The 113,646-nt window shown below is 58.6% G+C and carries 110 protein-coding genes, 3 tRNA genes and 3 pseudogenes (1 of these 116 only partly in view); 56 read left to right on the forward strand and 60 right to left on the reverse strand.

The window, feature by feature from the left end:
• Positions 1–54: 54 nt before the first annotated feature.
• Positions 55–852: an acyltransferase family protein gene (locus P3T24_RS30625; RefSeq protein WP_429440414.1), complete on the reverse strand. Its 798-nt coding sequence runs from the start codon at positions 850–852 to the stop codon at positions 55–57.
• A 210-nt stretch (positions 853–1,062) separates the two neighbouring features.
• On the opposite strand from P3T24_RS30625, the gene P3T24_RS30630 reads away from it, so the two are divergent.
• Complete coding sequence (locus tag P3T24_RS30630) at positions 1,063–2,019, forward strand: hypothetical protein (protein WP_429440416.1); 957 nt, start codon at positions 1,063–1,065, stop codon at positions 2,017–2,019.
• Between the two features lie 264 nt (positions 2,020–2,283).
• On the opposite strand, the gene P3T24_RS30635 is transcribed toward P3T24_RS30630, so the two are convergent.
• Positions 2,284–2,598 carry a DUF4148 domain-containing protein gene (locus tag P3T24_RS30635; RefSeq protein ID WP_074263679.1) on the reverse strand — a complete coding sequence of 105 codons (315 nt, stop codon included), beginning with the start codon at positions 2,596–2,598 and terminating at the stop codon, positions 2,284–2,286.
• A gap of 1,138 nt (positions 2,599–3,736) precedes the next feature.
• Between P3T24_RS30635 and P3T24_RS30640 the strand changes: the two genes are divergently transcribed.
• Both P3T24_RS30640 and P3T24_RS30645 read left to right on the forward strand, forming a co-directional pair.
• Positions 3,737–3,886 (forward strand): hypothetical protein, encoded by a 150-nt coding sequence (locus P3T24_RS30640; protein ID WP_166660758.1) that lies wholly within the window; start codon positions 3,737–3,739, stop codon positions 3,884–3,886.
• A 231-nt stretch (positions 3,887–4,117) separates the two neighbouring features.
• Positions 4,118–4,714, forward strand: a complete 597-nt coding sequence (locus tag P3T24_RS30645) for a chorismate mutase (RefSeq protein WP_429440418.1) — start codon at positions 4,118–4,120, stop codon at positions 4,712–4,714.
• On the opposite strand, the gene P3T24_RS30650 is transcribed toward P3T24_RS30645, so the two are convergent.
• Positions 4,711–5,862 carry an exonuclease domain-containing protein gene (locus P3T24_RS30650; protein WP_429440420.1) on the reverse strand — a complete coding sequence of 384 codons (1,152 nt, stop codon included), beginning with the start codon at positions 5,860–5,862 and terminating at the stop codon, positions 4,711–4,713. The genes P3T24_RS30645 and P3T24_RS30650 overlap by 4 nt on opposite strands.
• A 433-nt stretch (positions 5,863–6,295) precedes the next feature.
• On the reverse strand, positions 6,296–6,499 hold the full coding sequence (locus P3T24_RS30655) for a cold-shock protein (RefSeq protein WP_074263676.1): 204 nt from the start codon (positions 6,497–6,499) through the stop codon (positions 6,296–6,298).
• Between the two features lie 410 nt (positions 6,500–6,909).
• On the opposite strand from P3T24_RS30655, the gene P3T24_RS30660 reads away from it, so the two are divergent.
• Positions 6,910–7,152 carry a hypothetical protein gene (locus P3T24_RS30660; RefSeq protein ID WP_074263675.1) on the forward strand — a complete coding sequence of 81 codons (243 nt, stop codon included), beginning with the start codon at positions 6,910–6,912 and terminating at the stop codon, positions 7,150–7,152.
• Between the two features lie 158 nt (positions 7,153–7,310).
• Here the strand turns inward: P3T24_RS30660 and P3T24_RS30665 are convergent, their stop codons facing one another.
• A complete protein-coding gene (locus P3T24_RS30665) occupies positions 7,311–7,511 on the reverse strand; it encodes a hypothetical protein (protein ID WP_429409189.1) in 201 nt (66 codons plus the stop codon).
• A 169-nt stretch (positions 7,512–7,680) separates the two neighbouring features.
• Here P3T24_RS30665 and P3T24_RS30670 point away from each other — a divergent pair, with 169 nt between their 5' ends.
• Positions 7,681–8,826: a porin gene (locus P3T24_RS30670; RefSeq protein WP_429440422.1), complete on the forward strand. Its 1,146-nt coding sequence runs from the start codon at positions 7,681–7,683 to the stop codon at positions 8,824–8,826.
• A 103-nt stretch (positions 8,827–8,929) separates the two neighbouring features.
• Here P3T24_RS30670 and greB read toward each other — a convergent pair whose 3' ends face one another.
• Positions 8,930–9,499, reverse strand: coding sequence for a transcription elongation factor GreB (gene greB / locus P3T24_RS30675; protein ID WP_429440424.1), 570 nt, complete (start codon positions 9,497–9,499; stop codon positions 8,930–8,932).
• Between the two features lie 119 nt (positions 9,500–9,618).
• On the opposite strand from greB, the gene P3T24_RS30680 reads away from it, so the two are divergent.
• Together P3T24_RS30680 and P3T24_RS30685 are read left to right on the forward strand one after the other, a co-directional pair.
• A tRNA-Arg gene (locus P3T24_RS30680) sits at positions 9,619–9,695 on the forward strand.
• A gap of 72 nt (positions 9,696–9,767) precedes the next feature.
• Positions 9,768–9,844 (forward strand) — tRNA-Arg (locus tag P3T24_RS30685).
• A 187-nt stretch (positions 9,845–10,031) separates the two neighbouring features.
• Here the strand turns inward: P3T24_RS30685 and P3T24_RS30690 are convergent.
• The 5 genes from P3T24_RS30690 to P3T24_RS30710 all read right to left on the reverse strand — a co-directional run bounded on the left by P3T24_RS30690 (position 10,032) and on the right by P3T24_RS30710 (position 14,963).
• Positions 10,032–10,520 carry a phage protein NinX family protein gene (locus tag P3T24_RS30690; RefSeq protein WP_429440426.1) on the reverse strand — a complete coding sequence of 163 codons (489 nt, stop codon included), beginning with the start codon at positions 10,518–10,520 and terminating at the stop codon, positions 10,032–10,034.
• An 85-nt stretch (positions 10,521–10,605) separates the two neighbouring features.
• Complete coding sequence (locus P3T24_RS30695) at positions 10,606–12,978, reverse strand: RelA/SpoT family protein (protein ID WP_429440428.1); 2,373 nt, start codon at positions 12,976–12,978, stop codon at positions 10,606–10,608.
• A gap of 86 nt (positions 12,979–13,064) precedes the next feature.
• Entirely contained in the window at positions 13,065–13,268 is a 204-nt protein-coding gene (gene rpoZ, locus P3T24_RS30700; RefSeq protein WP_031359151.1) for a DNA-directed RNA polymerase subunit omega, read from the reverse strand.
• 60 nt (positions 13,269–13,328) lie between these two features.
• On the reverse strand, positions 13,329–14,009 hold the full coding sequence (gene gmk, locus P3T24_RS30705) for a guanylate kinase (RefSeq protein ID WP_074263670.1): 681 nt from the start codon (positions 14,007–14,009) through the stop codon (positions 13,329–13,331).
• A gap of 30 nt (positions 14,010–14,039) precedes the next feature.
• Entirely contained in the window at positions 14,040–14,963 is a 924-nt protein-coding gene (locus P3T24_RS30710) for a YicC/YloC family endoribonuclease (protein WP_429440713.1), read from the reverse strand.
• A 235-nt stretch (positions 14,964–15,198) separates the two neighbouring features.
• Between P3T24_RS30710 and rph the strand changes: the two genes are divergently transcribed.
• The 4 genes from rph to P3T24_RS30730 all read left to right on the forward strand — a co-directional run bounded on the left by rph (position 15,199) and on the right by P3T24_RS30730 (position 17,994).
• Positions 15,199–15,951, forward strand: a complete 753-nt coding sequence (rph, locus tag P3T24_RS30715; protein WP_074263669.1) for a ribonuclease PH — start codon at positions 15,199–15,201, stop codon at positions 15,949–15,951.
• Positions 15,952–16,003: 52 nt separating this feature from the next.
• The gene (gene rdgB / locus P3T24_RS30720) at positions 16,004–16,615 is read left to right on the forward strand and encodes an RdgB/HAM1 family non-canonical purine NTP pyrophosphatase (RefSeq protein WP_429440430.1); all 612 of its coding nucleotides are present in this window, start codon (positions 16,004–16,006) and stop codon (positions 16,613–16,615) included.
• Between the two features lie 5 nt (positions 16,616–16,620).
• A complete protein-coding gene (gene hemW / locus P3T24_RS30725; RefSeq protein WP_429409368.1) occupies positions 16,621–17,838 on the forward strand; it encodes a radical SAM family heme chaperone HemW in 1,218 nt (405 codons plus the stop codon).
• 66 nt (positions 17,839–17,904) lie between these two features.
• A tRNA-Ser gene (locus P3T24_RS30730) sits at positions 17,905–17,994 on the forward strand.
• A 205-nt stretch (positions 17,995–18,199) separates the two neighbouring features.
• On the opposite strand, the gene P3T24_RS30735 is transcribed toward P3T24_RS30730, so the two are convergent.
• Entirely contained in the window at positions 18,200–18,520 is a 321-nt protein-coding gene (locus P3T24_RS30735; protein ID WP_074263666.1) for a DUF4148 domain-containing protein, read from the reverse strand.
• A 243-nt stretch (positions 18,521–18,763) separates the two neighbouring features.
• Between P3T24_RS30735 and P3T24_RS30740 the strand changes: the two genes are divergently transcribed.
• The gene (locus tag P3T24_RS30740) at positions 18,764–19,213 is read left to right on the forward strand and encodes a hypothetical protein (protein ID WP_429440432.1); all 450 of its coding nucleotides are present in this window, start codon (positions 18,764–18,766) and stop codon (positions 19,211–19,213) included.
• 181 nt (positions 19,214–19,394) lie between these two features.
• Positions 19,395–19,829, forward strand: a complete 435-nt coding sequence (locus P3T24_RS30745; RefSeq protein WP_429440434.1) for a nuclear transport factor 2 family protein — start codon at positions 19,395–19,397, stop codon at positions 19,827–19,829.
• Positions 19,830–19,877: 48 nt separating this feature from the next.
• Here P3T24_RS30745 and P3T24_RS30750 read toward each other — a convergent pair whose 3' ends face one another.
• A complete protein-coding gene (locus P3T24_RS30750) occupies positions 19,878–20,282 on the reverse strand; it encodes a RidA family protein (RefSeq protein ID WP_074263663.1) in 405 nt (134 codons plus the stop codon).
• Between the two features lie 308 nt (positions 20,283–20,590).
• Positions 20,591–20,821: a hypothetical protein gene (locus P3T24_RS30755; RefSeq protein ID WP_074265952.1), complete on the reverse strand. Its 231-nt coding sequence runs from the start codon at positions 20,819–20,821 to the stop codon at positions 20,591–20,593.
• 319 nt (positions 20,822–21,140) lie between these two features.
• Between P3T24_RS30755 and P3T24_RS30760 the strand changes: the two genes are divergently transcribed.
• The 3 genes and pseudogenes from P3T24_RS30760 to P3T24_RS30770 all read left to right on the forward strand — a co-directional run.
• Entirely contained in the window at positions 21,141–21,341 is a 201-nt protein-coding gene (locus P3T24_RS30760; protein WP_074263662.1) for a hypothetical protein, read from the forward strand.
• Between the two features lie 326 nt (positions 21,342–21,667).
• A pseudogene (locus P3T24_RS30765) lies at positions 21,668–24,109 on the forward strand (efflux RND transporter permease subunit); the annotation flags it as partial.
• A gap of 192 nt (positions 24,110–24,301) precedes the next feature.
• Positions 24,302–25,255, forward strand: a pseudogene (locus P3T24_RS30770) (efflux RND transporter permease subunit); the annotation flags it as partial.
• Between the two features lie 98 nt (positions 25,256–25,353).
• Here the strand turns inward: P3T24_RS30770 and P3T24_RS30775 are convergent.
• From P3T24_RS30775 to P3T24_RS30785, 3 genes are all read right to left on the reverse strand, one after another.
• On the reverse strand, positions 25,354–25,881 hold the full coding sequence (locus P3T24_RS30775; protein WP_074263660.1) for a YMGG-like glycine zipper-containing protein: 528 nt from the start codon (positions 25,879–25,881) through the stop codon (positions 25,354–25,356).
• 38 nt (positions 25,882–25,919) lie between these two features.
• Positions 25,920–26,264 (reverse strand): hypothetical protein, encoded by a 345-nt coding sequence (locus P3T24_RS30780; RefSeq protein ID WP_143787470.1) that lies wholly within the window; start codon positions 26,262–26,264, stop codon positions 25,920–25,922.
• Positions 26,265–26,454: 190 nt separating this feature from the next.
• On the reverse strand, positions 26,455–26,664 hold the full coding sequence (locus P3T24_RS30785) for a hypothetical protein (RefSeq protein WP_074263659.1): 210 nt from the start codon (positions 26,662–26,664) through the stop codon (positions 26,455–26,457).
• 227 nt (positions 26,665–26,891) lie between these two features.
• Here P3T24_RS30785 and P3T24_RS30790 point away from each other — a divergent pair, with 227 nt between their 5' ends.
• From P3T24_RS30790 to P3T24_RS30800, 3 genes are all read left to right on the forward strand, one after another.
• Positions 26,892–27,416, forward strand: coding sequence for an energy transducer TonB family protein (locus P3T24_RS30790; RefSeq protein ID WP_429440436.1), 525 nt, complete (start codon positions 26,892–26,894; stop codon positions 27,414–27,416).
• Positions 27,417–27,681: 265 nt separating this feature from the next.
• Positions 27,682–28,989, forward strand: coding sequence for an MFS transporter (locus P3T24_RS30795; protein ID WP_074263657.1), 1,308 nt, complete (start codon positions 27,682–27,684; stop codon positions 28,987–28,989).
• A gap of 118 nt (positions 28,990–29,107) precedes the next feature.
• Positions 29,108–29,287, forward strand: coding sequence for a hypothetical protein (locus P3T24_RS30800; RefSeq protein WP_074263656.1), 180 nt, complete (start codon positions 29,108–29,110; stop codon positions 29,285–29,287).
• Positions 29,288–29,443: 156 nt separating this feature from the next.
• Here P3T24_RS30800 and P3T24_RS30805 read toward each other — a convergent pair whose 3' ends face one another.
• Both P3T24_RS30805 and waaC read right to left on the reverse strand, forming a co-directional pair.
• Positions 29,444–29,575: a hypothetical protein gene (locus tag P3T24_RS30805; protein ID WP_302050849.1), complete on the reverse strand. Its 132-nt coding sequence runs from the start codon at positions 29,573–29,575 to the stop codon at positions 29,444–29,446.
• Positions 29,576–30,154: 579 nt separating this feature from the next.
• Positions 30,155–31,162, reverse strand: a complete 1,008-nt coding sequence (gene waaC / locus P3T24_RS30810; RefSeq protein ID WP_429440438.1) for a lipopolysaccharide heptosyltransferase I — start codon at positions 31,160–31,162, stop codon at positions 30,155–30,157.
• A gap of 227 nt (positions 31,163–31,389) precedes the next feature.
• On the opposite strand from waaC, the gene P3T24_RS30815 reads away from it, so the two are divergent.
• Positions 31,390–32,787 (forward strand): chloride channel protein, encoded by a 1,398-nt coding sequence (locus P3T24_RS30815; RefSeq protein WP_429440440.1) that lies wholly within the window; start codon positions 31,390–31,392, stop codon positions 32,785–32,787.
• Positions 32,788–32,868: 81 nt separating this feature from the next.
• On the opposite strand, the gene P3T24_RS30820 is transcribed toward P3T24_RS30815, so the two are convergent.
• From P3T24_RS30820 to map, 6 genes are all read right to left on the reverse strand, one after another.
• Entirely contained in the window at positions 32,869–33,177 is a 309-nt protein-coding gene (locus tag P3T24_RS30820; RefSeq protein WP_429440442.1) for a YXWGXW repeat-containing protein, read from the reverse strand.
• 397 nt (positions 33,178–33,574) lie between these two features.
• Complete coding sequence (gene minE / locus P3T24_RS30825) at positions 33,575–33,829, reverse strand: cell division topological specificity factor MinE (RefSeq protein WP_074263652.1); 255 nt, start codon at positions 33,827–33,829, stop codon at positions 33,575–33,577.
• Between the two features lie 14 nt (positions 33,830–33,843).
• A complete protein-coding gene (minD, locus tag P3T24_RS30830) occupies positions 33,844–34,659 on the reverse strand; it encodes a septum site-determining protein MinD (protein WP_074263651.1) in 816 nt (271 codons plus the stop codon).
• 93 nt (positions 34,660–34,752) lie between these two features.
• Positions 34,753–35,640 (reverse strand): septum site-determining protein MinC, encoded by an 888-nt coding sequence (minC, locus tag P3T24_RS30835; RefSeq protein ID WP_429440444.1) that lies wholly within the window; start codon positions 35,638–35,640, stop codon positions 34,753–34,755.
• Between the two features lie 157 nt (positions 35,641–35,797).
• Complete coding sequence (locus tag P3T24_RS30840; protein WP_074263649.1) at positions 35,798–36,331, reverse strand: GNAT family N-acetyltransferase; 534 nt, start codon at positions 36,329–36,331, stop codon at positions 35,798–35,800.
• Between the two features lie 133 nt (positions 36,332–36,464).
• Positions 36,465–37,250 carry a type I methionyl aminopeptidase gene (gene map, locus P3T24_RS30845; protein ID WP_074263648.1) on the reverse strand — a complete coding sequence of 262 codons (786 nt, stop codon included), beginning with the start codon at positions 37,248–37,250 and terminating at the stop codon, positions 36,465–36,467.
• Positions 37,251–37,678: 428 nt separating this feature from the next.
• Between map and P3T24_RS30850 the strand changes: the two genes are divergently transcribed.
• The 3 genes from P3T24_RS30850 to P3T24_RS30860 all read left to right on the forward strand — a co-directional run bounded on the left by P3T24_RS30850 (position 37,679) and on the right by P3T24_RS30860 (position 41,266).
• Complete coding sequence (locus P3T24_RS30850; RefSeq protein ID WP_074263647.1) at positions 37,679–38,671, forward strand: ferritin-like domain-containing protein; 993 nt, start codon at positions 37,679–37,681, stop codon at positions 38,669–38,671.
• 137 nt (positions 38,672–38,808) lie between these two features.
• The gene (locus P3T24_RS30855; protein WP_429440446.1) at positions 38,809–40,113 is read left to right on the forward strand and encodes an Nramp family divalent metal transporter; all 1,305 of its coding nucleotides are present in this window, start codon (positions 38,809–38,811) and stop codon (positions 40,111–40,113) included.
• Between the two features lie 190 nt (positions 40,114–40,303).
• Positions 40,304–41,266 carry an alpha/beta hydrolase gene (locus P3T24_RS30860; RefSeq protein ID WP_429440448.1) on the forward strand — a complete coding sequence of 321 codons (963 nt, stop codon included), beginning with the start codon at positions 40,304–40,306 and terminating at the stop codon, positions 41,264–41,266.
• A 33-nt stretch (positions 41,267–41,299) separates the two neighbouring features.
• Here the strand turns inward: P3T24_RS30860 and P3T24_RS30865 are convergent, their stop codons facing one another.
• The 4 genes from P3T24_RS30865 to P3T24_RS30880 are packed head-to-tail and all read right to left on the reverse strand — an operon-like array spanning position 41,300 to position 45,180.
• Positions 41,300–41,812: a chalcone isomerase family protein gene (locus tag P3T24_RS30865; RefSeq protein WP_429440450.1), complete on the reverse strand. Its 513-nt coding sequence runs from the start codon at positions 41,810–41,812 to the stop codon at positions 41,300–41,302.
• Position 41,813: 1 nt separating this feature from the next.
• On the reverse strand, positions 41,814–43,025 hold the full coding sequence (locus tag P3T24_RS30870; protein WP_429440452.1) for a class I SAM-dependent methyltransferase: 1,212 nt from the start codon (positions 43,023–43,025) through the stop codon (positions 41,814–41,816).
• Entirely contained in the window at positions 43,022–43,885 is an 864-nt protein-coding gene (locus tag P3T24_RS30875; protein ID WP_429440454.1) for a DUF1365 domain-containing protein, read from the reverse strand. Before P3T24_RS30875 ends, P3T24_RS30870 begins: the two co-directional genes overlap by 4 nt.
• Positions 43,882–45,180, reverse strand: a complete 1,299-nt coding sequence (locus P3T24_RS30880; RefSeq protein WP_429440456.1) for an NAD(P)/FAD-dependent oxidoreductase — start codon at positions 45,178–45,180, stop codon at positions 43,882–43,884. Before P3T24_RS30880 ends, P3T24_RS30875 begins: the two co-directional genes overlap by 4 nt.
• A gap of 293 nt (positions 45,181–45,473) precedes the next feature.
• Here P3T24_RS30880 and P3T24_RS30885 point away from each other — a divergent pair, with 293 nt between their 5' ends.
• A complete protein-coding gene (locus tag P3T24_RS30885) occupies positions 45,474–46,367 on the forward strand; it encodes an alpha/beta hydrolase (RefSeq protein WP_429440458.1) in 894 nt (297 codons plus the stop codon).
• Positions 46,368–46,376: 9 nt separating this feature from the next.
• Here the strand turns inward: P3T24_RS30885 and P3T24_RS30890 are convergent, their stop codons facing one another.
• Entirely contained in the window at positions 46,377–46,595 is a 219-nt protein-coding gene (locus tag P3T24_RS30890) for a hypothetical protein (RefSeq protein WP_074263641.1), read from the reverse strand.
• Positions 46,596–46,943: 348 nt separating this feature from the next.
• Between P3T24_RS30890 and P3T24_RS30895 the strand changes: the two genes are divergently transcribed.
• The 6 genes from P3T24_RS30895 to P3T24_RS30920 all read left to right on the forward strand — a co-directional run bounded on the left by P3T24_RS30895 (position 46,944) and on the right by P3T24_RS30920 (position 57,342).
• Positions 46,944–48,134 carry a tyrosine-type recombinase/integrase gene (locus P3T24_RS30895; protein WP_429440460.1) on the forward strand — a complete coding sequence of 397 codons (1,191 nt, stop codon included), beginning with the start codon at positions 46,944–46,946 and terminating at the stop codon, positions 48,132–48,134.
• A 1,350-nt stretch (positions 48,135–49,484) separates the two neighbouring features.
• Positions 49,485–51,302: a DUF3857 domain-containing transglutaminase family protein gene (locus tag P3T24_RS30900; RefSeq protein WP_429440462.1), complete on the forward strand. Its 1,818-nt coding sequence runs from the start codon at positions 49,485–49,487 to the stop codon at positions 51,300–51,302.
• Positions 51,303–51,758: 456 nt separating this feature from the next.
• Positions 51,759–52,019 (forward strand): hypothetical protein, encoded by a 261-nt coding sequence (locus P3T24_RS30905; protein WP_429440464.1) that lies wholly within the window; start codon positions 51,759–51,761, stop codon positions 52,017–52,019.
• Between the two features lie 437 nt (positions 52,020–52,456).
• Positions 52,457–53,719: an HlyD family secretion protein gene (locus tag P3T24_RS30910; protein ID WP_429440466.1), complete on the forward strand. Its 1,263-nt coding sequence runs from the start codon at positions 52,457–52,459 to the stop codon at positions 53,717–53,719.
• Positions 53,720–53,733: 14 nt separating this feature from the next.
• Complete coding sequence (locus tag P3T24_RS30915) at positions 53,734–55,902, forward strand: peptidase domain-containing ABC transporter (protein WP_429440468.1); 2,169 nt, start codon at positions 53,734–53,736, stop codon at positions 55,900–55,902.
• Positions 55,903–55,911: 9 nt separating this feature from the next.
• Complete coding sequence (locus tag P3T24_RS30920) at positions 55,912–57,342, forward strand: TolC family protein (RefSeq protein WP_429440470.1); 1,431 nt, start codon at positions 55,912–55,914, stop codon at positions 57,340–57,342.
• An 82-nt stretch (positions 57,343–57,424) separates the two neighbouring features.
• On the opposite strand, the pseudogene P3T24_RS30925 reads toward P3T24_RS30920, so the two are convergent.
• Both P3T24_RS30925 and P3T24_RS30930 read right to left on the reverse strand, forming a co-directional pair.
• Positions 57,425–57,637 (reverse strand): annotated as a pseudogene (locus tag P3T24_RS30925) (phage portal protein); the annotation flags it as partial.
• A 341-nt stretch (positions 57,638–57,978) separates the two neighbouring features.
• The gene (locus P3T24_RS30930; protein WP_429440472.1) at positions 57,979–58,734 is read right to left on the reverse strand and encodes an HNH endonuclease; all 756 of its coding nucleotides are present in this window, start codon (positions 58,732–58,734) and stop codon (positions 57,979–57,981) included.
• Positions 58,735–59,132: 398 nt separating this feature from the next.
• Between P3T24_RS30930 and P3T24_RS30935 the strand changes: the two genes are divergently transcribed.
• From P3T24_RS30935 to P3T24_RS31000, 14 genes are all read left to right on the forward strand, one after another.
• Positions 59,133–59,906 (forward strand): hypothetical protein, encoded by a 774-nt coding sequence (locus P3T24_RS30935; protein WP_429440473.1) that lies wholly within the window; start codon positions 59,133–59,135, stop codon positions 59,904–59,906.
• A 117-nt stretch (positions 59,907–60,023) separates the two neighbouring features.
• On the forward strand, positions 60,024–60,989 hold the full coding sequence (locus tag P3T24_RS30940) for a DUF932 domain-containing protein (RefSeq protein ID WP_429440475.1): 966 nt from the start codon (positions 60,024–60,026) through the stop codon (positions 60,987–60,989).
• 86 nt (positions 60,990–61,075) lie between these two features.
• Complete coding sequence (locus P3T24_RS30945; RefSeq protein WP_429440477.1) at positions 61,076–62,077, forward strand: YqaJ viral recombinase family protein; 1,002 nt, start codon at positions 61,076–61,078, stop codon at positions 62,075–62,077.
• Positions 62,078–62,106: 29 nt separating this feature from the next.
• Positions 62,107–63,027, forward strand: a complete 921-nt coding sequence (locus P3T24_RS30950) for a phage capsid protein (RefSeq protein ID WP_429440479.1) — start codon at positions 62,107–62,109, stop codon at positions 63,025–63,027.
• Positions 63,024–63,953, forward strand: a complete 930-nt coding sequence (locus P3T24_RS30955; RefSeq protein ID WP_429440481.1) for a hypothetical protein — start codon at positions 63,024–63,026, stop codon at positions 63,951–63,953. The genes P3T24_RS30950 and P3T24_RS30955 overlap by 4 nt, the downstream gene beginning before the upstream one ends.
• A 101-nt stretch (positions 63,954–64,054) precedes the next feature.
• Positions 64,055–64,354 carry a hypothetical protein gene (locus P3T24_RS30960; protein ID WP_429440483.1) on the forward strand — a complete coding sequence of 100 codons (300 nt, stop codon included), beginning with the start codon at positions 64,055–64,057 and terminating at the stop codon, positions 64,352–64,354.
• A gap of 101 nt (positions 64,355–64,455) precedes the next feature.
• Positions 64,456–64,752: a hypothetical protein gene (locus P3T24_RS30965; protein WP_429440485.1), complete on the forward strand. Its 297-nt coding sequence runs from the start codon at positions 64,456–64,458 to the stop codon at positions 64,750–64,752.
• A 210-nt stretch (positions 64,753–64,962) separates the two neighbouring features.
• Positions 64,963–65,586, forward strand: a complete 624-nt coding sequence (locus P3T24_RS30970) for a helix-turn-helix domain-containing protein (protein ID WP_429440487.1) — start codon at positions 64,963–64,965, stop codon at positions 65,584–65,586.
• Positions 65,587–65,612: 26 nt separating this feature from the next.
• Entirely contained in the window at positions 65,613–66,440 is an 828-nt protein-coding gene (locus P3T24_RS30975; RefSeq protein WP_429440489.1) for a zinc-ribbon domain-containing protein, read from the forward strand.
• 241 nt (positions 66,441–66,681) lie between these two features.
• Positions 66,682–67,932: a hypothetical protein gene (locus P3T24_RS30980; RefSeq protein ID WP_429440491.1), complete on the forward strand. Its 1,251-nt coding sequence runs from the start codon at positions 66,682–66,684 to the stop codon at positions 67,930–67,932.
• 559 nt (positions 67,933–68,491) lie between these two features.
• Positions 68,492–69,514 (forward strand): hypothetical protein, encoded by a 1,023-nt coding sequence (locus tag P3T24_RS30985; RefSeq protein WP_429440493.1) that lies wholly within the window; start codon positions 68,492–68,494, stop codon positions 69,512–69,514.
• Positions 69,511–70,347 carry a histidinol-phosphatase gene (locus P3T24_RS30990; RefSeq protein ID WP_429440495.1) on the forward strand — a complete coding sequence of 279 codons (837 nt, stop codon included), beginning with the start codon at positions 69,511–69,513 and terminating at the stop codon, positions 70,345–70,347. The genes P3T24_RS30985 and P3T24_RS30990 overlap by 4 nt, the downstream gene beginning before the upstream one ends.
• The gene (locus P3T24_RS30995) at positions 70,344–71,408 is read left to right on the forward strand and encodes a hypothetical protein (protein ID WP_429440497.1); all 1,065 of its coding nucleotides are present in this window, start codon (positions 70,344–70,346) and stop codon (positions 71,406–71,408) included. Before P3T24_RS30990 ends, P3T24_RS30995 begins: the two co-directional genes overlap by 4 nt.
• Complete coding sequence (locus tag P3T24_RS31000) at positions 71,405–72,220, forward strand: glycosyltransferase (RefSeq protein WP_429440499.1); 816 nt, start codon at positions 71,405–71,407, stop codon at positions 72,218–72,220. The genes P3T24_RS30995 and P3T24_RS31000 overlap by 4 nt, the downstream gene beginning before the upstream one ends.
• On the opposite strand, the gene P3T24_RS31005 is transcribed toward P3T24_RS31000, so the two are convergent.
• Positions 72,143–73,711, reverse strand: coding sequence for a glycosyltransferase family 9 protein (locus P3T24_RS31005; protein WP_429440500.1), 1,569 nt, complete (start codon positions 73,709–73,711; stop codon positions 72,143–72,145). The genes P3T24_RS31000 and P3T24_RS31005 overlap by 78 nt on opposite strands.
• A 536-nt stretch (positions 73,712–74,247) precedes the next feature.
• On the reverse strand, positions 74,248–75,666 hold the full coding sequence (locus P3T24_RS31010) for a serine hydrolase domain-containing protein (RefSeq protein WP_429440502.1): 1,419 nt from the start codon (positions 75,664–75,666) through the stop codon (positions 74,248–74,250).
• 412 nt (positions 75,667–76,078) lie between these two features.
• On the opposite strand from P3T24_RS31010, the gene P3T24_RS31015 reads away from it, so the two are divergent.
• Together P3T24_RS31015 and P3T24_RS31020 are read left to right on the forward strand one after the other, a co-directional pair.
• Positions 76,079–76,453 carry a BlaI/MecI/CopY family transcriptional regulator gene (locus P3T24_RS31015; RefSeq protein WP_123384672.1) on the forward strand — a complete coding sequence of 125 codons (375 nt, stop codon included), beginning with the start codon at positions 76,079–76,081 and terminating at the stop codon, positions 76,451–76,453.
• Positions 76,450–78,018 (forward strand): M56 family metallopeptidase, encoded by a 1,569-nt coding sequence (locus P3T24_RS31020; RefSeq protein ID WP_429440505.1) that lies wholly within the window; start codon positions 76,450–76,452, stop codon positions 78,016–78,018. Before P3T24_RS31015 ends, P3T24_RS31020 begins: the two co-directional genes overlap by 4 nt.
• 279 nt (positions 78,019–78,297) lie before the next feature.
• Here P3T24_RS31020 and P3T24_RS31025 read toward each other — a convergent pair whose 3' ends face one another.
• From P3T24_RS31025 to P3T24_RS31060, 8 genes are all read right to left on the reverse strand, one after another.
• A complete protein-coding gene (locus P3T24_RS31025; protein ID WP_074267283.1) occupies positions 78,298–78,591 on the reverse strand; it encodes a DUF1330 domain-containing protein in 294 nt (97 codons plus the stop codon).
• Between the two features lie 236 nt (positions 78,592–78,827).
• Positions 78,828–79,067: a GNAT family N-acetyltransferase gene (locus P3T24_RS31030; RefSeq protein ID WP_429440507.1), complete on the reverse strand. Its 240-nt coding sequence runs from the start codon at positions 79,065–79,067 to the stop codon at positions 78,828–78,830.
• 311 nt (positions 79,068–79,378) lie between these two features.
• Positions 79,379–79,840: an aminoglycoside 6'-N-acetyltransferase gene (gene aac(6'), locus P3T24_RS31035; RefSeq protein ID WP_429440509.1), complete on the reverse strand. Its 462-nt coding sequence runs from the start codon at positions 79,838–79,840 to the stop codon at positions 79,379–79,381.
• Positions 79,841–80,004: 164 nt separating this feature from the next.
• Positions 80,005–80,808, reverse strand: coding sequence for a lipid II flippase Amj family protein (locus tag P3T24_RS31040; RefSeq protein ID WP_429440511.1), 804 nt, complete (start codon positions 80,806–80,808; stop codon positions 80,005–80,007).
• Between the two features lie 134 nt (positions 80,809–80,942).
• Positions 80,943–81,368, reverse strand: coding sequence for a hypothetical protein (locus tag P3T24_RS31045; RefSeq protein WP_429440513.1), 426 nt, complete (start codon positions 81,366–81,368; stop codon positions 80,943–80,945).
• A 154-nt stretch (positions 81,369–81,522) separates the two neighbouring features.
• Entirely contained in the window at positions 81,523–82,350 is an 828-nt protein-coding gene (locus P3T24_RS31050) for an alpha/beta fold hydrolase (RefSeq protein ID WP_429440515.1), read from the reverse strand.
• A 91-nt stretch (positions 82,351–82,441) separates the two neighbouring features.
• A complete protein-coding gene (gene accD, locus P3T24_RS31055) occupies positions 82,442–83,314 on the reverse strand; it encodes an acetyl-CoA carboxylase, carboxyltransferase subunit beta (protein ID WP_429440517.1) in 873 nt (290 codons plus the stop codon).
• Positions 83,315–83,437: 123 nt separating this feature from the next.
• On the reverse strand, positions 83,438–83,563 hold the full coding sequence (locus P3T24_RS31060; RefSeq protein WP_429440519.1) for a hypothetical protein: 126 nt from the start codon (positions 83,561–83,563) through the stop codon (positions 83,438–83,440).
• A 144-nt stretch (positions 83,564–83,707) separates the two neighbouring features.
• Between P3T24_RS31060 and P3T24_RS31065 the strand changes: the two genes are divergently transcribed.
• The 3 genes from P3T24_RS31065 (at position 83,708) to P3T24_RS31075 (ending at position 87,181) form a co-directional block, all read left to right on the forward strand.
• Positions 83,708–84,730 carry an IS110 family transposase gene (locus P3T24_RS31065; protein ID WP_429440521.1) on the forward strand — a complete coding sequence of 341 codons (1,023 nt, stop codon included), beginning with the start codon at positions 83,708–83,710 and terminating at the stop codon, positions 84,728–84,730.
• Positions 84,731–85,053: 323 nt separating this feature from the next.
• Entirely contained in the window at positions 85,054–86,499 is a 1,446-nt protein-coding gene (locus P3T24_RS31070; RefSeq protein WP_429440522.1) for an IS1182 family transposase, read from the forward strand.
• 268 nt (positions 86,500–86,767) lie between these two features.
• The gene (locus P3T24_RS31075; RefSeq protein ID WP_429440524.1) at positions 86,768–87,181 is read left to right on the forward strand and encodes an N-acetyltransferase family protein; all 414 of its coding nucleotides are present in this window, start codon (positions 86,768–86,770) and stop codon (positions 87,179–87,181) included.
• Between the two features lie 99 nt (positions 87,182–87,280).
• On the opposite strand, the gene P3T24_RS31080 is transcribed toward P3T24_RS31075, so the two are convergent.
• Positions 87,281–88,066, reverse strand: a complete 786-nt coding sequence (locus P3T24_RS31080; RefSeq protein WP_429440526.1) for a hypothetical protein — start codon at positions 88,064–88,066, stop codon at positions 87,281–87,283.
• Between the two features lie 370 nt (positions 88,067–88,436).
• Between P3T24_RS31080 and P3T24_RS31085 the strand changes: the two genes are divergently transcribed.
• A complete protein-coding gene (locus P3T24_RS31085) occupies positions 88,437–88,637 on the forward strand; it encodes a hypothetical protein (RefSeq protein ID WP_429288511.1) in 201 nt (66 codons plus the stop codon).
• Between the two features lie 130 nt (positions 88,638–88,767).
• On the opposite strand, the gene P3T24_RS31090 is transcribed toward P3T24_RS31085, so the two are convergent.
• The 9 genes from P3T24_RS31090 to P3T24_RS31130 all read right to left on the reverse strand — a co-directional run bounded on the left by P3T24_RS31090 (position 88,768) and on the right by P3T24_RS31130 (position 96,290).
• Positions 88,768–89,190: a hypothetical protein gene (locus P3T24_RS31090; protein WP_429440528.1), complete on the reverse strand. Its 423-nt coding sequence runs from the start codon at positions 89,188–89,190 to the stop codon at positions 88,768–88,770.
• Between the two features lie 890 nt (positions 89,191–90,080).
• Entirely contained in the window at positions 90,081–90,545 is a 465-nt protein-coding gene (locus P3T24_RS31095; RefSeq protein WP_429440529.1) for a hypothetical protein, read from the reverse strand.
• 144 nt (positions 90,546–90,689) lie between these two features.
• On the reverse strand, positions 90,690–91,253 hold the full coding sequence (locus tag P3T24_RS31100) for a hypothetical protein (RefSeq protein WP_429440531.1): 564 nt from the start codon (positions 91,251–91,253) through the stop codon (positions 90,690–90,692).
• 541 nt (positions 91,254–91,794) lie between these two features.
• Positions 91,795–93,348: an IS66 family transposase gene (tnpC, locus tag P3T24_RS31105; RefSeq protein WP_429440533.1), complete on the reverse strand. Its 1,554-nt coding sequence runs from the start codon at positions 93,346–93,348 to the stop codon at positions 91,795–91,797.
• A gap of 32 nt (positions 93,349–93,380) precedes the next feature.
• Positions 93,381–93,731: an IS66 family insertion sequence element accessory protein TnpB gene (tnpB, locus tag P3T24_RS31110; RefSeq protein WP_429411333.1), complete on the reverse strand. Its 351-nt coding sequence runs from the start codon at positions 93,729–93,731 to the stop codon at positions 93,381–93,383.
• Complete coding sequence (tnpA, locus tag P3T24_RS31115) at positions 93,707–94,183, reverse strand: IS66-like element accessory protein TnpA (RefSeq protein WP_429411331.1); 477 nt, start codon at positions 94,181–94,183, stop codon at positions 93,707–93,709. Before tnpA ends, tnpB begins: the two co-directional genes overlap by 25 nt.
• Positions 94,184–94,599: 416 nt before the next feature.
• Complete coding sequence (locus tag P3T24_RS31120; protein WP_429440535.1) at positions 94,600–95,190, reverse strand: DUF6886 family protein; 591 nt, start codon at positions 95,188–95,190, stop codon at positions 94,600–94,602.
• Positions 95,187–95,654, reverse strand: a complete 468-nt coding sequence (gene aac(6') / locus P3T24_RS31125; protein ID WP_429440537.1) for an aminoglycoside 6'-N-acetyltransferase — start codon at positions 95,652–95,654, stop codon at positions 95,187–95,189. The genes P3T24_RS31120 and aac(6') (P3T24_RS31125) overlap by 4 nt, the downstream gene beginning before the upstream one ends.
• A gap of 144 nt (positions 95,655–95,798) precedes the next feature.
• Complete coding sequence (locus P3T24_RS31130) at positions 95,799–96,290, reverse strand: NUDIX hydrolase (RefSeq protein ID WP_429440539.1); 492 nt, start codon at positions 96,288–96,290, stop codon at positions 95,799–95,801.
• A 236-nt stretch (positions 96,291–96,526) separates the two neighbouring features.
• Between P3T24_RS31130 and P3T24_RS31135 the strand changes: the two genes are divergently transcribed.
• The gene (locus tag P3T24_RS31135; protein WP_429440540.1) at positions 96,527–97,267 is read left to right on the forward strand and encodes a class I SAM-dependent methyltransferase; all 741 of its coding nucleotides are present in this window, start codon (positions 96,527–96,529) and stop codon (positions 97,265–97,267) included.
• A 184-nt stretch (positions 97,268–97,451) separates the two neighbouring features.
• Here P3T24_RS31135 and P3T24_RS31140 read toward each other — a convergent pair whose 3' ends face one another.
• The 3 genes from P3T24_RS31140 to P3T24_RS31150 all read right to left on the reverse strand — a co-directional run bounded on the left by P3T24_RS31140 (position 97,452) and on the right by P3T24_RS31150 (position 99,176).
• Positions 97,452–98,129 carry an HAD family hydrolase gene (locus P3T24_RS31140; RefSeq protein ID WP_144158358.1) on the reverse strand — a complete coding sequence of 226 codons (678 nt, stop codon included), beginning with the start codon at positions 98,127–98,129 and terminating at the stop codon, positions 97,452–97,454.
• 12 nt (positions 98,130–98,141) lie between these two features.
• Positions 98,142–98,660 (reverse strand): GNAT family N-acetyltransferase, encoded by a 519-nt coding sequence (locus P3T24_RS31145; RefSeq protein WP_429440542.1) that lies wholly within the window; start codon positions 98,658–98,660, stop codon positions 98,142–98,144.
• A 75-nt stretch (positions 98,661–98,735) separates the two neighbouring features.
• The gene (locus P3T24_RS31150) at positions 98,736–99,176 is read right to left on the reverse strand and encodes a GNAT family N-acetyltransferase (RefSeq protein ID WP_429440544.1); all 441 of its coding nucleotides are present in this window, start codon (positions 99,174–99,176) and stop codon (positions 98,736–98,738) included.
• A 1,035-nt stretch (positions 99,177–100,211) separates the two neighbouring features.
• On the opposite strand from P3T24_RS31150, the gene P3T24_RS31155 reads away from it, so the two are divergent.
• Positions 100,212–100,622 (forward strand): hypothetical protein, encoded by a 411-nt coding sequence (locus P3T24_RS31155; protein WP_429440545.1) that lies wholly within the window; start codon positions 100,212–100,214, stop codon positions 100,620–100,622.
• Positions 100,623–101,068: 446 nt separating this feature from the next.
• Positions 101,069–102,349, forward strand: coding sequence for an HNH endonuclease (locus P3T24_RS31160; protein ID WP_429440547.1), 1,281 nt, complete (start codon positions 101,069–101,071; stop codon positions 102,347–102,349).
• A gap of 627 nt (positions 102,350–102,976) precedes the next feature.
• Here the strand turns inward: P3T24_RS31160 and P3T24_RS31165 are convergent.
• Positions 102,977–103,645, reverse strand: coding sequence for a Type 1 glutamine amidotransferase-like domain-containing protein (locus P3T24_RS31165; RefSeq protein ID WP_429440549.1), 669 nt, complete (start codon positions 103,643–103,645; stop codon positions 102,977–102,979).
• 130 nt (positions 103,646–103,775) lie between these two features.
• Between P3T24_RS31165 and P3T24_RS31170 the strand changes: the two genes are divergently transcribed.
• The gene (locus P3T24_RS31170; RefSeq protein WP_429440551.1) at positions 103,776–104,159 is read left to right on the forward strand and encodes an NUDIX domain-containing protein; all 384 of its coding nucleotides are present in this window, start codon (positions 103,776–103,778) and stop codon (positions 104,157–104,159) included.
• A 92-nt stretch (positions 104,160–104,251) separates the two neighbouring features.
• On the opposite strand, the gene P3T24_RS31175 is transcribed toward P3T24_RS31170, so the two are convergent.
• The 3 genes from P3T24_RS31175 to P3T24_RS31185 form a co-directional block, all read right to left on the reverse strand.
• The gene (locus P3T24_RS31175; protein ID WP_429287624.1) at positions 104,252–104,488 is read right to left on the reverse strand and encodes a hypothetical protein; all 237 of its coding nucleotides are present in this window, start codon (positions 104,486–104,488) and stop codon (positions 104,252–104,254) included.
• Positions 104,489–104,728: 240 nt separating this feature from the next.
• A complete protein-coding gene (locus P3T24_RS31180; protein WP_429409030.1) occupies positions 104,729–105,061 on the reverse strand; it encodes a hypothetical protein in 333 nt (110 codons plus the stop codon).
• Between the two features lie 324 nt (positions 105,062–105,385).
• Positions 105,386–106,420, reverse strand: a complete 1,035-nt coding sequence (locus P3T24_RS31185; protein ID WP_429440553.1) for a phosphotransferase enzyme family protein — start codon at positions 106,418–106,420, stop codon at positions 105,386–105,388.
• A 374-nt stretch (positions 106,421–106,794) separates the two neighbouring features.
• Between P3T24_RS31185 and P3T24_RS31190 the strand changes: the two genes are divergently transcribed.
• Together P3T24_RS31190 and P3T24_RS31195 are read left to right on the forward strand one after the other, a co-directional pair.
• The gene (locus tag P3T24_RS31190) at positions 106,795–108,711 is read left to right on the forward strand and encodes a hypothetical protein (protein ID WP_429440555.1); all 1,917 of its coding nucleotides are present in this window, start codon (positions 106,795–106,797) and stop codon (positions 108,709–108,711) included.
• A 1,100-nt stretch (positions 108,712–109,811) separates the two neighbouring features.
• Entirely contained in the window at positions 109,812–111,416 is a 1,605-nt protein-coding gene (locus tag P3T24_RS31195) for a DUF4403 family protein (RefSeq protein ID WP_429287628.1), read from the forward strand.
• A gap of 497 nt (positions 111,417–111,913) precedes the next feature.
• Here the strand turns inward: P3T24_RS31195 and P3T24_RS31200 are convergent, their stop codons facing one another.
• Positions 111,914–113,646 carry the 3' portion of a KAP family P-loop NTPase fold protein gene (locus P3T24_RS31200; protein ID WP_429440557.1) on the reverse strand. It continues 451 nt past the right edge of the window, so only the last 1,733 of its 2,184 coding nucleotides appear in the window; its start codon lies off the right edge, out of view; it ends in the stop codon at positions 111,914–111,916.

The raw sequence follows: 113,646 nt of genomic DNA on the forward strand, positions 1-113,646 counted from the left end.
GAAAGCAGCTCTGAACCGCTTCACCATCCAGTTCGAAGAACGGCTGGTGCAGCGTTAAACACCAACCCGTTTACACAAAATTCGGGACACCCCCCCCGTTGGTCCCACACTCAATTCCTGCACGGCCTTAACGCGGACAAAATAGGCCGCGACGCATCCACCAATGAAAAACCACTCGATCTGAGTCGCTGAAAATAGCGCTATGCACAGTCCTGCGCCAACAGCCACAGCCCACGCGCGACTAACAGAAACGATGGCGGCCGCGAACGGCAGGATCAGATAGAACCTCCACTCGTATACGAGCGACCAAAAGACCGTGTTTATCAGACTGGTCTGCTTGAGCCCATTGATGTCGGGCATGCCAGGTATGGTGAATAGCAACCAGGACGTTATCTGCGAGACCAGATCGGCAAGCGGCGCTGAAATGCGAAAATGTGTCAGCGCCAAAGCAGTGGCAATGAGAAGTCCCGCACTCGCAAGGTACATCGGCACGAGACGACGGACACGAGACACATAAAGCTTCAAGGTGTCGATCCTGCCGTCGCCTTCGATAACTCGCCCCCAGAAAAGGAGCGCTGTGATCATGAAGAAGAAGGCGACGGAACCGCGTCCAACAAAAGTGTTTAATCGCGACGGCGTCAACTCCCAAGTTCCCGTCCGATAGAACTGCTCGTTAATCACGACGTGGTGCAACAAAACGCCCAATGCCAGATAACCGCGCAGGCCGTCGATCGCATGAAATCTGTTGGCGGAGATTTCCCCCTCTACCACGGACTTGAAGAAGCCGAAGCGGACCAAACAGGCGGCAACCGCGAACGCTATGGCGATGACGAGGGCAGCGCCAGATGCCAAAGAAAGGCCGCCTATTTGCATGGGGTTGTATAGGGAAAGCCTCAATTATAGCGATGAGACGCTTCTCGGCGAGGACGCAAAAGTGACGCTCGGGTAGCTTCCCCATCCCGCACGGCTGTCAGATTCAGTAAGAAGCCGGCGTCGTCGACAGCATTTCAGATCCGTACAATCGCCTCAGAATAGAACTCGGGCGGCTACCAGGTGAGAGAGATGCGAGCAGACATCCGGCTTTGTTTTCGATTTTTTCTATCCCTGCCGGTCCTCGGCGCGATCTCCTTAGGTGGCGCCCAATCCGCGCATGCGAATTGCGTTTCCAGCAGCGCCAGTCAACCGCTGGATCTCACGCTTCCTTCGACGAATATCGCTGTCTCGCCAAGCCTGCCAGTAGGTGCGACGATCGGGTCGGTGCGCGTCGCGGCGCCACAAGATATTCCGTTTGTCTGCAGTGGGGCATCGAACACGCGCGAGGCCCAGTTGGCGATGGCGCCGGCTCCTGTGGCCGATTTCGCGGGCGTATATAGCACCAACATCGCTGGCGTCGGCATGCGTATCACCGCCAGCGGCGGAAATTTTGCCGGCATAGACGACGGCCCGCGCCTGGCCCCTTACAAAGTCCCCCTGCCGAAAGACGCGAAACACTTAACCGGCTTCGCGCTCCAGGTCGACTTTGTCAAGACGGGCCAGGTTCAGAACGGGACCTTGGCTGCGGGCAAGCTCGTGACCGTGCTAGTCGGCGGAACCGAGTTCGTTGACGTTGCGATCCCGAGCGACACAGTCGTGTTTGCGGCGAATCAGTGCGACGCAGTGCATGTAGGAGGCGCGGTCGGAATGGGCGTCAGCAACATGGGCGCATTTACGAACGAAACCATCGCCGTCGGTCTCGGCTGCAATCCTTCAATCGGCGTGCTGGTGCAGGTGAATCAGGGCTATGTCTACGGCAGCACGCCGCGCTGGGATCATGAGGATACCTACAAAAAGGTCGCAGCCGATCCGCGCGGCGTCTATGCTCGTCGAGCTGCCCGGGGCTTGCCAAATCCGGATTCAATCGATACCAATGGCACCAGCTTCAACTCGGGCGCATTCGACGCGAGTACATCCGGCTCGGGCTCTTTCAGCGCAGGTTCGCCCGGTGGAAATACGTTTGGCGGAAGTGTCGTGCGCCGCTGAATCATCCACTACAGCCACGATTGCCACGACCGACAGCGCGACGTCAGGACACAAAAAAACCCGCCGGTGCAACGGCGGGTTTGACAAGGGAGATATGTCCATGAAAGCACCTCTCACTAGAGGCAACTTCAGTGTAGGACGCACAACCTCGCTTTAGGTTTCGATGTCACTTACACGTTTTACGAACCATTTCCGACGAAACCTGCTGGGGTGGGCAGACGTCACCGTCCGGCCCAGACCCCAGAACAACGTCACTACAGTGATTTAGTGACCGGCGTAAATCGAGCGTTGGCCTGTGAATGTCGAGACTGCAGCAGCGCCCGATTCCGACGAACCGCTAACCACACCACCAACACCGCTCGTCGAACCATTCTCTGCAGCAACGCGCGCCTCTGCAGCCTGCAGGTCAGCCGGGTAAGTGGCATTGTCAGCCGACGCTGGGTTATAGCCGGCCTTTTCAAGTTGAACCAGTTGACTGCGCACCTCTGCACGGGTCACAGGTTGGTTCGATTGAGCGAATGAAGCGACCGGAGCGGAAAGAACGACAGCGATGGCAACAGCCTTGATGATCGAGTTCATGATTAAACCTCCAGAATTTGTTTTACACAGCGCCGCAGACAGGTTTGTGTGCAGCAGGTGAATACAGTCTAAGAGTCGATAAACCCAGGGTAAATACCTAAGTTTCGAAATCACTTTTCTCGCAAATCTGACAATCGTGAGCGCGTGTCAAAACATGCTGCTCAAACTGCTTCACCCCGGACGCTTCGGCGAAACACATAGATGCGCGCCACGCGACGGATAGCGCGGACGTTTAAGGCACACAAACTGCTATGCTTTCGTCTCTAACTCTCGGGAGATGTATCTATGAAGAAGATCGGCGCGACAATCCTCGTTGCAGTGACAACGCTATGCGCGGCAATGCCGGCGTTCGCTGACTATGACCATCACCATCATTGTCATTGGGTCTGGCATCACCACCATCGAGTGCACGTCTGCCGCTGACGGAAAGGGCGACGGAAACTCTCCGTCTATCCGGCCCCGCTTTCGCTCATACAACGGCCAGCAGGAAGGTCATTCACGTCGTACAGCTTGAGCGGGTCGCGTACACCCGGGCATTGCCCATTCCACGACATCACATCTGACCCACGCACACCGCCTCCAAACGGACGCGGTGTGCTTTCGTCATTTCATATGCATACGTAAAAGAACGTCAAAGACGTCAACGAAATCACGTAACCCGTCGTTAACAAAAAATGAGGGATGGCTGAAACAAGCGGTGACGTTTCCTGGCGTATGTGCACTGCAGCGAATCCGATCGCTTAAAGGCCTCGATAACCATTCTGCGTGACAGACACCTTTACGCCGTTTCTGCGGTAAAGGCTACGTAGCGCTAAAGGGCCCGGTCGGAAATACGCGAGAAACGACGACACAAGCAGGCGCTGCAATGCAGCAATGAAAGCTCGGAACTAGTAGGGCGACGTCGTCGCCAGTGAGCAGTGGCAGGCGGTACAAGGCCGTGCAGGGCGGCAGATTCAAATAAGCGCGACCGTTCGTAAAAATGCAGAGCTGGCCTTAAATTTTATTCAAACGAGTTCAAGCAAAGTGATGCTGTGCCGTTAAAGCAACAGACAAGCGTTGAAAAACAGTGTTAACGCTTTGCAGCACTAGTGCAGATTGGGGACCGCGGCAGATAATCAGTTGGTACAGGAGAAAAATCATGGATGCCAAACCGCCCAAGATTCCGACCCCGGATAAAGTCTTCAGTCCGGATCCGGAACCTGCTGGCGTTGAGTTCCTGGGCGCCGAACTGCCGGAGCATGTTCGCGCGTTCTTCGACGAACAACGCAAGTCGTGCGAGCCGAAGTAAGAGTGAGCTGGCGCGCTGCAGCATCGGGGACACGCACACCGTGCGTGACCGGCGAGCGCACGTGCGCACATTTTGCAGGCCGCAGCAGGTTGTATTGACTCATTGGTACGCGCCGGATCAATCAGCTCAGCGCCATGTTCGCGCACGTCCCCCGCTTTATACCCGTCGCTTTACCGCCGCATCGTTTATTCTTCAGGCTTTTCTCCCTCGACTGCCCGGTCCGCCCCTCTCATGAATCGTTTGTATCGTAGCGGTGTACTGTGTGCGCTCGCGCTGTGCGCCGCATTGACTCTATCGCCGCGCCTCGCTCATGCAGACAGCGACGACACCGCCCTGACCAATCTGATTTCGCTCGTATCTCAACGACTGGCTCTTGCTGAGCCTGTCGCGCGCTGGAAGTGGGCAAACCATCAGGCCATCACCGATGCACCGCGCGAAGCCGCTTTACTCGACGATGTCGCCAAGCGGGCGACCGCCGCGCAGGTCGACCCTGAGTTTGCACGAGCATTCTTCCAGGATCAGATTGACGCCAGCAAGGAAGTGCAGAACGCCCTGTTCGCCACCTGGCGCAGCACGCGCCCGCCTGAGGGGGCTCCTCCGGACCTCGCGACCAGCACCCGGCCCCAGCTCGACCGGTTGACCAAGTCGATGATCGCCGGGCTCGCACGTGTGCAGACGCTACGTACGGTCCAAGACTGCCCGTCGCGCGTGGCGCAGGGTATTGCGAACTGGAACTCATTGACCCGCTATGACTCCGCCCGCTCGGGCGCGCTCACCCACGCGCTCGGTCACGTGTGTGAATCCGGCGGGGTTGGCGCGACGGGCTAGGCGACGCTCGCTGCACTTGCCGCGATGGGCAACCCAAGCGGCATGACCCGCAGGCCGCGCGCGAGATGCGACTGCAGGATCCGGTAAGTCGAAAGTTCAAACGAACCCGCGACGCTCGACGCATGCAGGCTTGCCGCCTGGGCGAGCGAGGGGGCGTGACCGACGTAGCACCAGCGGTCGACCACGTGAAAGGCGCGGGCTTGCAACTCCGCGTCGCGCTCCTCGAAAACGATAGGTCCGTCGAACGGCCACGGCGCATCGACAGGGTCGCTTTTCGCGACCCGCGGCACGCGGTTCTGTCCCGGACGCAGCGTCGCGATCCATTGAGCCTCCGCCAGCATCGCCCCCAACTCGCCGCCGGTCGCCAGCCACTCGACGCGCCGCACCTGCTGCGCGAGCCGCATGTCCTTCGACGAGCGGCGCTCGCCGCTCAGATGCGAGCGCAAGCGTTGCCGGACCCGCACGCTGCGGCCGACATAGAGCGGCACATCGTCCTCTCCGTAGAACACATAGACGCCGCAACCGGCCGGCGCCGTATCGAGCAGGTCTTCCGTGATTTCGCCCGCCAGCCGGTAACGTCGCAACGTGCGGTCGATCTGCGTGCGCAGCACCTCGAGCGGGACCAGCCCATGCAGGCGCTGCCAGAACTGCCACAGGAGGTCGGCATCGGCCAGCGCACGGTGCCGGTCGGACGGTACCAGTGCGTGCCGCTCGACGAGCGCGTCGAGTCCGTGGCGCTTTTCTGCCGGAAAGAGTGCGCGCGACAGACGCACGGTGCACAGTACATCCGGATTGAACGCCAGTCCCGCGCGGCGAAACTCGCTGCGCAGGAAGCCGCGATCGAAACTCGCATTGTGCGCAATAAACAGCTTTCCCTCGAGGCGCTCGAACAGGGCGGGAGCAATTGAATCGAAGGTGGGAGCACCACGCACCATCGCATCGGTGATACCCGTGAGTTGCTGGATAAAGGGCGGAATGCTTTGCTGCGGATCGACCAGCGTGCTCCAGCGGGACACGCCCAATGGACCTACTTCGACGACGCCCACTTCGGTGATGCGATGTTCCCCGGTCGATCCACCTGTGGTCTCAAGGTCGACAAACGCTATCGGCAAATCGATCGCGGAATTCTGCAAAAACTGTTCTGACATGGGCAAGGATAGGGTTCGATACGTGGCTTGCTGCAAGTATGCATCAGTTGGCGCACCGGCATGCGCGCGGTCTGGCCGCTTTAATGCGGGGCTGAGGGAGCGGTACGCGGTGCGGTGGCAGTCTTTAGCGAATCTGGACGTCGTGGCAACATTATGTTTTTATGACTCGAACACGGAAAGGCCGGCCATTTTTATACTCGAAAACCCTGGGTAAATCGACGTAACAGAACGCGTGCGCTTCACTCAGGGGCAATATCGGCCACGCACATACTGCCTTAAGCCCTCTGCAGTCACCGAGATACGCCCGAGCAGGAATTAAAATAGGAATAAACCCGCATCAAACATCACCAATAAAAAAGCCCCCGGCAATGCGAGGGCTTTCCTGCTCTACGATGCAGTGTTGCGGCCGCGCGGTTGGCGTGGCCCGCACGGCTTACAGCGGCTGGATGTTCGCTGCCTGCTTACCCTTCGGGCCCGTCTTCACTTCGAAGGAAACCCGCTGGTTTTCCTTGAGCGATTTGAAACCCTCGGCGCGAATTTCCGAGAAGTGCGCGAACAGATCGTCGCCACCCGAGTCCGATGTGATGAAGCCAAAGCCCTTAGCATCGTTGAACCATTTTACGATACCAGTTTCCATATTCCAATTTCCCTCTAGATTTGATTAAGACGGGCAATGCCCTCACGCCGATTACGATACGACCTTATCGAGGTACGTGGTAGCGATATGCCATCACGTCTTCTAATCGAAAATTCAGCATTGCCGTTATACGGGGAAGAAAGATCAGCCGTCAAGAAAATTTTTAATAGAGGCTTATAAGCTGAAACAATAACGAAACGACACCTGACTGGATGCAACGAACGCGCGCATATTAAGTAACAACCGAATATCCGGCACGTCAGTTTTACTTGATAACTCCCCTCCCCGCATAAAGAGGGAATTTTTCCCTGGATTTGTAACAGAGTATGTCTTTCGTAAGTGTTTGTCCGGGTTGTTCCAGTAAACCGGTCGCCTCATGATGGTCTTGGAAGTATGTAAAGGAGATAGTCATGCTGCTGAACGAACTCCATCGCTTTACCGCATGGATGAGCCGCTCGCTCCACAAGGCGCCCGCGGACAGGGCCAGACAGCCGGCAGAGTCGGCCTTCGACTTTGATCCCATGTGGCATGGCGATCACTGGCAAAACCTGTTGTCTTCCCCAATGGATGCCCGCCATTACGTAATGGAAGACTGGAGCGTGGTTACTGATTTCGAATCTCTGCCGGGCGTCCTCGCTACCGATATCCGCTAGAACCGGCTCACGGAAAACATAGGCAAAAAAAAGCGCGACTGGGAAGTCGCGCCGACAAAGGTTTGGAGATCTTTTTCGTCAACGAAAAAGTCCGCTTCGAAAAGCAGAGAGGCCAGTATACAGCTCGCGCTTCGAAACATTGCCGGTGCGATGGACAATCATGTATTGCTCGTCCCGCAACAATCTTGATTTTCATTCTTTTCGCGTTGTTTTTGCGCATCATTTGGTGTAGCAATTGAACAACGCACGACTGTTGACACACCCTCTCCCCACCCGTTGTATCCACGCAAAGCCTTTTCCAATAAGGCTTTGACAAACATCGCCAATAATTGCGCGTCAAGTAATACTTTATTGCGCAAATCGGAAGGTCCGCTGGGCGACCACGTCCTTACACTCTGCCTGTCCGGAAACAAGCGCGCCGCTTGCATCGTGCGCACTCACGCAGACCATCGCCTCTCGCAGCGTACGCGTGACGTTTCCTCGAAGCCTGGGTTTCCAAAACCCATCCTGTTCTCGGAGTTTACAAAGATGAAAAAGACACTCATGGTCGCGGCCCTCACGGGCGTTTTTGCTACTGCAGCGCACGCGCAAAGCAGCGTTACGCTGTACGGTTTGATCGATGCAGGCATCACCTACACGAACAACCAGAATGGTCATTCCAACTGGCAAGCAACGGACGGCGCGGTCAACACGAGCCGTTGGGGCCTGCGCGGCTCTGAAGACCTCGGTGGCGGTCTGAAGGCAATCTTCACGTTGGAAAACGGCTTTAACGTCATGAACGGCACGCTCCGCCAGGACGGTCGTCTGTTCGGCCGCCAGGCATTCGTTGGTCTGGCAAGCGACCAGTTCGGCGCCGTGACCCTTGGCCGTCAATATGACAGCGTTGTGGACTATCTCGGACCGCTGGCACTGACGGGCACGCAATACGGTGGCACGTTCACGGCTCACCCGTTCGACAACGACAACCTCGACAACTCGTTCCGCGTCGACAACTCGGTCAAGTTCCAGAGCGCGAACTACGGCGGCTTCAAGTTCGGCGGCCTGTATGGCTTCTCGAACGCAGCTGGCGAGTTCTCGAACAACCGTGCTTACAGCGTTGGCGGTTCGTATAACTACGGCGGCCTGAATGTTGCAGCTGCGTACCTGCAACTGAATAACAACGTTGGTGCTCTCGGCGCAATCACGAACACCGCCGGCGCAGTCGACGGCGACAACACGCTGCTGGCAGGTCGTCAGCGCACGTTCGGTGCTGGCATCAGCTACGCATTCGGCCCGGCAACGGCAGCCTTCGTGTACACGCAAACCAACCTGAACGACTTCGCAGGCATCGCTGCGGGTTCGGCAGGTACGTCGGCAACGGTTCCGCTCGGCGCGACCAGCGGTCACTTCCAGAACTTCGAAGTGAACGGCCGTTACCAGCTGACGCCGGCTCTGAGCCTGGCTGCTGGCTACACCTACACGCAATCGAGCATCGATGGCGCGAATCCGAAGTGGAACCAGTTCAACCTGCAAACTTCGTACTCGCTGTCGAAGCGTACCGACGTGTACCTGCAAGGCGAATATCAACACGTGAGCCAGGACGGCTCGGGCCTGAACGCAGACATCAATGGTCTGACCGCTTCGGGCAACAACAACCAGGTTGCTGTGACGGCAGGTCTGCGTACCCGCTTCTAAAGCATCCGGTAGTAGAAGTACTGAAAGGCGCCGCTTGCGGCGCCTTTTTTTTTGTCACCTGTGACTTGAAGGCAGTGCGTGCCCGCACCGCCTGGCCCAGCGATTAACCGCCTTCATCCGGCGGTGGGTACACCACGTCGATGATATCGATCGGTTCTGGGCCCGCGGGAGTGTGCAACGTCACCTGATCGCCGATCCTGGCCTTCACCAGCGCCCGCGCCACGGGCGAAATCCAGCTCACCCGTCCGTGGTCCAGATCGACCTCGTCGACACCGACGATCGTCACCGTGTGCACCTCGCCATCCCCGGTCGCATAGTCGACGGTCGCACCGAAAAACACCTGGTCGATGTTTTCCTGCTTGCTGCTATCCACAATCTCCGCCAGATCAAGGCGTTTGGTCAGAAACCGGATGCGCCGGTCGATTTCGCGCAACCGCCGCTTTCCGTAGATGTAATCGCCGTTTTCGGAACGGTCGCCGTTCGAGGCCGCCCACGAGACCAGTTTCACGACCTCCGGACGCTCCTCGTCGATCAGATGCAGCAGCTCATCGCGCAGCCGCCGGTAACCGGCGGGGGTAATGTAGTTTTTCGCACCGGCTGGGATCGCAGGTTGCGCGGCGTCGAGATCGTCGTCACTCTCTTCGCTCGATTCTTTAACAAAGGCCTTGTTCATGATCTTCCATAGACTGCAGCAAACCCTGCCCATCAAGGTTACACGATCAGGGCAACCAGACAAATCGCCGTTTCACGCTTCCCTTTTTTGATACCTTTGCTATAATCTCGTTTCTGCGTGCGGCTGTAGCTCAGTTGGATAGAGTACTTGGCTACGAACCAAGGGGTCGTGGGTTCGAATCCTGCCAGCCGCACCACTTATTTCGAGGGCCTCCCTCCGGGGAGGCCCTTTTGTTTCACCCGGTTTTTCGTTGTATCCAGTTTGCCGTGCGGCTGTAGCTCAGTTGGATAGAGTACTTGGCTACGAACCAAGGGGTCGTGGGTTCGAATCCTGCCAGCCGCACCACTCATGAAGGGCCTTCCATATGGAAGGCCCTTTGTTTTTGCGTTGATGGGTTAACGGCGTTGAAGTGCGCCGCATCCATCGTGACACTCGCAGCCATGCTGCAGACCGGCGCCTTAAGGCCGCTCACACACGTTGGCACGATGGACAACCGTGGTGACAATCTCCCGTGTCCTGGCCAACTCGCGTTTCACCGCGCCGCTGATTGAATGTCGCCGATCTGCCCGTCAGGCGTCGGAATATCTTCGGGCGACATACCCGCCGTTACCTCGCTGATGAGTTCCGCCTTGAGGCCGTCGAGCGCCTGCGACTGCTGCAAGACATCTTCCACGGTATCGCCGAACCGGCTGGTCACAAACGCCCGCAGCACCGCCACGCGCAATGAGTCGCCCCGCCCCTCCGCCGTCCTGTGGCCGCCTTCGAAGTCCGCGACGCAATGCGCCTGCTGACGATTCACGTGCTCCCGCACCTCGAGCCGCTGCGTCCGCTCCAATACGGTCGCAGCCGCCTCCCATGACGTGGAGGGCGTGAACCGGCCGTCCCATGGACGTCCGCGCTCCTCGCCGCGAATCGAGACGGTCTGTCCGCCATCGGTAAAGTGGATTTCACGCACGAAGTCGTGCAGGCTGCGGGCGACCCAATAGTCGAGGTCCATGCCGTTCAGGTCAGCTACGTTCATTGCGCTCTCCCTCAAGAACAGAGTGAGACCCGAATCCGGCCCGAGTGTTCAGACCGGCGCTGCAGAATTGCAGCGGGAGAAGCCGTCAATAATCGGCGCGTTCGCGATCGATTCGCATCCCGCCATCGTGACGGTGATGCCCTTCCTCACTAGGCCGTTCGCGTGCGATGCGCATGACGTCCGGATTCGTGCGAACCCGGCGCATGACGTTGGCCAGATGCACCCGGTCGCTGACCTGAATCACGAAGCGCAAGACCGTGGATTCCTGCGACAGGTCTTCGTCCATCGCAATGTGGACGATGTTGGCGTCTGCGGACGTGATATCCGCCGCCACGCGGGCGAACACGCCCTTGGTGTTCTTGACGAGCACCTTCACCGCCACGTCGAACAGACGGCCTGGCTGCGGCGCCCAAGCCACGTCGATCCAACGGCCCGGATCGCGCCGGTGAATGCGCTGGGCGACCCGGCAGTCGGTGGTGTGAATAGCCATGCCGAGGCCGATGCCGATATAACCCATGATGTCGTCGCCCGGAATCGGCCGGCAGCAGGCCGATAGCTGCACGGACATACCTTCGGTACCCGTGATCACCACCGGCGGCGCATGCGACGTGTGGCCGGACTCAGAGCGCGGGCTGTCGTCGTCGGCATCGTGCCCGTTCATCAGCACCTCGATGCGCTTGGCCATGACCGCCGCCACGCGCCGGCCAAGGCCGATATCCGCGAAAATTTCCTGACGGCTCTTGTTGCCGGTCCACTGCACGAGCTTTTCCCAGGCTTCCGGTGTGACCTCGGAAAGCGCGAGGTCGTAGCCCTTCAACGCCTGATCGACGAGCCGCTCGCCCAGTTGCACCGACTCGTTCAGCCGCATCGTCTTCAGATAGTGGCGGATAGCCGAGCGCGCCTTGCCGCTGCGCACAAACCCGAGCCACGCCGGATTCGGCTTTGAATACGGCGCCGTGATCACTTCGACGATATCGCCGCTCTTCAGCTCAGTGCGTAACGGCAGCAGTTCATTGTTGATCTTCACCGCGACGCACTGGTTGCCCAGGTCGCTGTGGATCGAATAGGCGAAATCGAGCGCGGTCGCGCCGCGCGGCAGCGCCATGATCCGCGACTTCGGCGTAAACACGTAGACCGCATCCGGGAACAGATCGATCTTCACATGCTCGAGGAATTCGCTCGAATCGCCTGCTTCGCTCTGGATATCGAGCAGCGACTTGAGCCACTGATGCGCGCGTTTCTGCACGTCGTTCAGATCTGCACCGCCGTTCTTGTACAGCCAGTGCGCGGCGACGCCCGCTTCGGCGATCTCGTGCATCTTGCGCGTACGCACCTGGAACTCGATCGGCGCACCGAACGGGCCAACCAGGGTGGTATGCAGCGACTGGTAGCCGTTCACCTTCGGAATGGCGATGTAGTCCTTGAACTTGCCCGGCACCGGCTTGTAGAGCGCATGCAGCGCGCCGATGCAGGTGTAGCACTCCAGCGCGCTCTCGACCACCACGCGGAAGCCGTACACGTCCAGCACTTGCGAGAACGACAACTGCTTGTCGCGCATCTTCTTGTAGATGCTGAAGATGGTTTTTTCGCGGCCGGTGACTTCGGCGTCGAGCTTCGCGTCCGCAATGGCGCGCTGCACCGACTCCAGAATCTTGCCGACCACCTCCCGCCGGTTGCCGCGCGCCGCCTTGACGGCTTTTTCGAGCGTGGCGTAACGATGCGGGTTGAAGTTCGCGAAGCTCAGGTCCTGCAGCTCGCGATAGGTATTGTTCAGGCCAAGCCGGTGGGCGATTGGCGCGTAGATATCCAGCGTTTCGCGCGCCACGCGGCGGCGCTTTTCCGGCGGCACCGCGCCGAGGGTGCGCATGTTGTGCAGCCGGTCGGCCAGCTTCACCAGAATCACGCGCACATCGCGCGCCATCGCGAGCAGCATCTTGCGGAAATTCTCCGCCTGCGCTTCCTCGCGATTTCGAAACTCCATTTTGTCGAGCTTGGACAAGCCGTCGACCAGTTCCGCGACCTTGGCGCCGAAACGCTCGGCGAGTTCGGCTTTGGTCACGCCCTGGTCTTCCATCACGTCATGCAGCAGCGCCGCCATGATCGACTGGGCGTCGAGCTTCCAGCTGGCGCAGATCTCCGCGACAGCAACCGGGTGCGTGATGTAGGGCTCGCCGCTCTGGCGATACTGCCCGAGGTGGGCTTCGTCGCTGAAGTGGAACGCCGCCTTGATGTCCTTGATCTCTTCCGGCGACAGATAGCCGGACAAGGCAGAGGTCAGCTTGGCGATCGAAACGACGTCATGCCGGCGCGGCTGCTCCGGCGTGGCGGTCGGCCCGAACAGATGGCGAAACGATTGTTCGAGGACCGCGTCGATGTACTTGCGTGCCGAGGCCGGTGAGTCGCCCTCGTGGGCTTCGTTCTCCACTTCCGTGACAGGGGGCGAGGGGGTAGTGCTCATATTCGCCTCCGTATCAGGTTCAGGTTTGACGCCGGTCTGCACGCGTGTGTGAATTACATGGCACTCGAAAACGGATGGAACGTACCTTAGACCGGTACCTTCTTCAGCATTTCGACGCCGACCTGGCCAGCCGCGATCTCACGCAGCGCGACGACGGTGGGCTTGTCGCGGCTTTCGATCTTCGGCGTGTGGCCTTGAGCGAGCTGGCGTGCGCGATACGTTGCGGCAAGTGCCAGTTCGAAGCGATTCGGGATCATTTTCAGACAGTCTTCGACGGTAATGCGGGCCATGTTGGATTCCTTCTCAGTATGTTGCTTATTCTACCTTATGTGCTCGATACCTCGCCGCAGTCACGCGTGCGGGAGGTGGATGCCGAGTTGCACAAAAAGGTCCGTGTGGCGTGCGTATTGCGAGGCGAAGCGCAAGCGCGTTGAGGCTACGAGACACTGCAACTCCGCCAGCGCACGGTCGAAGTTCTCGTTGATCACCACGAACTCGGCTTCAGCCGAGTGCGCGATCTCGCTACCGGCGGCCAGCAGCCGCCGTGTAATCACGTTTGGCTCATCCTGGCCGCGCTTTTTCAAACGGTCTTCCAGCGCTTCGAGCGAGGGCGGCAGAATAAAGATTTCGACAGCATTGCGAAACTGTTTTTTCACCTGTTGCGCGCCCTGCCAGTCGATTTCGAGCAGCACGTCATGGCCGCTTTTCATCTGTTCTTCGATCCACAGACGCGAGGTTGCATAGTAGTTGCCATGCACCTCGGCGCTTTCGAGAAACTCGCCCGTGGCGTGCCGCTTGAGAAAGTCGTCGACCGTCGTGAAGTGGTAATGCTCACCGTCCTTCTCCTTCGGACGCGGCGGGCGCGTCGTGTAGGAGATGGACAGGCGGATCGCCTCGTCGCGCGCGAGCAGCGCATTGACGAGCGTCGATTTGCCCGCGCCCGAGGGCGCAACCACCATGAACAGGTTGCCAGGGTAAGCCCCAGCGTATGGATTGCGCGGTGCGCTGTTTTCGCGTGTGTGGTCGGTCATTGCAATCGTTATCCGAAAGTGGCTCGAGGATTACTCCAGATTCTGCACCTGCTCGCGCATCTGTTCGATGAGCAGCTTCAAGGTCATCGACGAATCCGCCAGTTCTTTCGCAGCAGCCTTCGAACCGAGCGTGTTCGCTTCGCGGTTGAGCTCCTGCATCATGAAGTCGAGGCGCTTGCCGACCTTGCCGCCCTTCTCGATCACGTGACGCGTTTCGTTCAGGTGGGCGGTCAGCCGCGACAACTCTTCCGTGATGTCGATGCGGATGCCGTACATCGTCACTTCCTGCCGGATACGCTCGGCGATCTCTTCACGCGAGATGCTCGTCGACACCGTGTCCGGCGCGGCAATGCCCAAGGCTTCCTGCAAGCGCTCGACAATCTTCTGCTGATGCCTGGTGATCAATTCCGGCACCAGCGGCGTGATCTTTGCAACGATCGTTTCCATCTCCGTGACGTTGCCGAGCAGCATCGCGCCCAGTTGGGCGCCTTCGCGGCCGCGCACGTCGATCAGGTCGGTAATCGCCTGCTTGCCGCACCCAAGCACCGCATCGCGCAGCGTTTCAGCGGGGACACCGCTTTCGGCGAGCACACCCGGCCAGCGCAGGATTTCGCCGGTCCGCAGCCGGCCGGCTTCCGGAAACGCGTTGACGACCGCGCGTTCCAGCAGCGCGAGCTGGCTCAGAGCGTCATGATTGATCGCTCCAGCGTTGGCCGACTGTTCGCTACGCTGCAGATTGATACGAATATCGACCTTGCCGCGCGAGAGCTTGTTCATCAGCATTTCGCGCAGGACCGGCTCGCAGACGCGCACGTCTTCCGGCATCCGGAAGTTCAGATCGAGAAAGCGCGAGTTCACCGTGCGCAGTTCGACCGATACGCTCACGCCACCACTGCCGGTATTCGCCGCGAGTTCGCGCGTGGCGCTCGCATAGCCAGTCATGCTGTAGATCATCATTTGTCTCGCGATGAGGCCATGCCGCTGACGGGATGGCCGGAAGAGTCGAATCGCCCGGCGTGTACGAGACGCGGGGCGTGGAAACGGCATTATCCCATCTTTGGCGGAACGCCCCGCCATACCTGGATCTGGCCTCTCTGCGACGCACGCCGGAGCAGACACAGAACCGCCCCGTACGATCAGCGGTAACATTAGCGTTTCCCTCCCGCCTACCCCACCCAGACCCCGAACGATGAACGACACCACCGCATTTTCCAAGGGCCGCCCCAGCGGCCGCCGCGCCGATCAACTGCGCGATGTGCGCATCACGCGTCACTATACGAAGCATGCGGAGGGCTCGGTGCTGGTCGAATTCGGCGACACCAAGGTGATCTGCACGGCGAGCGTTGCGGAGACCGTCCCCGGCTTCCTGCGCGATCGCGGTCAAGGCTGGCTGACGGCCGAATACGGCATGCTGCCGCGCGCCACCAACACCCGCAACGACCGCGAAGCCGCACGCGGCAAACAGACCGGCCGCACCCAGGAAATCCAGCGGCTGATCGGCCGCGCGCTGCGCTCGGTGTTCGATCTCGAGAAACTCGGCCAACGCACCATGAATCTCGATTGCGACGTGATCCAGGCCGATGGCGGCACTCGCACGGCGAGCATCACGGGCGCCTTTGTCGCCGCGCACGATGCGGTGACAAAGCTGCTGGCCAGTGGCCGCATCGAAACCTCGCCGATCACGGACTTCGTGGCAGCGATTTCGGTGGGCGTCTACAACGGCCTCCCGGTGCTCGATCTCGACTACGACGAAGACTCGAAGTGCGACACCGATATGAATGTCGTGATGACGGGCGCGGGCGGGTTCGTCGAGATCCAGGGCACGGCTGAAGGCACACCGTTCTCGCGCGACGAGATGAACTCGCTGCTCGATCTCGCTCGCGACGGCATCAGCACGCTGGTGGCGAAACAGAAAGAAGCGCTGGGGTTGAAGGGTGAGTGATCGCGACATCGCCGGCGGCGCAGCTCTCCCGGCTTCCGACGCAGGAAAGGCAATGACCGCGTCGCTCGGAAAAGTGGTGCTGGCCTCGAACAACGCGGGCAAGCTGCGCGAGTTTGCGGCGTTGCTCGACGCGGCCGGCATCGAACTGATCCCGCAGGGCACGCTCAATGTGCCCGAAGCGGAAGAGCCCTATCCGACTTTCGTCGAGAATGCGCTGACGAAGGCTCGTCATGCGGCGAAGATCACCGCCCTGCCGGCGCTGGCCGACGATTCCGGACTGTGCGTGCGCGCGCTGCGCGGCGCACCGGGCGTCTATTCGGCGCGCTACGCGCAACTCGCGGGTGGGCCGAAGAGCGACGCCGCGAACAATGCACGCCTCGTCGAGCAACTGCAGGGCCAGGCCGACCGTCGCGCTTACTACTTCTGCGTGCTCGCGCTCGTGCGTCACGCCGACGACCCCGAGCCGCTGATTGCCGAGGGCCGCTGGCCAGGCGAGATCATCGACGCGCCCCGCGGTGCACATGGTTTCGGCTACGACCCGCATTTCTTCCTGCCTGAACTGAACGCGACGGCGGCCGAGCTCGATCCGGCAGTGAAGAACGCCAGCAGCCATCGCGCGATCGCACTGCGGAAATTGCTCGCGCGCCTGACGGAGGAAGCGTGATTCCCATCAAGGTCGCCGGCCAGAGTGGCCCCGGGGTGATCCAGGCGTTCACACAGCCGGGCAGTATCCATCTGACGTCGTTGCCTCCGCTGGCGCTGTATGTGCATTTTCCGTGGTGCGTGCGCAAGTGCCCTTACTGCGATTTCAACTCGCACGAGTGGAAGGGCGAGGCGTTCCCCGAGAATGAGTATCTCGATGCGCTCCGCGCCGATCTCGAGCTGGCGTTGCCGCTCGTCTGGGGCCGCCAGGTGCATACGGTGTTCATCGGCGGCGGCACGCCCAGCCTGCTGTCGGCGGCGGGGCTGGACCGGCTGCTGTCGGACGTGCGTGCGCTTCTGCCGCTCGATGCCGACGCCGAGATCACTCTCGAAGCCAACCCCGGCACCTTCGAAGCTGACAAGTTCGCGCAGTTTCGCGCAAGTGGCGTGAACCGGTTATCGGTAGGTATCCAGAGTTTCAACGAGGCGCATCTGAAGGCGCTCGGCCGGATTCACGATTCGGCGCAGGCCCGCCATGCGGTGGAAGTGGCCGCCACTACGTTCGACAACTTCAACCTCGACCTGATGTTCGCGTTGCCGCAACAGACGCTCGCGGAGTGTCAGGCAGATATTGAAACGGCGTTGTCGTTTGCGCCGCCGCATTTGTCGCTGTATCACCTGACGCTTGAACCGAACACGCTGTTCGCGAAATTTCCGCCGTCGCTACCGGACGACGATGCATCCGCCGACATGCAGGACTGGATTCACGAACGTACCACCGCGGCGGGTTATGGACGCTATGAGGTCTCGGCGTACGCGCAGCCGCATCGGCAGAGCAAGCACAACCTCAACTATTGGCGCTTTGGCGACTACCTTGGGATCGGCGCCGGCGCGCATACGAAGCTGTCATTTCCGAATCGCATCCTGCGGCAGATGCGCTATAAGCATCCGACTACCTTTATTGAGCAGGCGAAGGCGGGCGCTCCAGTGCACGAGGAACATGAAGTCGCGCCGCGCGATCTGCCGTTCGAGTTCATGTTGAATGCGTTGCGGCTGGTGGAGGGCTTTCCCGTGCATCGGTTTATCGAGCGTACGGGCTTATCGATGACGTCTATTGAGCCGGCGTTGCGGGAAGCGGAACAACGCGGCCTGATTGCGCGAGATCACGAAAAGATTGCGCCGACGCCGCTCGGGCAGGCGTTTCTGAATGATTTGCAGGCGCTGTTTCTGAAAGATCCGCAGTGATAAACCGACTGTGACCGCGTGCGAAATTGCCGTAGCGAGGAGATTTCAGGTTACAATTTCGGGCTTGGAGGTGTGGCCGAGCGGTTTAAGGCACCGGTCTTGAAAACCGGCGAAGGAGTGATCCTTCCGTGAGTTCGAATCTCACCGCCTCCGCCAGGACACCGCCTTAAAATCTCGCTCATGCTTCCGCAGCAGGGCGGGATTTTTTGTTTTCTGGCCTCATACGGCAAATGGCCCACCACCACTGCACGGCAGTGGTCGTGGACCATTTAAAAAGATGAGGACGCGCAGACGATACTGCGCGCTCAGTAAGCGACGTTAGCAACCGGATAAATTGCCAACGGCTCGCCGATCTGACTGATTAGTGACCAGAGTCAACAACCGAACGCGGGCCACCCAATGCCGGAGCTGCAACCGCGCCCGATTCCGACGAGCCGTTCACCGCGCCACCGACACCGCTAGTAGAACCATTTTCAGCAGCTACGCGAGCTTCCGCTGCCTGGATGTCCGCCGGGTAGTACGGATCTCTTCCGCTGCGGGCCGGGTTGTAACCAGCCTTTTCGAGCTGGACGAGTTCAGCGCGAACCTGAGCCCGCGTAACAGGCTGACTGGTCTGCGCGAACGACACAACGGGAGCAGCGAGAACAACAGCGACGGCCACAGCTTTAATGAGCGATTTCATGATCACTACCTCCAAAGATTGTTTTTCACAGCGCCGCACATCGGTTTGTGTGCAGCAGGTGAAGACAGTCTAAGAAGCAAGAGACCTAGGGTAAATACCTAAGTTGCGAAATCACTATTCACGCAAACGTGACAATCGGTCCGCACGGTGGCTGTCGCCCCCGCACAATCCCTCCTCAACTTTTGCATCCAGCCGGTCGATAGCACAGCTACGAGCATTATCAAACTCGTCTGGGAGCCACACATGAACCTTCGTCCCGTTATCACCTTGCTGGTCTCGCTGGGCATTGGCGCTTCGCCTGCGTTGGTGAACGCGCTGGCTTCCACCGATCCGGACGCCGCCACGCTATTCGCCGGCACGAAGCTTTCGACCGTCCAGCAAACCGCCGGCACGGCGACGTCGTCAACGACGACCGTATCCGTCGGCGCAGACGTGTTGCGTGGGGCGACCGGTAACGTCGGCGTCAATGTCGCAGCGGGCGCGCTGAATGCGCAGGCCAATCAGATCGCGCTGGTCAGTTCACCATCCGCCGATGTCAACACGCTGCAGGATGCACGCACCACCGCGTCGGTCAGCGGTAGCAGCAGTGCAACGCTGGGAGCAGGCGCGTTGTCGCATGTAAGCGGCAATATTGGGTTGAACATCGTGTCGGGTGCGGGCAACGCGCAAGTGAACGCGCTTGTGATTCACTAAGGCACTCGTCTAGAAAACGCAACCGCGCCCCCCGTCTAAATACCTCACGCTTCACACCTCGCGACTGCGGCCACAAAAGCTACCGCACGTTCGAACCGATCGCATCGTTCGTCACGCATCGAAACATTCCGTCAGGGGACGCCCTAGACTCAAAGTCCCACCACGACGACGGAAGCCGATCATGACCATAGAGGCCACACAAGCCGAGATTCGCCACATCTACGAGCAATGGCACGAATCGGTCAAGAGCCGCGACCTGGACGCGCTAATGGCGCTGTACGCTGAAGAAGCCATCTTCGAAAGTCCGCTGACCCTCGCCACCTTGCCGGAGAACCAGAGCGGCATCCTGACCGGCAAAACGGCGATCGCATCGTTCTTCGCCGCCGGCCTGCGCGCCCCACCTAACGACCTGGGCCGCTGGTACCGCGCCGGCACCTTCTTCTGCAACGGCACCCAACTCACGTGGGAGTATCCGCGGCAGACTCCGGACGGCGATCAGGTCGATCTGGTCGAGATGATGGATATCGCTGGCGGATTGATCGTCCATCACCGGGTCTACTGGGGATGGGTCGGCTTCAGATCGCTGCATGCTTTGCTGGCGAAGCAGCACGACTAGCGATACCGTCATCCCTTCAGAATCTGAGATGTCAGCACAGCGAACAACCTAGGCCAAAGCCGTTGCCTCGATTTCGATCTGCAGGCCAAAGTGAAGCGCACTCACCGGCACAACGGCGCGAGCCGGCTTTGCCTCGCCGGCCCAGCGTGCATAAATCTGGTTGAAGCTCGCCCAGTGCTCGACATCCACGATATACACACGCACCTGGAGCAGTTGCCCGATGCTGCTGCCAGCGCTTTCCAGCGCCGTCTTGAGATTCGTCAACACCTGTTCGGCCTGGACTTCAAACGACGCGTCCGTGAGCTTGCGGCCCTGGGCGTCGATCGGCAATTGCCCCGATACGAACACGAGACCATTGCCCGTCGCGACGTGACTATAGTGTCCGCCCGGCGTAGCGAGACCAGCGGGGTTCGCGGTGTGCGGCACGCGCGCGTCGTGTTCGTTACCAGCCATTAAGGTGACTCCATTCGGTGATGGCGCCATCGTCGGATAGCGCGTCATGTAGTTGGGGAAACAGTGTCTCGTTCATGGGAACGCGTGTTGAATATCGCTCGCGGAGACTGGCGATCCACGTGAAGAAAATGACATTCGTCACGAAGCGTAATAGCTGTAAGAGCAGATGAAACCCAGGACGCGTCGCGCGCACCTACACTGGAAACGCCTCATCCCCCATGAGGTTTTGTTGTGAATCTCCTCAGCTTTAGCCCGCCCCGACCCGGCGGGCTTTTTTATAGCGCCGCCGCGGAGCCACGCTGACGAATTCACACAGCAATCAACACGTGCCGTTCTCGCGCGTCTGCGCAACGGAGGTTCAGATCGCGATGTATACCCGGACTATCGAGCAAGGCCGAGACATCGGATAGCCCGTGATCGAAGCGCAACACGTATTCGATATCGGTGTAGTCGTGATACGCACCGCTGTCTGCCAGCTTGCGTGCTTCGGCGATGGCGGCATGCAGCCGCTCGCTTTTAGTCAAATCTCTGATCGCCATGATTGCCGCTCCGAGGAACAGTAACGCCATCATATCAACGCCGCTCGCGCTATAAGGTCGCGCGCGCGCAACACCCGGGGTTTTCCGCAACTTTGCTGCGTCACCAGCACGTGTTTGTCGAGGTTCGCCGCATTCCATTCCTCTGACATGTGTCGAACGTAAGCATCTGTAAATGGGGCTCGCCCCTTATGACGCGGCCCACACAGTGCTGCCGCCTTGCGCCGGGAATCGGCCTCGTTCGCGTCGTAACGCACCGTCACACGCGTGGCCGCACGAATGAAGCTGCGCCGTGCTCCAATATCCAAAAGGAGAATTCATCATGACCAGAAGACTTATCGCCCTCGCCTCACTCGTAGCAATCGCGGCCAGCCTGAGCGGCTGCATCGTCGCACCGACGCCGTACGGCTATGCGCCGGCGCCGGGCTACGGATACTATGCTGCGCCAGGATACTACGCGGCCCCAGCGGTCGACGTAGGGATCGGAGTAGGCGGCGGCTGGGGTGGTGGCTGGCGTCGCTAGGCGCATGCGCGCCGCGCTCTAACGACGCGTGGCGCGCCGCCTTGCACGTTGGTGGCATCCGGTGGCGGAGCCAAAAAAATGCCCGCACGAAGCGGGCAAATATAAGACCTTCCACCGATGCCTCCTTGGGAGAGGCAATTGCAGTGTAGAGCGATTTGCTCTTCGTGGAATTTCGTCAATGTTTCGTAGAATTACATGAGCGTTGTCCCTCGCCATTATTTCTCGGCGGTTACCTCGTAACCGGCTGAAAAACATATGTAACGCCTGCAAGATCCCCATCTTCTAACATCGTCAGACGCTGCCTTACCAGCACACGCGTCCTGCCGATGAATCTCTCACGTCCCTTTATCGAACGCCCCGTTGCGACCACGCTGCTTTCGATAGGCGTGGCGCTCGCCGGTATATTTGCATTCGTCAAGCTTCCGGTCGCTCCGTTGCCGCAGGTCGACTTTCCGACCATCTCGGTGCAGGCGAGCCTGCCCGGAGCGAGTCCCGATACGGTCGCTAACAGCGTTGCCAGTCCGCTTGAGCGTCACCTCGGACAGATTGCCGACGTCACCGAAATGACGTCGCAAAGCACGGTGGGTTCGTCGCGTGTCACCTTGCAGTTCGGACTCGATCGCGACATCAATGGCGCTGCGCGCGATGTGCAGGCCGCCATCAATGCAGCGCGCGCGGATCTGCCGGCGAGCTTGCGCAGCAACCCGACGTATCACAAGGTCAATCCGTCCGACGCGCCGATCCTGATTCTCGCGCTCACCTCGCACACGCTGCCGCGCGCCAGACTCTACGATCTGGCCTCGACGATCCTCGCGCAGTCGCTATCGCAATTACCCGGCATCGGCGAAGTCGATGTCAACGGTTCTGCCAACCCAGCCGTGCGCGTCGAGCTGAATCCGACCGCGCTGTATCACTACGGCATCGGCCTTGAAGACGTACGGGCTGCGCTCGCGTCCGCCAATGCCAACAGCCCCAAAGGCATCATCGAAAGCTACGGCGAGCGCTATCAGCTCTACGCCAACGATCAGGCACGCATCGCGGACCAGTACAAGGATCTGATCATCGCGTATCGCAACGGCGCTGGGGTCAAGCTCTCGGACGTCGGCGAGATCGTCGATTCGGTCGAGGACCTGCGCAATCTCGGCCTCGCCCGGAACAACCAGCCGGCCGTGCTCGTAATGCTGTACCGCCAGCCGGGCGCGAACATCATCAGCACGGTCGACGCCGTGCGCAAACAGATCGAGCAACTGAAACCCGCGTTGCCCGCCGACGTCGACGTGATCGAAGCGTCTGACCGTTCCGCCACCATCCGCGCTTCGCTGCACGATACGGAAGCGACGCTGATCATCGCGGTCGGACTCGTGATCCTCGTAGTGTTTATCTTCCTCGGCAGCGGACGCGCGGCACTGATCCCTACCGCGGCGGTGCCGGTGTCGATCATCGGCACTTTCAGTTTCATGTACCTGTTCGGCTATTCGATCGACAACCTCTCGCTGATGGCCTTGACCATTGCAACCGGTTTCGTCGTCGACGACGCGATCGTCGTGCTCGAAAATATCGCGCGCCACATGGAGGACGGCATGCCGCGCATGCAGGCGGCCTTGGTCGGCGCGCGCGAAGTGGGCTTCACCGTGCTGTCGATTTCGATTTCGCTGGTGGCCGTGTTCATCCCGATTCTGCTGATGAGCGGCATCATCGGACGGCTGTTTCGCGAATTCGCCGTGACGCTGTCGCTCGCCATCGCCGTCTCGCTGGTGGTCTCGCTCACGACGACGCCGGTGATGTGTTCACGCCTGCTGCGCACGGCCGGCCCAAAGAACCCGACGCGCATCGGCCGCCTGTTTGCCGTGCCATTGCAACGACTGAACGACGGTTACGCGCGCTCGCTCGAATGGTCGCTACGTCATCCGTTTCTGCTGCTCATGACGCTCGTGGCAACGATCGTGCTGAACGTCTATCTCTACACGGTGATTCCAAAGGGCTTCTTTCCGCAGGAGGACACGGGGCGTCTGATCGGCGGCATTCAGGCCGATCAGGACACTTCGTTCCAGGCTATGGGGCCGAAGCTCAGGCAACTCATGAAGATTATCGGCGACGACCCCGCGGTGGATAGCGTCGTCGGCTTTACAGGCGGCCGGCAGACCAACACCGGTTCCGTCTACGTCGCATTGAAGCCGCTGTCGCAACGCGCCGAAACGGCCGACGAGGTCATCGCGCGGCTGCGGCCGAAACTCAATGCCGTGCCCGGCGGCAGACTCTATCTGCAAGCGGTGCAGGATATCCGCGTCGGCGGACGGCAGAGCAACGCGCAGTATCAGTTCACGCTGCTCGGCGATTCGACCACCGAACTTTATCAATGGGCGCCGCGCCTCACGCAGGCGCTGCAAAACGTGCCCGAGCTGGAGGACGTCAATTCGGACCAGCAGCAAGGCGGCCTCGAAGCGAACGTGGATATCGATCGCGGCACGGCCGCGCGCCTCGGCATCACCCCCGCGCAGATCGACAACACGCTCTACGACGCATACGGTCAACGGCTCGTGTCCACAATCTATAACCCGCTGAACCAGTACTACGTCGTCATGGAAGTGGCGCCGCGTTATTGGCAATACCCGGAAACGCTCGATGAGCTGTACGTAAGTACCTCAGCAGGCACGCCGAGCGGCACACAGTCGACCAATGCGGTGGCAGGCACGGTAACGACGGCAGCGAGCGCGGCAGGTTCCGGTTCGGGAGGAGGAGGCTCGTCGAATCCGGCGATGACTGCCACCGGCACCGGCCCGACGGCAACAGCCGGCGGCACGGCCACGCCGACCCAACCGCCTCCGCCGTCCAGCACGACGGCGGTCGGTATCCAGTCCACTGCGGCAGCGGCGTTGGCTTCGGCTGCCAGTAGCGCCGGCACGTCGGCCACGATCAGCGGCTCGCCTTCGACACCCGCGGCCACGCCCTTCGCTTTGGCCGGTGCCGGGTCAGGGGGTGGAGGTGCATCGTCCGGCGGCGGCTCGGCCAGTTCAGGCAGCTCCAGCAGTACCTCGAGCAGCGCGACCAGCGCGGCTGCCATCGCGGCCGACTCGGCACGCAACCTCGCCATCAACTCGCTGGCGGCAAGCGGACACTCGAGCGCATCCGCAGGCACCTCGGTCAGCACCGCGCAGGAGACCATGATTCCGTTCAGCACGTTTGCGCGATGGGATCCGGGTCACACGCCGCTCGGCGTCAATCACCAGGGTGACTTCGTCGCCACCACGATCTCGTTCAACCTGCCGCCCGGCGAACCGCTCTCTACAGCGGTCGCCGCGATCGACCGGACCATGGCGGAGATTCGCATGCCGGGCACGATTCACGGCGGCTTTCAGGGCACGGCGCGCACCTTCCAGCAATCGCTCTCGGACGAGCCGCTGCTGATTCTGGCGGCGCTCGCGGCCGTGTATATCGTGCTCGGCATCCTCTACGAGAGCTATGCCCATCCGCTGACGATTCTCTCGACGCTGCCGTCGGCGGGCGTCGGTGCGCTGCTCGCGCTGATGGCATTCCATATCGAGTTCACGGTGATGTCGCTGATCGGCGTGATCCTGCTGATCGGCATCGTCAAGAAAAACGCGATCATGATGGTGGACTTCGCGATCGATGCCACACGCGAGGGCATGTCGTCGCGCGAAGCGATCTATCACGCCAGTCTGATGCGCTTCCGCCCGATCATGATGACCACCTTCGCAGCGCTGCTCGGCGCCTTGCCGCTAGCTTTCGGCCACGGAGAGGGCGCCGATCTGCGCCGGCCGCTGGGCATTTCGATCGTCGGCGGCCTGATCGTCAGCCAGATGCTGACGCTCTATACGACGCCGGTCGTATATCTCTACATCGACCGCCTGCAGTCGTGGATGCGCACACGCGGCCAGCGCCGCGCGGCCGTCTGAGCTAGCCGCCTGAGCTGTGCGTGAAAACCGCCGACCCAAAAACAACATGGCTGCCGTTAAAAACGGCAGCCATGTTCAGGTGAAGCCAGTCGATCCGCTCAATACGCGCCAGGCGGGGGCGGAGGCGGCGAACCCGGCGGCGGCGGCGGGGTGGTGGTCACATACCCACCCCCTCCTCCGTTCGACTCCATCGTGCGCATGCGGCCCTGCACCGGAATCCGGTTGCCGTTCGCATACATGCATTGCAGATACGCGTAGTCGTAGCGGCGCTGGACATCGTAAGCCGAATTCTGAGAAGCGCCGGCACCGAACAGCGAGCCTGCCAGCAAACCGGCACCTGCGCCGACTGCTGCGCCGCTGCCACCGTTGAAAGCCGCACCGGCGGCTGCGCCGAGCGCGGTGCCGACCACCGCGCTACCCACCGCGCTGTTGGTCGCAGCCTGGTTGGTCGAAACCCCGCCCACCTGCTGGAAAGCAAACTGACGGCACGAGTTGTCGTCAACGCGGAACTGGTCGAAAGTTTTACCGGTGCCCGGCAGCGCCATGACGCTAGGACCAGCAGGCATGACCGAACACGCGCCTAGAAAGCTCAGTGAAGCGATAAGAGCAAGCCTTGAATATTTCATTTCCTTCTCTTTGCGGTAATGCGTTTTTGGTTTGCAGGCTACTGCGACTGCTGCGCCGGCACGGGGCGCCAACCCGATGAGCATGACTTCACATACGGGTAATAGCTCCTCGTGTCGTCACAGTAGTACCAGGTGCCACCCGGTTGCCCGGACGCCGCCGGGGCTGCAGAAGTCTGGCCCTGCTCCACATACTCCTGCGGCTGCACGGGTACCGGCACCGGCACGGCAACCGCCGGCGGATACGGATAGTAATACGGCACGCCCCACGGGTAGTAGTAGCCGCCGCCCCCAATGAACACCCCTACGTGTGCTGCATGGGCTACGCCGCTCGCACAGACCATTGCAGCAGCGGACAAGCCGAGCAAAATTTTCAAGCTTTTCACAACAATCTCCACGACGTAAACCGGCACCGATATGGTGTCTCACAGTACTACTGAACGCTATTCCACTCTAACCCGCAATACAATTACTTCAGAGCAAAGAATTTTTTCCGCTCGTTACACTGCAATGTTGCTGTCATGAATTTTAGCAGGGACGGACGGGGCGATCCGGCTGCTGGGCGTTTTCAACGCTTTATTGCAGCCGGCCGCCGTCCAGATGCAGACGCTGCAACAGTTCGCGACCACGCCGGGTCAATTGCAGCGTCGAGCCATGGCGGTCGTGCGAGCGCACTTCGACCAGCTCATAGCGACGCAGCGCCAGAACGTCCGGATCAAACTCTTCCAGATGCCGCCCGGTATCCCGGAACAACATGAGCGTCGCAAGTTCGTGATGGCTCAACATCGGACCTCTCCTTCGTAAAACGCATGGGCGATGTCGACATCCTAGTGAGCTACGCCAACAGTTTGGCTACGGCCTTGTTTCGAGAGGTTACGCAGTTACATCTGCCTGGGAATGAACGTGCCGCATGAATGGCCATTCTTTCCATGCCAAATCAGGGCCAACTCGAATTGAAACCTGGCGGGATTTGACTAGGATGAAACTACGTCCTGACATCGAACGGAGCCTGGATGCTCACCCGCACACGCCACCTTCGTTGCCCGGCTTCGCATCGCCGTTCGTGGTCCCCGCTCGCACGCGGCGCAGCTTTCGCACTCGTCATCGCCCTCATGGCGGCCGGCTGCACCTTCACGCCGCCTGACCGGCCGCTGCTCATTACTCCGCCCGCTGCCGTGAACAGCGCAACGCTGGATCAATACCGCATCGCAGTCGCTCGGCGCATCCTCGATCGCAATCCGTCTTACGTGTTGCAAGGTACGTTGCAGCCGATGCTGCGCTCGCTGGTGGTAGTCTCGTTCACCGTCGACCGCGACGGTCAGGTGATCCAGTCAGCCGTCTATCGCACCAACGGCGACGACGAAGCGGAAAGCACCGCACTCGCGACACTGCGCCGTGCTGCGCCGTTGCCGCAGCCGCCTGCCAGACTGCTCAATACACGCGGCCAGGTCGAGCTGTTCGAAGACTGGCTATTCAACGACAACGGCAAGTTCCAGCTCCGCGAGTTCGCCTCGCCACAAGCGCAGACCATCGACTGACGGGCCGCACGCTATAATTTCGCGATCCCTCGACGGAGCCTTCCGGCACGGGCGTGATCGTCGATGCTGCCCGCTCACCCGCCGGCACCAGCCGTCCCGCCCCTCGCGTTGCCGCGCCACCCGCGCGCCTTGCATTGCTCCAGCCGGCTGCCTACGCCGGTGCAGGCCGTCTGGCCGCGGAGCATACTAATCCAAACAAAAGACGCCGTATGCGCGCCGCCCGCGAGGCGCGCCACGCTGCGTCACGACACAGGAGAACCTTGGAATGTCCACTTCGCCGATTTCAGCGGCCAACCCCGACGACGCCGGTCAAACCAGCAGTTCGCGGATCATCTTCGCCAGCTTCATCGGCACAGCGATCGAGTTCTACGACTTCTACGTCTACGCGACAGCCGCCGCGCTTGTCATCGGCCCAGTGTTCTTCCCGCATGGCTCAGCGACTGCGCAGGCGCTGTCGGCGTTCGTTACGTTCGGCATCGCGTTCGTCGCGCGGCCGATCGGCTCGTTTCTGTTCGGTCACTTTGGCGACCGCATCGGCCGCAAATCGACCCTCGTCGCTTCGTTGCTGGTGATGGGCCTCTCGACCACGCTGATCGGTTTCGTACCCGGCTACGACTCGATCGGCAGCCTCGCGCCGATCCTTCTGTGTGTCCTGCGCTTCGGCCAGGGGATCGGCCTGGGTGGCGAATGGGGCGGCGCAGCACTGCTTGCCACCGAAAACGCCCCCGCCGGCAAGCGTGGCTGGTTCGGCATGTTCCCGCAACTCGGACCGTCGATCGGTTTTCTGGCATCCAATGGCCTGTTCTTCGGCCTCGCGCTATCGCTCTCGGACGAGCAGTTCCGTAGCTGGGGCTGGCGCGTGCCGTTCATCGTCAGCGCCGTGCTGGTTGCGCTCGGCCTGTACGTACGCCTGAAGATTACCGAGACGCCGGCGTTTCGCGCCGCCATCGAGCGTCAGGAACGCGTGCGCGTGCCGATCGCAACACTGTGCTCGAGCTACTGGCGGCCAACGCTGCTCGGCGCCCTGGCGATGGTGGTCTGCTATACGCTGTTCTACAACGCGACGACGTTTTCGCTGTCGTACGGTGTATCTGTACTGCATATTCCGCGTCAGAGCTTCCTCGGCCTGCTGTGCGTCGCCGTGCTGTTCATGGCGCTCGCCACGCCGCTGTCCGCATGGGCCAGCGATCGCTACGGGCGCAAGCCGGTGCTGATCGTCGGCATCATCGCAGCCATCCTCTCCGGCTTCACGATGGCGCCGCTGCTCGGTAGCGGCTCGATGCCGCTCGTGCTGCTGTTCCTCGTGATCGAGCTGTTCCTGATGGGCGTGACTTTCGCCCCGATGGGCGCGCTGCTGCCGGAACTGTTTCCGACCAACGTGCGCTATACCGGTGCAGGCGTGTCGTATAACCTGGGTGGAATTCTCGGCGCATCGGTGGCGCCGTACATCGCTCAGGTGCTCGCGGCGCATGGCGGTCTGACGTGGGTCGGCGCTTACGTATCGATTGCCGCCGCAGTCAGTCTGTTCGGTGTGCTGTGTATGCGCGAAACACGCGATGCCCAACTGATGTAAGCGCGCTCTTAACGTCGGGCCGCTTCAGCCCCTGGTCTCACCTGGTGGGTTTCCCTCTTGCACGTCTTTTTGACGTGCTTATACTCGAGCCAGATCCCCAGTGAGCCAGGAGGCAACCATGAGGCTGTATCTCCAGAACTCAGACGTCGTGATGATCATCGCGCTGGCACTTCTGTGCTCGCTGCTGCTGGCCATCCGCTTCCGCCCTTCGAGCTGGAAAGCCATTGTGCTAGAAGCACTCGCTGCCAATGCGGCGGCCATCGTCGCGGTGGTCGCATTCGAGATGATGCTTAGCTGATCCTCAACGAGGATCTGGCTAAACGCCCGCTTGCCATGCAGGCGACCGTCGCATGCCCGGTGCGTTCCGGCCATGCGACGGTTCTGCCCGCTGCCGGCTTTACAGCCCTCGCCTCCCATGTCGCGGCACACAACGTATGCGCGACTTCCCTGCTTATCAGTTGTAGTACCCGTGGTCGTGGTGGTAGTAGCCGCCGCCGTAATAACCCGGCGCCGGTGCGATCACACAGCCTCCCAGTGCAGCTGCCAGCAGCGCACCGGCAATCAAAGTCAGCGTCAAGCGTTTCACGTCGTTCTCCCTTCGTTTCGGTGGTATTCGAGTTCGCCTCGAATGAGATTGATTGGACACGAAGCGCACGTGCGCGGGCGTTGCATTTTGTAAGCGATGATGAGGGTTGCGTTACAGGTTTCGCGACCCGCGGCGGCTTCAACACAGGGCGCGGAGCAGGACCCATTGAGGTGTGGCCTGCATTCAGGCACTCTGTGCGAACTCGGTGCATGCATGGAACGCGTAAGCTGCGCGTCGGCGAACTACCAAATGCGACACTTTTAACAGCCGTGTAATGCGGGAAATGGGTGCCAGCCGAGTGGCAGTTGCATCGGCTTGCGTCTGCAACGCGCAGCCACATCGCGCAAAGGTGATTGAACTCGACGCACCGGGCGTAGTCTTTAAGGGTGCAGTCCTGTTGTGTTCATGTAGGATCCTCTCCGCCCGTCGTTCCCCGACGCGGGCGCTTTTAGAGGCGTGCCGCGGCAGCGTCCATACGATTGGGCGGACTGTGCGTCACGCCTTTTTTCTTGGGCGAGGAAAGAGTGCCTGCTATGGCACGCGCATTGGAGCGGCAGCGGGGCGGCTGCCTGCGGACGATCAGACAGCGGTGGCGGAATGCGCTTGCGCGCCAGTGGGACGCGGTTCGCCATGCACGTAGTCGATCGCCTGGATCGCTTCGCTGACGGGCGGCACCGACAGGCCATCGCCGATCGAGATCGAGCGATACGGCGCTTCGATACCGAAATGGTCGCGCGAGGTCGCGACAAAGATCATCACCGTGCGCTTTTGCAGCGCGTGAGCGACGTGGACAAAGCCGGTATCCGTACCGACCACAAGAGAACACGCATCGATCATCCGGGCGATCTCGGTGACGCTCATCTGCGGCAACACGGTCGCGCCCGGCACTTCTTTGGCAATTGCTTCGGCTTCCTCACGCTCGCGCGCCGAACCCCACGGCAGCACGATGCGAAACCCGCGCCGCGTCAGTTCGCGCCCTACCTCGCCCCAATGCTCGACCGGCCATTTCTTGTCGTCTTTGGAGGTGGCATGGAACAGCGCCGCGACAGGCGCGTCACCTGCCTCGAACGGTGTGGTACCGGTTTCGGGTAATTTCAGATCGAAGACAGGCTCGCCTTCGGGCTGGTAGCCGAGGGCCTCACCCGCGCTGATACGCATGCCTTCCCAGGCGCTGACGGGCGGACGAGGGCCGAATCGTGCCGTATAGGCGAACGATGCGCCCACCTCGCCGAGGTCCTTGTTGCGGTAGCCGACACGGCGCGACGAACGCGCGAGAAAGGCGATGATGGCGGTCTTGTAGACGCCCTGGATATCAATGATGCAATCGTAGCGGTAGGCGCGAAGCTCGCCGATGGAGGCGCCGATAGCCTTGAGGTCCGACCAGCGGCGCGCCTTCTTGAAGCGGCGCAGCGGTGCGCACAGGACGCGGTCCACACGCTGGCTCCAGTGGACCACTTCGGCAAACGCTTCGTCCGCCGCCCAGTCCACCTGCACCCCCGGAAATGCTCGCTTGATGTCGGCAATAACCGGAAGGGCTTCGACAATATCGCCCAGGGAAGTCACCTTGACGATAAGAATTCGCTTCATTAGTAGCCCGTCACAATATCGATCGCGGCGCTTATTATAGCCGACCGCGTTTTCGTCACATACGCGGGGCGGCGCACTGTGCGGAGCGCGGCCAGCCAAAGGTACATCTCGAAATGGCACGCAGCAGCGCTCTCGGGCACTATCCGCCGCATTTATTTCAATATCCTTTCACGGTCGCGCGAGGTGATCGATCGGTATAATTCACGCTTTGCCTGAGCGCTCATCTAATGCGGGCATTCCCACCTCTTCCCTCCAACGTCATCCGGCGCACGCGCCGCCTGTGGCGCCAATACGGTGTGTTCTGGCTCGGCGCCATCGCCGTCGGTCTGATCGCGGTGTTCTACGCCCGCCTCATCAACTTCGGCTTCGACCAGTTCAGCGCCATGCAACACCGGCATGTGTGGCTGCCGCTGATTGTGACTCCCGCGATTTCAGCCTTGTGCGTATGGCTCACGCGCACATTCTTTCGCGGCGCGGAGGGCAGCGGCATTCCGCAAGTCATTGCCACGCTGCACGCCAAACCCTCTGAATATGGCTCGCGGCTGCTGTCGTTCCGGATCCTGTTCGGCAAGATCGCCGTGTCGTTCCTCGCTATCCTCGGTGGCTTTACGATTGGTCGCGAAGGACCGACGGTCCAGGTGGGCGCCGCGCTGATGTTCAACCTGCGCCGCTTCTACCCGCGCTCGAACGCGCTGATCGAGCGGCAACTGGTGCTGGCCGGCGCAGCGGCGGGCTTGTCCGCAGCATTTAACACGCCGCTGGCAGGGATCGTGTTCGCCATCGAGGAGCTCACCCGCAGCTTCGAGGCGCGCGCAAGCGGCGTGCTGATTACGGCCATCATCATCGCCGGTGTGATCGCCCTTGGGCTGAACGGCAACTACACCTATTTCGGCACGATCCAGATTGGTACGCATTTCCCGGATCTGCTCGCCGTGGCTGTGGTGCTCACGGCTGTCGTCACCGGTATCGCCGGCGGCTTCTTCTGCTGGCTGCTGCTCAACACGGCGCGCTGGATTCCCGCGCCGCTGCGCAAGCTCCATAGCGAGCGGCCGGTTCTCTTCGCCGCGCTGTGTGGGCTGGTGATCGCTGTTGTCGGTTTGATCTCGGGTGGCTTGACCTTCGGCAGTGGCTACGCGGAGGCGCGTGGTCTGCTCGACGGCAGCGAGCATCTGTCGGTGTTCTATCCGTTTCTGAAGCTCATCTCGATGGTCGGCTCATATCTGCCGGGCATTCCGGGCGGCATCTTCGCGCCGTCGCTGTCGATCGGTGCAGGCTTCGGCAATCTGCTGCATATGGTGTTCGGCAGCATGCAACTGCAGATGCTGATCGCGCTCGCCATGGTGGGCTACCTGGCCGCCGTCACCCAGGCGCCGATTACGTCGTTCGTGATCGTGATGGAAATGATCAACGGCCACGCCCTCGTGATCTCGCTGATGGCGACGGCGCTTATCGCGAGTCGCGTATCGCGTCTCTTTGCGCCGCCGCTGTATGAAGCGTTATCGCAGCGCTATATGGCGCCTTTGCCGCAACCCGCGCCTGCGCCGGTACCGGAAGTGCCTGAGGCGCTCATCGACGAGGAGCCCGAGGCAAACGCGGCTGATGAGGCCGACGCGCCGCCGCGCTAGGTCGAGCCTGCCTCAGGCGGCGCTCACGCTGTGCCGGACAGCGCCGGCGCGTCGCAACCGCAACGCGCCGCTGCACGAAGCTTAGCCCCAGTGGCCTTCAACCCAGCGGTAGTTCGGACCATGGGCGACCCAGTGGCCAGGCACCCAGTGATAGCCGACACGCTCGGGCTGCCAGTGGCCCGGCACCCACACGTAGCGACCGTGGTCCCAACGCCAGTGACCCTGATCCCATACAAAGCCATGGCGCGGCGCAGGCACGGCTTCATAACGCATGGGCGGCGGAGCCGACGGCGCCACCACAACGACCTGTGCGGATGCCGAACCGACAGCCGCTGCGCCCGCGGCAACCAGCACAATCTGAGCGACCAGCAAACGAAGATTCCTGTTCATATTCCCCTCTTTCTTAAAAGCACCGGTGGTGGTGGTGTCCGTTTAATGCGCGAGACAGCGTTTTGGCTGACATGCCGGACGTAACGCCTGTCCCTCAAGTGCAACCGAATATTTCCGGCGGCGCCAGTGTGATGAAGAACCGCGACAGGGCCGTGTCAAGAGGCACCCAGCACTACCAGTGCGGACGCGTAGCGACGCCTCGCGGCAACAGAATCGCAGCGGGCGGCATTGAGCATTCGAGGGGAGCACACGGAGACACGAAAACCGGCAGCGGAACCGCTGCACGAAAGCGTACGACATCACGCAACACGGTGGCAAGACCCGCGTTACACCCCCTGCCCGTCACGATGCCGGACAGGGAGCGCATAAAACATCATACAGACCGCCCTTGCGGCAATCAGGCCTGCGGAATTTCGATCTTGACCTCAAGTACTTCGAGGTCGTCCTGGCGCTCGAGGCTGACGCGAATATCCTCATCGGAAATCTTCACGTACTTGGAAATCACGGCGACGAGTTCGCGTTGCAACGCTGGCAGATAATCGGCAGGCGCATGGCCGCCGGCGCGCTCATGCGCGATGATCAACTGCAGGCGTTCCTTCGCTATTGACGCGGACTTCTTCTTCTCGCCCAGCAAAAACGAAAGAATCGACATTACGTGCGCTCCCCTTACTTGGTGCCGAAGAGGCGCTGCAGGAGGCCTGGCTTCTGGTAATCGGTAAAGCGAAGCGATTTCTGCTCGCCGAGGAAACGCGACACAACATCCTTGTAGGCTTCAGCGACATCGGTGCCGTCGAGGTGCACGGCCGGCAGCCCCTGGTTCGACGCATGCAGCACCGCTTCCGATTCCGGAATCACGCCGATCAGATCGATGCGCAAGATCTCCTGAATATCGGTGAGCGAGAGCATTTCGCCTTCGCTCACACGCTTCGGGTTGTAGCGCGTGATCAGCAGATGTTCCTTGATCGGCTCCTTGCTTTCGATCGCGCGCTTGGTCTTCGACGACAGGATACCGAGAATCCGGTCCGAGTCGCGCACGGAGGAGACTTCCGGGTTCGTCACGATCAGCGCTTCGTCGGCGAAGTGCATTGCCAGCAGAGCGCCCGATTCGATACCGGCCGGCGAATCGCAGACGATATATTCGAAGTCCATCGCGATCAGGTCGTTGATGACCTTTTCGACGCCTTCCATGGTCAGCGCGTCTTTGTCACGCGTCTGCGAGGCCGGCAGGATGAACAGGTTCTCGCACTTCTTGTCCTTGATGAGCGCCTGATTCAGGTTGGCTTCGCCCTGGATCACGTTGATCAGGTCATACACCACACGACGTTCGCAGCCCATGATGAGGTCGAGGTTACGCAGGCCGACGTCGAAGTCGATCACGGCGGTTTTGTGGCCCCGTAACGCCAGGGCCGATGCAAAACTCGCGCTCGTGGTCGTCTTGCCCACGCCACCCTTGCCCGATGTCACCACAATGATTTTTGCCATTACCCTTACCCTGAGTTCGTCAATTTCGTTCAAATAAGTCCGGCGGCAGCCAGATCCCAGGCACGCGCCGGGCACGGCGCGCGCAACCGGTGATCAGGTGAGACGCAGCGGTTCAATCATCAGCTTTTCTTCATCGAGCCAGATCTGCACCGGCTTGCCGAGCACGTCGGCCGGCAGCGGGTTCTCGGTCGTACGGTAGATACCGGCGATCGAGATCAGTTCCGGCTCCAGACACGTGCAGAAAATGCGCGCGTCGTGGTTGCCCTGCACGCCGGCCAAGGCCCGGCCGCGCAACGGCGCGTAAATATGGATATTGCCTTCGGCGATCACTTCCGCCCCGTAGCTCACGAGGCCCAGCACCACCAGATCGCCCTTCGCGTAGATGCGCTGGCCGGAGCGCAGCGGCTTGTCGACCACCGTGGTTGTCGACGAGGTGACCAGCTTCGCGGGGTCGGCTGGCGCTGCCGCCTGGGTGCCCGCGGCAGGGCCGGCCGCCACAACTTCGACGGAGGCTGCCGGCGCGTCGATCGGCAATTCCCCCTGCACCGGAGCGGTGCTCTCGCCACTGTTGCCACTGTTGCCGCGCTCGCCACCCTCCGGCGCTGCGCCGCTCTCAGCACCCTGCGCGCCCTCTTCGGCTCCCGGCCTGGCGCCCGCTGCTCCACGCCGGTCGCGCGCTTCGAGCAGCGGCAACGCGGACTCGGCAGCCCAGCCCTGCTGCGGATTCGCTACCACGCCCACCGGGCGCATCCGCACGCTGTCGAGCAGTTGCGAGATCTCGGCGAGCGGCACGCGCTCGTCGTCGGCAAGGCGGCGCACGTCGATTGCGACGACGTCGTTAGCGAAGAATTCGGGGGTCGCTTCGAAGCGCCGGGTCAGTTCGGCACGCATGGCGTCGAGGTCGGTCGTCTTGACCACGAACAGGAGCGTGTCGACAGTGCCACTGCGGAGTTCGAAAAATGGCGATTTCTTGGGCGACATAGCGTTCGACAAAAAATTTTGCGTATTTTACAGGCGTCCACGCGTGGAGCCAGTATTTTCGGCGAGAGGGATAAATGCCGCTGCCCAACCGGCGACGGCGGACGCAACAGCAGCGTAGGCAGGAAGGGAGCGGCGCCCGGCGGGACCGCTCGGCGGATCACTGGGAGGAGGCTTGCGAGGCGCGCTGCACGTGGCGCACCAGCAGGCTTTCCGACTGGTCGGGCCAGCGTGCCGTGCGGGCATGCTCGCCGGTCGGGCCGAAGCCGAGGCGCTCGTAAAAGCGCATCGCCGTGCGATTGGCGTCGGCCACCCACGCGTAGATTTCCTCGGCGCCTTCAGCGGCCAGCCACTCGCTGGCGGTATTGACGAGCAGCTCGCCGCCGCGCAGATGACGCACCGCAGGCGCCACCCACAGCTCGCCTACAAAGGCACGGCGCGCGGCGCTGTCTTCGAAATGCGCTTCGATCAGCCCGGCTGGATGGCCCTCGGTATAGAGAATGAACGACGTAGCCACCGTCGAGACCGCGTGGCTGGCAGCGGTAGCATCGAAGCTTGCGGCGTCGACCGACAGGGCATCCTCGAGCGTCTCGCCGAAGGCATAGGGCGCCTCCCGCAGCGACGCAGTACGGAGTTCGCGGAATACTGCGCCCTGCTCAGCGGCGATGCGGCGAACGGTCAATGACGGACTCATGCAGACGAAAACCCCTTGAAACACTAAGGCGTAGCTTTAACCGAACCGGCGCGGGAGTCAAATCCTTATTTTCCGGATCTGTGGGCGAGCGCCCTTGACGACACCCGCTTATCTCTTTTCTCTCGGGGGATCTTCACGGCGCCTGATAGCTGCCCGTGCCGTCCGGCCAGGGCGTCAACAGCTCGAAACCGTCTTCCGTGACGGCGACCATGTGCTCCCATTGCGCAGACAACGAACGGTCTTTGGTAACCACCGTCCAGCCGTCGCGCAGGACCGTGGTGCCGGCGCGTCCCGCGTTGATCATCGGCTCGATCGTGAACACCATGCCCGGCCTCAGACGGATGCCCTGCCCCGGCTGGCCGTAGTGCAGCACCTGTGGATCTTCGTGATACACCTTGCCGATGCCATGCCCGCAGTAGTCGCGCACGATCGAAAAACCGTCGCGCTGTGCGGTCTTCTGGATCGCATGGCCCACGTCGCCGAGCGTCGCGCCCGGCTTTACCTGACGCATGCCGGCGACCATCGCCTCATAGGTGGTGTCGATCAGTTGCCGCGCCACCGTGCTCGGCTTGCCGACGCAATACATGCGGCTGGTGTCGCCGAAGTAGCCGTCCTTGATCACGGCCACGTCGATATTGATGATATCGCCGTCCTTGAGGACTTCGGTCCGGTTCGGGATGCCGTGGCAAACCACCTGGTTCACGGAGGTGCAGACCGTCTTTGGAAATCCCAGGTAGCCGACATTCGCCGGAACCGCTTTCTGGGTATTGACGATGTAGTCGTTACACAGCGCGTCAAGCTCGTCCGTCGAGATACCGGCCTGCACGTGTTCGCCGATCATCGCGAGGACGTCGGCCGCGAGGCGTCCCGCGATTCGCAGCGCGGCGATGTCCTCAGGAGTCTTGTAGGTAATGGCCATGAAGTCGGGGCAGGTTCGTGAACGCGCGACGGCAAAGCAGTTGCCCGCGTTCGTGTGAAGAAGGCAAACCGGCTGGGTACGCGGCGGCGTGTAGCACTCGCGCGGGCAACCCGATCCGGTCATCGATCAGGGGAATTGTACAGAGGATGGCGGCAGGAGCTAGCGGAAGCCGCCCCCGCGCTTTCGCAAGGAATGCTGCGAACGCACGCAAATATCTTTTGTGCGCGCTGCATCCATGGACGGACTCGACTCGTAAAGTTCGTTGAGGACTCGCCTTTTCTCAGTCGTCGCTAAAGCTTCGTCCGAGAGCAGCGATGTGTCTTCATGTCCGCGATTTGCGCATGTGCATCGCGTCAGTTGTCCTGTTGTGTACGCGTTTGCGTCGCAAATGGCGTGGCTTTCCTGAGGTCTATCTGAGGAGCACGGTCATGTCCGAAAAGTCAGAAAGCAGCCAGAGTAATTCAGCACAACTAATCGATACATTCGAGCGCCGGGTGCAGCGACGCACACAACGCAGACAATTTTTCCGCAATGCAGGCGGCCTGAGTCTCGGTCTCGTTGGCGGCACGCTGATCAGCGCTTGCGGCGGTGGCTCCGGCGTCTCGTCGATGGCTCAGTCCACCGCGCCGACCGACGAAGAGATTCTCAACTTCGCGCTCAATCTCGAGTACCTCGAAGCACAGTTCTATACCTATGCGACAACGGGTAGCGGACTTCCGGCCAGCATGCTCAGCGGCGTCGGCACGCAAGGCACCGTCATCGCGGGTGCGCAAGTGCCGTTCCAGGATCCTGTCGTGCAGGCCTACGCAAACGAGATCGCCAACGACGAACGCGAACACGTGGCGTTCCTGCGCACCGCGCTGGGTTCGTCGGCGGTGGCCATGCCGTCCATCGACGTGAGCGGCACCAACCCTAACGGTGCGTTCTCGGTAGCAGCGCGTGCGGCAGGTCTCGTCGCGGCGGGCGTCGCGTTCGACCCCTATGCGAGCGACAACAACTTTCTGCTCGGCGCGTTCATCTTCGAGGACGTCGGCGTGACGGCCTATAAAGGCGCAGCACCGTTGCTCGCGAGCAAGACCTTCCTGAGCGCCGCGGCCGGCATCCTCGCGGCCGAGGCCTATCACGCGGGCCTCGTGCGCACGACGCTGTACGCGAAAGGGCTCGATACGGCGAGCCTGATCACCGCAGCCAATGCCATCTCCGCAGCGCGCGATAGTCTCGATCAGGTGGGCAACGATGACCAGGGCATCACCGGCGCTACCGCAGGTACGTCCAACATCGTTCCGCTCGACAGCAACGGCCTCGCGTTCGGACGCACCTATTCAGATGTGCTGAACATCGTGTACCTGACCAGTACGGCGGCGGTGAAAGGCGGATTCTTCCCGAACGGCGTGAATGGCTCGCTAAACATGAGCGGCTGACATCGGCGGCTGAAAAGCTGCTGCTCACATCACCCGAGATACCGGCAACGGGCCGCCTCGACGGCGTTCGTGATCCCCGTTGGCCGGAGTTCCATCCATAACCGCTTGACCCGGGTTGACGACACACAGGAGATGTCATGAACGAAGCCATGAGTCCGGGGGTCGTGCCGCAGACGCTGACCGAGCAGACTTGTTTCCGTATTAGCGAAGCTCTCGCCGGACGCCGCCGCGGCCCGCGTGTGATGTTGTCGTTTGTCGGGCCGGCCGTGGTTGCATCCATTGCCTATATGGACCCGGGCAACTTCGCGACCAACATTCAGGCAGGCGCGGGCTACGGTTATTCGCTGCTGTGGGTGGTGGCCGTGGCGAATATCGTCGCCATGCTGTTCCAGGCGATGTCCGCCAAACTTGGCCTCGTCACCGGTCGCAATCTCGCCGAGTTGTGCCGCGAGTCGCTGCCGCGCCGTTATGTGTACGGTATGTGGGGTTTGAGCGAAATCGCCGCGATGGCGACCGATCTTGCCGAATTCGTCGGCGGCGCTATCGGGGTTTCGCTGCTGCTGCATCTGCCGATGATGGCCAGCATGCTGGTCACCGGCGCCGTCACCTTTGGGCTGCTGCAGTTCGAACGCAAGGGCTTTCGCCCGCTTGAACTGGTCATCGCCGCACTGGTCGGCGTCATCGGCCTGTCGTATCTGGCCGAATTGCTGATCGCACCGGTGCACTGGCCGTCAGTATTCCTGCATACTTTCAAGCCGAGCATCCCCGATAGCAACGCGCTGACCATTTCAGTCGGCATTATCGGCGCGACCGTGATGCCGCACGTTCTGTTTTTGCACTCGGGCCTCACGCAGAATCGTGTGACGCCGCGCAACGAGCTCGAACGCTCCAGGCTGCTGAAGTTTTCCAATATCGAGGTCGTGCTTGCCCTCGGCGTTGCGGGTCTGATCAACATGGCGATGGTCATTATGGCGTCAAGTGCGTTTCATCAGGGCCACTCGGACATCGCCAGCATTGAGACCGCCTGGCATACACTGACGCCCCTGCTAGGTGGGGCGGCGGCCGGCCTTTTCCTTGCTGCTTTGATCGCCTCCGGAATTTCGAGCTCGGTAGTCGGCACGATGGCCGGCCAGATGATCATGCAGGGGTTCGTCGGCTTTCGTATTCCAGTTGGCGTGCGCCGCCTCGTCACCATGGTGCCGGCCTTTGCAGTGGTGGCCTGGGGTGTCGACGCGACCAGGGCGCTGGTGTTGAGCCAGGTGGTGTTGAGCGTTGCGCTGCCGGTGCCGATGATCGCACTGCTGTGGTTCACTTCGCGTCGCGATCTGATGGGCGTCTACAGGAACAGCCGGCTGACGAATGTTGCCGCCGTGGTCGGCACGGTCGCCGTGATGGCTTTGAACGGCGTGCTGCTGGTTCAGGCAGCGGGAGTTTCGCTCTAGCCGATATCGCCCACGCCCCGGGCAAAGGAGAACGCCGTGCGCGAGCCTGCTTGCATCCGCCGGCGGCTGCCGTGCGTAGATAGTACGAAACCCACCCTTCGGACTATGACCCCCTCCTATGCCTCGACGCCTGCTTACCTTGACCGCCGCGCTCGCGTTCACCGCGCTCGGCGGCTGCAGTGGAACCGCCATGCTAAATGCCACTGTACCGCGCCAGACGTTCCGCGCCAGCACGGCCATCCCGTACGGTAGCGACGCGCGCCAGAAACTCGATGTCTACGAACCGTTCGAAGCAGAGGCGACAGTGCCCCCGCACGGCCGGCCTGTGGTGGTGTTCTTCTATGGCGGCAGCTGGCAGAACGGCGAGCGCGGCGACTATCTGTTCGTCGGCGAGGCGCTCGCTTCGCGCGGCTTCGTCGCCGTCCTGCCTGACTATCGAACCTGGCCGGACGTCCGGTTCCCAGGTTTTGTAGAGGACGCAGCCGCGGCAGTACGCTGGGCGCGCGACCACGCTGCTGAGTTCGGCGGCGATCCGTCGCGCATCTTCCTGATGGGACATTCCGCGGGAGCGCACATTGCTATACTGTTGGCGACGGACGGCCACTATCTGGCCGCGCAGCAGATGAGCAAGCGCGACCTGAGCGGTGTAATCGGCCTCGCGGGACCCTATGATTTCTTGCCGCTCACCGATCCGGTACTGAAGAACGTCTTTCCGGCACCGCTGCGGGCCGCCAGCCAACCCATCAACTTCGTGAATGGCGACGAGCCGCCGATGTTCCTCGCCGCCGGCAAGCGCGACACCACCGTCGACCCCGGCAACACAGACCGTCTTGCTGCGAAGTTACGAGCGGCCGGCGATACGGTCGAGGTGAAGCACTACCCTGTAGTTGGACATGCGCTGCTGGTTGCTGCGCTTGCCGCGCCGTTGCGTTTTTTTGCGCCTGTGCTGGCCGATTCCAGCCGGTTCATCGATGCCGAAAGCGGGCAGGCGGCGCAACGCGGCAACGATTCGACGCAAGCCACGGTATATGGAGGCAATGTGTATCCACTGAATTCGCTGCATCCTGTTCATGCGGACACCGTGCGAGCCGCTTCCTCTGCGCGTGCGCCAGCGGTGGCCTCGGGCAGTTCGTCGTCGGGTCACGCGGAGTAAAGCCCGACGCGCTTCTACGTAGATGCCGGCGCGTTATTGCAAGCCGCCAAGCAAATGCTTGCGCAGCGAAGGCGCACGTGTGGACGGATCGAGCCAGATGCCAAAGAACGCGCGCGCAAACGCGGGATCATCGAACTCGCCGGTCTCGCGCTCCCCTGCGTAGAAGCGCACGCCCTTGCCCGGCAGAAACACCGCGCTCAACTGATCGCCAGGTTCCACGTCGACGAACGCGCGCAGCATATCTTCGCGCCAGCGATCAAGCGTCTCCGAAGGAATCGGCGCCCCAGCCTGACGTTTGATTTCGTCGATACCCGTGTCGGCAAGCCGCTTGCCCTTGATACTGCGCGTATAGACGATATGCAGCGCAAAGCGCTCGTCATAGTCCACCGGCACGCGTTCGCTCCACAATTGCGCGCGATACAGACTGAAGCCGAATACGCGGAAGTCGCCCTCGCCGACAAGCCGCGCAGACTGCACGTCGCTGCGCCAGTCGGCGCTCGCCGAAGCGGCCCACAACAGCAGCACTAAAGCGACGAGCGAGCGCATGTCAACGATCCGACGCAACCACGAACTGCATCACGTCCGTACGGCCTTCATCGAAGCCTGCCTCGCAATACGCGAGATATAGACGCCACGTCCGCACGAAGGTCTCGTCGAAGCCCTGCGCGCGGATCGCCTCGAGCTGATACTCGAAGGCACTGCGCCAGCGCCGCAACGTCTCGGCATAGTCGCGGCCGAAAGCCAACGACACGCTAGCCGCGAGCCCGGAGCGCTTCGCTACCGCGATAAAACGCTCCGGACTCGGCAGCATGCCACCCGGGAAAATGTATTCGCGGATGAAGTCGCTGGTGGCACGATACGCGGCGAAGTGCGAATCGTCGATCGTGATGGTCTGCACCAACGCTCGCGCGCCAGGCAGAAGGCGTTCGCGCAGGATGCGGAAGTACGTCGGCCAGAACCGCTCGCCTACTGCTTCGAACATCTCGATCGAGACGATGCCGTCGTACTGGGCGGTCAGCATGCGATAGTCGCGTAACTCCAGAGTGACATGGTCGCTCAGACCCTCTTCTTGCACACGCCGTTGGGCGAATTCGAGTTGCGCCGCCGAGATCGTCACGCCGTGCACATGAATGCCCTGACGCGCCGCATGCATCGCAAAGCCGCCCCAGCCGCAGCCGATTTCGAGGATGCGCATGCCGGCCCGCAAACCAAGCGTATCGATGATGCGTTGATATTTGGCGTGCTGCGCATCTTCGAGCGACGTGTCGAAGCGTCCGTCGAATACGGCGCTCGAGTACGTGAAACTCGGATCCAGCCAGCGCTCGTAGAAGGCATTGCCAATGTCGTAGTGTGCGTGGATGTTACGACGGCTGCCTGAGCGCGTATTGCGGCGCAGGCGATGCCGCAGACCGTACCAGACCTGCGCGAGCCAGCCGCCATAGACGGTGCGCTGCAAGGCGCGTTCATTGCGGATCGCGAGGCGCAGGAGTGCGGACAAATCCGGTGTATCGACCCAGAATGCGCGCCATGCATCGGCAAAACCGATGTCGCCTTTGCGCAGGATCGCACCGCACGCGCGCCAGTCGCGCAGTTCGAGCCGCGCACTGGGCGACGCATGCGGATCGCCGAACACACGCGGTTGACCATCGGGCGTGATGAGTACCAGGTGCCCGACGCGAATCCGCTCGAGCAACGACAAAAACAACCGGCCCGACGCAGGGGCGGATTCGCTTCCGCTCAGGGTCCTTGAAAGCGTCATGGCTGAGTCTCCTCAATCGACGAAGAATGGTGTGGGGCTCCGGTTTCGAGACCGGCTGCAAGAACGTGAGTGGCAACGCTGGCGGTGCGGCCCGGCGCAGGATGTTTGCCGTAAAACGGCACCTTCTTGAGTAAGAGCCGCAGCGCCTGCCAGTGAATGCGCGCGACCACGCCGAGCGTGAGTAACGGCTGGTGCGCGAGCGCGCGCAGCGCTGCGCTGCGCGTCAACGGCTGCAAACGGCCGGCGAGCAAAGTACGGATCAGCAGGCCGTCGGCATCGTGATAATCAATGACCACGGATGACGCGTGATGCGACTCGCGGACCTGGAAGCGGTAGCTGCCCTCGACCCGGCAAAACGGCGAGACGTGCAGCACTTTGCAGCAAGTCAGCTTAGTGGATGCATCGATCGGGCCACCGCCGTCCGCAGTCAGCAGATAGCTGTGGCGCGCACCGAACGTGTTGCGCACTTCTGCGAGCAGCGCGCACAGTGCCCCGTCACAGTCGTGGCAAAACCAGAAACTGACCGGATTGAACGCATAGCCGAACACGCGCGGAAAAGCCTGCAGCCAGATCTCGCCGTCGGCCGGCACACCGGCCTCGGCTAGTTGCGCGCGCATCCATGTGTCGAGATCAGTGCCGTCGCAAGGACCGTGGTCGCGCGCGAACAGGCTGAGCGGACCCCAGCGGTTGATGCCGAACCACCAGCTATCGAGCGTGGCGAGGCGCGCGAGATTGCAGCGCACGTAGAACACCGGATACGTGAAACGATGATGACGCGGTCGCAACCGCTCGTGCATCACGCGGCCGACCAGAAGCCGAGCGGCGCTTTCGCGATGCTCGTATGGCGCGCTGCTTTTCATAGCTTGGCCCATGCTGGCGAAGCGCCGAAATCGGCCGCGACGCGCAGAGCAGATTTCAGGCCGTCCTCGTGGAAGCCGTAACCGGTCCATGCACCCGCAAACCAGGTCCGGCGACGACCTTGCAGCGACGGCAAGCGATGCTGCGCGTCGATCGCGGCCAGATCGAATAGCGGATGGTCGTAGACGAAGCGGCGCAACTCGGTGCCCGGCGCCGGTTCGACCACCGGATTCAACGTGACGACTAGCGGTGTGTCGAACGGCAGCGGCTGCAACTGGTTCACCAGATAGCTGACGCAGACCGGACGTGAACCGTCCAGATGCCGGCCGCCCAGATAGTTCCACGCCGACCAGACGCGGCGGCAGCGCGGCAACAGGTTCGTGTCGGTATGCAGCACGGCGATGTTCGGTTGATAGCGCACGGCGCGCAGCACGCTGCGTTCGGCTTCGTCGGCGTCGCCGAGCATGCGGAGCGTGTCGGGTGCATGCGTGGCCAGCACCACTGCGTCGAAGCGTTGCGGACCGGTATCGGTCAACACGTCGACCCCTTGAGCATCGCGTCGCACGCCACGCACGGGGGTGCCGATACGCACGTCGTCGAGTTTGCCGACGATCCGCCGGACGTATTCGCGGCCACCGCCCATCACCGTCTTCCATTGCGGACGGCGATTGACCTGCAGCAGCGCGTGATTCAGGCAAAAGCGCAGGAACGTGGTGGCGGGAAAGCTCAGCACGTCGGCGGTAGCGCTCGACCAGATTGCGGCGGCCATCGGCAACAGGTAGTGCTGCTGAAACGCGCCGCCGTAGCCGCCGGCCGCGAGGAGATCGCCCATCGAGGCGCCGGTCTGCGCCGCGACATCGAGATTGCGCTCAGCGCTGCCGTTAAAGCGCATGATGTCGCGCAGCATGCCGATGAAGGTCGGCGAGAACATGTTGCGGCGCTGCGCAAACACAGTGTTGAGATTCGTGCCCGCCCACTCGAGACGGCCTTCATCGAGCGAGACCGAGAACGTCATCTCGCTCGGATGCGCTTGCACGCCCAGTTCGGCGAACAGCGCGATCAGATTCGGGTAAGTGCGATCGTTGAAGACCAGAAAGCCGGTGTCGACGGGATGGACATGGCCTTCGAGCTTTACGTCGACCGTGTTCGTGTGGCCGCCGGGGTACGAACCAGCTTCGAAGAGCGTCACCTGATTGTGCTTCGACAGCAGGTAGGCGCTCGCCAAGCCCGAAATGCCGGCGCCGACGACCGCGATCCGTTGACCGTGTGGCTGTGGGTTCAAAACGGGGTGACTCATTGGCAGGTCTCCAGCTTGAAACGGGCGCCCGTAAAAGTGGGATTTGGTTGGATTTGCGCACCCATGATCGAAATACGCAGCAGGTGTGGAATCGGATGCAGAGGCGTCGTGAAAATGGGGGTGGGGTTCGGGAAGCGTCGCGCCTGGGCGGGACGTGGGGAAAAGCTGGGAAGCTGCGTGAGTTAGACGCGGACCGGCATAATTAGCCGCTGACAGGGAAACCAACGTGGGCGGAAAACGTGCGCAGACATGGAAATGAAAGCGGTCAATCGGGACGCGTAAACGGCTGGCGGATGGCGCTGCCGTTACTCGGCGCGCTTGTGTTTTCCGCTGGCGCGGCACAAGTGCTTGCCGAACCAATTGGGCCAGGCAATGCGCAACAGATTGCTTCGGTAGATGGCATCGATTTGCCGGTATTTACTTACCGGCCAAGCGGCTGCCAGCCACGGTTTTTGCTGCTGGTGTTTCATGGCGTCGGACGCGACGGCGGTCCGTACCGCGATCACGCCCGGCCGCTCGCGGACCGCATCTGTGCGATCGTGGTGGCGCCGCAGTTCGATCAGAAGCGGTTTCCGCGTGACGAGTATCAGTATGGTGGAATGACGTCTGCGTCTATTGCTTCTGGTGCTTCTGGTGCCTCAACTACGTCCGCAGCCGGGCGTCGCACCGTCGACCTGATACCGGAACTTGTGCGCTGGGCACGGGACGCAGCGGGACAAACTGAATTGCCTTATATCCTGCTTGGGCATTCCGCTGGCGCCCAGTTCGTGGACCGGGTCGCCGCCTACGCGCCCGTGCCGGCAACCCGTGTGGTCGTTGCCAACCCGTCTACCTGGGTGCTGCCCGATACGAAAACTGCAATACCGTTTGGCTTTGACGGACTCGGCACGGATGAAGTGGAAGAGAAAGCGCTACGCGCATATCTGGCTGCGCCGCTGACCGTATTGCTCGGGCAAGACGACGTCCATCAACGCTGGCTCGCACAAGGCAAGCACGCGAGAGCTCAAGGGGACAACCGCTACGACCGTGGGACACATGCGTTTCACGCTGCAGAGGAAGTCGCCAGACGCAATGGCTGGGCGTTCGGATGGAGGCTGATCGAAGTGCCTGGGGTTGGGCACGACGCGGCGGCCATGTTCGGGTCGCCGCAAGCGGTAGAGGCGCTGGGTTTGGATGGTGGCGGCTAGGCGTGCTAGCTAGTCCCAGATATTCCGGAATGCGACAGCCACGATGACCGGTACGCACAGCACGAGCGGAATGGCGAAGTAAGGCACTTCCATATCGACGAAATAGCTGTAGACGAGCCAGCCGACCCCTGCGCCCAGCGTTGCGATGGCGACCAGCCAGGTCAGGATAGTCAGCGTCCGGTTTGACGGACGTTTACGCGAACGCTGATCGGTGGGGGGTGTTTTCATCGCAGGACCAGAGGGTTTTGTTGCGGGTCAATCACGCTCCAATTTTACTCCGGCGGGCAGACGATGAGCAGGTCGTGGGCGCGCCACGTATCGGCTTGCAAACCGTTGCAAACGAATCGCAAATCAGCCGCACAAACAAAAAGCCCTGCGGAATTTCTTCTGCAGGGCTCTTTTGAATTTTGGCGGAGAGGGTGACCGCCATATTCGCGCCCAACTCGATCCAACCTCATCCAATTATCACCTTTAATTTCAAACACTTGCATCCGATTTCAATCCAATTTATTCTGACGCCCTCCAAGTCCATCCAACGTCTTTCGATGGGCTGAACGATGGGCCACATCACGACAGATGCTAACCGATAAACAAGCAAAAGCACTTAAGCGGGGCGACAAGCCGGTCTTCGACGGAAAGGTCACCGGACTGCTCCTGACACCGACAAAGTCCGGCTCCAAATGGACACTGCGTTTCACCAGCCCGATAACCGGCAAACGCCGCGACGCCGGCCTTGGGACTTACCCTGAGACGACAATTGCCGAGGCTCGTGAGAAAGCGCAGACGATGCGCAAGCTAATCGACGCGGGCGAAGACCCGATTGATCAGCGTAACCGCGACCGCGAAGCCGCAGCTATCGCTGTCGCAGCCTTCACCTTTGAGAAAGCTGCCCGGAAGGTCCACGAAGAACTCAAGCCCGGCTGGAGGAACGAGAAGCATGCCGATCAATGGATTAACACATTGGAAACGTACGCCTTCGCGAAGATCGGAAACCGCAAGCTTGACGCGATCACTCCCGCCGATTGCGCGGACGTGCTTCGACCAATCTGGCTGACGAAAGCCGAAACAGCCAGCCGAACTCGGCAAAGGATGCACGCCGTCATGCAGTGGGCATGGGCACACGGCTATATCACCGCAAATCCCGTTTCTGTTGTAGATCACATCCTGCCCAAGCAATCAGGCAAGGCGGAGCACCAACCCGCAATGCCCTGGAAGCAGGTGCCTAAATTTGTCTCCGTGCATCTGGCTGAACACAAACCAACCGATAGCACCCGAGCAGCTTTGCTATTCCTGATTCTGACCGCAACCCGCAGCGGCGAGATTCGCGGCGCGACGTGGGATGAATTTGACCTGGATGCACGGGTATGGAACATTCCGGCTGCTCGAATGAAGGCGCAAGAGGCTCATCGCGTTCCGCTATCCGAACATGCCTTGGCACTTGTCAAGACGCTAAAGAAAATTCAATTGCATGAGACGCTCGTCTTCCCGTCCCCACGAGAAAAAGTGCTGAGCGACATGACACTTACCGCCCTGCTTCGCCGCGTAAAGGCCGAGAGCGATACACCCAATCGATTTGCCACTGCCCACGGCTTCCGTTCCAGTTTCCGCGATTGGGCAAGTGAGCACGGTTATGCCCGTGACCTTGCCGAACGGGCGCTCGCGCACACCGTTGCGAACAAGGTCGAAGCGGCTTATCACCGTACCGACCTCCTTGAACAACGACGTCCTTTGATGGAGGCTTGGGCCAGGCACATCTACACTAATTGAGGGCCCGCGACCTCGGCTCCGAGAAATGACTCTTAATCCGTAGGTCGAGTGTTCGAGTCACTCACGCCACACCAAACAAATCAAGCACTTAGCCCAGTCCTCGTGACTGGGCTTTTTGCTTTCTGGAATTCGTGTAGGCACCGTGTAGGCATTTTTGGTCAACAGCAATCTGTGTCAACCGCCACGCGTGAGCGCGTTTTGACGTCAACGATTTATTGCCTGCCCCTTCTTCACGCATCCAATGGCTAGAGCGATTCCCAAAACCCGTCGGAGGATTGCGCTCTCGGCTTATCGGCCAAGCCCGCGCTACACAAGCGCCACGGTTGTGGGAGTCCGGTCTCGTAGCGCGACAGTTAATATCGACCGCCCGTGATCTTGCGCTACGGTCCCCCGCGTCGAGGACACGGCTCAGAAGGCGCTCCCGAAATCTCGATCGCCCCTTGCGAAAAATGGAACACCGGCGACCTCTGCCTTCGGAGTTTTACCAGCGCGCCACGATCCCTTATAAATCAACGCCTTGCACAGCTCGCAAACTGCAAAACCAAGGCTAACCAAGGTCAATCAGGGCCGTCCAAGCCCACCCAAACTGTATTTTCACTGTACTAGCGGCCGGTTCCCTTGGCGCCCGAGAGGCGTCGTTCGCGCATCAAAACGCATCATCCGGGCGTGCCGAAATTCCCGTTGAGCGGCTTGCGGCATATACGAATACCCACCCCTAACCCGTCCATCAAAACCCACCCCACAAGAGAGGCCCGCAGGCGGGGGGAGGGCTGCGCTTTCAGCACCGGTCGTCGCATGCCTAGATACCGTCGTTGATAGGTATCGTCGAGCATGTGCTAACCTCTGGACGCTTGTAAAAGCATAGGCCATGGGGCGTTATTCACCGCGACGATATCGGTAAGGCCAATTCGCGCACACCCGGACCTCTTCGTACGGCCTGGACGGACGACCAGAACACTCCCCGCGGACTTCAGAGAATTCAAGGGGAAAAGTTAGGCACGAATCCCGCCCTTTCTGTTTTGAAATGGCACCGGCGACAGCAGAGCTTGAAGGAACTCTCACGGCCGGACATCCTTCAATTTGAGATAGAAATCGCCCGTTTCGAATGTCGTCGCGAAGCGGTGATCACGAGTTGGTACTCAAATTTCTCCGGAGACACAATCAAATTTGTCGGCGACGGCAGTGATGCCCGATACAATCCACTTCCGCTCGATACGCACCCCGCAGGATCAATCCCGTTTTCGCTTTGGCGAGCCACCTCAGTCACTAACTATTTCGACTTTCGGTCGGCAGTGCTATCGTACGGCATACACAGTCAGTTCATTCACAAGCGTCGATAGGAGTCTCACTGTGAATTTCGAGAAAGAAGAAATTTTGGCCGACTTTACAATTATTAAAAAGGAAATCGAATATCAGGTTAATGAAGACGGCACTTTTACTCGGACAGAAAAAGAGATTTGTCGAGTTAATACGGAAACCGGAATTAATTTAGTGGGCCAACGATCATTTCGATATAGCCCCCAAATAGATACTATTGATATAAAAACCGCTTTTACCACAAAGGTAGACGGTTTACGGGTTGACGTCGGGGCTGATGGAATTATCATCCAACAGAGCAAAGAGAGTGCGGGCGCGCCCATGTTCGATGACCACAAAGTCAAAACTCTCGTCTTCCCTGGGTTGGAGATTGGATCGATTCTGACAATGGAAGTGGAAAGAAAGCAATATAATCCGCTTTTTCCCGGAAATTTCTCATTTCTTGAATTTTTTAGCGTTCACGACGAGATTGTCTTTGCAAGCGTAACTGTAAAAGTGCCGGAATCATTTACGCTGCATACGCAGGCGATTAATGTTTCAGAAGGAGAAGTTACTTCTGGTAATAATCCAGCCGTAAAGATTTGGCGTTGGACCTTCAGTACATCGAGCATATATGCCCAAGAGCTTCACTCCGTGGATCAAATTGACTACAGTCCTCGCATCGTAGGCACGACCTTTCAAGATCTTGCGGCCGTCGGCCACGCGTATACAGAGCGGACCATTGGGGGCGTACATGACGTAGAGTTCGTCAAGAATTGCGCGGATGAAATAACCGGCTTGGAGACCGACCCAAGGCAGCAGGCAGAGTTAATTTACGATTGGGTAAGCCGCCAAGTACGATACGTCGCGATTCACTACGGACTCGGCGGAGTCGTACCACATAACTTTAATGAGATCGTCGCCAACAAGTATGGTGACTGCAAGGATCACGTTTTTATTTTAGGAGAAATGCTTCAAGCCAAGGGTATAAAAAGTTATCCTGTCTTGGTTAATTCAGGAAGAGCTTATTGGACTCCCGATGTGCCAACGTCACTGGCAGGCTTTGACCATGTCATCATCTACCTGCCCGAATTTGATTTATTTCTTGATTCGACTAGCCGTTACGCCAAATTTGGAATCTTACCTTTTTCGTTGCTCGGAAAGAAAGGATTAGTGATTATGGAAAACAGCTCGAATCTTGTTGATATTCCATTGGGACAACCTAAAAAAGATTCGATAATTATAAAAACAGAAGTAGAATTAACACTAGATGGAGATGCTCACGGATTCAGCGAAGTTGCTAATCACGGAACATTTGATCTTTTCGCGAGACAACTGTTTTCCCAATTTAAACCAGGGAGCGGCCCTCATGTCGCCGCTCATATATTAAGCGTGACAGGGCAAAATGGATCGGGGACCTATATATACGATGATGTTTTCGATTCAAAAAGCTCTTTCAAATACAAGACCGATTTTAAATTAATTGGGGCAGGAAATTTTCCTGGGCCTGGCGCCATTAAAATATCCCTCGGACTTGGCGCATTAAGTGGTATCGGTTCAATTTTTGAAACATGTGGTATCGAAAACAGAAATTTTGCAATCCCAGCCGTTGGCAGGCGAGTTCAGGAGACGATAACCATCCGGCTTCCGGAAGGCGTCACTATTTTGGCCGCCCCTAAACCTCTTGAAATAAGAAATAAATTTGGCACCTATTTTTCAAATTACCATTTTAACGGAAAAATAGTAACCGCGAATCGAGAACTCTCTTTTTCACCCCTCGGTGCAGTAATCGAGTCTGGAGATTATAGTGATTTTCGCGCCATGGGACTACAAGTAAACCGAGACCTCAATTCTCAGATTGTATATTCCTAACACTAGTCGCTCATACACCTCTGGACATGCTGAGGCTGGTCGACACCGCACGAATCTTTTCCGTTTTCTGACAGGCCTTCGAGATACGATTATGTCCGAGTCAACAATTTTTCGCGATGCTCTATGCATCGCCAAGCGGTTATTCCATGTGCATCCGACTGATTTCAAATCAAAATCTAAGCGTGTAATGAAATGTTATTGACATAAAAAATTAATGCATGTCCAATCTTTCCAACAATATTTTTGTTTAGACGCTTTTGGAGGCTATGTGAGAAACGTGGTAGCAGCAGTGGTCCGAATTTTTCACGTATTTCTCTTATATTTTCCGATGTCTTTTTTTTTAGGAAAGTTGGGATTGGACTCAAAAGGAATAATCTCAACTGTTGTGTCGGCATTTTTTGCCGTTTTTTTTAGTCAATTCTTTTTGTCCTACTTTAAATCGTTGGGAGAAAGTAAATGATGTGTTTCGCCGAAGCGACAGATATTTCCGTGAATCTTGTTCAATTATCTGAAGAAGAAATCGACCTTGTAAGCGGTGGAATGGACCTTACACCTCTTGCGGCATTGGTTGCTGCTATGTCGCAAGGCGCGGTAGCCGGGGGCGTTTCCGGCGCAGCGAATGCCTTCGCCACAGGCGGTAGTGTTACCGTGGGCGGAATCGGCGGAATGGCCGGCGGAGCTGCCGCAGGGGCCGTAGCGCATTTGACAGGCAAATAAGTCTGGCTAGATAGGACTGGATGCTCCCGAATCCGAGAGGTCCCGGATTCGGAGCATCTGCGTCCGGGGGTTTGCCTTAGATTGCAAGCGAGTGCGTCTTGAGTACTTTAGACTACGTCCTTCATCTGGCGAGACATTTCCCAAAACGCCCATGACGAGTCAAGTCGCATGTGAGAATAGACTAATGTCTTCATGACCGATAGGTTCATTTAGCGAGACAACTTTTTTAGGCAAGTTTTCATGCAATTTCGATGACTCAGGTCGATCAACTCGAGTAGCAGCTTGCCCTCTTTATTATAGCGCACCATGTTTCCTTTAATTATTGCGCGCCACTGTCGCCGTCTACACGGCATTTGACAATGCTGACCGGACTTACCTGACTTTCGCTACGCGCGCATCCAAATCGTTTTTTGATCCTCCGGTTCATCAAAGAGTTAATGCCTAAGCAATCCCTCCTTTTCCGTTCCGACGCGCAAAAAGCACAGCGAATGCAAGCGCATGGCGATATTTTACTGATCAGGCCACTGTCTTTGACGTTTCTAACAATCACCGCGGCTTGCATGGCGGTATGCGTTATCACACTTTTCTCCTTCGGCGCTTATACAAAGCGCGTAACAGTCGAAGGTATAATTGCGCCCGACGAAGGGCTGATCAAAATTTATCCACAGCAAGGCGGTCTCGTGCTGAAACTCGACGTGGGCGAAGGACAGCCTGTCGCCGCAGGAGAGGCGCTGTACACAATCTCGACCGAACTGCAAAGCACGGGAGCAGGAGACACACAGGCAGCGCTCATAAAGGGTGCACGACAGCGCAAAGAGTCACTACAGCAGGAAATCGACAAGACTCGTGTCTTGCAGGCCGACGAGCGCGCTACCTTGCAGGCAAAGATAAGCAGCCTGCGCGCCGAACTTGCGGACGTTGAAAGTCAACTAGTCGCGCAGCGCGCCCGCACTGCCATTGCGGCGGATGCAGCCGCCCGTTACGAAAATCTGCTTGCGAAAGACTACATTTCAAGAGATCAGGCGCAGCAACGCCAAGCCGACCTGCTTGAGCAGCAGTCAAAGCTTGGGAGTCTTCAACGGGACCGCACAAGTGTGATGCAGTCACTGCAGGAAGCGAACGACAGTTTTGCTGAGTCGTCGTTACAGCATCAGAACCAGATTGCACGGGTGCAGCGCGAGGTTATCGGCGTAGACCAAAGCGTAATTGAGAGCGAGGCGAGGCGCGAATTCGTCGTTTCCGCACCCGAGGCCGGCACGGTGACCGCGGTAATCGCGCAGCCAGGGCAAACAGTTGACACTTCAAATCCTGTCGCCAGCATCGTGCCTAAAGGCACGCGCTGGCGGGCGTATCTGTTCGTCCCGAGCGAGGCCATAGGATTTGTACGTGTGGACGATCCCGTTTTGCTTCGCTATCGGGCATACCCGTATCAGAAATTTGGGCAATACCAGGCAAGTGTTGTCTCCATCGCGCGCACGGCACTTTCAGCCAACGAACTGTCGGCGAGTGGTATCCAGAGCGCCAGTAGCCACACTTACTACCGCATCACGGTCGCGCTGAAATCGCAGACAGTTACCGCCTACGGAAAGCCGCAGCCGCTGGAGGCGGGCATGACACTCCAGGCGGATATATTGCAAGATCGTCGCCGCCTTTACGAATGGGTGCTTGAGCCGCTTTACAGCATGACCGGCAAACTCTAATAGGACTTCAACTCATGCCCCTTCTGGATCGCCTTTCCTTCGGCATTGGCAGGAAATTGCCCATCGTCCTGCAAACAGAGGCCGCGGAATGCGGACTGGCCTGCCTCGCGATGGTCGCTGGATATCATGGCCATCACGTCGATCTTGCAACGCTGCGTGCCCAGTTCTCCATGTCGCTGAAAGGCGCATCGCTAAAGCGTGTTATCGAAATTGCGGGACGCCTGGAGCTTGGCACCCGAGCGCTGAAGCTTGATCTCGATAACATCGGCCAGCTGCGTTTGCCCTGCATGCTGCACTGGAATTTCAATCACTTTGTTGTGCTTCGGGAGGTGAGCAGTCGTGGCGTGTCAATTCATGATCCGGCGCGCGGCGAATGCAAGCTGACGTTCGAAGAAGTGTCACGCTCATTTACAGGTGTCGCACTTGAATTGTGGCCGACGGGAAGTTTCAGGCCACGAGACGCGAATCCATCCGTCAAGCTTCGCTCACTGATCGGCCCCATCGCAGGTCTGTCCCGTTCGCTGGGTCAAATTCTTTTGCTTGCTCTTGCGCTTGAAGTTTTCTCGCTCGTTTCACCGTTTTTTCTGCAATGGGTAATTGATGACGTCATCGTGAGCGCAGACCGTAGTCTGTTGACGCTGCTCGTGCTTGGCTTTGGACTTCTACTGTTGATGCAACAGGCCACTAGCGCGATCCGGGCGTGGGCGTTGATGTATCTCGGCACAACGTTAAACGTGCAGTGGCGAGCCAACGTGTTCACACACCTTCTCAGCCTGCCGGTCCAGTACTTCGAGCGACGGCACCTGGGCGATGTTGTCTCGCGTTTCGGTTCGATTGACACGATCCAGCAGACGCTCACCACGTCCTTTCTAAGCGCTGTGATTGACGGCGTGATGACGATCATCACGCTGGCCATGATGTTCGTCTACAGTCGCGCGCTTGGACTGATCGCGCTAGGAACCATGCTGCTATACGGTCTGCTCCGCTGGGCATGGTACTGGCCGTTGCGCACTGCGTCCGAGAACCAGATTATCCATGCAGCGAAACAGCAAAGTAACTTTCTGGAAACCGTGCGTGGAGTCAAGACGATCAAGCTGTTTAACCGCCAGAGCGAGCGACGATCGGGGTGGCTCGCCCTGCTGGTTGAACAGGTCAATGCAGGGTTGCATGTCCAGAAACTTCAGTTGCTGTATCAACAGCTTAACGGGTTGCTGTTTGGTATCGAAGGATTGCTGGTGATCTGGCTCGGCGCCCGGCTCGTGATGGACGGTCAGTTCACCGTCGGGGTGCTTATCGCCTTCAATGCATACAAGATGCAGTTTGACAGCCGGGTGAGTAGCCTCATCGACCGGTTTTTCGAAGTCAAGATGCTGCAACTGCAAGGCGAGCGCCTCGCAGACATTGTGTTCGCAGAGCCCGAACCCGCCACCAGCATCCGGCATGTGCCTGGCGAGGGTGAAAATCTCACCCCTAGGATTGAGGCGGAGAACCTGACGTTCCGCTACGCAGATGGTGAGCCACCCGTTCTCAACGGGGTCTCGTTTCGCGTCGAGCCGGGCGAATCCGTTGCCATAGTCGGGCCGTCAGGTTGCGGCAAGACAACGCTTGTCAATGTGCTGCTCGGGATTCTCGGGCCAACTTCCGGTACGGTGCGCATAGGTGGTATTGAGGTTGATCGACTCGGCATCGAGCGACTGCGTTCGCTCATCGGTACGGTCTTGCAGGACGACGTTCTGTTCGCCGGATCGATCTCCGACAACATATGTTTTTTTGATCCGCAGGCTGATTCCCAATGGATCGCCGAATGCGCGCAGCTTGCCGCGATACATTCGGATATCGTCGCGATGCCTATGGGTTACAACACACTGGTGGGAGACATGGGTACGGTCCTTTCGGGTGGACAAAAGCAGCGGGTACTGCTCGCCAGGGCACTCTACAAGCGGCCAAAGATTCTTGTCCTGGACGAGGCCACAAGTCACCTGGACATCCAGCGTGAACAGCAAGTGAATGCCTCCGTCGGCGCGCTTCGGATGACACGCCTGATCGTCGCACATCGCCCCGAAACAATCGCGTCCGCGTCGCGCGTCATTGTCCTGAATGCCGGCAAGGTGGCGTTCGACCAACCGCCATCGGCACTTGCCGCAATGACACCCGATGCGAACATCGAAGTACCCGGACGATAAAGGTCCACCGTGAATCACACACTTCTTGTCGCGGCAGTAGCGGCACTCCTTGTCGCACGCGTTGCCAATGCCCAATGGGTCGACATCTATTCCACAAAGCAGACCGTATCCAGCTCTCCCGCCGGATCCCTCCTGATGAACGAATCATGCCTGCCGGAAGCCGTGGATCATCCCCTGGGTCTGCAAGAGATTCTGCTGCAAGCGATTTGTGCGAACCCTCAGGCGCGACAAGCCTGGGCAAATGTACGCGCACAGGCAGCGGCCGTTGGCGTCAAAGAGGCGGCGTACCTGCCAACCATTGATGCGACTGCGGGCATCGAGCGTGACACACTGGCGACGACCTACAATGCGAGCTCGCTCGGCGCGAGTTCAATTTCTTCATCGCAGAACTCGTCGAGCCGATACGGAGAACTGGACTTCGCCTGGGTACTGTTCGATTTCGGAAAGCGAAGTGCAGATCTGCGCCAGGCGCGGCAATTGCTGGCCGCCGCTAACGCTGCACAGGACGATACGCTCCAGACCATATTCTTCAAGGCCGCACAGGCCTACTACGACCTGAGCGATGCACAAGCGTCACTCGAAGCCGCAAGAGCGACAGAAAGCACGGCACACGACAGTCTCGCCGATACAACTGCAAAGCACGATGGCGGCGTTGGCACCCTGAGCGACCAGTTGCAGGCTGAGACAACCTACCGGCGCGCAGTACTCGACCGCGTGAGCGCCGAGGGTAACGTGTCTGCCGCGACCGGGACGCTTGCGAGCATGATGGGATTCGACGCGAACACACCCCTAACGATCGGTGCGACGGAGCCAGCAGTCGACAACGCGGCATTTGCGCAAAACGTGGATCAACTGATTGATGAAGCGAAGACGCAACACCCTAAACTGGTTGCTGCACGCGCCCGACTGGAGGCTGCTCGCGCGAACGTTGACGCGGTGCGGGCCGAAGGGCGGCCCACTATTTCCCTAGTGGGCAACCTCATGCAAAACAATCCGGCGTACCAGCAGCAACCGGAACAGCTACCGATCACGGGTAGCCGTGGGAGCACAATCGGCATCCAGTTGAAAATCCCTCTCTTTGAAGGCTTTGCGTCGGGCTACCGGGTCGAACAGGCAGAGCAGCAGGCCGATGCCGAGGAGGCAAACCTGCAAAACACCGAGTTGCAGGTGTCACTAGACGTATGGAAGAGCTACGAAAGTTTGCTGACCAGCACGGCGAATCTTGGAATCTCACAAGACCTGCTGACCGCTGCGGAACGCTCGATTGACATCGCACGGGGGCGTTACAGGGAGGGCGTCGGTACATTCACGGAACTGCTGAATGCCCAGGCTGCATTGACCGATGCGCGCAAGCAGCGCGTGCTCGCCGTCTCGAAGTGGAGAACCTCCCGACTCAAGCTGGCTTTAAGTCTCGGGAACCTTGGGTTCTGGTCTCCTTAAGAACGACGCGCACCATTACCGCTAGCGGCAATCGGATTTATGCCGAGCGGGCTCGCCTCGTGAGCTGCGCCAGCCCCCCAGACTACGCTGTTGCGATCACGTAGGGTTTGAAGCGCACCACCTCGTCGCCAATCCACTCGTTGATCTGTTCAAAGCGCCATCGACAGGGCGCGATTTCATTAGCACCGAACACCTCGGCGGCCGTGTTAGCTGCACCGAACCCGCCCGTATTACTCGGCACGATACCGATAAGCTGCGGGGGTACGCGATGCGCCGCGAGCAAGTCGTCACGCGTAAAGGTTCCCCTTACCGGAATGCATGCGTTCGAACCAATCTTGGGGAGCAGGACATTGCCACCGGCGCCGAGACGACGATTCATTTTGGTCTAACGTCCTTTGTTGATCGCTCGCAGAGTACGCGATCACTTAGCGTCATTCGAAATAACGGCTGGTCGTCGTAAATCTGAAGGTCCGCATCGGGATGGGCATCGCCGTGATGGTTTGCAGGACTTCGGCAAAATTCGCCTGGCGCATGAGGACCGGTGCGCCCGTTGTCAGCTACTCGACAGCGACGGGTGCGCAGCAGGTGCGTCCTTCATCGAGATCGTCGACACAGTCACATGCACGACCTCTCGCGTCAGACCTTTGTCCTGAACACATTCTCCGCGTGATACTGCAGATATTTCGCCTGAGTTGGACTCGGCCGCTTGCGCAGGTTGGTGGGCACACCAAGCACCGCACGATGCTCTTTCGGCAAATGCGGCGACACCAGCATCGCCCCTGTACTCGTGAACGCGATCAGGCCCGCGTCAAAAAGCGCGTCCAGATTTGCTACAAGGAGTAGTCCGTTGTCCGGATCAAGCCGCTGACTGTCGTCGCTATCGCTCCACGGCCGTGCGTGCGAAGCGCGCAGAATCTCGGTCACCGGGCAGGCAGTCACTGCACATTGCCCGTCCCACCGCGCAAGCAGCTCGGAACGATACTTCCCCTGCCCCAGTCGTGCCGCCACCAGCGCCTCGTGGGTCGTCGGATTATCGGCGTGGCGCGTCGCGATGTCCGCCAGATCGACCTCGATTGCCGTGCCCCGCGCAAGGAAATCACTCACCGGTACGCGCCCGGAAATCACGGCGAACTCGAATCCCTTCGTGTCCGTCACCACACGGACTAACCTGTACAGGTACCGGTTCTCGTAGTCCCTGGCGTTCGGATCGTCAGAACCCTCACCCTCCCTCAACACGGCGTAAGTGGTGCCGCCCGACTTTAGCCGGTCTATGTTTGCGCGGCGTTCGTTGCGGGCCGCCTTCGCCGGCTTTTTCCAGGGCGGTGGCGCCCACACCTCGATCCGTTCGGTTCCGTCCGGATCCTTGAAGTATCGCCGCTTCCAGAGCTTCATGACGACCACGTCGTCGCCATATGCGTCTCACGCCCACGTGCGGTTGGTCACTCGAAGCCCGAGCGTGTATAGCAGGACCTCGTTGATCGTCTGTTTGCTCGCCATGCTCCTCCGTAGGGTCCGCCGTTATGCAGGCTTGACGGACGTTCAGAATTCACGCTGTTCCGTCGCGTCCAGATCAGTTATCGGCAGACAACGCCTGGACTTGATTCGCTCCGACCGGCGACCCCGGTCCTGTCCGGATTGCCCGCAGGATTTACAGGGAATTTGCCGTCCTTTGTCCTGCACCTTCCCGGATTCTATTTCCGGTCAGTCACATATCACCTCCCTGAGCACGGCCAGCATAGGCCGCTCCGCCGATGCAATGACGCATCTGCGCATTTCGCCCAGGAGCATTCATGAATCCCCTTACCGTGTCCGTCATCGCAGTCGCCCTCGTACTTCTCGTGACGGCGATTGCCGTGTTGATCTTCTGGTTGCGTCGTCCTTCGACTGTGCCGCCTGCGACGCCACCGGCAGCGATGCCGGCTTCTGCTTTTGAGCCACAGCCCGCGTATCCATTCGAAGATGAGTGGGAGGCGCAGGCCCCCTATCCAGAGTACGCGCCGCATCCGCGCAGGTCACCGTCATCCATCTATCGTTCAGCGCCCGACACCCGAAGCGCCAACGACACCGATTTCCGGCAACGCGATGCGTTCGCCTTCGACGACATTGGTTCCTTCGAATCAAACCACACGTCAGCATCCCATCAGGCAAGGGCCGCCGCCCAGCCGGACGCCAGCTATCCAGCAATCAGATCGTCCCTCGCGCCTCTCCCCTCGCCATCTCCGTCAGGCGATGCTCCCATGCGTTGCCCACATTGCGGCTCCATGCATCTCGAGACACTCAACGTCGCGCGCATGGCAGGCGGCACGATTGGAAGCGTCGCGGGCGCGACGAGCGGCTTCGCGCTGGCACTCTCCGGGGCCGAGGCAGGCGCGGCAGTCGGCGCAATCGGTGGCCCCATTGGCGCGGTGTTCGGAGGACTCACCGGCGCAGTGCTTGCCGGACTGCTCGGCAGCGCCGCTGGCAACGCGGCCGGCTCCGCAGTCGGTGCCGCCATCGACGAGAACATGCTCGACAACTACCGGTGCCTCTCATGTGGTCATGCCTTCGGCGCGCAGCACGGCTGATCACCGCATTTGCTGCCATTGCCCAGTCGTTACACCGTTTTCACGTTCTTTTCAGCGACATCAATCTGCCCGGCTGGTGCCGGGCGTTATGCCTTTTCCATCTCAAGGGAGTACCCCATGCATCTCGTTCAGTCGATGGCCTACGTCAACGAAACGCCATGGCACGGCCTTGGCAATCAGCTTGCCAGCAACCAGCCGCTCGAAGTCTGGGCACAACAGGCCGGTATGGCCTGGACGATCGAGGAATCCGAAGTACGCTTCGTCGCTGGCACGACAGGCCTCGGTTCCATTCACGCGTTTCCCGAGCAGAAGGTGCTGTACCGTTCGGATACCAAAGCGCCCCTCTCCGTCGTATCGAGCCGTTATCAGGTCGTCCAGCCTGCGGAAATTCTCGAGTTCTATCGGGACTTAACCGAGGTCGGCGGGTTCGAACTGGAAACGGCAGGCGTACTCAAGGAGGGCAAGAAGCTGTGGGCACTCGCCCGCACGGGACAAAGCGTGTCCCTCAAGGGTCGCGACAAGGTCAACGGCTATCTGCTGCTCGCCACGGCCTGTGATGGCACGCTGGCGACAACAGCGCAGTTCACCTCGGTGCGTGTGGTCTGCAACAACACGCTTGCCATCGCACTCGGTGACAGCACGAGTGCCGTGAAGGTACCTCATCGAAGCCAGTTCGATGCACAGGCTGTCAAGCGCCAGCTCGGCATCGCAATCTCGTCGTGGGACGGCTTCATGGTGCGCATGAAGGCACTGTCGGAACGCAAGGTGACGGCCGAATCTGCCGACGCGTTTTTCAGGCGCGTACTGACTTACCCAACAGCCAATGCTTCGGACCGCGCGGCCGCCACCACCAACGACAGCGCGATCAGGGCCGTGCAGGCGCTGTTTTCCGGGCACGGCAAGGGCGCAAATCTGCCCTCCGCAGACGGTACCGCGTGGGGGCTGCTCAACAGCGTGACCGAATTCGTCGATCACCAGCGTCGTGCCCGCAGCGATGATCACCGGCGCGATGCGGCGTGGTTCGGCCACGGCGCGACTCTCAAACAGAAGGCATGGGACGAAGCGCTGAAGCTCGTCGTCTGAACCGTCCCTGCCCTCTTCACCCAACGTCATAAGACGCCCGGTCGAGCCTGCGCTCACCGGGTGTTTTGCCGTCAGGAGGATCTCACATGACACACCTTACTGCAGACGGGCCAGGCGGCAGGCGACCTCCCGCGCTTCGGCTGGTCCCCACACAGGGCTTAAGCCGTGACGACTGGCTGGCGGTGCGCAGGACCGGCATCGGCGGCTCGGATGCGGCTGCCGCCGTAGGACTCAATCCGTACATGAGCACGCTTGAACTGTGGCTCGACAAGACCGGGCGCGATGCCGGGCTGGCGAAGCCCGACCCGCATGACACCACGGAACCCGTGTACTGGGGCACGCTGCTCGAACCCATTGTTGCCGCGGCCTACACGCAGCAGACCGGCAACCGGGTACGCAAGGTCAACGCCGTCCTCCAGCATCCCACGATTCCCTTCATGCTGGCGAATCTCGATCGCGAGATCGTCGGTGTACCGGGCGTGCAGATTCTGGAATGCAAGACCGCCGGCGAGTTCGGCGCACGGTTATGGCGCGACGGCGTGCCGGAATACGTGCAGCTTCAGGTCCAGCATCAGTTAGCTGTCACGGGCAAGCGCGCTGCCGACGTCGCCGTGCTGCTATGCGGCCAGCAACTGGCAGTGCACCGTATCGAGCGTGACGACGAACTGATCGCCCGGCTCATTCCGCTCGAAGCACAGTTCTGGCAGTACGTGACCAGCGACACGCCACCTCCTGCGGACGGTTCCGAATCTGCCGACCGTGCACTACGGCACCTTTATCCGGGCAGCGCGGGCGTGTCGGTGGACTTTACGGGCGACCCGCGCCTGTCGGCGGTCTTCTCCGATCTGGTTTCGGTCCGGGCCGAGATCGAAACGCGCACGGAGCTGGAGTCAAGGCTGAAGCAGACCATCCAGCAAGCCATGGGCAGCGCGTCCCGCGCCCTCTTCGAGACGGGCGAAGTCTCGTTCAAACGCAGCAAGGACTCGGATGGCGTCGATCTGAAACGACTGCTTTCCGAGCACCCCGAACTGCAGCAGCAATACGCCATCACGAAACCCGGCTCACGCCGGTTTCTCGTTTCCATCTGATTTCCATCTGACACCTGGAGAAAACAGTCATGCTCAAAGGTCTCGCCATTACGCCGCCAGTTATCGGGCGGATTTCCATTGGCCGTCTGGTCGAGAAGAACGGCAAGCGTCTGCCGGAGAAGGACGACCAGTTCACTATCACCACGCAGATCCAGAATCGCGACGGCTGGATGCTGCATCCCCTCAACGAATCGTTGCGCAAGATGACCAGTGGCAAGCTGCGCTCGATTCCCGTCCGGTTCCTGTTCAACGATCCCGACCTGAACCTGCGGGCCGAGTATTCGCTGTTTGATCGTGACACGGGGCGCCCTGTCTGTGTCGGCAACGGCGAAACATGCAGGCGCGCTGCTGATAGCGGCATCGAGAACCTGACCTGTCCTTCACCGGACGGCTGTGCGTTCGGACAGGCCGGAAACTGCAAGCCATATGGGCGGCTGAACGTGGTGATCGGCGAGGACGACGAACTCGGTTCGTTCATCTTCCGCACGACCTCCTACAACTCGATCCGTACGCTCGCCGCACGGCTTCATTATTTCAGCGCGGTGTCGGGCAATCTGCTCGCCTGCCTGCCCCTGGAACTGAAACTGCGCGGCAAGTCCACCACACAGAGCTACCGGTCGGCGATCTACTACGTTGATCTGGGGGTAAGAAGCGGCAGCACGCTGGAAGACGCGATCGGACAGGCGCACGAACTGGATGCACGTCGCCGGGCGGCAGGCTTCGATCAAACTGCGCTCGATACGGCGGCGCGCAACGGATTCGGCAACGGCGCCTTCGAAGAAAGTATCGAGGACGGGTCGGCGGTCGTCGAGGAGTTCTATCCGGATGCCGGCAGCGGAGACGCGGGCAGCCAGGCGGAAGGCACCGGGTCAGCAACCCAGACCCCGCAGCCGACCCTGCGCGAGAAGCTGGATCGCCGCGCTGCACGGGTTGGCGATGCCGCAGCATGAGGCCGGTCCGATACGGTGTACTCGCGCTGGCAGCCGGAGCAACCGGTACGGCCATCTGCATGTCGGTGATCGCCGGCTGGCAGCGCGGCGGGTGGCTTGCCGAGCGGCTGGTGTGGATCGCAACCGGAGTCGTGCTGGTTGTCGGCGCACACCTGTTGCCGTCACTCTGTCGCACAGCGCCGACAACTGTACGCTGCGTTGGAGTCCTACTGTGGATTGCGTGTATGGCCGGAGCGTCCTATGGTCACGCGACGTTCTTCCTGCTTTCGCAGTTGCACGCAGGCGAAGCACGGGCAGGACCGACCGTGGTCACGGCTCTCCCGCGACGTAGTCTCGCGACAGTCATGGCGGAACGGGCACTCGTCACGCGTCAACGGGCGGTCGCGGACGCACAGCGCTGTGCGCACGACTGTCCGGCGTTGCGGGTCCGGCAGGTCTCGCTCGCCGCGAAGCTCGATGCGCTCGATGCCGAAGCCGGCGAACTACACCGGCAGGAAGCCAGCGCTGACCGGGATGCCGCGCGAAACGAAGCGCTGCGTGACGATCCGGTCATCGCGCGACTCGCCACGGTCCTGCCATTGCCAGCGGCCCGCCTTGACCTGTTTGCCGGACTTGCCTTTGCCGCCGTACTCGAAGGCATGGCCTGCCTGCTCTGGTATCTGGTGTTTCAATCGAATGTGGCGGACGCAGCAGATCACCCCGTCGTGATGGGGCCAGTCACCGCCGATACTCCCGCGGCCGGCACCAGCCCGCCAGCGGTCACCACGGTCACGCCCGTCGATGCCGAAGTCGCGAGGCTGGTCCGCGACATCGAAGCCGGGCATCTGCACCCGACGGTTTCCGGCATCCGTCGTCACCTTCGCTGCTCCCAGGCCAGAGCCACAGTCCTGCGTCGGCAAGTCCTTGAGTCAGCCACGCAGCGGTAACAGGGCGCGTCTGCGTCCTTCGTGATTTTTCCCCTTCCGACGTGAAATGCATCCGGATCTTCCGGAGGCCTACCCACGTCCGCTTTCTGGAGACCCTCTACTTGAACCATCCATCCTTTTTTCCGCTCCAGCCGCGCATCAGGCCGGGGCGCATTGTCGCGACGCCAGGCGCACTCGCTTCACTGAACCACAACGGCATCCCGCCGATGGCTTTGCTGCTTCGCCACATCTGCGGCGACTGGGGCGACGTGTGCCCTGAGGACTGGCAGCAGAACGATCTGTGCGTCGCCTCTGGCCTGCGTGTCCTGTCTGTCTACACGATGCCCGACCGCACGAAGGTCTGGGTCATCACGGAATGGGACCGCTCGGTCACGACAGTGCTTTTGCCCGACGACTACTGACGCAGTCCGATCAGCTTTTTACTCATCGTCTTATCCAAACCAATTCCTCTTTCGGTCGCCGGCATTTCGTCCCGGCAAACCGTAACCTCACTGGAAACATCATGCAGACAAACGATACCCATAGCAGCGTCCGGTTCAAAACGGGCAGACCCACCGTCACCCCAGCTGCCACAGCGGCACTGGAACTCGCGAAAGTGCCAGACATCTTAGTGCTCGCGCGCCACATTCACGGTGACTGGGGTGACCTGGGTGAGCGTGACTGCCTGCAGAATGAACTCGCGGTGCTGCTTGAGCTGCGCATCGTTTCACGCTACGTACTGCTTACCGGCTCAGTCATCCAAGTCGTTACCGAAGCAGACCGCTCCGCGACGACGATCTTGGTGTGTGACGATTACTGAATGCAAGCGCTCGACCGGAAACAATTGTTTAAGCAAACGCCGATCAGAATGGACTGTTAGCGCAAATCCCATTCTCAACACAAGCAATGACGAAAAGTGGAGTATAAGCGCTCCACTTTTCGTTGATCTGGAGTGTCTATGCTCCATTTTATATTTCCATTCCATCGATCAACCGGTATCGTTCATCAATCAAGACGCCGGAAGATGTCCATGGAAATCACGAATTCAACGAACAGCCCTAAGACCCTCGGGCAATATTTCAGCGAAAACCTCACGGCAATGCTCGCCGTTGGGGGCAAGCAGCGTGACAGCGGTTTGCCTGGTCCATTGTCATCGGCGAGCATGCAACGCAGGACTGGCATTGCTCGCAGTACGCTTCGTGCGTTAAAGAGACCGCGCTCCGGCGGCGCTCATGCCAATCCGGACCTTCGCACCGTCAGTCGCATTGCCGATGCCCTCGGAATCCCGCCGGCTTTCTTGCTAATGCGCCCCCAAGACTGGGCCGAAATTGCGCTCGCAATCGGTGACAGCGCGGACTACCTGACTGCAGCGACCCTCTTGCAGCCAGAAGACCAATCGACTGCGAAGAATCCGATAGAAAAAGTGTTGCGCGTTTGCAAGGTCCATCCCGATGCGAGACCCAAAGGCGTGGGCGCATCCCCCGAGGTCGAACGAGTGAACGCGAGGGACGAATGGCGACGACGCAGTTGCCTCAAGTTTGACGCCTTGATGCTCCGTCACGCCCAGGCCGGCCCGATCCGGCAGTTGCTGACCGCGGTAGCCAGTGCGATGGTTAGCCGGACGACACCACATAGTCCAAGTAACGACGATTAACGCCGGTTTTTCCGAGGAATTGCTGTATGCCAATCATTGAAGACCCCGACCTTGCCGACGTCCTCCTTAACGCGAGTGACGATGATATTGGATTGCTCATCGACGTCATTACGGATAACGGTAGCGGTAGGGTCGCTGTTTCTAATGCAGTGACGCGACAGTTAGCTGCGGCGAAAGTCAGCGGACCAGATGAACTTGCACGCGCACTGATCGCCGAAGAACTTTCGCGCTTCGGTGGTAACTCAATGATGAACTTCGTGCGCGGCGGGAAGGGCGTACGCTACCTTGAGATAGCTTCCGACGTCATGGATCACACGGGCGCACCGAAAACCTCAGGCATCGATTGCGCCGCAATGGAAATGGCTGTCATCGGGAAGGTACTGGAGCAATCGCTCAGCCGTATGAGTGATCAGGACAAAGCGACCTTATTCCAGTCAATGGGTGTCCCCTACCGGGTCGGAATGGGCCCCGCGGCCCTCGCGGCGTTGATTGCCACACTTGGTGGGTCAGGAATAGCCTCATATAGGCTCGCCACACTTGTCGCCAGCGCAACGATGAGCAGCTTGGTTGGCCGCGGCGTTATATTGGCCGCCGGATCATCTACGCTCGGCAGGGGGCTGGCAGTGCTCGCCGGCCCTCTCGGTTGGGCGATTACCGGCATCTGGACCGCGTTCGACCTGGCCAGCCCCGCCTATCGCGTAACCGTACCGTGCGTGATTCAAATTGGCTACATGAGGCAAAAGATGTCACTCACATCAGCCTGCCCAGACTGCCACACGCCGCTCGTTTCCGGCAGCAACTTTTGCAGCAAATGTGGAGCGCGTTTGATCACAGGCCTGTCGTCACCCGTCTAATTTTCTGCAAAGCCAATTTTAGGATGCGATTCCATGAGACATACGATTTCTCCGCTCGAGTTCCTGCTAGTCAATGCCATTTGCTTCTTGGCAGGTGCAGTAACGACGCTTGCGATCCAATTGTCGGCGAAAGCTGCCTACGTTGCCGGCAAACGAGCAGCACAAAGGACTTCCTAACCGCCTCATCCTCAACTAAACGCATCTTGTCGAACGTTTTGTACGAAATTAAAGGATCGATACCGTGTACCACAACCATCACGCGATTCGACTCACGTCCTTAGAGCGCGAGGAAAAACTGCTAGTCAATGAAATTCTCAGCACTCGGGAGAAGCTCGGGTGGTTCGAGAAGTTCGACATCAATCGAGCCCACTCCATCTGGTCCCAGCTGAAACGAGAGATACACGCGACGCACGAGCGGCTCGGCGAGATCGATAAGGCACTTCAATCCACCTCGGCACAACTGGCTACTGCATGCAAGGCAGCTAAGCCAGGGATTTTCGGCCGCTTCTACATGTCTAGCGAACGAAGCGTTGCCACCCGGCAGGTGACAGCCCTGAAGACTCGCGCCGACAAATTGCGGAACGAACAATCGACACTCACCGCGGAACTCGTCGAAAAAGAAACTAGCCACCGCAGAGTAGCGGCCGATCTAGAGCGCTACAGAGGTTTCGATCCCCTCGAAACCCTAGCGATTCTTCCTCACCTGGGCACCAAGTTGCAGCAGACCCAAGCCGGCATGGATCACGCCCGCAAAGCTAGCGAGCGCTGGGAGGCAACCGCAGGCGAAGTAGCTCGAGAGTATGGCAAGGCACAGCAGGAAATCCGCATTATCAAATCAGACATGGCCATTGCCGAAACTCTGCAACGGAACCTCGGCGCTGCCCAGACCGCTAGGGAGCGGGCACAGATTCATCAAGATTGTGAAACCCGCTTCGGTTCCGGCAACGGAAGCCCTGGCAACGTTATGCGAGAAGCCAAATCTACACTCCGCAAGCTTGAGCGTAACGTTGAAAAGCTCGAACACCGCCTGGAAGACATCATTCGCGTTTTGGACAAAGAGATCGCGAGGCTGATCCTGGACGGCAGCAATCTTTGCTACGCCACGACGAGTGGTGGGAAAAGGAGTTTTGTCGGCGTTGAGCCATTGAAAGCGCTAGTAGCACGTCTATGCGAAGACTATACAGTTGAATTGTGGTTTGACCCGGGCATCAGAAGGCAGACAAAAATGAACGATAGTGACCTACGTGCGTTATTTCCGAATGTTAGAGTGGAGGTCATGTCCCGCCGCGACAAGGCCGACCCCGCCGTTCTCGCTGCTGCCGAATTCGACGAGCATGCCTACGTTATCAGCAACGATCGCTACGCGGATTTTCCGGATAAGGACCCCGTAAAAAACAAGAGGATTTTTACGCATATCATCCACCCGCAATCCATCCAGATCCAGGCGTTGGACCTCAACATTCCATATCAACAACAGCAAGTGCCGCTATGACAGCAACGACATCAGCCCGGCATGATCGACATCGCGTGCGAGCCTCTTTGGTCGTCCATGCCGACGATCCTGCATTTTTTTGTTCAAAGAGCGCGCGCTTGCCGCTGGGGTGAGCTCGCAGCGCCCTTACTATTCCAGCTATCTGGAATCTGTCTAGCCTGTATCTAACTAGCCGGACATCGGCATTGCCGAAAGATACTTTAGTTTTTCTTAACAGATTCGCCGCATACTTCAGGATAGCTGGATTCTCCTAAGAAGCGGGTAATAGTCGCGTTGACCAAGCCGGCTAGCCAAACATTGCTGACTCGTCAGTTGTATACGCCGAGTAATGTGCGAGCATGTACAAACGAGAGCATCGACTCAAAGAGTCGACGCTTGACCGGCGGTTGCACATCGCGAGCGCAGAGTTTGCCGTTTTTTACGAGGCTCGAACATACCGACGCGCTTCGCTAGGAGCCGATCAGCCTCAAGATTCGCATTCGCTTGTCGATAAGACAACGACATGAGCAGTATGCTGGGCAGAATGGACTTAGCACATAACAGGTCGTAAAGAATGAATATGAAGGGCCATCTTCTCTACATCGATATCACGCAAATTTGCGGCATCGGCTGTCCGTTTTGCATGTATGCGGACAAGCACAAATCCGGCATAAAAATGACGCTTTCGCACCAGGCCGCGGAGAACCTCACGTCGCTCATTAACTCGCCGGAGGTCAAGCGCATTTCCGTCAGCGGCGAGGGTGAGCCGTTGAACAATATCGAGACTTTCCATCAGATACTTAGCCTCTCGCGCGGCAACAAGGCGTTCGAATTCATCACAAGCGGCTTCCTTCCACACGACCGACTGCAGACGTTCTATGAAGCGACCAGCGCGCTCGTCGCTTCGAAGAACGACACCTGTAATATTCGCCTGAGTTCCGATTCGCACCATATCGAACGCATCAAGCATCGACCACATGGCTTTAGCATTAGCTTTCTTCGCGAGCATAAGCCTGCCGGGCTGACGTTCTCGTTCCGCTCAGTCGATACGGACCGCGCTTTCACTGGACTGTATCTCGTCGATGAACTCGCGCGTCACGGCCTCGATGCGAGTATCGTGCGGCAAAGCATGCTAGAAGATCAACTTGTGGTTGGTGAGATGCGCTTCAGTGTCGAGTACAAGAACCTCGTTCTTCCCGCCACCGATGCGCCGTCAGGTTACCTCAACTTGCAACAGTACGTCTGCGCTATCGAAGAGAAAGTACTGAAGCGCTTCACACTTGGAAGCCTCAACAAAGCGCCTTTGGACAACGGCATGGATGTCACCGTCAAGCCGAACGGCGATGTCTTTTTCTACGGAATCGAGAGCGAGCGGCTTGGCAATATTCATACCGACCCGTTCTCATGGCAACAGCTCTCGCAACGCGTGGCCGACTCCCCGTTGATCCGCACGCTTTACACGAAGCCGTTCATGGATCTCGTCACTCGGTTGCAGGACGATGAACGGGCGCAGTCGATCCTGAATCGGGTCAACAATCCGTATTGGGTAGTCAAGGCGATGGCGGGACACGACGGCATGCTGGACAGGATGATCGCACCGTGAAGATCGACTCCCACACACACACGTCCTATTCGAAGCATGCAGTCGGAAGCGTCGATGAAGTTGTAAGATCGGCTATTGCCCGAGGCATCGACATTCTCACGCTGACAGACCACGCGCCGTTCCATATCGATAGTCGCAATCGCCTGCTTGAAAGTGAACTCGACGCCTATTTCGAGGACATCGAGAGCGCCCGGTCAACCTATCGAGGAGACATCAGGATTCTTCGCGGGCTCGAATTCGACTATCTGCCGGGATCGTGCGGTTACATCGAGCGGATGCAGGCGACCTACGATCTCGATTTCGCGATCGGTTCAATCCACTACGTTCCGCTAGGCGCTGACGACACGGTCAAGGTCTGGGAACTCGACCGCCTAAATCATCCCGCCGTGCTGGCACACTACTTTGCATCGCTGTGCGAGTTGCTGGAATGCGGATTGTTCGATGCCGTCGGCCACGCCGACACGCTCGTACGCGGCGTCCCCGAACCGATCGTCTGCCGCTGGATGGAACCGCTCGCGGCGACCTTCGCGCGTCACGGCATTGCGTTCGAGCTCAACGCTTCGGGTCTGCGCAAGACGATGCTAGACACGGCTCTCGGCCACGAGGTCGATACCAGGTGGTCGTACCCGTCCCGCGCGCTACTGCCGATGCTAATCGATGCCGGCGCGGCGTTCACCATCGGCTCGGACGCCCACGCGCCCGAGGATGTCGGCGCGGGCGTGCATGCCATGCTCGATGCGCTTGTGCCGCTCGGCCTGCGCACGGTCAGCTACTTCGAACAGCACCGGCGTATTGATGTCGACGTGGCGTTGCTCACGGCATCCACATCATGACGTCACCCGGCTTTCATGAGGCACTGCGCTCGCCGCGTCACGAGGACGTTGCCGGTGGCATGCGCTCCAGAGCTGCCGCGTTGCTCGGAAGGGGCGAAATCTCAATGCGCGACTATGTGTCGGTGTTCGGCGGCCACGCGTTGCACTGCCTCACGCAGCGCGACGGCATCTTCCGCGATATGGAGAGCGGTGCAAACGCGACCGCCCTGGCGCGCATCTACAGTCGCTCGAAATACGGCAGCATCGACGATATCCGTTATCTCGCGGCGCAGGTCATCGAGCATTTGAGCCGGGAACTGGACCACTCGGAGAGTCACTGGGCGCGCCTCTTCCATGATGCGAATGCCAATGGCGACAGCGTCGTCATGATGACCACTGGCTGGCGCAACGTGCCGTCGACGGCAAATGTGCTGTACGACATCGTGGTCAAACATATCAACGTGAAGCTCGCGCATCGGGGTCTGCCGACGATCATCAACGTCAAGCTTCCGCGCATCGCGCCGCCGTGCGAGAACTATGCGTCGCTTAGCAACGAGGAGCGGGAGCGGGTGAATCTCGTGCAGGATCATGTCATTCCGGCCGCCAATTTCTATCGGTGGTCGGCGGTGCATGTCATTTTCGGCGACGATGTGCTGATCACCGGTTCGACAGCCGACAAGGTATTCGCCGAATCCATGCGCAACGGCGCCAAGTCGTTTCACGCGATCTATCCCGTCGCCGTCGACCCCACTCTGGCACTAGCCGATGCAAGCATCGAGGAGCGTCTGAATACGCTGGACATCACGGGCGGACTCGACGCCACCTTGGCCAACCTGCTTTCCGCGCGTGATTTCACGCCGATTCTGCGGACGCTTCGGCTGGTTTTTGCAAGCGGGAACCATACCGCGTTCGCGGACTTCCTGTCGCGCGTACCCGCCGCATCCTGGCTGAGCCTCTACGTTGCTGCGCTCGGCAACGAATTCCTGCGGCAGGACGATTGTCGAGAGTCACTGTCGATGCTGCGCGCCTGGCTGACCGAACACGATTACCTGAGCCCTGACGGCATGGTGATCGCGCGATGAGCCCGCGCAGAGCCGCCGATGCGGGCAGCCTGCGCTACGTGAGCTATTGGGAAACCGCGCCAGGAACCGTCATGCCGCCGTATGTCGCGCTCGCTATCGTGTCGATGCAGCGCAGCCTGGGTGATACGCTCCTGCTGCTCACGCCGCAAACCCTAACCGACTGGATCGGCACGGCATATCTGTCGAAAGCGTGGTGCTTCGAGCCACTCGACTTCGAGATGAACCACGGAATCCGCAACATCGTCGCGAAGAGTGATTTCATTCGGATGGCGTTCGTGCATCGGCATGGCGGCGCATGGATCGATGCGGACACTATACTGCTGCGCGATCCCACCGCGACGCTCTTTCCACATGGCCTGAGCGCGAAGCTGCACTGGGCGAGCGAAGCGTTGTTCGGCTCGCTCCCTGGCAACGCGCTGCTCGGGCAAGCAGTTGCCGAAGCGCTGTGCCAGCGGGCACATCGCTGGGGCGACCCTGGCCGCATCAAGGCGTTGATCGCAACGGCACCGGAGCGCTGCATGACAATACCCGCGCACAGCTTCGATCCCGGCTATCGGCCGCTGTACAACTTCACCACCTGCGATGTCATGATGCGTCGCGATCTCGACGTAAGCGAATTTCTCGTATCACCGAGCGTCGATATGCTCAAGCTGTACAACACGTATTTCACACGCACGCGTTCACCGCTTCCGTCAGTGGCACAGTTTCTTGATGAGGGCAGCCTGCTTGCCAAGCTATTTCTGCACATCGAACCGGATCGGGCTTTCTGGACGGAACGGGCGGAGGCGTTGATCGCTCGGTGCACCGTCTGAACGGCCTTGCGCGTCACCCGGCCCGGTGAAGCTGACGGCGCCAGCGCAGATAGTCAGGGCGCAGCGGGTCTCGCCGTTCAACTCGATGTTTCCCGCGATCAGTTCGTGGAGTTCAGGCGTGCGGCGATGCGGCGATCCATGAGCGACGTAAAGCCAGGTTTCGAAGTACCTACGCGATGCAATCAGCTCCAGTTGGACGCGAAGCAAATCGAACACTTCACGCGTCCTTCCGCTCGGCGTCCACGCGAGCGGCGCCGTGCGGTGATCCGGGCGCACCACCCATAGTGGACGCACCAGCATCACATTGAGCGTGCCGCGAAAGCAGCCCGACACAGCGGGAAAGCCCGCGCTGATCATCGGAAGCTGACGTTCCAGGGTGCCTCTCGCCGCGCCCAGTCCACTGACAATCTCGCCCTCCACGACGACCGTGTTCGCGTCGTAAAGACTGCGCGTTGCATCAATGACTTCAGCGACGGGAAACTGGTTCATGTCTTTGATGCCCGTCCGTGCGTAGTTCGCCAGTTTGTGCCGGCTCAGCACGACGCGATGCTCGGCCGTCGTCGGCGGCAACCAGGGATTCGGGATTGCGCCCGTATCCGCATAAATGGCGATCAAGCGCTTGCGCAGCCCCACCGCCATATGGACGATGGCCGTATCGACGCTCACGACGATACGCGACGCACTCACGGCTGCCGCCGCATGCGCGGGCGTATCGATGTGCGCGAGGCTCCGCACCCCGGCCCGGTTTACCCGCTGCTCGAGTCGCGCGGCAGCGGCGCGCGTAGAGCGTGCACTGAGAATGCCGATTTTGGCTCGCGGATAAGCATCCGCAAGCGCGTGCAGCAATTCGACGGCCTTATCGGCGCTCAGGCTCTTGTCAACTCGACTGCCGTACGGATTGAACAGAATATCAAGCCCGGTTGCGCCTCGGTTCGCGATCATTGGCACGATATAGTCCGCACGCGGGTTCGGCACGCCGAGATCTCGCAAGACCTGCAGATAGTGATCGCCAAAGCGCCATGAGTGGTCGCTCGCCTGGTGCTTGTGCGAGACCAGTCTCAGCGAGGTATCGAGCGAGTAGACGCGCGCGGCCCTGAGCAACCGTAGAAAGACGATTTCGCGTGGCGGCATGCGTCCCACGAGATGCACGACGGCATCGACTGGGCCATCCTGATTCAGCTGTCGCAGCACACGCAGGAGATCCAGGACACCGGGCCGCGCGCGCGTAACGATTGCGCGGTTCACGCCGAAGTCCCGCTCGTGCATCACAGCCAGCGCCGCGACCGTAACAACTGTCACGCGGGCATTAGGTAAATGGCGGATCTCGCGATAGAACGGCGAGGACACGATCGTGTCGCCCAATTTTGCATCCCAGCGCAACACGACGATATGACGCGGCATGTCCATTGTTGCCGTTTCCGGCGGACGATCGAAAAGCGCGCAGATGATACGGCGGGCGAAAGCCTTCCAGCGGTCGCGCAGACGTATCATGCCATCATGCTCGCCGCAACCGGACCCGTGTCGGCCACGCATACATGGACGTGGTGCACTTGAAATGGATACAGCATTTGACCATGCGCTCGCACGGTGTCCTCCCATTCTTCGATGGCGGCATCGTAACAGCCGGTGATGTCGCGAAAGCGCTGCATTATCAAGCCCGTTCAGCGGTAATGCCGTTTCGGCAGCGATGATTCACAGGCAAGATTCACGGCGACATTGGTCGCGCGCAAGAGCACGTCGCTGCTGAACTGGTCCCGCAACTGATCGTTGCGATGTCCGCTTTCGGACGGGTAAGGGACACTAGATGCCTACTGGAAGTAGTATACAGTGGTCGGCCTTGCCGATCACTGCCTCATCCAAACGGCATCGACGTCTCGAATCTTGCTGGGTTTAGATTGACTGCACGCGACCCGCTGCGGCCCCCATCTTTGCCGAAAGCGGCCATTCGCGCCTCGCCAGTCCTTGGGCCCTAGATCCCTAAGCGGCAACGTATCGCAGATCTCGCATATATCAGGTCACAGTGCGGTTCACTGCTGTATCTGGTCAACAGCGTGCTCGATACAACGGGCAAGCCCGAACGTACCCATGTCGTAGTTGGACAGGACAATCACTACGTATCCAGTGTCCAGGGCTACCCTGAAACTCGCGCTGATTCCGGGGAACCCGCCGCCGTGACCGATCATCGTGCCCGATGCCGTCTTTTCGACATTGAAACCGTAGCCATAGCCCACGCCAGCGTAATCGGTCCAGAGAGCTTGACGCATTTCCGGGCCCACGAGGGCGCCCGAAATAAGCGAGTTGGCGAACCGGTGTAGATCGCGCACGGTCGAGTAGCCACCGCCAGCTGGCCCACCCTTGGCGACATGCTCGAAAATATTCTCGCGCCAACCAGATGCGCTCCGACGATCCGGCGGATCGACAAGCGGGATGTAGCCCATCGCGAGATTCGGAACCGGGGCGTCGATGTCGTAGCAATCCGTGTCGAGCATACCGCTCGGTGCGTAGATCGCTTCGCGAACATAGTCGTAGTAGCTCATGCCCGTCACCCGCTCGATGATCACTCCGGCTAGCAGCATTCCGCTATTGCTGTATTCGAATCGTTCACCCGGCGTAAAGGCGGGAAGGTCATCGCGCACGAGTGGCTTGAAGTCGTCGATGGCACGAAACCGGGCACGTGAGCCGCTGAAGAATGTCTCGTTGAAATAGTTACCCAACCCCGAGGTGTGCGAGAGCAGATGATGAATCGTGATGTGGCGGGTCACCGATGCCGGTAGCCAGGTGTCGTCAATGTACTGGTCGACGGTATCCGTGAAGCTAAGAAGGCCGCGTTCCACCAGTTGGGCCACCGCCACTGCAGTAAACATTTTGTTAGCCGAACCAAGGTTGAATTTAGTGTCCGGATTGTTGGGCACGTCATACCGCTTGTTTGCGGCTCCGCATGCATATTCAAACAGCACTTCAGATCCGCGTGCGATAAGCACGGTTCCCGAGAACACTCCTGCGCGAGCGCCTCGATCGCATAGATCCTGGACTTGTCCCAAACAATCGGCCTGCGACCTGGCGATGCACTGCATCTCACTCGGGCCGACCTCAATCTCCAGAATCTTGCCGTCCTCAAACGGCTCAAAGCGCAAATGGAATTCGTGTGTAGCGGAGTAAATGCGGTCCTCTACAACTACCGTCTGAGTGAAATCGCTCGTCTCTACCGGCTTGATCTCACGCAGCACGATGCCTTGCGATAAACGAGAGAAAGAGACAAACCAGTCAGCATATTCGTCCATAGTCGTCGGACTGGAGGACGGCAGAGCCACATGGACGCGCAAAAAATCCAGCAAGGACTGACGACTGTTGGAGTTGATCGCCCCCAACAGCCCCTCAATGCGTGCGTCGCCATCTAGCTGCGGTGCAGTACCACGGTTATGCATCGGGGAGCCAGTATCGGGCATAACAATCCTGTGCGTTGTTCGAACCGCGACGAATGGTTGCGTCGGCGCGTCAATGAGCCTCGCCTCAGCGTCAGAGGCGATACTCCCATACTGTACTGGCTATCCATCGAGGCGGAAAGCATGCGGCGACGCGCGATGCTGACCGGAATGCAATGTAGGGCGTTGTAACCAAGGTCCGAAATTGGCTGCGTGCTGTCCGATGCGTTTCACATATGCTGAACCACTGCGGGCCGTTCGACTTTCTCGATAGCGAACTTCCACATAGGCTGGAGCATCGAATCGATCCATTCCCAAAATTAGCCTTTGTGCGATAGGAAGAACAAGCACTCTCGGAGGGACTAACTACATTTATAGTTGACTTGTGGAGCTGGCGTGCTAGTATCAACTAAACATTTAGTAGACGGAGCCGCCAGTGGAAATCACCCTGACCGACCGCGAGGCCGACGTCATGCAGATACTTTGGGAGCAGGGTCCTTCTGTGGTGGCAGAGGTGCGCGTTGCATTAAGCGATGAGCTTGCCTACACAACGGTGCTGACCATCCTTCGCACGCTTGAGACCAAGGGATATGTTTCGCATACCGAGGAAGGTCGCGGTCATCGATACCTTGCGATAGTAAAGCAGCAGGCAGCCCGGAAAAGCGCGCTACGTCATTTGACGAGCAAGCTTTTCAAGGGGTCGACGGAGCTTCTATTCGCACAGCTTGTCTCTGAAAAGAACTTGAGACCGGACCAGATTCGTCGCATGCGGGAGTTACTGGATAAAAGCTCTGGCGAGGAGAGTTCATGATGCTGACGTGGATGGCATATGCGGTCTCGGTGTCATTGATCCTTGCGGTCGCCGCCCTTTGCGCTGAGCATTTAGCTCGCCGACGTCAGACTGCAAGCCGGTGGTATTGGTTAATTGCAATCACTACCTCTTTGTTGATCCCGACCGCCATGTCGTCGATATCAATCAAGGTACCGCAGGTACAAGACTCTGCGGTTTCGCAGAAGGTCGTCGCTCTCCAGCAAGTTGCGTCCCCGCATTTGTCGCCGTTCACCTGGATCGACGTTCCGATGGCTCCGTCGACAGCGGAAACGGTGGATGCAATGCTCAAGCGCGGATGGTGTGCGGCATCACTCGCAATGTTGTTCTTCCTTTTTGTAAGTGCCCTCAACCTGCATTCCAGAAAGAGAAAGTGGGAAACAGCCACGGTCGCGGGAACGCCGGTATATCTCTCTGAAAATGTCGGACCGGCAGTCGTCGGCCTGATCCGACCGCGCATCGTAGTTCCGATATGGCTCACGCAATCCTCCCTTGCTCAGCAGTCCGCCGTTATCTCACATGAGAAGTCACACATCGCCGCGGGCGACCCTCAGTTACTGGCAATTTCCTTGTGCCTGATCGTGCTTATGCCGTGGAATTTGCCGCTCTGGTGGCAACTGCGAAGACTTCGATGTGCCATCGAGATCGACTGTGACGCACGAGTACTGAAGGGAGGACACGATTTCGCGACTTACGGTGAGACCCTCATCGCAGTGGGCGAGCGTCAGTCGCGCTATATCGGGTCGGTAGCGGGCATGTCTGAATCGCGATCATTCCTGGAAAGACGGTTGCGCATCATGACTCGCAAAGCTGTTAAACCCCGATTGATAACCGCAGTATTCCTGGTATGCAGTTCAACCGCGCTTGTAGTTTTTGCTGCGCAAGTGAGCCCACCTATCATGACTCAGCCATCAGACGACCATCAATTCATCAATGTCGCGCCAGAAATCCTCGATCGCTACGTCGGAACTTACAAGGTAAACGAAATATCCGTGCTGACGGTTACCCGTGATGGTGAGCATCTCATGACCACTTTCACTGGTGAAAGAACGATCGAGAACTTTTCGGAAAGCGAGACACAGATCTACGCTCCTTCGGTCAAAGGCACGATTAACTTCGAGGTAGACCAGCATGGTCATGTCACGGGAGCGGTTTTGCATCAATTCGGGGACACGCTGCAAATGCGACGTGTCGATGCAGCCAGCGCACAAGAGATCAATGCTTTTGTCGCTGACAAGATCAAAAACCAGACAGCTACGCCAGGCAGTGAAGCGGCCCTTCGGAGATTGATTGACGGGCTCGCCTCGGGCAACCCGAACTATGCAGAACAGAGCGCGCGCTTGGCCGATGCGACGCGTGCGCAGCTTCCTAGGCTCAGAGAAGGTTTAGATCGATTAGGTGCACTGCAATCGTTGCAGTTCATAGGTGTCGGCAGCAAAGGCTGGGACGTCTATCAGGCTCGGTTCGAACATGGATTCACCATCTGGCGGCTAGCTCTACTTAGCAACGGCATCATAGACGGAGCATTGGTGACCTCGGGCCCCTAACGCGATGCAACATGCCCGCAATTCAATGCGGCCCTTTCCGCCGAAGGGCGCCTTGTTCGATGACGGCCGCTCGACGTCGACTTTTTTACATAGACGGCACTACCTACCGCTCGGGAAATCAATAACCCGATGGCAAGCATTCGTCGTCGTTGATTGTGTGTTCGAGATTGTCGACGATTCGTGCATCGGTGTGGAACGACCGGTTGTGGCCGGCTGCCGCCCGACGCGGTCGGCCGGAGCCGACCCATTTGGGACCGTCGCGCCTTCCGAAAGGGTCACTCACGAGGGCGTTTCGACTATGAACATCCGCGCTTGCTGGGCTTCCCGACGTTCGACTTTGATCGGCGCATACCTCTCGGAATTGTAGAAAGCTAGCGCTTGGGCGAGAGTCGGAAACTCGAACACGCCGGCCATCGGCAACGGCACCTCATCCCCCTCTAGAACCTGCGCAACAGGACCAAAATGTAGAATCTTCCCGCCCGCCTCTTTTAGCGCCGCCTGAAAGCGTGGAGCGAGCGCGGCCTGCTTGGTGGAGTCGATGACGCGTAGATTGACGTGCACGAATGCTGGCATTGTGCCTCCCTTCAACAACGTATACGCATGATTATGTATGCGACGGTGAACTTCTTTTCGTGGGCGCAGTGTCTCACAGTCGCCTCGACGCTCGCGTGATACATGCGGCGTGGACCAACCCGAAAGGAACGCTCCACAAACTCAAAAGCGGTCATTGGCCCGGACTTCCGCAATTGCTCGTGCGTGCCTCGGCCGTATAGTCAGCCATGCGCGAGCCTCGGCGCTCCGATTGAAAGTTAGTCAGCCGATCTCTCGTACAGTGAATCGATATAGTCGCCATGCTCGGGTGTGGGCGCGATACCTACCCGGACGAAACCAAGCGACTCATAGTAGGCACATAGCTTCGTGTTTCTCGCATCGCACCCAAGCCGAACAAAACGTCGGTCCAAGGCGCTCACCAAATCAGCGCACCAATCGATTACAAAGCTGCCAAGTCCACGACCGTTAAAACCCTTTCTCACAGAAAGTCCGTGCACATAGCCCGCGATAGGTTCTTGCGCCCCCAGTACAGTTCATCGTTCCAATCCAGAGAGAACGTCCCCACGGGTACACCGTCTTGCTCGACAACATACACCTCTCTTCGCGAGATACTGTTTAGTACCCACCCTTCGGAAAATCCGTCTCCTTCCCTACCCCACGCATAATCACCATGAGCTACCTTCTTTGCGTGCGCATCGTTCCGGATCTGTGTAAGTACCGGTACATCCTCCGCGGTTGCTCTGCGAATGCTTCTCGAGGTCATAGCTCTTATCTCCGTTGAGCTGTCTTCGTGAATTTCCAAACCGGTCTACATAAGCCGCTTCAGGAAGAAGACCACGCGCTCGGTTTCATCGAAGCCAAGGGCGCGGTGCAGCGCTTGACCGTCGATATTGTCGACCGGTGTATCGGATGCGAATTCTGTGCAAGCGTGTGCCAAGCCCCATTGACCAACAGCGGCACACAATGCCTTCGCAATACCTTGCCGACGCGCGACCGGAATGACGTAAATACCTTCGAGGAACAGCACCGGCGACGTTTTACAACCGTTTACGTAGTCGTGACGCACCGTGGCTTCGGCGAAACCAACTGGGTCACCTTCGCAAGAAAACGCCATGAACGTCGCGAAACGATCCCCGTCGGCAAGCAGTCGTTCAGCTTCGCGGATATGGTCGTCATCGCTCACATGTTGCCAAAGCACGCGACGCAACGAACACCATGCCGCAGCGTCTTGCGGTATAGCAGCCCGGACAATGAAGGAAGCTGAAAGCATATTCTGAGGGTCGTCAATGAACGTGAAAGGCTTGACGGGCCTAAATACCCTGGATTCTCAACGATTCAGGCGATCGTGTCGAACAACCGAAACTGGCTGCTGGACACGTGTGGCTCGGTCCGACGCGCAAGAGACCTTCGCGATTTCCAGTATTGGTCGCCGCGCTAAATGAGTTCGGCGATACGAACAATGATAAATGCCGCTGGAACGAGCACCGCCTGCGCACACAGTGTCCCGAGAACGCGTGCGCCCGCGAGAGTTGTAATTGCCCGCCGGAAGCTGTTTTCCGAAATCCGGCCTTCGATTACGTCGTCCGTCATCACTGAGACTTGCGGATCGATGACGACTGCCAATACCACGGTCGCAAAGCCATTGATAACTGATGATAGATTCGCGCATGTAACCCGCAAATCGGGCTTCAGGTATCCAGCATAAAGCGATGCGAAAACGCCGGCCGTCCAGATCGCCATCGCGATAACGTTCAGTCCTATAACTTTCCAGGAAACGCCTGCGCCAGTTGCCAGTTGGGTGACGTTATGCCGGGACGGAAGCCGTGCTCCAAGCCGAATGTAGCTGACGCCCCCGCGGCTGAAGATATGGAGCAGCAGGCGAGGGATCGAGCGGTTTGCTTGAAAGTGATCGACAGCGCGGCTGAAATAACGCTGGAACGTGGGAATTAGAAACGCACCGACAGTGCTTGCCACCGTGGCGGTCAACAGAAAAAGCCGAAAGTCGCCGAGCAGACCGTGCTCCATGTGATGAGCAATGTCTAGCTCAACCCGCTTCGCTATGAATGGTCCTTGAAAGGAATTTGCCGTCCGGGAAACCAGGGCGATGATCCCGAATAGAGAAAATGATACGGCGATACGGCGCGTGCGAACACCAGCGATCCGTACCGCATACGCAAGCGTCGCGATCACATGGATTACGAATGTAAGCCCGCATATGACCAGAAGCTGGGTGTCCATGTTGTCGCCGCGAGGTTGGCAATAACCAAAGTCTACCGGAGTGCACTGCCGGCCCGATTGTCGACGAATCAGGTTACGAGGTCGAACGTCGCAAAGTGGCCACGCCATGCCCATTTTGATAGCGGGCCGCACAGTCAAAGGCTGAATTCAAGAACGTTTCTGTTGGCAGCAGCCGAAGCAAGAAGGCTTCGTAGCATGACCAGTTGGGAGATAAGATCCGTCCGCTGAACCTCGACAGTATGGGCTTCTCCAGCAGGGGACCAACCGCAAACGAAGCGCACCTTTTCTTCGCCCTGCGATTCAAGCGATCCAACCCAAATCTCTAACTCTGACGCAATTCGTACGAGAACCGCAGGCTCAGCCTCATCCTCTTCGAATTGGTCGAACATCGTTCCGAGCGAGTAGTTGATTCGATTCCAGAATCCCGACGCGAAGAGCCACTCCGAGACCGCACCGTCTAGCATGAAGACTAGCTCTGCAGAGCCACCCGCAATAAAGAAGCGCGACGCCTGTAATCTGCGCATGACGTGAAAGGTAATCTCAAAGCCAGGGAAGCACATTGTCGACGATCTGGGCTCCGCCGTCGACTGACCGAAACTGGCCGAACCCGGGCCGACGGCGAACGCACCAAGTCGCCTCATTGGGGTCCCCCACAAGCACCGAAAACGCACGTTCAAGAAGGGCGTCCCGAGCAAATGCGCCAGGAATATCGGCTCAACTGGTTGCGAGAAATTGGGCAATTTCGGCGGCTAATGCAGCGGGCTCCTCCAGCATCATCATATGGCTGCTTTCCCGCACAGATAGCGTGAGCCGACCCGATTGCACTAACTCTTCGGTTTGGTGCTGAACCCCGAGAAAGTATGCCTGAAGCATCTCCTTGTGCCACTCGGGCAGTCCGGGCGGGAGGGTTAGCCGATTTGCACGAAAAATCAGGCTTGGCGCGTCAATCGTGCGGACCAAATCGAAGAAGCTGTGGTCACTGAGGAAAGCTGTGTACAGGGCTCGAATTCCTAGTGTCGTTGCCGCGTCCGTACGAAACGCATATCGATCGTTGTTAAGCGGATTCAGCCGGCGCCTCACAATCTCCGAGCTATCGGCCGAGCAAAGGCCGTAGATCTCGGCAACACGTCGTTCGAGGTTAGCTACCGCTTTGCCGGTCAGGGTTGGCTGCGGTCGCACCCATTCGGCTCGCGCTCGCTCCTGAGATGCCGCTGCTTCTTCGCACGAAAGGCCGACATACTCACCGGCGCGCAGGGCAAATCCGTCCAGGTCGATGACGTGGCTAACGCCGCCATACCTCGATGCGTATAGGAATGCCAGGACTCCCCCGAGCGAATGGCCAACCATCGAAATGTCGGATGTCGAATAGCTCTGGAGAACGGTCTGGATGTCTCTTAAAACAAGATCGACATTCCATTCCCCCGACTCAGACAGTCCGTGGCCGCGCAGGTCCAATGCGATTACACGCCGATGCGATACCAACAGACGCGCCATTGGCAACCAATCGGCCGCGGATCTCCCGGCTCCATGCAGCAAGAGCATAACCGGTCCTGTTCCCCCGTGATTCTGCAAAGCAAGTCTTATGGAACCGGACTGAATAAGTCCTTCAGGCTTGCTTGCATTCATCTTGTGGCTAAGCAACTGCTTCGGCTGACTGCACCGTAAGCAGTGCCAACAGCCTGGCAACTTCCTCCCGCATCTGCCGCCGATCCACAATCATGTCGATTGCACCTCGCGTTATCAAAAACTCTGGGCGTTGATACCCCTCAGGTAACTTCTCATGTACCAACTGTTCGATTACGCGGGCACCGGTGAACGCAATCAATGCCTTTGGTTCTGCGATCACCACGTCGCCCAGGAACGCAAAGCTTGCCGACACGCCGCCGGTTGTCGGATCGGTGAGTATGGATACGAAAGGAAGCCCGGCCTCGGCCAATCGCGTCAAGATGGCCGTCGTCTTGGCCATCTGCATCAACGAATACACGCTTTCCTGCATCCGTGCGCCGCCAGAGGCGGCAATGCAAATAAAAGGCGTGCGCTGCTCAAGCGCATTTCTTACGCCGCGAACAAAACGTTCGCCGACGGCCGAGCCCATTGAACCGGCCATAAATGCGAAATCGAAGCATGCCACCACGACGGGAACGGAATGGACGGTGCCGCCCATAACCACCAGGGCATCTGTCTCGCCTGTTTCTTCCATTGCATTACTCAAGCGATCGGGGTACGTGCGGCTGTCCCTGAACTTCAGCGGGTCGATCGGCAGTATTTCCCGGCCAATCTCATAGCGCCCTTCCACGTCGAGAAAGTGGTCAAGGCGTTTGCGAGCGCCCATGGGCATGTGATGAGCGCATTTCGGACAGACATGAAGATTTGCTTCGAAATCACTGCGATAGAGCACTGCTTCGCATGCCGGGCACTTAAGCCACAGGCCTTCCGGAATAGCCTTGCGGCGCTTCGGGACGGACTGTTTGATCTGTGGTGGCAATAGCTTGTCGAGCCAGTTCATACTTTCTCCGGTAATCGCATGTCCGTTGCGTAAGTGATCGGGAAAATGAGGCTGTATTTGCTCTCGTCAGGGCGCTTACGCGCCAATTGAGCTATCCAAACCAGCATACTACAGCGTGTGATTTCATAGCTCATCAGCGATCGGGATCGCCGGATTGTTGTCGATTTGGGAAGGCATGGCGAACGTCAGATATTGGCCGACCTGCGCCCCACGGCTAAACTCGAAGATCGTTTCGGGTACTCGTTTCATGCAAATGGCATAAGGCGACCCAGATGGAATGGACACCGCCCTCCCTTCGGGGATCTGAGCCTCATTGAGGGCCCCCAGAACCGAACGGCATCAATGTGCCAAAGTGGAGTTGCGACACAACCACTTGAGGAACGGAGGCCCTAAATGAATGCTACGACATATGGACTGGATGTTGCAAAGCGGGTGTTCCAGATGTACTGGGTCGACGCGCAAACCGGCGAGATATCCAATCGCCGGTTCGGACGTGACGACCTGATTACCTTTCTGGCACAACGCCCTGCTGGCCGAGTGGCACTCGAGGCCTGCGGAAGTGCTCATTGGTGGGCACGTAAGATTCAGGCGCTCGGGCACGAGGTAGTGCTGCTGCACGCGCAGTTTATTCGGCCATTCGTGCAAACGAACAAGACGGACGCAGCAGATGCCAGAGCGATATGGACTGCCGTGCAGCAACCTGGAATGCGTACGGTTGCCGCCAAGACGGAGGATCAACAAGCGATGCTAAGTTTGCACCGAATGCGCTCGCTGCTCGTCAAGTTCCGGACGATGCAGGTGAATCAGCTGCGTGGGTTTCTCTACGAATTCGGCGTGACGTTTCGAGCTGGACGCCTGGCAGGGTTGACTGAAATCCGGGAACGCATGGCGGAGCTGGAAGAGACGCTGCCGCAACCGATAGTTCGCAATCTGCAAGACCAACTGCGACGCATCAACGCGTTTGAGGAAGATATCGATCAACTCGAGAAGCGGATTGGCGCCTGGCAGAAGCAGGAAGCCGCGTGTCGTGCGATCTCCGAGGTGCCGGGCATCGGCAGGCTCACCGCCACCGCTCTCGTTGCAACGATCGGAGACGCGAAGACATTCAAATCGGGTCGTGAATTCGCTGCGTTCCTCGGGCTTGTTCCCCGGCAAAACGGCACGAGCGGCAAGGTTCGATTGGGCTCGATCTCGAAGCGAGGGGATCCGTACCTGCGCACACTGCTGATTCACGGAGCGCGCTCCGTCCTGTGTCACGCAAAGGTGCCAACCGCCTGGCAGAAGGGAATGCAGGAACGGCGACCTGGCAATGTAGTGGCGGTGGCGCTGGCGAACAAGATAGCGCGAACTGCGTGGGCAATACTGGCTCACCAGAGCACCTACGAAACGAGTCACGTCAGTGTAAGACCGAGTTAGCAGTATCACGCATTGAAACGTTTGGGGACCGGTAGGTTGCTAAGGTTGAATCCATGTGATGGCGAGACAGGTCGGACCGCAAGAACGTAAACCTGAACACACTCTTGTGCCTGAAGCACGCGGCCCAGATGAGGACGTTCTTGGCGAATTCCATCAGGGCCTGCGGCTTCGGCTTGCAAAAGGCCGCATATAAGACCGCAGCCGATACCTCGTCGAGACGTCACATCAAGAACAACCTGGCAAACTGGGCGGTGTCCATATAAGAGTGTGTGAAAACGCATTGATCGCCTAAACTGAATCAACGCACTGAGACCGGGTGACTCATGAAGCGATTCGTTGAAGGCGATGACCGCAAGCAGGTCGCACTACTTCCCGAATGCGTCGATGACTACATCGGAGAGGACAATCCGGTCAGGGTCATCGATGCCTTTGTCGAAGAGCTGGATCTCGCGGAACTTGGATTCAACGGTACCACGCCAGCGCTCACGGGTCGCCCGTCCTATCATCCTGGCGTGATGCTCAAGATCTATATCTACGGGTATCTGAACCGGATACCGTCCAGCCGGCGTCTTGAGCGCGAGTGCCAGCGCAACATCGAGATGATGTGGCTGACGGGGCGTCTGGCTCCCGACTTCAAGACGATCGCCGACTTCCGCCGCGACAACGGGCCAGCCATTCGTAACGTATGCCGTCGTTTCGTCGAACTGTGTCGCGGACTGAAGCTGCTGTCGAGTGACATGGTGGCCATTGACGGCAGCAAGTTCAAGGCTGCGAACAGCCGCGACAGAAACTACACGACGGGCAAAATCGACAAGCGTCAGCAGCAGATTGAGGAAAGCGTTCAGCGATATCTAGACATGATTGAAACCGCAGACCGGACCAGTCCGACAGGTTTCGATGTTAAGACCGTGCGCCTGTACGAGAAGATTGCCAGCTTGCGCCAGCAGATGCGCGAGCTCGACCAGGTCAGGAAGCAGTTGAAGAAGCAACCAGACAAACAGCTGTCCATGACGGATCCCAACGCGCGGTCCATGGCAACAAGCGGAAGAGGCTCCGGCATAGTGGGCTACAACGTTCAAACCGCCGTGGACACCAAGCATCATCTGATCGTCGCACATGAGGTGACTAACGTCGGAAACGATCACGGGCAACTCAGCAGAATGGCAACGTCTGCAAAGAACGCGATGGGCAAAGCGAGGCTGAAGGTGGTGGCCGATCGTGGCTACTACAGCGGCCCGGAGATACGTGCATGCGATCTGGGCAACATCAGTGCGTACGTCCCCAGGCCACTCACCTCCGCATCAAGGAAGAAAGGCCTCTTCACGAAGGCCGACTTTGTCTACGAGTCAAGAAGCGACGTGTATCGATGCCCTGCCGACGAGCGTGCCATTCATCGATTCAACACCGTTGAGCATGACATGAGCCTGCGGGTGTACTGGCCCAGTGCGTGCCCCCGTTGCCACCTCAAGGACCGATGTTCGCCCAGCGACTATCGCCGGATCCGACGATGGGAGCACGAAAATATACTGGAAACCATGCAGCGCCGGCTCGACAGGAAGCCCGATGCAATGATGATCCGCCGAAGTACCGTTGAGCATGTCTTCGGTACGCTCAAACACTGGATGGGTCCCGCGCACTTCCTGACCCGGACGCTTGGGCGGGTGAGTACGGAGATGAGTCTTCAGGTGTTGGCCTACAACCTGAAGCGGGTCATCAACTTACTCGGTGTCGCGGAAACGATGAAGGCCATGAAAATGGCTGGAAGCTAAAGCCCGGAGGGGCTTCGCTGCGCTCGCGAGACTCAATCAGCGTAAGCTGGACCTACAAAACTTGATTCAGCTGAACCGAGACCGGCCGTTCAGCGCCAAAAATTGGGTTCTCACACGGCCTCGACCCGAAGCCGCCGGCCGAAGTCACCGGGACCGGACGTTCGGGCGACTCGCGACGCAGGCGAGTATCCAGAACCGATGCTACTCTCGATATATCTGCCATCTCGCCAAGACCATGACAACCCATCGAGTGAAAATTCGAGTCGCCGTGAGTGGGGACATTGCATCGCTGATCGAATTGGATTCGATCGCGCAGCGTGATACCCACCGAACCGCGTTTATCGGGCATGCAGTTATCGCCGCGCAGTGTTGGATCGCGACGGAAGCTGACGATGGTTCACCAGCTGTCGGATACGGAGTGTTGAATCAAACGTTCTTCGAGCAGAATTTTGTTCCACTGATCGTGGTTCGAGAAGGTGCGCGACGCAAGGGAATCGGAATCGCGATTCTGCGCGAATTGGCGTCTCAGTGCCGGGGTACCAAACTCTTTACTTCGACCAATGCGTCGAATACCCCGATGCGGGCGCTTCTGTTGAAGTGCGGCTTCGTAGAAAGTGGCCACGTCGATAATTTGGACGAAGGCGACCCGGAGTTGATTTTTGTGAAGCTCAAGACCGCGTGACGCCTGCAATCGACGGGCTGGGGATGACCGGCTCAGTTCGACCCGCAAGGGACGTACGATGCGACCGCAAGCGGACCTTCGGTCTTAGCATTGGTCCCACTATCTGAGGTAGCGAGACTCTCCGTTAGACGTTTCCACAGCTTCAGCGTGCCCTTGAACACCGGCAGAGCGACCCGGATCGGTTCTCACGACGTGGAAAGTACCGCAATAACGGTCATCGGTTTCATCTTGCTTTGTGATGCCCAGTGCACCATTTACCGTCGTGTCAGCCACGATGCGGCCCGATCCTCTGAGAATATTCCATCCATGTTCCACGTCAGCCTTCACACACGACGTCACGTCTGGACCATCGCCGGGGGCATCGCCTGCGTGAGATGTCTCGACGGACCCTTGCACCCGCTGTCGCAAACTCGCCCCCGGTGGCGCCGGCAGCGCAGGGCCTGAACCAGCAGGCCGGGGTTGCTTCAGATAAGTGATCAACCTCGTTCGCGTCGCGGGATCGGAGATTAATCCAGTGTCCAGTAAAAACTGGAGATTCTCAGCCGCTTTCTGCGGGTTGCCAGTCTCAATCACCTTCAAGATGCGTGCCTGTTCGGCCTTGTCACTCTCAAGTTGCCGTTGGGTCGCTCCATTTTCATAAGCAACATACACATTGCCACCAGCGGCCACTGCAGCGACCCACACGCCGACGACTAATGGGTTAGCCCATCTTGAGGCCGAGTGTTCCTTCTTCCGTAGATCAAGTTCGGCCTCATGCATACGCTGCTCGTTTTCTTTGACGACCACCTCTCGTTCGCGAAATCCACGTTCGATCTCCAATTGCTTCGAGTCCGCCAATTGCGCGTTCGATCGCACTTCGGACTCTGCGTTTGCATCGTTTTTCAATCTGATCTCCGCGAAGCGAAGGTTCTCAGAGAAACGCTCTCCAGACGCCTGAACGAAAAGCCGTGGCGCACGAGCAGTGAGCTGCAGGCCACTGTCGTCACTGCATTGCAACAGCCGATGATGACCCTATCGCCGATTGTCAACGATCTTCGAGTGAGCGTCGAGTGTCCTCTACTGGCCGTTGAGCGAACTCGGTGCAAGGGGAGCCGGCTCGTTATCGACATGATTCTGCCGCTCATTCATTCTCCGCCAAAGCTTTCAACGCGCGTCGGAGCGGCTGTCTTCTGCCGTCCTCCGGATTAGAGCGGTGATTCAAACAAGACATACGCCCAGCGCCGTATGATCGGGTCACAAAAAGCCGAGGCCCAGCATGAGCGATGCGAAGTGCATAACGTTTGAGGCGGTGCAGCTTAATGACCGGTCGGAGTACATAGTGCGCGCTATGTGGCCTGACGGTTACGAACAGCAGATCACCGGCTTTACTGACGATGCCGAGGCTCGCGCATGGATCACCAATGATAGCCGTGGCTGGCTAGATTGGATGGCGCGTCGTCCGCACCCCAGCAACTGACGCCCGCAACCGCTTTCGCTGGATTTAAGTCCATTGGCTGTATTGACGTGCAACGCGGGCCGACGATGTTGCATCGCGCAGAACCGCTTGCGACCCACAAGGGACAGTCGAGATTGCGGGAAGCGGACATTCATCCCACGTTCAATCGCCAAGTATCTTCATCGCACAGAGAAACGGTGTCCCGATTCTCATACCACCCATTTACCGTGGGCAAGGTTGCGACGATGTCAGGGATACCATCATCGAATTTCATCAGGCAAATGGTTTTCCACCCGTGCGGAATCTCATCAAACGGTTTCGCGAACTGCTGCGTGACTGCAAGGATTTCGCATTTAATCCGCAAAGCCGATTGCGGTGCTCTCGTAGGGAACACTATCGAAAATGTTCGGCCTATCGGGATATCGGCATATGCAAACGAGATAAACAGGACCTCGCAGTTCGATGGTTTTTCCTCTGGCAGTCCAGCACCGACTTGCGCCAGCACTGCAAGTGACGCACGTCCCTCTACAATGAGCATGCGTTCGTGCATTGGGACATCGCTCTCAGGATGCATCTCTAGCCTCCGTTGCGTACACCGGGTGAGATTTGGATCAGTCGGCGCGATTTGCGCCGCATGCGGCGCAAAAGCTAGCAGTAGGCGTGCGAAGCGGTTTGCCGCAAGCTGTGCATGCTGGACCATATAGCTTGAGGCGGTGATGCATCAGTGCATCTAGATGACCTGCGGGCGATCCGGTAATACGTTCGTAGGCTACTAGAGATGGAAGATGCATATTGTCTCGAAAAGCTTCTGCCAGAGACGCACCTGTTTCTTGTCGATATTGCTGTATCTGCTCTATCACAGATATGGGATTGACCAATTGCCACTCGTCCTCCGTGAGCATCGGCACGTCCATCTTGCAGCGCCAACAATAGATCATTCGAGGCATCTATCCTCCGCCTTATACCTCGCCGGATCGCGAGTCTCTTTTCTGAAGAGTCCAGCTATATCGTTCAACTAGCTTTGCGGCAGCGGAGAGCGCCTGTTCACGCCATAGTTGCTCAGCAGCCTGGATGCGAACGTCTTCACGCCTTAGCGCGTCGGGTGCCCAGTAAGCCCGAACGTCGCCGATAGGGAGGTCGTCAGTTTCCGACGCGATTGCACGAAACAGCAGAAATTCAGGCTCGTTCTCAACCTTCGTTCGCCATGCTAATGGAAGCATTGCCCGTGCGGTCTCAATGACGCCAAGACGCCCTTCAAGCAAATCCAGCGCTCTAGCGCGAGTCTTTCGACAATGCTTGCGCCAAAGCGCCTCGTTCGTTATTCCAAGGGGTATTTCTAACTCTTGACCCATGAAGCTCGGACGAATTCATCGAAATGAAGTAGGCATTGTCAACGAATTACGAGCCAGTGTCGAATGTCCCAAACTGGCCGACTGGCGTCTCTCTAGCAGGTTCACACACGGGTTAGCTGAATGCGAACATAGATACAGCAACGCCGAGCACCACAAGACCGGCAAGAATGAAAAGCGTGCGGACACGATGAGCGTCACGCCAAGCCGCTCGGCTTGCCTGTCTATCGCTCAGGGATTGCCAGCCGGTAAGATGCCCGCCAGAAACAACCGGGTATTCATCGGGATGGATCTTCTGCTCGGTGAGATCGATCCCATCCCGATCATAGTCGTGGCCAGCGATCCTGCCTCCTTCTTCCTGTGCAGTGACCACGCCCGGCAAGCGATTGCCTGCGCCGTCATGAAGTGCATCTGCCTCGCCGCGACGACCATAGCGGCCAAATCCAGCGTCCTCGCCCCCGAAATGCGCTCCTTCTCCACCGCGGCCGCCAATGGCCATTGCATTGGCGGAAATCCAGAAGGAGGCCAGCAGTAGTATTGTGAGCGTCCGTCCGTCAAGTAAGTGCTGTCGATCAGCCATTATTCTCATTGCGTTCGTCTTGGCATCGAATCTTGAGATTATCAACGATTCGTGTGGCGGCGTCGAACGTCTCAAGATGGCCGATGCCTGTCCGATGCAAAACGGATCGCTGCACCTCCCGGCACAAAATTCTCACGGCGGACTTCATTTTTCACGTGTCAATTGGCCGACCCCTACGCCTTGATCAAATAGATACGTAGCCCTTGTCGAGCCGTTGCACGATCCGATCGTCGACGAAACAAACGTCGGAAAGCTGAGTGACAGCGCACTCGGGCGAGCGTGGTCGCGAGATTTGCTAACTTGAATGCCTCGAAGGTCGACCCAACAGCCCTCGCCAACCTCCACGACGGCAGCTAGCGAATAGTAAGGCGGGGCGTTTTGAGCGCGAGGGATGCTGCGTGCTTCAAAGACAGCGAGGAATTGATGGCTGTTATTTCCGAGACCAAACGATTCAATAGAGAACGCTGCTACAGCAATGCGTCCAAATGTCGGAGCGTCCACGAACTTGATTTCGCGTGCTCGCGGATATTCTTCGGCATATTCATCCTTGATGATCGCTGCAAGGCGAGTTACCTGCCCGGAAACTTGATTGAACGGATCGCGACCCGGTTCGCGGTGGGTGGTTTCGGATGCGAACCCCGGCCCCGCAGAGAGACAAAACACTACAAACGCAAAGGCTGCAACTGAGGTAGCGTGAGCGATGGACATGACGCTTCGATGATGGCGACGTTTGTAGATCAGAGGATGCATTCTTAGACGCGATCTCGGCTGCGAGATTTGGTCGATTGTCGGCGATTCATGCGGCGGTGTCGATTGCCCGTTTCCGGCCGCGCTAAGACGGATACACCATTCAGGCTGTCCCGGTTGGGGCTGCAGTTTCAGGCGAGAAGCCGCGACTTTCGAATAGCTGCTCTGATGCGTCGTTCCCAACGGTAATCATCGCGCAGCATTCCACATAACCGAGCGCCCCGAGCGACAACAGTGCTGCGTCCAACAACCTTCCACCGTCACCCGTTCGTTTGTGCGAAGGTGAAATCGCCACCACGGCAATTACCGGACAACCATACGGTTTGTAGTCGCAAACGAGGCATGCGGATCGAAGACCGTCAGTTTTTTCAGTCGCCCACGATGCTGCTGCAATCCATTCCCCGTACCGACCGGCAACAATTGCGGTTGCCTTTGATTCGTATTGGGTCATGGCCAAACCAGCATCGTCGATTGTTCGTAAGCGGTCTTTTGACCACGTCCCTCAGAGGTTAGGTGCTGCCGATAGTGCCCATGGCATGAGCGCCGCATAGTCGTCGGCCGTGGCGGCGAGCGGTAACTTCGCGAACAGCCAGAGGAGATAGCGGTATGGATCGATGCCATTTGCCTTGCAGGTCTCGACGAGCGAGTAAAGATTGGCGGTGGCCTGCGCACCGGCAACGGTGTCGGCGAACAGCCATCCCTTTCTTCCGACGACGAATGGCCTGATGGCGTTTTCACACAGGTTGTTGGATATGGGCCAGTTCCCGTTCTCGACGTAGCGGACCAGCTTGTGCCACTGTCCATTCATGTATTGGAGAGCCTTACCGAGCACACTCGACGGTACGACCGTCGGCAAGTGCTCGAGCATCATGCGTTCGATGGTGGCGAGCACGCGGCCGCTGTAGCGAACACGTAGCCGGTGCCGACGTTCCGCCGTCCACTTCGCGCTGCGTGCTTCGGCGGCAAACAGCTTGCCGATCAATCCAATGAACCGCCTGGCCACCAGATCTGGCGTGCGCGCTGCCTTCGGCACGGTCTCCTCCGCCTTGATGAAGCCACGGCGTACGTGCGCCCAACATCCGAGATGCACGAGCTGGTGATCGTGAGCGATGCCGTTGTATAGCTCATAGCCGTCGGTCATCAGCACGGCGCCGGGCTTCACACCCGCATAGAGCCGTTGCGCATGCTGCGTGCCGCGCCCCGGCGAGTAAGAGAACATCCGAACGGGTGGTCCCGAGCCGTTGACTTGCGCCCACAGATAGCTCTTCGACTGAGGTCTTCGTCCCGGCTCCTTCAGCACCTGGAAGGTCGTCTCGTCGCCGTAGATGAGTTCCGACTCGAGCAGCACATCGCGCATCAGGTTGATCACTGGCTGCGCGGCCAGCCCGACGCGAACAACGCTCGCGGCCAGGGTGTTCGATGAGATGTCGCCGCCGAAGCGACGTAGCAGGGTCGCCTGCCGGTACAGTGGCATGCCGTACTGATACTTGCCGGTGATGATCCACGCGAGTGCCGATTCTGTGAGCAGCCCGCGAGGGATGATCCTCGCCGGTGCTGGCGTAACCTTGATGCCCAGGTCGCAGCAGGGACACGCGTATTTCACGCGCTGATGCTGGATGACGCGTACCTGTTCGGGAATCACGTCGAGTTGCTCGCTGGTCTCGACACCAATCTCAATCAGCGCATGGCCGTCGTGTGCGCAGAAGCGGTCCGGCTCGGGCAATTCATGCCGCACTATCTCGCGCGGCAGATTCGGATCTAGCGGTTTGCGACCACGCTTGCCACGCGTGTGGCCTGCAACCTGCGTGGCCGGTTCGTCCTCACGCGCCGGCGTGGCGTCAGCACCGAGCGCTTCGGCCTCGTTAAACAGGCCGAGCTGGTCAGTCGCGCGCGCCTCGCTCGACGCGCCGAACAGTTCGTGCTTGTAGGCACGTAGCCGTTCCTCCGCCAGATCACGCTCAGCCTTCGCCAAACGAAGCTCGCCACGCAGTGCTTCGCGCTCGGCGAGCAGCGCCTGATACTCTTCGACACTCAGTGTGACGATGTCGTTCGGCATGGCCGGTTAGACCATCCCGGTGCGCCGGGCGTTCAGCCGATCCGTTCGTAAAAACGTCGTGGATGCTTCTGGATAACGGCCAGGTCAATGCCGTCGAGCAACCAGTGCAGTTGCTCGACGGTGAGGGAGATGGTCTCGCCTCCCGATGGCCAGGTAAAGCGATCAGCCTCAAGTCGCTTGAGGAACAACCAGAAGCCGTTGCCGCCCCAGCCAAGTATCTTGATGCGATCGCGACGCCGGTTGCCGAACACGAATAGAGCCGATGTCATCGGGTTCAGGCGCATTGCCTGCTCGACCAGGATCGATAGTCCGTTGATGCCCACGCGGAAGTCGACTGGCTCGCGATGCAGGTACACCTTCAACCCTTCGTCGAACCGGAACATGGCAGCCTCCCGAGCATCTGGATGATCGTCTCCAGCTCTTCAGCCGGCGTCTGTCCAACCTCCATGCGAACGCCGTTGGGCAATCGAACACTCAACTGGAACGTCGTGGCTGATTTGATCGGTGGCGGCGGCAGCACAGGAGTCTCGACCGGTACGAAGGCCGGCTCATCTGATGGGGCAACCTCCGAAACCCCGGCCTGAGTCTCACGGACGAGCTCACTCGCAAGCCCGGCCACTCCGGCCCGTCCCTGCTCGCGCTGATACTGCGAAATCCAGGTCCGCACCAGGTTCGGATTGATACCATAATCCATCGCAGTGCGCGCTATCGACACACCGGGCTTAAGGCATGCCTGTATCAGCTCGCGCTTTGCACTCTCGTCGTATTTGCGCCGCCCGTCGCGCTTCGAGCCGACTACCAGCCGGCCCTGCAAGCCTTCTTCCTGTTCGCTCATGTACACGTGTCCACGTTCGTTGACATGGACAGGTAGCCTCTGTGAATCGGCCGTGCGATGGAAGGGCGTGCTTCATAGACCGCTTACGATTGTTCCGAGAAACGCTCCAAAAAGAAGCGCGCCTAGCGCGGGTACGTCTTCCCGCGTTACGCTGCGAAGATTGGCAGCTCTCACGCCCGCGCCAGAATTGGCCAACAACGTCCGTTTCCAGAGTCGGGCGTTACGCTCATATGTCTCATTCGGCATAGCGTGTTCTTCTCGTCAACATGGAAGCCGCATTGTTCGCAAAACGGAGATCGATTGTCGACTATGTAGGCTGCATGGTCGAGTGTCTCTTGGTGGCCGCGTGCCGCCCGATACGTTCGGCACATGTCGACCCATAGGAGGCAGTCGCGATTCTCGAAAGCGGTCACACGCTACTTAATCGCGACTGCTCTTCCGGGCTTCGAGTGGGTCCAGCCCGGTTTTCCCCAGCCCTGCGCATTCCGCAATCTTATTCCGCTGGCGTGTAGGGTCGTTTGCCAGATTTCTTTCAGGGGTGTGAGACTACCCATGATTCGCAGCTCAACCTTCCGTGAATCCAGTTCAGCGATCAAGTTATCAAGGACGTCCATATGCGACGGAACGACAGGGGTATTCGAAACCCACATTCCCGCGTCGTCGATATCCTCGAACTGATCAGCAGCTAGATGGTAACGATAGATGACGCCACTAGTTAGACGATCCAGCCACGCACGCTCAATGTGAGCAATAGCACGGCGATTAGTCGTCTCGCCGAACCATGCAGTTCGATCCTTTTCACTTGTGTATTGCGTGGGCCAAACAACAATGCGTGGGCATTCGCGCGGAAAGAGGTACAACAACTCATGTGCCTCGTCCGTTGCCCAGACGAGTGGCCCGTTCAGCCGTTCTTGCCCCGCTGGTCTATCGACAGCGACCCGAACGGGGCGTGGGTGGAATATCGTTATATCCGGATCATCGCTAAAGTGAAAAAGGCGCATTGTCATTTTGCAATGAGGCGGTTTCGGAAGAAGACGACACGCTCGACTTCCTCGAAGCCGAGGGCTCGGTGCAACGCCTGTCCGTCGAGATTGTCGATCTGTGTATCGGACGCGAACTCCGTGCAGCCGTGCGCTGAGCCCCACTGACCGGCGGCGGTGCATAACGCCCTCGCAATGCCAACTCGGCGCGCAGCCGGAACGACGTATATGCCTTCCAAGAAGAGCACGGGCGACGTCTTGCAACCGTTTACGTAGTCGTGGCGCAGTGCGGCTTCTGCGAAGGCAATCAGCGAGTTTTCACAAGAAAAAGCGATGAAGTTCGCATAGCGATGTGGGTCGGCAAGCAATCGCTGAGTTTCGCTAATGTGGTCGTCCTCGCTCACGTGTTGCCAGAGCAGACGCCGCAACGATGACCACCCTGCGGTGTCTCGTGGCGAAGCAGCGCGAACTGTAAAGGTAAATGGAGGCATGCCGGTAAGTCGTCGCCTATGAGATGTACAGTACCTAAGCAGAATAGCTGATTGTCAACCATCTGGCCGAGCAATGAACGGCCAGTTGTGGCCGAACGATGCGATCCGACGCTTTTCCTGTAACCGACCAGCGGGGGCATTCGCTCAGTATGAGATTTCAAAATGCGATTCCCGCTGGATCACGTGTGCGAGGTCGACACGATCGACCTGAAGCAATTCGCGAAGAAAGACGGGGCGCACCTCAATTTCAGACAGCCGTTGCCGAGCAACCCACGAGAATGTAAGGCACTTGCTCCCCTCGGACCCATGGTGCAAAACCGTCAAATCCAGCAACGGCGATCCAGCTTCCAGGCGCGCAATGAGATAGAGGCCAATCTCATGATTTGGCCGTCCGTTATGGCTGAAGAAATTTTCGACGATACAGAGAGTTTTCTCGATGTGGACGGAAGCGCCAACCTCTTCCCGCATCTCACGGATGACCGTCTGTGCGGCATGTTCTCCAGGCTCGACCCGGCCTCCGGGAAGACACCAGAAGTCGTCCCCCTCTACCTGATGCAGCAGCACGTATTCGTCTTGATAGATGACGGCGGCAGCCCTCAGATTGAAACGATGACTTCCGGTGTCAAACGAAATCATGATCTTGAGCTCGAAGATTTGTGAGCTGCCATTTTAGGCTAGTCATTTTGACGCGTGGCCGATCGTTGACGATCTTGGCCCTCACGTCGAACGTCGGCTCATGGCCGATCACGGCCGCCGTAGCTCAGTCCGATGCAATGGTCTTAGCCATATACGCCGAATATGTGCTCACCGAAAATTTTTGAGCGAGTCAATTTGACAAACTATAATCGCGCTCCATTTTCCCGGAGCGATCCATGGCAGATACGGACTTATCATCGACCTCCTTGGGCCTGGCTGCGTATGCAGAATTTGCAGATCGCTATGCTTCGGTAGCACCAACGAAAGCGCACAACGCGCTTTACGAACGCCCCGCGACGATTGCTTTAGTCGGAGATGTCTCCGGTTTGCGCATTTTGGATGCGGGATGCGGACCGGGAATTTTCAGCGAAATCTTCGCCCGCAGTGGAGCGACGGTCCACGCATTTGACATCACGCCACGGATGGTCGAGCTTGCCCGCATACGTTGCGCCGGACTTCCGGTCACGTTGGCTGAAGGCAATCTAGCTGAACCACTGAACTGGCTGCAAGATGCGTCATTCGACAAGATCGTGTGTGCCTTGGCGCTCGACTACGTTGCAGACCTGGCTCCAGTGTTTAAAGAATTCAGAAGGGTCGCCAGTCCTGGCGCAACATTGGTGTTCTCGATGTCTCATCCCATGCGCGACTGGATGGACGAGCGGACGCACGGAGCCTGGACATACTTCGATACGTCCCGCTTCGGCATGTACTGGGGCGGCTTCGGCGAACCAAAGCCGTTCGTTCAGTCGTATCGACGCCCGCTAGCAGCCGTACTCAATAGTTTGGTCGAAAGTGGCTGGAATCTGGACTCGTTCGTCGAGCCAAAACCTCTTGAAGAAATGAAGATCGTCGACCCGGAGCATTACACAGAACTCTCCATGGCCCCTGCGTTTATCTGTGTTCGGGCACGCTGCTAGGCATCTCGGTATTCATAGCGAGAAATAGCTCCGAATGTCGTCAATCTGAGAGGATGCGTCCACTGGCCGTTCCTGGCCGCACTGCGTCCCACGACCGTGCCCGACGATCACCTCGGGTGCCCGCGTTATGCGAAAGACATAACGCGACCCTCAGGCGACCTTCAACTTTCTCGACAACGGACGTTCATGCAAATTTTGGGTCGCGCGTCGTGAACCAGTCAGCAACGTGTTCAATGGCTACGTCGAGCTTCCCTAATATCCGAAAGCTCAATTCGGCGACCTCAGCAGCGGGTGGTTTTAAGTCTGGAACGACGACCACTGCCATACCGGCACTGGCAGCCGCATGCGCGCCGTTATCGCTATCTTCAAAGGCTAAACAGGCAGCCACCGGCACGCCAAGCCGAAGGGCTGCAAGTTTGTAGACCGCCGGATCGGGTTTCCCACGCTCGACTTCGTCACCGCCAGCGATCGTCTTAAAAAATTGCAGCACGCCTACGCCCCCAAGGCGCGATCTGATCTCATCCACGGAAGATGACGAAGCGACAGCGCATGGAATACCTGCTCGCGATAACTCAGTCAGCAGAACTCGTGCTCCGGATTTCAGCGGGAATACCGGATGCATGGATGGCTTGCTCAAGTGCAGCCGGACTCGGGTCAGCGCCTCCCGAAATGTAGCAGCCCCACCGAGCAACTCCGTCAGGATCAGTTCACATTCCGTAGACGACTTTCCTACAATCCGAAGATAATCGCCCGCCGACAATGTAATCCCGAGGTCCAATCCCACCGCGATCCACGTGTCCATGATCGCGCGCTCTGAATCGACCAGCAGGCCGTCCATGTCGAAGATCGCTGCTGAGAACATTTGCTGACCTGGCTAGATTGCTTTGCTCATGATAACGCTGCGGTAATTCGTATGCTTCCATTGCGCATATTCTATAAACCGATACTCCCGACGGCGGTACCATGCGACGAGATGATCGGCCGGCTCCGCCGTATCCAACGCGAGTTCAGTTGCGCCAGCTTCGACGCCTCTCGACTCCACCAGATCCATCATGCGCGCTCCCAAGCCCTTCGACCGTAACTCTGGCGCAACGGCAAATTGGCCAAGGCTGGCAACATCGGAGCGGTCGAGCCATAGACTCCCGCGGGTCTGCTCTACCGATTTGAAAATAATCGTCGCCACCAAGGCACCCGCAAAAGTTGCGACATAGCACTCACCTTCGTCGACGCGTCTCTGCGTGACCTCTTCCGACTGGTGCGTCGCCATGTAGCGCAATCCCATTGCTGCCAGGTTGGCATAGGCTCGATGCAAAAGCCGGGTGAGCTCAGATATGGAATCCGAGGGAGTAAGGCGACGTAGCTCGATCCCTTCTAGTCCGCTGTTTGTCTTCATTGGCTTCTTGGGTGGTGCCTGAGGCATTTATCGTCTGTAAGTTCAGTGAGAATGTCGGCTGAACGAACTGGTCGATCACATCTGTAAGGAGTCGCGTACAAGAAAAAAGTGGGTATCGCTATCCGAGGCGACTCTGAATCCATGCCGCAAATACAGAGAAGCAACCGGGTTCCATTTGAGATACTCCAGCCTGACCGGCTTTGCCTGAAGGTCGGCTCTCGTTAGAACGGTCCGAAGGACGTTTGTACCTATCCCGTTCCTCTGATAGCCCGGCAACAGATAGAACTCGCCAAACTGGATATGCGTGGGTGCATCGTCTATGGCGACCGTACCGGCATCGCAACCATCAACGGTGATGATGAACCATGTTCGTTGTCCCCAACGCTGCTCGTGGAACTGACGCTGGAGCTCATCATCCCACCCCCAACGAACGGCAATATGCGGCCCCAGAGATTCACGCTTGACCTCGAAAGCGAACTCCATATCGTCGTTAGTCGCCATACGAAGCTCGAACACTGACCTCACCTTGGGCGCCTGAATAGTTGCGTTCCGCATGGTTCGAACATTCCCCGCAAACTGTTAGCAATGTAACGACTGTTGACGATTAGTCGTGCGCTGTTGAACGGCCGAAGGTGGCCGCAAGTCGCCCGCAGCGTCAGACCGCAGGCGACCCGGAGCGGTCTGTCAGCTTCCTTGGGAGCGGCCATCCATGGATGGCCAGCCGGAAAGTGTTAACGCCGATCCTTCAGTTGGGCGCCACTTACAATCGCCATCGCGGAGGTTCGCCAGTTGCCCAAACCACCAAAAGAAATCCTGCACTAAGCAAGAGGACTGCTGAAAGAAAGGCTCCAAGCCGTCGGTCAGGGCGGTATACGTTTCCGATAAGAACAAGTGAAATGACGTACGCGATCAACAGCACCCAGCCTTGCCAAAGAACAGGAAATCTCCACCCCCAACCATGGGGCTTTGCCAGGAACCAGTAATGAGATGTCTCGTGCATTTTCAGTAACAAACGCTAGCAGTGAATGACATCTTATTGCATAAAACGCGACTCCGGTCCACAACGTAGAAACTGAAGTCATCCAGTAAACGCTATCGATCAAGGACTGTGAGGATTGTCACTGGCGTCCGATGATGTTTTAGCGTTTGCGGATCGGCGACAAAGTCCGCTGGACTGTACTAAATCCGGTCGAGCGTCAGGCTAGCTTTGATTTGCCGTCAGCCATCCCTCCGCTCTCATCCGATCGCGGGCCGCGTCGCCCGTCCAGGTTGTCAACACTTCTCGTGCGGTGCTGTATGATTTTGCGGCCTCAAACGCCTATTCGGATCACTCGGGGAAGCGTAGCGACCACCTTCAAAACTCGGCGTCCAGATCGATGATCATTGACGATCTGGGCGTCAGGGTCGAGTGTCTCAAAATGGCCGCACCGAGCCCTACGACGATCGGCTCGGGTCGACCCGCTACCTAAAAGATTACCGCAACCGGCCGTTCAAGATGGCGGTGCGTTGTCGCTTATACTTGGTCGCTCGCCATAGCAAAAAATCACCAGCATGAGCCCGGTTCCCAATGATCCGCAAACAGCATTTATACTGAAATTGCAGTCTCGCTACGATCAGAGGCCCACAGGATGGTTGCTTTCGGCCCCCGACATTGAACTCTGGACCCAGATTGTCGGATCGACGAGGCGGGAGGCGTATAACGCGATGGCTCGGCAAATCGCGGTCGGGTTTCACGAGGGGCGACTTCCCTTCTGGTTTTGCGACGCTGTGGTAAACGCGATTATCGGTTTCGTGTATGACGACTGGACCGCGAAGGGGGAAGACTTCCCCGCCTTGTTTTACGAAACCTACTTAGCCTTTGACGCGGGTGAAGTTAGTCGACCAGGAGTCGATCCGATTGAGACCTACACGCGTCCTATGATTGCGAAAATTGTTCTCGATTTAGGCAACGAAGCTGGATGACTCTTCCTGGCCGCGCCGAGTCCTACGACGGTCGGCTCAGGTCGACCCTGAGCCATCGCTCGACCCGCTGAGATGTAGTCGACGGCTTTCATTCGAGGCTGTGTGAAAACACGTGTTGAATGTGATCTTCAAAAAAATCGACCCATCAGATCGCGCTGTATTGGCTTGGTAGCAACTCGGGAAGGGTAAAGCGACACCCGAAAACCGAGTACTTTTGCGTTTTCACACAGCCTCATTCAAGAGCGGCCATTTCTGCGCCTCAGCGGACGTCATACTTTTCGACTGCGCTTAAGCTTGGTGGGCATCCAGTCTCGCTCCTATATACGTCTCCTAGGAGCCTCTCTGCCCCTATAGCTTTCGACCTGAGGCAGTCCGGGCAGTCTATGATGACGGGCGAAGTCGACAAATACCTATCGCGCGGCCTAACCACTCATGCGAGGTAGAAGATGAACACCCTGATGCGCGAAGCGCTCAACTCGTACCTTGAGCGGATCAAGTCCGTCTTCCCGAACTTTCAGCGCTTCGGCGTGGGAAGCGACGCGTTTGACGCGGACGAGCTCGATTACAAGTGGGAATTAATCCGCCTGTTTCAATCGACCGTAGCAGGCAGACTCGTCGCTGCACATACGACCCGGTCTATGCCCGACGATGTCGCTGACAGCCTGATAAAAATGTTCGCTGCACCCAGCCACGGATCGCGACAGAACCTCGTCGACTGGCGTTACACAGAGGCAATCGAAAAACGCCTAACCGCCGTTGGAAAAACGCAATTTGCCACACTAGCCGCGAAGCTCCTTTATGGTAACGACGACACGGAATCACGAGTGGATGACTTTGTCCATGACCTGAGGTTGCTGCTTGACGGTGCTGGACAAAAAATCGACTCGTGGCCGGCCGCAACTCGGAGCATCACGTCGTACCTCTTGATGTTGTCTAATCCATCAGACCATGTCATTTTGAAAACTCGCGAATTTCAGCGTGCCTTCAGGGCATTTCTTGGCGAACCTCTCCCCGATGGTCCCCTTACTGGCCTCGACTACAAAGGTATCCAACGCTTCGTATTCGATCTGCGCGACACACTAGCGGACGCGGGCCTCGAACCTCGCGACCTGATCGACGTGCAGTCGTTTATTTGGGTCGGTGACCCTGAGTACAAACCAGGTCTTGGCAACGCTGCGGCTGGACAGCGTCGCGCCTCAACGGGCAACCTAGGTGGGACGACTGCCACAGCGGACTCCAGCACTGCGGTCTGGCAAAGCGACCTTGTCGCCGATCTCTTGGATCTCGAACGGAGGATTCCCGATCGGACGGAGCGCCAGACGATCATCATGGCTCGCGTAGGCCAAGGGCTGTTTCGGGCGAATGTCATCGCCCTGTGGGGACTAGGGGAAACATGCGCGCTTACGGGCATTTCAGCCCCGGCGCTGCTGACGGCGTCCCACATCAAGCCATGGCGGGACTCAACTGACGAGCAACGACTGGACGGGGTGAACGGCATCATGCTGGCCGCTCATGTCGATCGTCTGTTCGACCGGCATCTGCTCAGCTTCCGCGAAGACAGGGGCGTCTTCCGGTGCGTGATTCATCCTTCAGTGCGTCGGGACGCTGAAAAGCTTCAGCTAACCGAAAAGCTTTCTATCCGGTCGACTACTAATCTACGTATGGCCGAGCACAACCGGTTTTCCGCCTACATGGTAGAGCACCTGAAACAATTTAGCTCCAGGTGATTGCGCGAACCGTGCGCTGCATCATCACGACTACCCGTGCGTTGCGGCCCCTGCGTGTGCTGCCTCATCCGTTGATTGGAGGACAATTGCTTACAGTGGCCGAAAAGGCAACGCCGCTTCGCGAATCGAATGGCAGCTTGTTGAAGCGGTGGCGCCGTCCGGACGTCCGGACGCCGACGCGGGCGAATGACGCCTCCTGGCCGCACCCAGCCGGACGATGCCTGTTTGCATCGGACCCGAATGGGATCTCAGCTTATCGAGATTGTCGCTGCAGAGATTTTCAGTCTCGCCAACGGTCGTCGCTTCCGAAGCGGGACATCAGGTAACCGCCGAGCATAAGGGCGGAGCCTATCGCCATTGCCGTGCCACAAACTCTTTCAAATCCGTCGCCGCGGATCGCCACGATCGCTGCGCATATCACGACGAAACCCGCTGTGACCGGCAGTAACCTAGCTGCCTGCGATACACCAGTTTTTCCAGCCATATATGCCCCACATTTGTCCATCGATTGTCGATGGTCTGAGCCCCTGTGTCGAAGGTCCATTCTTGGCCTGAGCTACTCACACTTCGGTCTGTTCCGCCATCTATGGAGCATCCTCACAGTTGCTCCAAAAGAACGGGACGACTTCACTCCTCAAGAGAAGCCGGCGAGATCGCTCCCGACTCGTATCGTTGAACCTGTCCGAATAGCTCGACTTCATTGCCGTCAATGACAATCCCCGAACCGTCGGGACACGCGTAGAGGTCGGGGATAGTTGAGGACAATTTCGACTGCTTTTGGGTAACGCTTTCAGAATTGAAGTGCGGCCAAAAGTGGAAGTCGACAAGACGTAGCCCTGCATCATCCTCCAGCTGTTCGTCCCGAACGTCGCCACACAGTAATGCCGAGTCCACGCTCGGTGTCATCAAAATAGCTCCCGCGCTTACACCGATCAGCACCCCTCCCTCGGATACGTATCGAGTCAGGACCGGTAGTGCGCTGCGTCGCTGCAGCCACGACAAAAATGAGAACGTATTCCCGCCTGAGAGGTGGATCGCATCGCACGACAGCAGGGTCGACCATTCCGCTTCCGATGTGTCTTGACCAGGGCCTACATACGCGACCAAATTCGCGCCAATCCCCGCGTAGTAGTCAGCCTTACGCCGGAAGTAAATGCGCTCGGGATCGCTTGTCGCGGCGATATATCCAATCTTAGGCCGTGATCCTCCGATCAACCGCAAGAGACGCGCATCCATTTCTTCGTTAGCCGGAAAGTCTTGATCACTATATAACGCCAGTTTTCGATAAAAGGACATACGGCTCTCAAATGCGGTTCGAACGGGTTGGATTTTTTCTGCTGGACGCGCGATAGGCCGGTATGCCCGTAAATTTACGCCCATTCTAAAGCGTCAGTCGAACAATCTCTTCATGGCCCGACGAAGCCCGATGCCATTCGCATATGCGCAGCGGCCCTTCGGCTTCCCCTACGGCGGAGGGGCATGGCTGGCAGGTCTCAGTGGCCTTTGGGTGCTGCCCGCCGGCCGCGTCGAGGACGGCGAGTCTTTTGAAGAGGCTCTTCAGCGCGAGATCCAGGAAGAGACCGGTCTGACGGTCACGATAGAGCAGAACCTGGGCGAGCATCTGCAGCACCTTACCGATGCGACCGTGACTCTCAACTTCTTCCGCTGCCGCGCAATTTCGAACGTCGCACGTCCGGGGGACGACCTGGAGTTGGTCACATGGCTAAGCAAGCCTGACGCATACGCACGCCTCGCCCCGCCTGTTAAGGAGACGTTCCCCTTTGCGCTGGCCGAATGGTTTCAGGACTAAGGTTCTGCCCTGCACGTACTTTGCAGAAGCGCGCGGACGCATAACGCAGCAGACACCGCTTACTCTTCATGCTCCGCAACTATGGTGAAAAGCTATCCACGCCGCGCACGTCGCAAGGCGTCCGCAGTCAGTTGTTCGGCAGTGTAATCACCCATCGCAGCATTCCAGAGTGCCGCTCCGGCTTCGACCAACGACTCCCAGTCTTCAGCAGGAATCTTTCCGTTAAGGTCCGCAAGAACCCGTGCCAGCTTGACCATGGCCCGAAGCGCATCTGTTTCGTTTTCTGTTGAGAATGCACACATTATTGCAAGCGCCATCGCTGGTTCCATGTGCGTCTCAATATCAAAGGTGATGCGCGTCCACCGCGCATTGAAAAATGCCCAAAGGAGTTACCCGCAGGGGTACCCGGAGAGACAGCCGATTCGATAGCTGCTTAAAGATTCAGGATAGGGCGTTGGAAACGATTTTCCAAACTTTGCATTGAGTGGTTGTGCAATCCACGATTGGGAGTGGTCTGGTCGTCTTTGGTTTGCAAACTCTTGTACCGACACCAGAGAGGTGGACATCCCTCACGTATCGTCCGACCGGCTGCATCGACGCCAGACTTTCGCAACGAGAGGGTCTGCGTAGTTGACCGTCATCGCGTCGGTGAAGAGCCGAGCAGGCTGGATGTCGTCGCCACTCTTCACATCAGCTTCGAGCACGGTTTTGGCAACAGTCTGCGCTTCTATTGCAATTGTGAGTCTCTCGAACCAGCTGGCGTGACACGCATTGCGCGCAAGCCATATGCGCGCGGATTCAACAAGTGATTCGGGTGACAACTGTTTCCCGTCTAATGCATAGGCAGCAAGGTCACTGACGGCAAGATAGCAGCGCAGGGATGCAGCCTGTTCGCGGGTCAAGGAATGCGCACCGGACATCATCTTCCTGATAACTCTGTTTGTCTATTCGCTCACGCAGCACGTTCGGCGTGGTTGCGCCGCGAAGTTCGGGTTCTCCGGGGGCTGCCCGCTCGGGAGTATCCACCGCTTAGTACACTAGATACCTACCATGAGGCCTCTCTCAGAGAGATTTTCGTGGCTGTCGTGACCGCGTTATGGAGCCGTGTATTCCGGTGAAGGAATAGTCAGCAATTCAGATGAAAGTGTGTAAATCCAGGCGTGTGCGCCCTGCGTCGCGCCCAGCGCCGAATAGCCATTGCAATTGCATGACACGGCCTTGGGCGTTCACACATTTGGAGTAGCAAGTGAGTGCCACTGGTTGACTAGCTCAAAGTTCTTGCGGAACCATGGTCCGCGAAACACGCCAAGACCCATCCGGTGGAGACGGCTGGCGTACTCGCCCATCAGCCAGAAATGACGGATTGAAACGAACGCCATGATTGCTTCGAAATCAGCCGGGGGTATCGGCGCAACGGTGCGATAGCCGGTCACGAAATGTCTCCACTTGGTCTCAACCTTTTCGTCCGGTCGTTCAAGCTGCCAGCCTAGCAAGTTGTTCCAGAGATAAACAGCCAGGTCATAGGCCAGATATCCGGGGCCACCATCGTCGAAGTCAAAAAATGACGCAACTCGCGCTCCCTCGGGCCCATCGTTCATGTGGGTGTTCCAGCCATGGCAATCGCCGTGGCATGCGACGGGTTGCAGGTCGTTGAGCGTAGCAATGCGCTCTTCAAGGCTAAGCGCAATCGAGTTCAGCACCCCGCGAACCTCTTCGTCGATGTCTTTGATAGCTAACAGACGCGCGAGGGGACGGCGCAGAAGATGGTCGAAGTCGAGTTGGTAGTTGCTCGGCGGCCCCTCGTAGTCTCTCGAAAGGACATGAATGCGTGCAAGCTCCGCCCCCATCACTGCGATGTCTGTAAGGTCATCGCCAGGCGGCTTACCTACGAGAAAATCAAAGACCACAAGCGAACGTGGTCCTTCAGGCGCGGCAACCTCGACGCTGAGCGCGCCGCCATTTGCTACCCAAGGCGCCGCGACCGCTGCTCCAGCGCGTTTCAGGTGTTGAAGTAGCGCAGTCTCGTAGTCGACGTTCGGCGCACCTCTTTCTAGCCGAGAGCTCAGGCGCGCGATGCAGCGTCGCCTGTCAGCCAGAGCGACCTCGTAGATGTCGTTAAAACCCGACTGCAACAACGTGCAATCATCGATTGGCCCGATTTCGAAAGTCTGCTCAAGCACTCTGCGAATCTCGTCGCCCCCGATGGTCGAGTAGACTGCCCGTATCGGGCTTGAACCATCCGTCTGAGTGGCCAGCATCATCGATATCCCTCGCGAAAGAGCACCCACGTGAGATTATGCTCCTCCTGTTCGGCCGAAAAAATCGCTGATTCATATCGGAACGGCGCTCTTAATCGCGACTTAATGCATCTCGCATCGCCATGCCAGTCATGGGTACGCACACGCACATATTTAATATGCGCCAATAGAGCCACTCTTCACTTTTTCTTCCGAGCTTGACACGGCTGCTGTCTCTTCCTATCTTTACGGCGTGGGCTAGTTGCCGCCCGTCAGCGTGTGCGCTCCCATCACGGGGGTACGGCAAAGGCAGATTCCGCAGCTCCTCAAAACCGAGTTTCCGTCAACGAGCCCGGCAAAGCACACCGTCGAAATGGCTCTGTCGACTGGAGACTGGTATGTCCTCCCTTGGCCGATTGCCCGTGGAAGCGCAAGCTTCTTCTCTTGTGTCGTTCCTTGCTCAAGCACAGCACATCCTTCCCCTTCCCATTGCTCTTGAAATCAGCGCAGCAATGCGTTCGACTGACGAGCCGCCGCCGCGCTTTTTGCAAGTCGCGTTAGCTGGTTACGGTATCCGAATCAAATACTCGTCCTGCCTGAAGGCTGTCGCATTGATGGATGGCTTTCAAGGACACGTTTCGAGACCGAGACCCGTATGGCTGACGGCCCATTACATGTTCGACACACCGGCCTTTACGCCTCGGGTAAAGCGTCACAGCAAAATCCAGGACGCAACTGCCGACCTATGCTTGCAACTCGCGGGAATCCTCTCCAGGGCCGGAGAAAGGCCATACGGTTATGTGAATCGCGCTGATGACTATGTCGAATTCATATTCGTAGGAAAGCCGCTGGTTGGAGCGCGATATATTCTTGCCCGTAAAGAGCCTGACGACTCTCCGTCAAAGATAGATGAACAAAGTACCCTGAGGGCAATAGAGCGCGTTAGACGACTTATAGAGGGGCAGTTCGGTGGCTGGCTCGATGGCGCCGCGCAAGTTCCGGGTACGAACTCCGCCAGGCTCTGCCTCATTAAGGATGGCGTCCAGCTAATGACGGGCGCTGAGTCAAGCATTCTGGCGATTTATGAGCGCGATGAAGGTTACGAGCGTCAGGTAATGTCGTCAATGATGCGGCGTTCGGGTGAAAGCGTGCGCTATCAGGTATGTAGCGTCTCGGGCGATGGCAAACCAATACCTATCGACGACAAACTCGCCGAGCGCATGGGGCAAAGGCTGGCTACGTTCCACCGGGTCAACCGGACCGAACTTGCAGCCTTCATAGATGAAAAACATAAAGAGCAGTTTCAAGGTGGCTTCGGGGTCGACGCTATTAACGTAGGTCGCCTGAACGAACTGCTTGCTGCACGCAACATCTCAACCGAACAGGTGGCTGGGATGGTTCAAATGGACGCAGCTTCGTGGTCGTCAGCTCTGGCCAGACTGCAGTTGTCGCGTGAGACGCTCTTTAAATTGACAGAAGGTCTCGGCCTGCCTTCGGCTAACGACCTTTACTTTGACTCTCGCCGACCCATTAGCCAGTTCGTCGATGGCAAACAGATGGACGAATGGATGCGAAGTTTCGAACACTTACGTCTCGTCGTATCGGAAACCGCAAGGCTCTCTCCGCTCGCGCAGCGGCTAATCGAAAGGCTCCAGCGGCTGGACCGACGTGCAGATAACTCTGTTGTCTTAAAGGAAGTCTACTCACAAGCGAAGGCCGGCGGCCTGCAGTTTACGGTAAAGGTTGAGAGGAGATTTGTTCGGGACCTGCCGATTACCCGTGAACGACTTGCGCTAGTGGGTGAGCTTTCGCTCTGGGACATGAAGTTTTTCGACGCTCTACCTAAAGGTAAGGACCGTGCCGACGCAGACCCAGCCGCCACTCAGGCCTGGACCGAAATGAAGGACGCAAATCTTTCAAGCTTAAATTCCGTGGAAATTACAGCAAACGACTTGATAGCCCTTCAAACGGAGATTACCCAGAGATGTCGCGAAGGTGAAAAGCAGGGATGGGAAACAGCAACCCTGGCGTCAGCCAAGGTGTTTAAACAGACAACGAACCCAGCTCACACAGCACAAGCAGCAACGCTGCGGGTGACTGCTCTCGGGCGGCTCATCCGGAGAGGGACTGTCAGAGAGTGGGTTGGCTTTCCGGATAAATCTGCCGACATGGAGTCCATCCCACTAAATCTGTTGGAAGCTGCTGCACGGTGCCCCTTGATTCGGACGGGTGAGTTGGCCGAGGGTAACATCGAGTTCTCGTTCGACATACCATCGTTCCGCCGTTTGGCAGTTGAATTCGCTAAGCGAGGTTGAGGCGGAAAGCCGTGGCTGGCCGTCTCGGGAGGCCAGTCATTAGCCGAGACATGCGGAGCGCGACGGTGTCGGTCGTGGGGTGAGGGGATTGCGACACTCGAGAGTGGAGTATTGACGGACTTCGTCGGGACAGGAATGCTGTACAAATACTCAGTATCTTGTATTGAAGCTGTGAGTTACTGCAAACTGCCGGAGGAGCTGCGCTGGCGCACTGCTGCATGATTAAAGCTGGCCGCTGTCGCGGTCATCGCTCAGGCGGTCTGGTCCAAGGGACCAACTCTTCGCTCCGACACGAGCCGGGCGACGAAAGTTGTGGTAGCGCGGGTACTCGTGACGGTCCTCGGCGCAGTAGTCGGGCAAATTGTTGCGACTGGCCGTCTCGTGCACCGACAAGGACATGTCGGAAGCTGTTGCATCCCCCGCTTATAGAGCCAATCTGTCCTCCAGCGACGGCTCTGTTCGGAGCTTGCAGCGTTGTTGCTAAAGCGCGCACTCACTTTCGTGATTCTTCGACAGTCGAGTCGCTGTGATCACTGGCGAAGAGAATGGTTCCGGTTGCATGCGAGGATTTCGCCTTGTCGAGTCGCTGATGTTATTGACGGCGCCTTCGGCAAGCCCCGATTCTGGGTCGCGCGACCCATTCGAGTTCCCGGCATCCACGATACCTCTCCTTAAACGCGCCATCATCGGCGCCGAATTTTCACGAAGGTACGAAAACCGCGTCGGACAGTTACCACCTCGACATCAGTGCGGAAGCTGGCGGCTACAAAGCGCCGACGACTGGTCGGACATCGGGAACTTGCGACGCATTCTGACGAATCTGGGCTTTACTGTCGGACACGTCGAAGACCCGATACAGGCTGCGTATTTTCGGTTCGAATATTTCACAGACTCCCGCTTGCCCGGGAGCCTATTTATGAATGGCTGAGTTATCCGAAATATTTGCTATTTGCGAACAGGCTGACATTCCTCAAATGGGGGATGGCCTTAATCCAGGCCCCGATTATAATTCCTGCGCCCCTGAGAGATCGTTGCGCTGCATAGTTCGCTCGCCAACTCCGGGCAACACACCGACCGCAGGTTTCGACTCCGGAGCTGCAATGAACCAGACGCGTAATCCCCGACGTGCCCGCTATGTTGCCTTTGCGTTGACGGCCGGGCTGTTGCTTTCCCTAGCGCAACGTGGGTATGGCGAATCCGCACTTTCTGAGAAGCCGCCCGAATCGTCGCAGCCTTATCAGGGCAGCACGGCCGACAGTTGGGTTTTTATCAAGGCTGAGATGCCGCTTGCCGACCTGAGCGCAGTTGTCAACTCCGCTGCACCGACAACGTTCTCGGGAAATGGGAACGGCCACGGGTGCAAAAATTTCACCCTGTTTAGAATCTGGCACAAAGGAACTGGTGGAGCATGGTGTGGCGACGTCCACTACGATTACACGGTAACCCGTGGCACCATCGCCATATCGCCTGCACCGAACAGGACCGATGCCGTGCTTGCCCAACTAACTGTTTCACTCGACGGACATCTAACAGCGAGAGGCGACCTAGGCAAACACGCCGTGAAGGACAAGCATATCGTAGCGACCACCGCGCTCCGTTTGACGGGGAGCATGAAGCTGGACGACAAGGGGTGTCCTGCTGTCGATATCGAAACGGACTACAACTGGACGAGCCATCCGAGGCTTGAACTGGCTGGGGGCGTGTGGGTTGATGTGGACGACGCGGGCAACAAGGGAATCAAGCAGGTTTTTGACGACGCGCGTGAGAAGGTTCAGCAGGCGTTATCGTGCGACAAGTTCCAAAAAATGGTCGCTGAGCACTGGAAGGCATACACGTTTACTCTCCAGATAGCTCCGCAGCAGCCCAAGATGACAGTGGTCATGGTTCCAACGCTTCTGGGCGTGGATGGAACGCATGTCATCGGTAACAACGTCACCCTTGCCGCTTATGCGAAGGCCCAGACGCTCGCAACGACAAGCCCTGAAGCAAGCTACCCAGCTTCTGCTCCGAACGTCGTTCCGTTGGCGTCAGTTCCCGACGTGCCTACCATCGCCGTACAAGCGCCGCTGCTTCACGACGTGAAGTTACCAACGAGCTCCCTCAGCGTCGTACTTCCCGTCTTCCTCGGCTACCCGGAGCTCGCTGCCGCGTTAAAAAACTACGCTGTCGGGAAGACCTTCGGGCTGGCTATTGCCGGACACGATGTCGACGTGGCCGTTCTCGACGGTGAGATTTACCCGTCTGGCGAGTCCTTGGCGGTGGGACTTAAAATTAAGACAAAATTTCCTGGCAGGCTGTTCAATACGACTGGATGGGTGTATCTCACCGGGCGGCCAGTGGTATCAGCGGACGGCAACGCGCTGACACTCGAGAACGTGACTTTCTCGCGGCAACTCGACAACGACTTCTGGACGGCAGGGACCTTCGTATTTCAGGACCTGATACGGTCGAAGGTGCAAGAGGCCATTGCCAGCTCAATCAACCTGCCACAACGCAAAGACCAGGCGCTAAAGACACTCGTGAACACAGTCAGCTCCAAGGGGAAAGGCAACGGATATTCAATTGAACTTTACAATCCGCAAATTCGGCTAAATCGGGTCGTTGTGGCCGATTCGCTTGTAGTCGAGCCGCAGGTCGATTCAGCCCTGGTCATCAATACGGACCTTAAGGAGATTTACGCGTCGATGCAGGCAAAGCCAAAGTAACAGGCGCGCCGGTGCGTGTGGTTCGTTCAGACTTGCTTTTCGCGCCTTCGTTCGCGATGAGCACATGTCGCTAGTATCGATGTTGGCGGCGGTTGCATGTCGGACCGGAGGGCGACTGGTGAAGTTGTGACCACTCGCGTTCAATCTGGCCCAACCAGCTGGAATCTATCGTTCGGTCGAACCTATGTTGTTCTTGAGCGTCCCACCTTTTCCGAACCAGACGGCGGCAAAATGTGAGAAATCAGGAAAGGGACCCGGGTGCGACGCAGCGACGAGCGGCTCGGTGAACTGGACAACCGGTCTGCGACCTTGTACCTAGGTAGGGTCGGCGAGGTTGCGCCATCCTCGAAGGCCACCGGTCTTCTCACCGTGGAATTTCCTCAGGATGATGAGCGGCGGCCGACGATGCTGACCGATGTTCCCCCTCAATTTCTCGTGGAGACCAACCCTTAGGTTCTTGCTTCGTGAAAGGACGATGTTGCTTGTAGGCTTTGATATTAGGCATTGCACCTGTCTGGGATAAATTTGTGCACCTCTGGGTCTGTACGAAGACGCTCGGTATACCACGCGAATTCGTCGGCGAAGGGCGACTGTTCAACGAGGGTCGCCATTGCATTCGCGTCCCAGACATAGAGGAAGAACGCTTGAGGCTGAAGCTCCTTAAGAGGGCGTGCCCTATCTAAAAAGTGCTTTAGCCCGCTTGCCACCTGGAGACATAACGCTCGGAATGCATTGATTGCATCAATGTTGCGGGCGTTGCGGCCGATATGAGACAGACCATAGAGAATGGCGAACAGGTCGTCCCTTCCAATTACGCTGCCAGACACAACTGCTGTCTCCGCCCGCCTGCGCCAAGAGTCGATGCAGGTTGACACGATTTGCGCGTTATCAATATAAATGGGGGCATTCGCAATCTTGTACTGGTCAAGTAGTCGAATTTCCCCGTGGCACGTGCCTATGGTCACCAGAAAGTCCAAACCGTAGGTAAGAGGAATTCCGTCGAGAAATTCGACAGTGATAGAGGATGTCTGAGCACCGGTCCGTTGAATGCAGTTCGCAGCCAGTACGGCAACGGACCGACTATATTCGCGCGGAGACGATGCGTGAAATTCTTCTTTTGTGCATGACCGAATGAGCTCTCGAACGACCCCTGTGCAATCGATGGATTTCGCAGTGTCGATATATGCGGTCATATGATTGACCATCTCGGTAGCCCCTGCGTAGTCGAGGTCATTCAGCATGTTCCCAAGCTGGCTTGGTTCCGCTAGCATTTTGTGGACATCCGCGACTTCTTGGACCCCGGTAACCGAGGTCAAAGTGAAGAATCGAATAAGCCGTGACAACTCGGATAACCGAAGGTGGCTGCGGGGCGGGGAATTCGAGCCAGAGCCGTTTGTAATTGGGAACAGGAACTTGAGTGCAGCTGCAGCCGCCGCTTTGTCCGGTTGGTTTTCCGGCAAATGCGCCTGCCACGCTGTTCGCCTCTCTTCTTTCGTGCCCGAAAAATACATTGACCAATCAGCAGAGCTGGCCTCTTCTGCCACCGACCAGAAGAACCCCGTAAACTGCTCGGGGTTCTGGACCACCGCATCGCGGATTTTTGGAAACCTTTGAAACAGCGCTTCGGCCACGATGACGTCTGATGCGTTGACTTCGTGGATTGTGCTAGCCAAGCTGAGCATAAGACGATTCATGAGTCTCACGATATCCCGTGGATATCGGCAGAGGGTGCAAGTCAGCGTCGTTGCTTTCCCGAGAACCTCGGATTCGAAGGGTTCGAGTTTGCGATGAATAGACTCGAGCAGGTTGGAAATCTCACCGGAAATGTGAGATTGCAACTGCCAAGGAAAAGCCGGTGAGATGGGGTACGCAACCTGCACAATTTTTTCGATGTAGGCGTTTCCCCCTGCAGCGGGTCCACCGCCAAGACTTTCGCTAACCACGTTTCGGTCATACGCGAGCAAATAGGAGACGCGTGGGAAGTCCGCCACAGCCTTGATTGTTCGGAACACTGCCTTGATTTCATCGGGTGTCAAGCGGTCAAGGTCGTCGACGATGACGACAATGCTGCGGTCAAGCTTGGCGAGTGCTTTGATGACCTCTTTCTTTCGCTCACTTAGTCCTGCTTTGATGGATACGAGCTTTTCAGCTTCTTCAACCACCTTCTTGGCGTTGTCCACCGCCTCACCGGCCTTGGTCGCCAGTTTGCTGGCGTCGTGAAGCGCGTTGC

It is taken from the genome of Paraburkholderia sp. GAS33, from assembly GCF_050436645.1.
In the GTDB taxonomy this organism is placed as follows: Bacteria; Pseudomonadota; Gammaproteobacteria; order Burkholderiales; family Burkholderiaceae; genus Paraburkholderia; species Paraburkholderia phenazinium_B.

Coding starts and splice junctions, on each gene's coding strand:
- P3T24_RS31165 (WP_429440549.1), bottom strand. CDS start 103,645: ATGTCCTTTTATCGAAAACTGGCGTTATATAGTGATCAAGACTTTCCG.
- P3T24_RS30950 (WP_429440479.1), top strand. CDS start 62,107: ATGCTCAAAGGTCTCGCCATTACGCCGCCAGTTATCGGGCGGATTTCC.
- P3T24_RS30970 (WP_429440487.1), top strand. CDS start 64,963: ATGGAAATCACGAATTCAACGAACAGCCCTAAGACCCTCGGGCAATAT.
- P3T24_RS30935 (WP_429440473.1), top strand. CDS start 59,133: ATGAATCCCCTTACCGTGTCCGTCATCGCAGTCGCCCTCGTACTTCTC.
- P3T24_RS31000 (WP_429440499.1), top strand. CDS start 71,405: ATGAGCCCGCGCAGAGCCGCCGATGCGGGCAGCCTGCGCTACGTGAGC.
- P3T24_RS30910 (WP_429440466.1), top strand. CDS start 52,457: ATGCCTAAGCAATCCCTCCTTTTCCGTTCCGACGCGCAAAAAGCACAG.
- P3T24_RS30695 (WP_429440428.1), bottom strand. CDS start 12,978: ATGAGCACTACCCCCTCGCCCCCTGTCACGGAAGTGGAGAACGAAGCC.
- P3T24_RS31095 (WP_429440529.1), bottom strand. CDS start 90,545: ATGGCTGATCGACAGCACTTACTTGACGGACGGACGCTCACAATACTA.
- P3T24_RS31160 (WP_429440547.1), top strand. CDS start 101,069: ATGAACACCCTGATGCGCGAAGCGCTCAACTCGTACCTTGAGCGGATC.
- P3T24_RS30995 (WP_429440497.1), top strand. CDS start 70,344: ATGACGTCACCCGGCTTTCATGAGGCACTGCGCTCGCCGCGTCACGAG.
- P3T24_RS30945 (WP_429440477.1), top strand. CDS start 61,076: ATGACACACCTTACTGCAGACGGGCCAGGCGGCAGGCGACCTCCCGCG.
- P3T24_RS30660 (WP_074263675.1), top strand. CDS start 6,910: ATGCTGCTGAACGAACTCCATCGCTTTACCGCATGGATGAGCCGCTCG.
- rph (WP_074263669.1), top strand. CDS start 15,199: ATGAACGACACCACCGCATTTTCCAAGGGCCGCCCCAGCGGCCGCCGC.
- P3T24_RS30840 (WP_074263649.1), bottom strand. CDS start 36,331: ATGAGTCCGTCATTGACCGTTCGCCGCATCGCCGCTGAGCAGGGCGCA.
- P3T24_RS31020 (WP_429440505.1), top strand. CDS start 76,450: ATGATGCTGACGTGGATGGCATATGCGGTCTCGGTGTCATTGATCCTT.
- P3T24_RS31005 (WP_429440500.1), bottom strand. CDS start 73,711: ATGATACGTCTGCGCGACCGCTGGAAGGCTTTCGCCCGCCGTATCATC.
- P3T24_RS30745 (WP_429440434.1), top strand. CDS start 19,395: ATGACCATAGAGGCCACACAAGCCGAGATTCGCCACATCTACGAGCAA.
- P3T24_RS31090 (WP_429440528.1), bottom strand. CDS start 89,190: ATGCATCCTGAGAGCGATGTCCCAATGCACGAACGCATGCTCATTGTA.
- P3T24_RS31065 (WP_429440521.1), top strand. CDS start 83,708: ATGAATGCTACGACATATGGACTGGATGTTGCAAAGCGGGTGTTCCAG.
- P3T24_RS31195 (WP_429287628.1), top strand. CDS start 109,812: ATGAACCAGACGCGTAATCCCCGACGTGCCCGCTATGTTGCCTTTGCG.
- P3T24_RS30895 (WP_429440460.1), top strand. CDS start 46,944: ATGCTAACCGATAAACAAGCAAAAGCACTTAAGCGGGGCGACAAGCCG.
- P3T24_RS31140 (WP_144158358.1), bottom strand. CDS start 98,129: ATGTTCTCAGCAGCGATCTTCGACATGGACGGCCTGCTGGTCGATTCA.
- P3T24_RS30655 (WP_074263676.1), bottom strand. CDS start 6,499: ATGGAAACTGGTATCGTAAAATGGTTCAACGATGCTAAGGGCTTTGGC.
- greB (WP_429440424.1), bottom strand. CDS start 9,499: ATGAACAAGGCCTTTGTTAAAGAATCGAGCGAAGAGAGTGACGACGAT.
- P3T24_RS30750 (WP_074263663.1), bottom strand. CDS start 20,282: ATGGCTGGTAACGAACACGACGCGCGCGTGCCGCACACCGCGAACCCC.
- P3T24_RS30865 (WP_429440450.1), bottom strand. CDS start 41,812: ATGCGCTCGCTCGTCGCTTTAGTGCTGCTGTTGTGGGCCGCTTCGGCG.
- P3T24_RS30755 (WP_074265952.1), bottom strand. CDS start 20,821: ATGGCGATCAGAGATTTGACTAAAAGCGAGCGGCTGCATGCCGCCATC.
- P3T24_RS30740 (WP_429440432.1), top strand. CDS start 18,764: ATGAACCTTCGTCCCGTTATCACCTTGCTGGTCTCGCTGGGCATTGGC.
- P3T24_RS31045 (WP_429440513.1), bottom strand. CDS start 81,368: ATGTGCTTCCCTGGCTTTGAGATTACCTTTCACGTCATGCGCAGATTA.
- minC (WP_429440444.1), bottom strand. CDS start 35,640: ATGTCGCCCAAGAAATCGCCATTTTTCGAACTCCGCAGTGGCACTGTC.
- P3T24_RS30940 (WP_429440475.1), top strand. CDS start 60,024: ATGCATCTCGTTCAGTCGATGGCCTACGTCAACGAAACGCCATGGCAC.
- P3T24_RS30640 (WP_166660758.1), top strand. CDS start 3,737: ATGGATGCCAAACCGCCCAAGATTCCGACCCCGGATAAAGTCTTCAGT.
- P3T24_RS30710 (WP_429440713.1), bottom strand. CDS start 14,963: ATGATCTACAGCATGACTGGCTATGCGAGCGCCACGCGCGAACTCGCG.
- P3T24_RS30630 (WP_429440416.1), top strand. CDS start 1,063: ATGCGAGCAGACATCCGGCTTTGTTTTCGATTTTTTCTATCCCTGCCG.
- minD (WP_074263651.1), bottom strand. CDS start 34,659: ATGGCAAAAATCATTGTGGTGACATCGGGCAAGGGTGGCGTGGGCAAG.
- P3T24_RS30650 (WP_429440420.1), bottom strand. CDS start 5,862: ATGTCAGAACAGTTTTTGCAGAATTCCGCGATCGATTTGCCGATAGCG.
- P3T24_RS31040 (WP_429440511.1), bottom strand. CDS start 80,808: ATGGACACCCAGCTTCTGGTCATATGCGGGCTTACATTCGTAATCCAT.
- P3T24_RS30670 (WP_429440422.1), top strand. CDS start 7,681: ATGAAAAAGACACTCATGGTCGCGGCCCTCACGGGCGTTTTTGCTACT.
- tnpA (WP_429411331.1), bottom strand. CDS start 94,183: ATGAGCGAACAGGAAGAAGGCTTGCAGGGCCGGCTGGTAGTCGGCTCG.
- P3T24_RS30760 (WP_074263662.1), top strand. CDS start 21,141: ATGACCAGAAGACTTATCGCCCTCGCCTCACTCGTAGCAATCGCGGCC.
- map (WP_074263648.1), bottom strand. CDS start 37,250: ATGGCCATTACCTACAAGACTCCTGAGGACATCGCCGCGCTGCGAATC.
- rdgB (WP_429440430.1), top strand. CDS start 16,004: ATGACCGCGTCGCTCGGAAAAGTGGTGCTGGCCTCGAACAACGCGGGC.
- P3T24_RS30870 (WP_429440452.1), bottom strand. CDS start 43,025: ATGACGCTTTCAAGGACCCTGAGCGGAAGCGAATCCGCCCCTGCGTCG.
- P3T24_RS31130 (WP_429440539.1), bottom strand. CDS start 96,290: ATGATTTCGTTTGACACCGGAAGTCATCGTTTCAATCTGAGGGCTGCC.
- P3T24_RS30775 (WP_074263660.1), bottom strand. CDS start 25,881: ATGAAATATTCAAGGCTTGCTCTTATCGCTTCACTGAGCTTTCTAGGC.
- P3T24_RS31060 (WP_429440519.1), bottom strand. CDS start 83,563: ATGAAACGAGTACCCGAAACGATCTTCGAGTTTAGCCGTGGGGCGCAG.
- P3T24_RS30890 (WP_074263641.1), bottom strand. CDS start 46,595: ATGAAAACACCCCCCACCGATCAGCGTTCGCGTAAACGTCCGTCAAAC.
- P3T24_RS30875 (WP_429440454.1), bottom strand. CDS start 43,885: ATGAAAAGCAGCGCGCCATACGAGCATCGCGAAAGCGCCGCTCGGCTT.
- P3T24_RS30905 (WP_429440464.1), top strand. CDS start 51,759: ATGATGTGTTTCGCCGAAGCGACAGATATTTCCGTGAATCTTGTTCAA.
- tnpB (WP_429411333.1), bottom strand. CDS start 93,731: ATGTTCCGGTTCGACGAAGGGTTGAAGGTGTACCTGCATCGCGAGCCA.
- P3T24_RS31025 (WP_074267283.1), bottom strand. CDS start 78,591: ATGCCAGCATTCGTGCACGTCAATCTACGCGTCATCGACTCCACCAAG.
- P3T24_RS31170 (WP_429440551.1), top strand. CDS start 103,776: ATGCCATTCGCATATGCGCAGCGGCCCTTCGGCTTCCCCTACGGCGGA.
- P3T24_RS30885 (WP_429440458.1), top strand. CDS start 45,474: ATGGCGCTGCCGTTACTCGGCGCGCTTGTGTTTTCCGCTGGCGCGGCA.
- P3T24_RS30690 (WP_429440426.1), bottom strand. CDS start 10,520: ATGAACGTAGCTGACCTGAACGGCATGGACCTCGACTATTGGGTCGCC.
- P3T24_RS30930 (WP_429440472.1), bottom strand. CDS start 58,734: ATGAAGCTCTGGAAGCGGCGATACTTCAAGGATCCGGACGGAACCGAA.
- P3T24_RS30820 (WP_429440442.1), bottom strand. CDS start 33,177: ATGAACAGGAATCTTCGTTTGCTGGTCGCTCAGATTGTGCTGGTTGCC.
- P3T24_RS30985 (WP_429440493.1), top strand. CDS start 68,492: ATGAAGGGCCATCTTCTCTACATCGATATCACGCAAATTTGCGGCATC.
- P3T24_RS31100 (WP_429440531.1), bottom strand. CDS start 91,253: ATGTCCATCGCTCACGCTACCTCAGTTGCAGCCTTTGCGTTTGTAGTG.
- P3T24_RS31120 (WP_429440535.1), bottom strand. CDS start 95,190: ATGACAATGCGCCTTTTTCACTTTAGCGATGATCCGGATATAACGATA.
- P3T24_RS31070 (WP_429440522.1), top strand. CDS start 85,054: ATGAAGCGATTCGTTGAAGGCGATGACCGCAAGCAGGTCGCACTACTT.
- P3T24_RS30785 (WP_074263659.1), bottom strand. CDS start 26,664: ATGTTGAGCCATCACGAACTTGCGACGCTCATGTTGTTCCGGGATACC.
- P3T24_RS30855 (WP_429440446.1), top strand. CDS start 38,809: ATGAACGAAGCCATGAGTCCGGGGGTCGTGCCGCAGACGCTGACCGAG.
- accD (WP_429440517.1), bottom strand. CDS start 83,314: ATGAACTGGCTCGACAAGCTATTGCCACCACAGATCAAACAGTCCGTC.
- P3T24_RS30915 (WP_429440468.1), top strand. CDS start 53,734: ATGCCCCTTCTGGATCGCCTTTCCTTCGGCATTGGCAGGAAATTGCCC.
- P3T24_RS30850 (WP_074263647.1), top strand. CDS start 37,679: ATGTCCGAAAAGTCAGAAAGCAGCCAGAGTAATTCAGCACAACTAATC.
- P3T24_RS30635 (WP_074263679.1), bottom strand. CDS start 2,598: ATGAACTCGATCATCAAGGCTGTTGCCATCGCTGTCGTTCTTTCCGCT.
- P3T24_RS31175 (WP_429287624.1), bottom strand. CDS start 104,488: ATGGAACCAGCGATGGCGCTTGCAATAATGTGTGCATTCTCAACAGAA.
- P3T24_RS30645 (WP_429440418.1), top strand. CDS start 4,118: ATGAATCGTTTGTATCGTAGCGGTGTACTGTGTGCGCTCGCGCTGTGC.
- P3T24_RS31010 (WP_429440502.1), bottom strand. CDS start 75,666: ATGCCCGATACTGGCTCCCCGATGCATAACCGTGGTACTGCACCGCAG.
- gmk (WP_074263670.1), bottom strand. CDS start 14,009: ATGACCGACCACACACGCGAAAACAGCGCACCGCGCAATCCATACGCT.
- P3T24_RS30735 (WP_074263666.1), bottom strand. CDS start 18,520: ATGAAATCGCTCATTAAAGCTGTGGCCGTCGCTGTTGTTCTCGCTGCT.
- P3T24_RS31145 (WP_429440542.1), bottom strand. CDS start 98,660: ATGAAGACAAACAGCGGACTAGAAGGGATCGAGCTACGTCGCCTTACT.
- P3T24_RS31135 (WP_429440540.1), top strand. CDS start 96,527: ATGGCAGATACGGACTTATCATCGACCTCCTTGGGCCTGGCTGCGTAT.
- P3T24_RS30800 (WP_074263656.1), top strand. CDS start 29,108: ATGAGGCTGTATCTCCAGAACTCAGACGTCGTGATGATCATCGCGCTG.
- P3T24_RS30880 (WP_429440456.1), bottom strand. CDS start 45,180: ATGAGTCACCCCGTTTTGAACCCACAGCCACACGGTCAACGGATCGCG.
- waaC (WP_429440438.1), bottom strand. CDS start 31,162: ATGAAGCGAATTCTTATCGTCAAGGTGACTTCCCTGGGCGATATTGTC.
- P3T24_RS30860 (WP_429440448.1), top strand. CDS start 40,304: ATGCTAAATGCCACTGTACCGCGCCAGACGTTCCGCGCCAGCACGGCC.
- minE (WP_074263652.1), bottom strand. CDS start 33,829: ATGTCGATTCTTTCGTTTTTGCTGGGCGAGAAGAAGAAGTCCGCGTCA.
- P3T24_RS30815 (WP_429440440.1), top strand. CDS start 31,390: ATGCGGGCATTCCCACCTCTTCCCTCCAACGTCATCCGGCGCACGCGC.
- rpoZ (WP_031359151.1), bottom strand. CDS start 13,268: ATGGCCCGCATTACCGTCGAAGACTGTCTGAAAATGATCCCGAATCGC.
- P3T24_RS31085 (WP_429288511.1), top strand. CDS start 88,437: ATGAGCGATGCGAAGTGCATAACGTTTGAGGCGGTGCAGCTTAATGAC.
- P3T24_RS31050 (WP_429440515.1), bottom strand. CDS start 82,350: ATGCTCTTGCTGCATGGAGCCGGGAGATCCGCGGCCGATTGGTTGCCA.
- P3T24_RS31190 (WP_429440555.1), top strand. CDS start 106,795: ATGTCCTCCCTTGGCCGATTGCCCGTGGAAGCGCAAGCTTCTTCTCTT.
- P3T24_RS31155 (WP_429440545.1), top strand. CDS start 100,212: ATGAGCCCGGTTCCCAATGATCCGCAAACAGCATTTATACTGAAATTG.
- P3T24_RS30795 (WP_074263657.1), top strand. CDS start 27,682: ATGTCCACTTCGCCGATTTCAGCGGCCAACCCCGACGACGCCGGTCAA.
- P3T24_RS30790 (WP_429440436.1), top strand. CDS start 26,892: ATGCTCACCCGCACACGCCACCTTCGTTGCCCGGCTTCGCATCGCCGT.
- P3T24_RS30975 (WP_429440489.1), top strand. CDS start 65,613: ATGCCAATCATTGAAGACCCCGACCTTGCCGACGTCCTCCTTAACGCG.
- tnpC (WP_429440533.1), bottom strand. CDS start 93,348: ATGCCGAACGACATCGTCACACTGAGTGTCGAAGAGTATCAGGCGCTG.
- P3T24_RS31185 (WP_429440553.1), bottom strand. CDS start 106,420: ATGATGCTGGCCACTCAGACGGATGGTTCAAGCCCGATACGGGCAGTC.
- P3T24_RS30955 (WP_429440481.1), top strand. CDS start 63,024: ATGAGGCCGGTCCGATACGGTGTACTCGCGCTGGCAGCCGGAGCAACC.
- P3T24_RS30965 (WP_429440485.1), top strand. CDS start 64,456: ATGCAGACAAACGATACCCATAGCAGCGTCCGGTTCAAAACGGGCAGA.